The following is an 88371-nucleotide window of genomic DNA, read 5'->3' as shown; positions in this document are numbered from 1 at the left end:
GAACGGCTGCCGTTTTTTGAAAGCGCCTATGGCTCAGCAGTCGAAAAATAGCGGCCTACTTCAGACTATCCCTAAGGATGGCTTTCAGAAGACGGAAATAATGAGCACTCAGCGAGAACCGCGATTTCAGAGAAGTTTTAAACTTAAAAAATTGTTTAACCGGAAATGGAATGACCTCACCGAGTTGGTCTACCGAGGAAACAGCCAGCGTGCATAGCTAGTTCTGATTTTTAGATAATCGGTGTGAGGCGTACCCATTAGTAATGGAGGTCCGCCGCAGATGAGCGTTTATGGTTTCAATCTGAATACGAAAACCTTCTGTCGCCCTATATATGCAGCAGTGTGCTGGTGCAATCTCACTCGCTACGAAGCCCAAACAATCCGGGCGTATTGGTCTCGCCCTTAGAACCTTGCAACCCTCTTTCCCCAATGACCCAATCTTCACATCGCTTTCGAAAGGACTTTAGACGCCATACGCAATGGAGAACTGCCGTATGGCTGCCTCGGGATTTCTGTTCCTTTAGGGTAAGCGTCCGGCGAAGTCACCTACCCGATCCCTGCGATAAGGGCGATGTTCTCCACTTAAAAATACGTGGACACCATCGCCCTTATCTTCAGGATTGCCATGCGCCAAAGAACTTCTTATCCCAAACCTTTCAAAGCCCAAGTCGTCCAGGAATGCCTGCAACCTGGCGTGTCCATGGCCAGCGTAGCCCTGCGCCATGGCATCAATGCTAACCTGGTTCGAAAATGGATACCCGCTTATCGTGATCGTCAGGCGCCGGCGTTGCCCGCTTTCGTCCCGATGAAACTAGAGACCGCGACTCGGCCTGATCAGCAAATGCCGGTCAGTATCGAGATCCCTTTCGGGCAGCAAAAATTAACCGTGCACTGGCCATCTTCAGACCCTGAAGGGTGCGCCCGTTTTATCCGTGAGCTTGCCCAGTGATCCGCATCGACTCTATCTGGCTCGCCACCGAACCCATGGATATGCGCGCCGGTACCGAGACTGCATTGGCCAAAGTGATCGCGGTATTCGGTGCGGCGAAGCCGCACAGTGCTTATCTCTTTGCCAATCGCCGCGCTAACCGGATGAAAGTCCTCGTGCATGACGGGGTGGGCATCTGGCTTGCAGCGCGACGATTAAACCAAGGCAAGTTTCAATGGCCCGGCATCCGTCACGGATCGGAAGTCGAACTCGATAACGAGCAACTTCAAGCCTTGGTACTGGGTCTGCCGTGGCAGCGGGTCGGCGCGGGTGGTTCGATCACAGTGTTGTAGCACCGGCTATTAGCCTATCGGTTTATCGCCGCTGAAGGCCTGCTCTGGCACAATCAGCGGCATGACCTCCTCGCCCAATCTCGACCAGATGACACCTGAACAGCTGCGCGCCTTGGCCGAACAGGCCATTCAGTTGCTGTCCCAAGTCGACTCCATGGGCCAGAAAATCCACCGCCTAGAAACGGTCAACGAGCAACTCGCCCATGAGATCGCCATCCTCAAGCGGCACAAGTTTGCCAAGCGCAGCGAACAGCTCAGTCCTGACCAAGGCAGCTTGCTAGATGACCTGCTCGATGCTGATAATGCAGCCATCGAAGCAGAGCTAAATGCGGTCAATCCGCGACCTGCACCGACCGAGCCACGCCAGAAACCCAAGCGTGCGCCGCTGCCACCACAGTTCCCACGCACCGTGATCCGTCACGAGCCAGAAAATACGCAGTGCACCTGTGGCTGCCAGCTTCAACGCATCGGCGAAGACGTCAGCGAGAAGCTCGATTACACACCCGGCGTGTTCACCGTCGAACAGCATGTGCGTGGGAAATGGGCCTGCCGGCAGTGCGAAACGCTGATCCAGGCGCCGGTGCCGGCCCAGGTAATCGACAAGGGCATCCCGACCGCAGGCCTGCTGGCGCATGTGATGGTGGCGAAATTCGCCGACCACTTGCCGCTGTACCGCCAAGAGAAAATCTTTGGCCGAGCAGGGCTGATGATCGCACGCTCAACGCTGGCACAATGGGTTGGACAAACTGGCGTACAGCTTCAGCCTTTGGTCGATGCGTTGCGCGAATCGGTGCTGGCCGAAAGCGTAATTCATGCCGATGAAACTCCGGTGCAAATGCTGGCACCCGGCGAGAAGAAAACCCACCGAGCGTATGTCTGGGCCTACAGCACGACACCGTTTTCGGCGCTCAAAGCCGTTGTTTACGACTTCAGTCCAAGCCGAGCGGGCGAGCATGCGCGCAACTTCCTCGGCTCTTGGAACGGCAAGTTGGTGTGCGACGACTTTGCCGGCTACAAGGCAGGCTTCGAGAAAGGCATGACTGAAATCGGCTGCATGGCTCATGCCCGCCGCAAGTTTTTTGATCTGCACGTGGCGAATAAAAGCCAGTTGGCCGAACAAGCACTGCACTCGATTGGCGGCCTATATGAAGTTGAACGCCAAACACGAGCCATGAGCGATGAGGATCGTTGGCGAATACGGCAGGAAAAAGCTGCTCCGATAATCGCAACGTTACATGACTGGATGTTGGCCCAGCGCGATCTGGTGCCCAACGGATCAGCAACGGCCAAAGCTCTGGATTACAGCCTTAAACGCTGGGTAGCGCTGACGCGCTACCTTGATGACGGAGCTGTGCCCATCGACAATAATCCAGTCGAAAATCAGATCCGACCATGGGCTCTCGGGCGCTCGAATTGGTTGTTTGCCGGGTCGCTTCGCAGTGGTAAACGAGCGGCGGCGATTATGAGCTTGATCCAGTCTGCCCGGCTGAATGGGCATGATCCGTATGCCTATCTCAAAGATGTGCTAACTCGGTTGCCGGCGCAGCGGGCGAGTGAGATCGGCCAGTTGCTGCCGCATCAGTGGAGACCGGTGTAGTGGCAAACGGTGTGCCCATACAGGATTGTATCAGTTGATTTTCTTGGCTTTATGCGGCAGATTCATGCCATGAACAGTTACAGTTTCCGTTGCGCAAGTTCAATTATTATCGCCTTCACATAGGTGGTGGGGCTGCGTACGATCTGCCGAACCCCGCCTCAAAAGCGGGGTTTTTCATTCCTGCTTCTGAGGCTCATACAGGAGCACAGGAATGGACGCACTTACCCGAACTCTCAAAGAGACAATCGAGGCCGCTGATCGCGCTATCACAGCCGAAGACTTCGACGAACTGATGAAATTTTATGCGGATGACGCCAGTCTCGTGGTCAAACCAGGATTGACCGTCTCAGGCAAAGAGAGCATCCGCCGAGCTTTTGTCGCCATTGCGGATCATTTCAATAACAGCATCGTTGTCACACAGGGGGAGATCCAAGTTATACAAGGAGGTGATGTAGCTCTCGTTATCATGGAGACCTTGCTACAGGCCACGGACAAGGACGGTGTGAAAACTGAGATTTCGCGCAGGGCGACCTACGTGTTTCGACAAATCTCGGAAAAATGGCTATGCGTAGTGGACAACTCCTATGGGACGTCGCTACTTGATAGCGTCGTCGGATCGTAGGACATCAAAAGGGTAGTGCCTACTCCTGCAAGTAGGCTCCATCACCCACAAACGAAAGGCGGCAGTTTAGCTATCAGCAAGGTGTGTCTGCCAGACGCTTACCCTTTAGGAAGCTATATAGAGCCCTATCAACTGACCATCCGCCATTCACGGATGAATTCGTCTGGCTTAAGCCTACTACTTTATAGTTGCCCGGACCGCACCCCAACGGGAAAGGCGACCTTATCAAGCACGTCCCCCCGATGCCCAACGTAAGGAGACTGTAATTCAAGCAAAAAAAGCTGCCCCCCTCCTGCCGCCTGGCTTCCGGCGGGCGCGACCAATCTTGGTAGCTATCTCGCTGATGCTGATTGCGCACTCAGCATCTGCATTGCGCGTCAGACTGGTGTTGCGTGCCGACGCAGCGTGGCGGCCACCTGCCAGGGGGTAGCGCCAGCATACTCGAAGTCAAAGTTGCAATTGTGCTGCACGAAATTCAGTGCTTGGCCGCAATTGATCAGGTCGGTCTGCGCAGTGGAAAGGTGCGGAAAAGCATGGAGCGAGTTGCGCCGACGACTTATGCTCTTCGCCGAGCAGCAGAAGCTCTCTGATCAAGCACGGCTGATATTCGATTGCATCCCGAAGATGATTCGCTCAACGCGCATACCGGGTAAGCCGACCTATTTGTTAGAGGACAGCGCGACGCACCGACACACACAACTGCGTCACGACTGGCGTCAGCGTCAACATCAACGCCGACGCGCAGGCAATACGTAAACTTGCTGTTCGCCGTCAGATCGAACGGAGGCATATTTCAGCGGTAGCAGTCTAACGGCGTAACATCGGAATGCCCGCACAAAAAATAGATGCGCAACATGGTCTCGAGGTTGGAGCTTCCTGCCGACGAGGCCTTAAGGTACAACCCGTCGTTTAGGCCCGGCAGACCAGTCCGGGATAACATCTGTCGAAACCTCCGCGGCGAGTTTGCTTGCACCCACGGTGTTTTCCAGAAAGACTCCTACCTACCGTGCTGGTCGACGTACAGTTGAATCTTGATGCCGTTCATCAAGACGATGTTTACGCTGAAATGTAGCCATTTTTTGAAATTATCCAGAGTCAATCTAGTTCTTTCTTAATACCAACATCTTTTGCGATGGCCGAACTGCATGAGTCGCAACAATGGCGCTGGTCAACAATAAGTGGTCACGGTGAGTCATGTACTGGACCCAGACGCTGTGTCGTAATTGACGTACCATTCAATTATCCAGGACTCCTGCCGATGGCCAATAATGAAAATAATGCCTCACACCTGTCCCAAACGCTTAGATGGACTGATGCGTTTGCCCTCTCCATGGCGGTATCGGGCTCCATATTCGCTTCTTTTGGATTCGCGCTAGGGGCGCTAGGTCCGATCGGAGCACTGCTTCTATGGGTAGGATCAGCAGCAATTGGTGCGTGTCAAAACTGGATCTTTCTTGAAGTCAGCGCCATGTTCCCAAACAAACCAGGCGGCGTTGCAATGATAGCCACTGAAGGTTGGAGACGCCGTTGCGCTCTGGTGGGCCCGATCGCTTCTTTCGGTTACTGGTTGGGCTGGTCAGCAGTACTCGCAATTGTAGGCGTCAGCGCTGGTTCGCTGATTCAAGCACAATGGTTCCCAGAGCAGATCTGGAGCTACCAACTCGGATCAGTGAACATTGGACTTGCACAGTTTATCGGCGTAGGTCTGATAGTGCTTTTCTGGCAGTTCAACCGCTTGGGCGTACAGATGGCAGCGTCCGCCTCAAAATATATGGGCGCCCTGCTATTGGTTCCAATTTTAGTCCTAGCATTTGCTCCGCTCTACAGTGACGCTTGGAAGTTCGAACACTTTCAGAACGCTTGGAATAATTTGCCTGTTGCAGATTGGAATACAGGTCGTACCGCACTGATGTGGCTTTTCCTCATTGCGTGGAGTGCCTACGGCACAGAAATGTGCGCTGCGTTTGGCCCTGAATACCGCAGCAAGAAAGACATGCGTCTGGCCCTAATAACATCTGGTGGTTATACAGTTGCTGTGTTCGCTGCAGTGGCTTTCAGCCTCGGAGGCTTGGCCGATCAGCAGGCAGCAATTGACAATCCGAATGGTTTCTTTATCGGAGCTTTCGATGCAATCTTGGGTAGCGAATACAGCAGCTTCTTCATTAGCACGCTGCTAGTCGGACTATTCATGGGACTGAATGCCTCCCTCGCGGACGGATCGCGTGCCCTATATGGCATGGCACTTGACGGTTTGACGATTCGCCAACTGGGTGTGCTTAACAAGCATCAAGTACCGGGCCGGTGTATGGCTGTCGCAGTCGTAATTAACATTGCAATGGTCTTTCTGCTCTCCTCTCCTCTCGCCATCTTGGTGACTGCTAATATCGGCTATGTGGTATCGATTTTCTTTGCCCTTACTGGGTTTCTGTGGCTCAGGAAAGATGCTGCTGACATTGAAAGACCTGTAAAACTTAGAGCTGGGTGGATTCCGATCGCATGGGTCTTTAGCTTACTGACCGGCCTGATAGTGCTTGTGGGGGCAGCCTCAACGGAACTCGTAGGATACGGTGGGACGAAAGAGCTTTTGATGGGCATAGGTATTCTACTTCTTTCCGTAGTGCTTTATGGTTTACGGAAACTGCAAGACCGCTTTCAACCCGGTGATCCAAAAACTCATCAAAGCGGTCACTGACAATTATGGCATCCGACGGCCAGACCCACTGGCCTTCTCAATTCAAATTCTAGCGCCCGATTTTCGCGATACGGCCCTACTCATTGCTTATTTAAAACACTGAGTAAGCAACATTAGACTCCGCACATTGAGTTTTAGAGCCCCATCTATTCGAAACGAGGATGGGGCTCGTCAACGTGTACGAACCTTAGCTCTGACCGCCAGCAGTAACTGCCGGCACTATAAATACTGTCGAGTGTCATCGCGCTTTCCATTGGCCTGGTCGGCGCACTTTTCATTTACTTGATGCCAGGGCGCCGCCGCTACGTAAGCGTCCGGCCAATTCACCTACCGCATCAGTGGATGCCTGCCGATCGCTACAAGGTGTATTCGCTGGCATAACATAAATAGAACGATCCTTTTCTCATGGCGCTTGGCTCTATCTGACTCAGTGGGGTGGTGACGCTTAGACGCTTAAATGCATAAAGAAACGTTTCAGTCGGCGCGTCACGATGAGAATGACAAACCTTTTTATTTGTGTGTGGGTTTGGAGCACGAAGCACCAGATAATGCCAAAGAGACATTCTGGCGGAAAGAGCGATCATGAAGCGCAGCACTGCTGCCTGCTCGAGGTTAATTGACCGGGCAATCGATGTTGGTACGCATACAAAAACTCGTTACAGATCTGGCTTATTAAAATTGGATCTCGGCCGATGAAGGTACATACACAATAAGAAGTCAGTGGCTCAGGCCAACTGATGGTCAACCCGCACATTGCTCCCAAGCGAGATAACCCAATGCTCGACACTCTCTCCATCCGCTTAAAGATCACCCTTCTCTCCGGATTGTGCCTCTTGGGCGTGATTGGCCTGATCGTCAGCCTGAATCTCTACCAAAGCAGTCAGAACAATCTATTGATCAGTACGTCGAGCAGCAAGATGCTGACGGAAAGCGGGGACGACCTGCTGCAGGCCAAGGCCGCAGAGCAGGCGAGTAAGCTGCAAAGGGCCTTCGGCGATAGTCTGCTGATGCTCACCGTTCTTTCCGACCAAGCCTCCAACTTGCGCACTATGGCCACCCAGCGCGGATTGGCTGCCGCCACGCTGCGTGAAGAACTGACCCAGAGCCTCAAGACCACCTTTGATCACAATCCGCAGATATTGGGGCTTTGGGTGATTTACGAGCCCAATGCGCTGGAAGGTAAAGACAGTGAGTTCACCAACGACGCCGCGCGTGCCTCCAATGAAAAAGGACGTTTTACCAGCGGCTGGAATCGGGGGGCCGGTCAGTCGATCAATATCGTGATTCCCGAAGACGATTTGCAAAAGACCGAGCTGAGTATCAGCGGCGTCCCATATAACAGTTGGTACACCTGTCCGCGAGACACGCGACACACCTGCCTGATGGCACCCTTTATCGATACCCAGGCGGGAATGGCACAACTGATGACCACCCTCTCCATGCCCTTGATTGCCGATGGCAAGGTCATCGGCGTCATTGGCGTGGACCTCGCACTCGGGTCTTTGCAAGCGACCGCCAGTGATGCACAGCAGACGCTGTTCAACGGCTCGGGCCATATGCTGATTGTCTCCGACAGCGGTGTCCTCGCCGCTTACAGCAAGGATGCCAGTCAGATCGGCAAACACATCAGCGTCCCTTTGGGAGATGAAAGCAAGGCAGTGCTCAGCGCATTGCAACTCAAAAAGCCGGTGGTGTTGAGTCAGGACGAATTGATCCGCGCGGTCTACCCCGTTGCGCCCATCCCTGGCGCCGCGGCGTGGGGGGTGGTGATTGACCTGCCCAGGGACGTACTGCTGGCCGACTCATTGGAACTTCAAACATTGCTTAACCAGGCGCAAACCCGGGACACCCTGAAGTCGCTGCTGGTCGCAACAGGCGCTGGACTGCTGGGCCTGCTGCTCATCTGGTTCACCGCCTCTGGCGTAACGCGCCCCATCAACAGGGTCGCTCAGATGCTCAAGGCAATTGCCAGCGGCGACGGCGACCTTACACAGCGGCTGAACTACAGCAAGAAAGACGAACTGGGCGAGTTGGTGAAATGGTTCAACCGTTTCCTCGACAAACTGCAACCTACCATCGCACAGATCAAACAGAGCATTAATGACGCTCGCGGCACTGCCGACCAGTCCTCGGAAATCTCGAGGCAGACCAGTGAAGGGATGCAGGTGCAATTTCGCGAGATCGATCAGTTGGCAACAGCCTCTAACGAAATGAGCGCGACGGCCCATGAAGTCGCGCACAGCGCATCGAGCGCCGCCCAGGCTGCGCAAGGTGCCGACGAAGCGTCAAGAGAAGGCATTACCATCATCGAAAGAAGCACTCGCGACATCAACGCCTTGGCTAGCGAGGTCAGCAAGGCCGTCGCGGAAGTCGAAGCTTTGGCGGTCAACAGCGAGCAAATCGGCTCGGTACTCGAAGTCATCCGCAGCATTGCCGAACAAACCAACCTGTTGGCCCTCAATGCTGCGATTGAGGCGGCGCGGGCCGGGGAAAGCGGTCGTGGTTTTGCGGTGGTCGCCGATGAAGTGCGCAATCTTGCCAAAAGAACCCAGGACTCCGTCGAACAAATCCGACTGGTCATTGAGCGTATCCAGACTGGCACGCGTGGCGTGGTGGCAACCATGCATTCAAGCCAGACGCTGGCCCAGGAGAACGCCGAGCAGATCCAACAAGCAGTGCAGGCATTAGGCAAAATCAGCGATGCGGTGACAGTGATCAGCGATATGAACCTGCAGATAGCAAGTGCGGCGGAGGAACAAAGCTCTGTGGCCGAAGAGGTCAATCGCAATGTCTCAACCATCCGCGGCGTGACCGAAGCGCTGACTGAACAAGCGGCTGAGTCGGCGCAGGTCAGTAGTCAGCTCAATGCACGAGCCAATCAACAAATGAAGCTGATGGATCAGTTCCGCGTATGACGCAAACAGGCTTCGATTACGCGATACGGCCGCAAAAAGGATTTTTCGCAAGGCGTGCTCTGCGCACCGATTTGTTCAGAGCTGCATCCATTTATGTATGAAGTCGGCGTTGATGCCATGGCTCATGACGACACTGGACACGGTTGCGCTAGGTTGCAGGCATTCCTGAACGACCTGGGCCTTGAACAGTTTGGGATAAGAGCTTCGTTGGCGCATGGAAATTCCGGCGATAAGGGCGATCGCGTCCGCTTAAAAATACGCGGACACGATCGTCCTTAATGCTGGGATTTTGAAGGTGTGTTCGCCGGGCGCTTATGCCGCTACGAAACGTCAATCAAATGGACGCCTGTTTCCAAACCAACTGGCAGTGGTGCCAGACTGCACAGGCAGTAGGCCACGTAGTGGCAACGGGTATCAAGACGCTAGTTCAAGTCGAGACCTTCCTCAAGTATGGACTTCTGCACGGCTTCACGACTCTTCACACGCTCGTACCAACCAGCAGATGGGTCGCGGCGCAGGGCATAGAAACTCTGCGCTAATAGCTTCGGTGTGATGCGATACAGCAATGCCATGAACTGCATGCCCTTGTTTCTGCGGGCTGCTTCACCCACACCTTCAAGCCCCATCGAAGCGCAAACAAGCAATCCTTGGTGTCAAAAGCCACCGTGCCGTAACTCTGCGGGCCGCGGAACTGCGCCATCCACCCAGCCGCTTGGCTCTCGGATATCGCCAAACCTGAGGTAGCTAGAAGGCTCACTGATATTAATTGCCGACTGGAGACTCACCGCCCTTATTGCAGTGTTAGACGTAGCGTCGAAATCCCCTGGGAAGACCTCAGTGGCGTGAACGTTTATTTTCTTCGGAATCGCGAACAAAAGAAGGCGCGAGCCGAATCGGTTTTCTGAAACGTTTCCAGCAGATGCCTATGACTAAGAACGTGATTGGAAGGTTTTGGACATCCAATCAGCCCAGAAATCAGTGGCGCGATATCGATCAGTGTCCTAGGGGATGATGTCGTTTTTCATTCCGGGTGAGCATTTGACTTGGCAAAACGGGTAAGGCCACCGAACAATTAGGTACTTGGCCGGCGAAGGGCTCGGTGACGATCCCCTCCAAAAGAGACAGCGCTACATGTGCAGCTGAGTTATCGTTCTGTCATTCGCCAGTATTCCCCAGGTGCGGGCGTCAATTTCAATAAAATAGAATATTGGGCGCTATACTAAATCCCTTTCGAAACGCATAACTGAAGTGGGAAGAGCCGGGAAAGCCAAACTCCAAGGCCACCTACGACACACCAAGTACCTGCGCTTTCTTAAGCCATTAAAATAAATTTTTTCATCGTAAAACAACTCTCTTCTGTAAGCATCAATATAGAATTCTATTTAAACGCGAATAGTGAGCCGGTACGACGACGAATCGCATGCTTCCCATTACTCACAGCCCCCACCCAACAGTTACAGTATCGGTTAAGGTGGGAAGAACCATCTATAATGGTTTGTTCACTACCGTTCTTGATTGCCAGTGTACGGATAAGTCCGATGCAAATGGTTGGTGCCAGGGCGACGTCGGAAGGGAACCTTCAATAATCCTGGCAGGCACAGACATGTGCGCGGCAGCCACAGCCAAGCGAATTAATTCTGCAAGGAATACCCTCATCCCTTTCCCTTATTTGCGACTAGGAAAACCCATGAGCGATATTCCACTGCTGCCTCAAGTTGAGGCCTTTCTCAACCGGAGTCATGCGCTGTTCATCGACGGCGATTACGTTCAGAGCAATTCAAGTCAGACGCTGGACGTGATCAATCCAGCCACCGGCCAAGTCATCGCCCGCGTCGCGGATGCTGACTCTGCGGATATCGATGCAGCCGTGGAGTCGGCTAATCGCGGCTTCAAGCAATGGTCTCAGTCCACACCAGCGACTCGCGGCAATGTACTACTAAAATTGGCGGATCTGCTTGAGCAAAACCGCGAAGAGCTAGCGCAGATCGAAACCTGCCAGTCTGGCAAAATTATCCAGATATCCCGAGCTTTTGAAGTCGACCAAGCTGCGCACTTCCTTCGTTATTACGCTGGCTGGGCGACCAAGATCAGCGGCCAGACTATCACTCCGTCGCTGCCCTCCTTTGCTGGCGAACGCTACACCGCTTACACTCTGCGCGAACCCGTCGGGGTGGTCGTCGGTATCGTGCCGTGGAACTTCTCGACCATGATCGCCATCTGGAAACTTGCTTCGGCGCTGGTGACCGGCTGCAGCATCATAATCAAACCTAGCGAATTCACGCCGCTGACCATCCTGCGCATCGCCGAGTTGGCCATTGACGCAGGACTCCCTGCTGGCGCGCTGAACGTGTTGACGGGTGGTGGACTGGTAGGCAAAGGACTGATCGAACACCCAGGCACGGACAAGGTTTCATTTACCGGTTCTGTACCTACCGGTATCGCCGTCGGCCAAAGTGCCATGGGCGCCGGCTTAACACGTGCCACGCTTGAATTGGGCGGGAAAAACTCTGCGGGTTTTCTGCGCGATGTGAACCTGGACAAAGCTGTCAACGGCATTATTGAAGCCGGCTTTCTGCACTCCGGACAAATCTGTGCCGCCGCCGAACGTTTCTTCTTTCATCGGTCACAAATCGAACCGGTCATGGATAAACTGGCTCAACGCCTAAGCAAACTAAACATTGGCTCGCCGTTGGATGAGCAGACTGAATTTGGTCCCGTCACCAACCGTCAGCATCAACGCAAACTTGGCGAGTTTTTCGCCAAGGCACGGGCAGAAAATAACACCATTATCTACGGCGGTAATCTGATTGACGGCCCAGGCTGTTACGTCGAACCGACGGTGATTCTTGCTAACACCGTTAACGACACGCTGCTCAATGAAGAAACCTTCGGCCCAATAGCAACTTTCTTTCCTTACGACACCGAAGAAGAATTACTGGAGCTGATGAACAATACACCTTACGGCTTGAGTGCCAGCCTCTGGACCAACGACCTGAGTAAAGCGCTGCGCATGGTCCCAGCCATCGAAGCCGGCACCGTATGGGTAAACATGCACACCATGCTCGATCCGGCGGTGCCTTTTGGCGGCAACAAATCCTCTGGCGTAGGCCGTGAGTTTGGCGGGGCGTTTATTGACGATTACACCGAGTTGAAGTCGGTGATGATTCGTTACTGAAAACGATACGCGAACTTCGCGCGGCGTTTCTAAAACTCTGCTGAACAAGGAACAAACCGAACGCTATCCGCGCATCTGAAAAGGTGCGCGGGGACGTTGCAGTTAATTGCCCACCCGAAGCGTGGACACATATGTACCCTTCGAGCTTTCAGGGTTTGATATTTTTAAGCTCGTTAAGCAAAGACAACAACGTCTCCATCTTCTCCGTGCCAAACTGCTCCTGGATCCTTTGATAGTTGCGCTCCATACCTTCGCTCATCGAAACGAAGCATTGCTGGCCTTGCTCAGTCAGCGCCACGAAAACCCGCCGCTGATCCTGGGAAGACTTCTGCCGCCGCACCAGGCCATCGCGTTCCAGTCGAGTGAGCACCCCCGTCATGCTTGGCTTGAGAATGCAGGCTTGGAGCGCCAGCTGATGACTTTCAAGTTCGCCTTGCTGACGCAGTATTCGAATGACCCGCCACTGTTGTTCTGTCAGATCATGCTTGTTAAGCGCCGGGCGAAAAAATGCCATCGCGGCTTCGCGGGCTTGCAATAGCGTCAGCGTCAGTGAAGGTCTCGGATTAGCCATAGTCAAAAATACATGAATGGACGAGTCGGCAGCTTAGTGTTGCCAGCAGGCCAGTGCAAGCCACAGGGCAATGGTCGAATGTTCCTGGTCAACCGTCTACGAATGGCTAATAAACAACCGCACCACCGCGCAGAGACCCTGTGAAAAGTGCAATCGGTTCACCGTAAAAGCCATTCTGCCGTGCCAGTTCGGCGGCCATGATGATCACCACAAGATCAACAAAACCACAGCCAGTAAACCTATGCACTGCTCAACGCAAACCCGGCTGCCGCTGGCGGTACTCCCCCGGAGTGACCTGAGCGTAACGCTGGAAAAACCGACTGAAATAAGCCGGATCCTTAAACCCGAGCTGATAGCATATTTCGTTGGCCGAACTGCCGGTGAACAGCAGCAAGCGTTTGGCCTCCTGCATCAGGCGTTCCATGATCAGGCGTTTGGACGGCAGGTCGGCGATCCGTCGACAAACATCGTTGAGTCGTGCCTCCGTAACCCCGATACCGTCGGCGTAACGCGACAGCGGCCAATGCTGCAGATAGTGAGCTTCAATCAGCTCATTGAAACGGTGGAAGATTTTCAGATCTTCATGCCTAGCAGGCCTCGCCTTCAACGAGTTGGAGCACAAGCGCAACAGGCTGATCATGATCAGTCGCGTCAGGCTGTCCAAGGCAGCGCTACGGCCCGGATGATCGCTCACCACCTCTACGCTCAACTCCTCGAACAGATAATCAAGGCGACGCACCTCTCCCGCGTACTCCGGCCTCAGATGCGCCAACGCGACACACGCCGCCGGAAGTTGAGCGCCGGTGGGCACCAGGCTGGAATCTGCTTCGATCAACTGCCACACCAATTGCTGACGCACCGTCAGTACGTGCCCGTCACTATCGGCCTCTGTCACAAACGAGTGCGGGACGGTGGGCGGCGTGAGGAAGAACATCGGCCCCGACTCGACGTACTGCTGATCGTCCAGATACACCCGCACCGTTCCGCTCTTTACGTAGTGCACCTGGAAGAATCTGTCGTGGCGGTGTACGGGCATGTTCCGACCAAAAAAATCGGCCAGGTTACGGAGCTTGTCGTAATGGACTTCCGCATCGCTGTAGCGCTGGTCGTAGACCTGGCCAATGTTGATGTTGGGAATCGGTTGACGATCGATCATAGCGGTTTACTCAGTTTTTTTGCCTCAGGACCTGCGGTCGCTTTCATCCTGCACCTAATTTTAGATGGCAACCACTACCGGGTATACCGCCGCGCTTGACGGTCATTAACATATTAACTATAACTGTTAACACATTAACGATAAAAGAGCCTGCCAGCTCTGTCAGGAGAAATGCAATGAGCCGTGCCTTGCATGACGTCGCGACCGGCACCCTTTTGGGTGTCGCGCTCAACTACCAGGGTCTGTTGAAGCAGCACCTCGCCGAATTCGAACAACCGCCCTATCAAAAGCCGCCGGTCAAACCTGTGCTCTTCATCAAGACGCCCAACACGCGCAATGAGCATGACGCCGAGGTTGTGCATCCAGGCAACGGCCTGCGTTTACAACCCGGTCCGGCACTGGGTGTGGTGATCGGTAAAGACATCAGCAGGGTCAGCGCGGCCGAGGCACTCGATTACGTGGCCGGTTACACCATCGTCAATGAATTCAGCCTGCCGGAAGACAGCTATTACCGCCCCGCCGTCAAAGCCAAATGCCGTGACGGATTCTGTGCTGTCGGGCCTGAGCTGGTGCCGACCGCGCAGATCGCCAACCCGCACAGCCTCGCCATCACGCTGTACGTCAATGGCGAGGTTCGTCAGCAAAACAGCACCGCCAACTTCGTTCGCGACGTTCCACGACTGATTGCCGAAATCAGCGAATTCATGACGCTGCATGCCGGCGATGTACTGATCACGGGCACCCCTGAAGGCCGCGTCGACGTGGCACCAGGCGACCGCGTAGAAGTTGAAATCAGCGGCTTGGGCCGCCTCGTCAATCACATCGCGGCCCAGTAACAGGAGCTCCCATGAAACACGCACGTGTTCGTTTTGAAGGCGAAATCCACGCCGTCACCGTTGAAGACAATAATCAGGTCCGTCTGGCCGATGGCCGCCTGCTTGCCGAGCAGCAAGTGGAGTGGCTGCCACCGGTGACCGGCAACATGTTCGCGCTGGGCTTGAATTATGCCGACCACGCCGCCGAGCTGGCTTTCAAGCCACCGACCGAGCCGCTGGCCTTCATTAAATCCCCAGGGACTTACACCGGCCACAATCAGGTGACCTGGCGCCCGGATAACGTCGCCTACATGCACTACGAGTGCGAATTGGTGGCCGTCATCGGCAAGCTGGCACGCAACGTCAAACGTGAAGATGCCCTGGACTACCTGGCCGGCTACACGGTTTGCAACGACTACGCGATCCGCGACTACCTGGAAAATTACTACCGGCCCAATCTGCGCGTGAAGAACCGCGACGCCACGACGCCCGTCGGCCCGTGGTTGGTCGACGTCGCCGATGTGCCGGACCCAAGCAACCTGAAACTGCGCACCTGGATCAACGGTGAGTTGCGTCAGGAAGGCAGCACCAAGGACATGATTTTCGACATCCCTTACCTGATCGAATACCTGTCCGGCTTCATGACCCTGCAACCCGGCGACATGATCGCCACGGGCACGCCGGAAGGACTGGCCGATGTCGTGCCGGGCGATGAGGTCATTGTGGAAGTGGAAGGCGTAGGCCGCCTGGTTAATCGAATTGTCAGCGAAGCGGAATTCTTCTCCGCCCGAAAAGAGGCTTGAGTAGCATGATCAAACATTGGATCAACGGCCGTGAGGTCGAAAGCAAAGACGTGTTCGTCAACTACAACCCGGCCACCGGCGAAGCCATCGGTGAAGTCGCCAGTGGCGGCGCTGAAGAAGTCGCGCAGGCGGTGGCGGCGGCCAAGGAAGCTTTTCCGAAGTGGGCCGGCACACCAGCCAAGGAACGTGCACGCCTGATGCGCAAGCTCGGCGAGCTGATCGAACAGAACGTCCCGCGCCTGGCTGAACTCGAAACCCTGGACACGGGCCTGCCGATTCACCAGACCAAAAACGTGTTGATTCCACGTGCATCACACAACTTCGATTTCTTCGCCGAAGTCTGCACGCGCATGGACGGTCACAGCTACCCGGTCGATGACCAAATGCTCAACTACACCCTGTACCAACCGGTAGGGGTTTGCGCATTGGTCTCGCCATGGAACGTGCCGTTCATGACCGCCACCTGGAAGACCGCGCCATGCCTGGCGCTGGGCAATACCGCCGTGCTGAAAATGTCCGAGCTGTCGCCACTGACCGCCAACGAACTGGGGCGCCTGGCCGTCGAAGCCGGCATCCCCAACGGCGTGTTGAACGTGATCCAGGGTTACGGCGCCACTGCCGGCGATGCGCTGGTACGCCATCCGGACGTGCGCGCGATTTCCTTCACCGGTGGCACCGCCACCGGCAAGAAGATCATGCAGACCGCCGGCCTTAAAAAATACTCCATGGAACTGGGCGGTAAGTCGCCGGTGCTGATCTTCGAAGACGCCGATCTGGAGCGCGCCCTCGACGCGGCGCTGTTCACCATCTTCTCGCTCAACGGCGAACGCTGCACCGCCGGCAGCCGGATCTTTATCCAGGAAAGCGTTTACCCGCAGTTCGTCGCTGAGTTTGCCGCACGCGCCAAACGCCTGATTGTTGGCGACCCACAAGACCCGAAGACCCAGGTCGGCTCGATGATCACCCAGGCCCACTACGACAAGGTCACCGGCTACATCAAGATCGGCCTCGAAGAAGGCGCCACCCTCCTCGCCGGTGGCCTGGAGCGCCCGGCCAACCTGGCGGCGCACTTAAGCAAAGGGCAGTTCATCCAGCCGACGGTATTTGCCGACGTGAACAACAACATGCGCATCGCCCAGGAAGAAATTTTTGGCCCGGTGGTGTGCCTGATTCCGTTCAAGGACGAGGCCGAAGCCCTGCAACTGGCCAACGATACCGAATACGGCCTGGCGTCCTACATCTGGACCCAGGACATCGGCAAGGCGCATCGTCTGGCCTATGGCATCGAAGCCGGAATGGTGTTCATCAACAGCCAGAACGTGCGCGATCTGCGCCAGCCGTTCGGCGGAGTGAAAGGTTCCGGTACCGGCCGTGAAGGCGGCCAGTACAGCTTCGAGGTGTTTGCCGAAATCAAGAACGTGTGCATCTCGATGGGCAGTCATCACATCCCTCGATGGGGTCTCTGAGCAGCCGCTAGGGGCTGTTGAAGGCTGCGATGTATCGCGCATCGGTGCATCGCAGCCTTCGCTGTTCGCTAGTTGGAATCTACAACAACTTCAGGAGCATAATCATGGGCGAAGTCGTTCTGGCCGCAAAAATCTGCCATGTACCCTCAATGTATCTGTCGGAACTCCCCGGCAAGCACCACGGCTGCCGTGAAGCGGCGATTGCCGGCCACAAGGAAATCGGCCGGCGCGCCCGCGAACTCGGCGCCGACACCGCCGTGGTGTTCGATGTGCACTGGCTGGTCAACAGCGCCTATCACGTCAACAGCGGCGAGCACTTCAAGGGCACCTACACCAGCAACGAGCTGCCGCACTTCATCAAGAATATGGAGTACGAGTATCCGGGCTGCCCGGAGCTGGGCGAGCTGATCGCGCTTGAGGCCAACGCGGCCGACGTGCGCACACTGGCGCACAACATTCCGAGCCTGGAGCTGGAATACGGCACCCTGGTGCCGATGCGCTACATGCACATGGACGTGCCGGACGATCAAAAACTCAACGTGGTATCGATTGCCGCCTGGTGCGCCTGGCATCGCCTGCAAGACAGCTTCACCTTCGGCGCCGCCGTGCGCCGCGCCATTGAAAAGAGCGACCGCAAAGTCGTGGTGCTGGCCTCGGGGTCGCTGTCGCACCGCTTCTCGGACGATCGCAACGCCGAAGCCAATATCCATAACTGGACGCGCGAGTTCGACAAACAGGTCGACCTGCATGTGGTGGAACTGTGGCGCCAAGGCCGCTGGAAAGAGTTCTGCGCCATGCTTCCCGACTACGCCGAGCACTGCTTTGGCGAAGGCAAGATGCACGACACTGCCATGCTCCTGGGTTTGCTCGGTGGACCGGACTACAACAAGCCCGCCGAGATCATCACCGACCCCTTCGGCAGCTCGGGCACCGGGCAGATCAACGCCATTTTCCCTGTTTGACAGTATGGCCGCACGGCATTCCCGCGCGGCCTGAAGGAGCCGTTCATGCCTCATTTCATTGCTGAATACACCGACAATATTGAACAGCAAGCCGACCTGCCTGGCCTGTTCAAAAAAATCCACCAGACACTGGGCGACAGCGGCGTGTTTCCCCTCGGAGGAATCCGCAGCCGAGGCGTGCGCCTGGATACCTGGCGCATGGCTGACGGCAAGCATGACTACGCCTTCGTGCACATGACCTTGAAGGTCGGCCATGGCCGCGACCTGGCCACCCGGCAGAAAGTCGCGGAGACGCTCTTCGACGTCATTACCCGGCATTTCGCCGACCTTCAGGCCCAGCGTCTGTTGGCCTTGTCGTTCGAAATGATCGAGCTGCACGAGCAACTCAACTTCAAGGAAAACAACGTTCACGCCTTTCTCAAGGCTCAGGCCAGTTAAGGCCCCTGCCCGTTCGTTTCATCGGCCTCTCAGACAAAAAGTATAAAACCATGAGCACAGCCAATACCGCCGACGCCCTCACCGCCGTCGCCCGCGACAAAACTCACAGCACCGTCACCTGGCGGCTGATGCCGTTGCTGTTGATCTGCTACCTCTTCGCCCACCTCGACAGGATCAACATCGGCTTCGCCAAGATGCAGATGAGCGCCGATTTGAATTTCAGCGACACTGTCTATGGCTTCGGTGCCGGGCTGTTCTTCATTGCCTACGCGCTGTTCGGGGTGCCGAGCAATATGGCGCTGGATCGAGTCGGCCCGCGGCGCTGGATCGCCACGCTGATGGTGGTGTGGGGCGCGCTGTCGGCGAGCATGTTCCTGGTCGACAGCGCGACCGGTTTCTACGTCTTGCGCTTTCTGCTGGGCGTCGCCGAGGCCGGTTTCTTCCCGGGCATTCTGGTGTTTCTGAATCGCTGGTACCCGGCCGGTCGCCGCGCACAGATCACCGCATTGTTTGCCATCGCGGTACCGATGGCGGGCGTGATTGGCGGCCCACTCTCCGGTGGCATCCTCGAAAGCTTGCATGATGTGGGTGGCCTGCGCGGTTGGCAGTGGATGTTCGTCATCGAGGGCGTGCCAGTAATCCTGCTAGGGTTGGTGGTGCTCAAGTGTCTGCCGGACAGCTTCGAAACAATCAACTGGCTGACATCGCAGCAGAAGCAGCAGTTGCGCGAACAGTTGAACCACGAAGAACAGCGCAAATCGATCACCTCGTTCTCCGCGATCCTCAAGAACCCACAGATCTGGTTGCTGGTCGCGGTGTATTTCGCGGTGATGCTGGCGGTCAACACGCTGGCGTTCTGGATGCCGACGCTGATCCACGGTGGCGGTATCGGAAGTGACGGCAAGGTCGGCCTGCTCAGCGCCATCCCTTATCTGGCCGGTTGTTTTTTCATGATCGGCTGCGGGCGCTCGTCCGATCGGCTCCGTGAACGTCGCTGGCACCTTTGCGTACCGCTACTGATGGCGGCTGTCGGCATTGCGATTGCCGGGCTCATACCCACCAACCCGACCATGGTTTTGGGCGGTCTGATCCTCGCCGGCATGGGCGCCAGTGCGGCGCTGCCGATGTTCTGGCAACTGCCTCCCGCGTTTTTGTCCAATGGCACCCAGGCTGCCGGGATTGCCCTGATCAGCTCCTTCGGCAGCATCGCCTCGTTCTTCGCGCCCTATCTGATTGGCTGGATGCGCGACACCACCCACAGCGCCAGCCTTGCCCTTTATGTGCTCGCACTGCTGATCGCGCTCGGCGGTTTTCTAGTACTGCGCACCCACGCCTCCATCGTCAACCCTCAATAGAGATCATTGTCATGCTTGATCCACAACTCATTCAGCAAGCCGCAGCCCGCCTCGACCACGCCGAGCGTTCACGCGAGCAAGTACGTCAGTTTTCCCTGGACCATCCAGAGATCACCATCGAGGACGCCTATGCCATTCAACGCGCCTGGGTGGAACAGAAAATCAAGGACGGCCGCAAGTTGGTCGGGCATAAAATCGGCTTGACCTCCCGAGCCATGCAAGTGTCATCGAACATCACCGAGCCGGATTTTGGCGCGCTGCTCGATGACATGTTTTTCGACGAAGGCACCGACATTCCGTTCGAACGTTTCATCGTGCCACGGGTTGAAGTCGAGCTCGCATTCATCCTGGGCAAGCCTTTGAAAGGCCCGAACGTGACGATTTTTGACGTGCTGGACGCCACCGAATGGGTGATCCCGGCACTGGAAATCATCGATGCGCGCATCCAGCAGGTCGACCCGCACAGCAAAGCCACCCGCAAGGTGTTCGATACCATTTCCGACAACGCAGCCAACGCTGGCGTGGTCATGGGCGGCCGTGCCGTACGCCCGACGGAAATCGATCTGCGCAAGGTACCCGCTGTGCTCTATCGCAATGGTGTGATCGAAGAATCCGGCGTCTCCGCAGCGGTGCTCAATCACCCGGCCAAAGGCGTGGCCTGGCTCGCGAATAAACTCGCGGCCTATGACGTCGGCCTGCTGCCAGGGCAAATCATTCTGGGTGGTTCTTTCACACGTCCTGTGGCGGCAAATCCTGGCGATACCTTCCATGTCGATTACGACATGCTCGGCTCCATCGCCTGTCGTTTCGTTTGATCGGAGGTCTCCCCCATGGATATGCCTGTTAACACCTTCAAGCTGCGTTTGAAAAGCGGTGAAGCACAGATCGGCCTATGGCTGGGTCTGGCCGATCCCTACTGCGCAGAACTGGCCGCCAACGCCGGCTTCGACTGGCTGCTGATCGACGGCGAACATGCACCCAATGATCTACGCGGGATGCTCGGTCAGCTCCAAGCCGTGGCGCCCTACCCGAGCCATCCGATCATTCGCCCGGTCATCGGCGACACGGCGCTGATCAAACAGGTACTGGATATCGGTGTGCAGACGTTGTTGGTGCCGATGGTGGAGAGCTCGGACCAGGCGCGAGAACTGGTGAAAGCCATCCACTACCCGCCCTACGGTGTTCGCGGTGTCGGCAGTGCGCTGGCACGTGCCTCGCGCTGGAACAGCATTCCCGGCTACCTCGACAAGGCCGATGAACAAATGTGCCTACTGGTGCAGATTGAGAACAGCGAAGGTCTGGCCAATCTGGATGCCATTGCAGCGGTCGACGGTGTGGACGGAGTCTTTATCGGGCCGGCGGATTTGAGTGCCTCAATGGGGCACCGCGGTAACCCGGGACACCCCGACGTGCAGGCAGCTATAGAGGATGCGATAGCACGCATTCAGAGAGCCGGCAAAGCGGCCGGCATTCTCAGCGCGGACCAAAAACTGGCCAGGCGCTACATCGAATTGGGCGCGGCATTCGTTGCCGTTGGCGTTGACACCACGGTCTTGATGCGCGGTCTTCAAACCCTCGTCGCGACCTTTAAAGATGCTCCGGCGCCCACCAGCTCCGGCGGCGTGTACTGATTTTTTCGAGAAGTCCGATGAAACTCAATGATCTGAAACTGCTGCGCGAACAGGCTTACATCAATGGCCAATGGATCGAAGCCGATGACGGCAATCGTTTCCAGGTAACCAACCCAGCGAATGGAGAGGTCATTGCCGAAGTCAGTTCCCTCGGCCAGGCCGAGACCGCTCGTGCCATTGCCGCGGCCCAGGCTGCACTGCCCGCCTGGCGCGGAAAGACCGCCAAGGAGCGCAGCACCATCCTGCGCAAATGGTTTGACTTGATCATGGTCAACCAGGAGGACCTCGCCCGCTTGCTCAGCCTGGAGCAAGGCAAACCATTGGCCGAGAGCCGTGGCGAAATTGCCTACGGTGCGAGTTTCATTGAGTGGTTCGCCGAGGAAGCCAAGCGCATCTACGGTGACGTGATCCCGCATGACAAGCAGGGCCGACGTTTGGTGGTGATCAAGCAAGCCATCGGTGTGGTGGCAGCCATCACGCCGTGGAATTTCCCGAATGCAATGATCACTCGCAAAGTTGGCCCGGCACTGGCCGCCGGTTGTTCCGTGGTGGTGAAGCCCGCTTCAGAAACGCCGCTATCAGCACTGGCCTTGGCTGAACTGGGTGAACGTGCAGGTATTCCCGCCGGTGTACTCAACATCGTCACTGGCAACCGGGCCAGTGAAATCGGCGCCGAATTGACCGGCAATCCGAGTGTTCAAAAGGTTTCGTTCACCGGGTCTACCGGAATCGGAAAAATCTTAATGGCGCAATGTGCCGAGACCATCAAGAAAGTCAGCCTGGAACTGGGCGGCAATGCCCCCTTCATCGTGTTCGACGATGCCGACCTGGATGCTGCGGTAGAAGGTGCCATGGGTTCGACGTTTCGCAACAGCGGGCAAACGTGCGTCTGCACCAATCGAATCTTGGTACAAAACAGTGTCTACGATGAATTCACACGACGCTTGGTGATCGCGGTAAACCAACTGAAAGTCGGCGCCGCTGACATGGATAACGCCCAGCAAGGGCCACTGATCAATGACAAAGCTGTAGCCAAGATCGAGGAACATATCAGCGATGCATTGGCCAACGGTGCCACTCTGCTAGCAGGCGGTAAAACTCACGCACTGGGCGGCAACTTTTTCCAGCCGACGGTGCTCGGTGAAGTGACCTCTGAAATGTTGGTCGCCCGCGACGAAACATTCGGCCCATTGGCGCCGGTATTTCGCTTCGAGACCGAAGCCGAAGCAATTTCGATGGCCAACGACACCGAGTTCGGACTGGCGTCTTATCTCTATACACGCGACTTGGGGCGCGCGTGGCGCGTGAGCGAGGCGCTGGAGTACGGAATGGTCGGCGTCAACGAAGGATTGATCTCGACCGAAGTGGCGCCTTTCGGCGGGATTAAGCAGTCGGGCCTGGGACGCGAGGGGTCGAAGTACGGCATTGATGATTACATCGAGCAGAAATACATGTGCGTGGGCATTGGTACGGCCTGACAGCGTCGTTACGATGGGCCAGAGGCTCTGGCTCATCGTTTTCTGAGACACCCCTAAATGACCGGAATCAGTCGGTCAGCGCTTGAGCGTTTTCAAATCGTTGAGTAATGAAAGAAGTGTCTGCAGCTTCTCCTCTCCCAATTGCGCTTGAAGGCGTAGATAGTTTTCCTCCATGTTCTGGCTCATCGAGCTGAAGCACGCCTCACCTTTTTCCGCCAGTCGCACTAGAACCCGCCGCTGATCTTGCTCAACTTTGCGACGTACCACCATACCTGCCGCTTCCATACGTGCGAGTACACCGGTCATGCTCGGTTTAAGGATGCATGCGAGCTCGGCCAGGCGGTTGATCTCCAGTTCTCTATGTTGACTTAGAATTCTGATAACCCGCCATTGCTGCTCGGTCAATCCATGCTGATTCAGGGAGGGACGGAAAAACCCCATAGCCGCTTCGCGAGCTTGGAGCAGTGTCAGAGTCAGTGATTGGCGCGGCTGAAGCATAGGAAACCGTCGAGACCATGGTTAGTTAATTTATTAACTAAAATTCTATCATCGTCGTTCGTTTAATGCTCGCTTCATGATGTATTCGTTAACAACTGCTTCATCACCTGTCGCTGCACGCAAAAACGGCACCTTATGGTGCCGTCACTGCATTCCAATATGGCGCCGTTCAAGCCCCTTTAATAATTCCTTGTAGTACAACTTTGAAGTGATCGACCTGTTCGTCGCTGAACTGACCAAACACCTTTTCCTGCTGCTCCTTCGCGATCGACCACAACCCTTCCGTTTCGTCGACGCCTTTGACGGTGAGGCGCACGCGATCGCCGTCATCGTTGACTAGACCCTTGCGCTTTAGATTTGCGACCGCTTCTTCAATTTCACGCGCTGGCATCGCAACTTCTCGCTGCAAATCCGCAATGTTCAAACCTGCGTCATTCTCCAACACCATAAGCATTCGCGCTTCACTGGTGCGAAGGCCGGTGGACAATTGCCGTGGCTGATAACTGGCTTGGTAAATACGTAGAGCCTGAGTCATTAGGTAGTAAAGGTTGTGGCTAAGACGCCCCTGGAAGTGACTGCTCGGCGCCTGACCTTCTTCCCGTTTGGTCATGCGCGTATGCGGCAGCACCATCGAATAGGCGCCTTGGTGATACAGCAGCGGTGAACGTCCAAAATCATCAAATGCGACAACTTTACCGATCATGATCCAGTGATCACCTCCATCAACCTGCTGGAATTTTTCGCAATGAAAGCGTGCCGAGCAATCGACGAACACCGGCGAACCGCCCTCGCCCGGGTCGTATTCGATACCGGCGAAGCGATCATCCTTAGGGCGGGCAAAGTTATTGGACAGGTCAATCTGATCGGCCGCCAGCACGTTCACTGCGAAGTGACTCGCCTCTTCAAATACTTCATGGCTGCTGGAGCGTTTGTCGATGCTCCAAAGAACCAAAGGAGGGTCCAGAGACACCGAATTGAAGCTGTTGGCGGTCACACCCACTTTGCGCCCGCTGGCTGTGGCGGCGGTGACAACGGTCACCCCGGTGGCAAAGTTACCCAGTGCGCGGCGAAAGGCACGGGTGTCGAAGGTGGTTTCGAGTTCTGCGGACATGTGAGTCTCCCGGGTCGCGCTGAACGGCAACCCTGATTGTTGTTATGTAAGTAGCGCGATGCTTTGTGAAGACCGATCAGACCATGGTCGGATCAGGTTCTAGGCCCATCAGCTCGCGGCCAAGGATTTGTGCGCAGACGTCGTAGTCGGTGTAGGCATGAGCGCCGGTCAAATGCGAATCACGGAACAAGCGCTGCAGCTCGTTGGTTTTAAACCAGGCACCACCGCCAGCCGCTTCCATCAGCCGATCAACAGCTTGGATACACATCTTGGTGGCATAGCCTTGGTTAGTGCGCCAGAACGCCAAGGTTTCAGAATTCGGATACACGTGCGCCTCGCTGTGCTCGGCGTGTTCCTGCCAGGTTTTTTCCAGGAACGCGCGCGCCGCAGCCACCTGATGAGTGGATTCCGCCAAGCGCATCAACGCCGGGGTGGCCGCGCCCACCGCCGCACCGGTGTATGCGCGAACGCGGTTTTTGGTCTTCTCGCGGAACACATCGAGCATGCGCTCAGCTACACCTAGGCTCACGGTGGCGAAACCACTGGCGAAATACGGACGGTACGGGGAGTAGAAAATTTGGCTGTCCGGGTACAAGCCGAACCCGGCGGACTTGCCCTCCATCATGTCCTTGGCTTTCTGGATACGGTGCTCTGGAACGAAGACCTTGTCGATGATCAGCGTTTTGCTGCCACTGCCGCACATACCGATGGCGTACCAGTCATCGCGGATCTCATAGTCGCTGCGAGGCAGCACTGCAAAACAGTAATCCTGAGTACCTTCAGCGTTTTTGCGACGAAAGCCCACGATCGCCCATTCGGCGTGATCGCAGCCACTGCTCCAACCCATCTCACCACTGAACGTGACACCGCCTTCGACCTCTTCTGTACGACCAAAGGGAGCAATGCTGCTGCTGGCGGTTGCATCCGGATCATCGCCCCAGATCTCATCCTGCAGCTGGGCAGAGAACATCGCGAGTTGGTGGCTATGGGTGCACAAAAGGCTCATGGCCCAAGCAGTACTTGCGCAAGAGCCCGCGAGCAAAGCAATGCAATCAGCGAACTGCGGCAAGGAGATTTCCATGCCACCAAATTTCTTCGGTTGAAAGGCGCGATGCATGCCGATAGTTTTCAACAGCGCGATATTTTCGGCCGGAACTTGGCGGTCCTCTTCCGCCTGGAAGGCGTTGGCGGCGATAGTCGGCAGAAGGGACTTGAGGTCTTCGAGCAAGGGATTAGGCTTTTTCATGGTTCGACTCTGCTTATTATTGGATGCGTTGCGGTCGTTCATGACAAACACAGGCGTGACGAACTGAGCAAGGTGAGCCCCTAGTCAACTTGGTATTGCAAGACAACCACTAAAAGAATACGAGCCCAGTATGAAAGCCAACGCCGATGAGAAAAATGCACCTTCCAGATGGAAGATTGCACTTTTCATAGTGTATGCCTCCAAAGCTTGCAGCGCTGAGTAACGCCTGTGAACATGCCGATATCGAGAATGTCACGAAACGGCGCGGTGACGAACTTCACCTCACGCGAGTCATCCCAGTCTGGATAAAGAGGCAACAACCATGTCAGTGCAACTCACTGTGATCGACCAAACACCGATACATGGCGATCGCCCCCCAACCCATGCCCCGCACACTTCGCTGGAGCTAGCGAAAGCCTGTGACACATTGGGCTACCATCGATATTGGCTCGCTGAACATCACAGCAGCATTCAGTTTGCCGGTCCGGCGCCCGAAATTCTTCTGACTCACATCGCCAGCCATACAAAACACATGCGCATAGGCAGTGGCGGAGTAATGCTGACTCATTACAGCCCTTACAAAGTCGCAGAAGTCTTCCGTCTTCTGACATCGCTTTTTCCTGGACGCATTGACCTTGGAGTTGGGCGCGCGCCAGGAGGCAGTCAGTTGAGCAGTGCCGCCCTTGCATTCCCCGCGCATCTAAGTGACGTGGATCACTTTCCAGAGCAAGCAGCACAACTATGCGCGTACTTGAGAAACAGCTTTCCGGCCGCCCACCCTTTTTCGCAATTGCATTTTCCGCCCAATGACGGCGCGTGTCCTTCACTCTGGATGTTGGGATCCGGCGGAGGCAGCGCCGGCCTGGCCGGGCAGTTGGGAATGGGTTTGGCGTTGGCTCGGTTCATTGCCCCACAAACATGCACGCCGGCAATTTTTGATCATCACAATCAAGCGCTGGTCAACGCGGGGCATGATCAGAAGCCCCAGCGGCTACTGGCACTTGCGGTTGTCTGTGCTGAAACGGATGAACAAGCCCGATTCATCGCAGGCACGGCTGTTTATCGTAAACTGATGACTGGCCGCGGCCCGCGAGAACCGCTTTTAAGTCCAGAGGAAGTCGAGCGCCGCAGGCAGCGAATGACAGCAGCTTTGCGTGCCGAATTTGATGAGATGCTGGAGAGTATGATCGTCGGCTCGGCCTCATTTTGCCGTGCGGAAATCCTCCGACTCTGCAAATCATTTGGCACGCATGAAGCAGGAATTGTCACCGTGACCCATGGGTTTGAAGACAGGCTCGCCAGCTATGAACATCTCGCTCAAGCACTCCTTGCGAAATAGCGCTGTCGAGAACTGTGCGGGGCCTAAGCATGAACGAGTTGCTCTGTCAGCACCCCGCCCTTTCTAATTCTTCGCTGCCTTTAAAAACCTGCGCATCTGGCATCGCGAATAGTGATGGTTGAGAATCTGTCACGGGCTCGGAATAATTAATCTCCATGTTCCGTGATCGGTGGAGAAAGTGAGCACCTTTAAGCAACGGCCACCAACTTCAATTGTCTTTGTTAAGAACACTTGCCCCCCCTGCTCGGCGGCACAGGAATGCAACGGTGCGCCTGATTTCACGAGATTGTCACTAGCAGCCAAGCCATGGCATGGATATCCAAGACTTTATCGCGGCGTGTTCATAGCATCGAGTTTTCGAAAGCCTCCATCGTCTTAATCAGGAGACCCCCCATGAGTTATCAGATTGAAGAAGAACTCAAACTTCAGCGCTACGTGCCTGAAGAGCAATGGCCAACTCTAGCGGAAATGGCCGACGGTTTTGGCGAGCACAAATACCCGGCAACAGCTGCACTGGCGGGGAAAATCGTCAATTTGCAATTCGACAACGGTTGGGTGATTGAACATAATTTTGTTGATGCCACCACTTTGAAGTGGACCATTCTTGAAGGCGAAGGTACTGGTTTCACGTCGACCGACACGTATGAAGCGGTCGAAGTGCGCACCGGAATATTCTTCGTCGAATTCTTGAAACCGGCTTACCAAGAGTCGGCAACGCTCATTTGGAAACTTGAAACCGGCGATGTGCTCGCAGCCGTTTCATCTTTTTATGATCGAGAGGGCGAAAAGCGCACCCGTACTGATTTTGCGACGGCCGTAGTTCAGGGCCTACCTGGAGGCGCTCCGATTCTGCAGTCGTCCAGTTTAGTCGGCAAGCGCGTGCTGTACCGCTACAGCTCGGACGATTGGTACGAACATGTGTATTTCGGTCCCGAAACCATGGCTTGGCACTGTGTGAACGGCGCTGAAAAAGGTCTCGCGGATGTGGAAAAGTGTGCGTATTTCGACGTAGCTGAAGACCTCTACGTTTTGTTCTGGACCGAGACGATTATGCCAGTCGAGTCGGTGATCGCTGTGGACTTGAAACAAATGCGCTCGATCGGCCGTTTCTTTTGCTGGGATCCCAAGCCCGCCAAGCTGATTCACCTGATGTTCGGCTCCAAGGCGACGCCTCTTAATGCAACCCGGTATCCGACCGTTTTTGAAGAATGAAACAGAAGATCATGTGCATTATCCCGCCAGAGCCTTGAGGCGGAAAAACTCCTTCATTCTCTCGACCAAAGAGCGGATGAAGGGGGTGCAGTTTCAAGAATCAGGCCTTCTATCCCGAGTAGTTCGCCACTGTCAGTGAATATACCGGTTCCCTTCTCCAGTACCCACTTCACCTCCCCATTCTCGCAGCGGATTCTGTAGGTCAGAGCGTAAGGCTCTTTTCGCATGAGGGCACTCTGTACACCTTCCCAAATATAATCCGCGTATTCAGGGAGGATAAGCTGACCATAGGTTCCGTTTATGCCGTCGCGAATAGACTGTGCGCTATACCCCGTCAGTGCCTCGCATCCGTTACTTGCGAATTCCATCGTCCACTCACGGTTGATTCTCCCGCGATACACCAGGGCAGGGAGACTATGAAGCAGGTCTGTGGCACTTCGATAGTCGGCCTGCATCTGGATGGCCTGCTGGCGGCTCGCTGTTCGATCAATAAAGGTCAGATAGAGCTGCCCCTCATGACACTGGCAGCTGACCTCGCCCCAAAGCAGCTTGCTCGCTCGGTCAATGAAACGAAGCTCGAGGGTCTGCGGCGCACCAGGCATAAGCCGAGCGCTCACTAGCAAGTCCTGCCACCTCCCCTTGTCTTCGTGGTGAACCGCCGATTCAAAAAAATCGCCAACGGTGCAGTGCATTCGCCCATTCCAATGACGGTTGTGACGCACTATTCGACCGTCCTCTCCCACCACTATCACAGGAACAGGGAGGGCATCCAACCACTCTGGCTCGCGCATAGATTCAGTGAGAGACATTGGGTTTTCCACCTGACGGAGGCGAGTTTTGGATCATCCAAGTTGCGAGCTCCAGACGGGAACGCATTTTGAGTTTGCGCATCAGGCTTTTTACATAGACCTTCACCGTTGCTTCGCTGATCTGCATATCGCGCGCAATCAGTTTATTGCTCCGGCCATGGGCGATTAGCATCAACGTCTGCCTTTCGCGATTAGTGAGTGACGAGTTCAGTTGCTCGACAGCATTAGTATCAACAGTACCCGTCTCAAAATTATGTTCGGCGACCAAAGCCACCAGACTTTCGCTCAAGGTAGCGTTGCCGGTAGCGCAAGAGCGAACGTATTCAAGCAAAATCTCCGGGTCGGTATCCTTCAATATGAATCCCTCAGCCCCCAGCCGAAGTGCACACAGAAGTTCAGTTCGATTGAGTTCCGCAGTCAGTACGATTATCTGGGCGGTAACCTTCAACCTTTTGAGCTCTTCCAACACGTGCAATCCATTCATGCCGGGCATGTGCAGATCCAGCAGCACAAAATCCGGCTTGAGCCTGAGCACCAGCTCAATGCCTTGTTGCCCATCCCCTGCTTGTCCAATCACATCGAGGTCGCAGGTGTCGGCAAACATTTCGGCCAGCCCTCGACGCAGCAGCGGATGATCATCGATGAGTACAATTGATGTCTGGCTCAATGGCTAGCTTCTTCTGCGTGAGTGGTGATTGGAAAGAACAGACGGATGCGTGTCCCGCCTTCCTCCCTGATGGCGATTGCGAAGTCAGCGCCAATCGAGGCAGCGCGCTCTTCCATGATGGTGATGCCGTAGTGTCCGGAGCCTTGCACGCTCGGCGGCAAACCCACGCCGTCATCCTCGACCTTGATGAGCACATAGCCGGGGGAGTTGGCGCGTAACTCAATGCTGACGGTCTTCGCGCGGGAATGGCGAATTGCATTGACAAGCGCCTCCCTAACGATGTGCATTAACTGTAGTTCCACCTCGGCACCCAAGAGGCCATCCGGAAGACGATTGTCCAGATTGAAGACTATGTCACTGCGCGGTGAAAGTTCGTGCACCAGTTCGCTGAGGGACTGTCGCAACGATTTTCCGCTAAGGCTTAATCGAGCATGGCTGATCAACTCTCTGACCCGCCGCTGAAGTCGGCTCAGCCCAGCCCTCAACTCTTCAGCGAGCGGCCTGGCCTTTTCAGGCTGGCGGATTTTGCGTACTAACAAGCCCATTTGCAGAGATAGGTAGGCAAGTTCCTGAGCAACTCCATCATGCAGGTCGCGAGCGATCATCGATGCCGGCGCCGACGTCGACGTTACAGCGGCCGATGCTGAGGCAAACCCATGCGCGGTCCCTAACGCCTTGTCTATAAACTGCGCTATTTCGATCAGCCACGGTCGGACATTCGGCAAATTAGCGCCCTTGGCTGCCAGGCTCAAAACACCGTTTCCAGAAAGCGGGATACGCACTGCGGTGTCCTCAGACTCTAGCGACTGATCGACGAACTCGAGCTCAAGTTCAATTGGCGGGATCAAGCCTGAAATGGCATCCACGAATGTCTGTACCGCGTCCAACGGGTCGACGCGATTCATCAACGCGAACAGCAACTCGATCTGTAACCGATATTGCGCCTGCTGATCCAGAGGGCAATCGTTCGCCATGCAAGTAGTCAAGCGCCCTCCTAAAAATTATCACGCGATCAAAGTTTTGGAAGAACAGAGCAATTTTCGTACCCCATCCGCGCCTCTACCTCTTTAGCGGTACTGCCAAGGAGTAGCTTGCAGGGAGATTCCTGGCAGGAAACTATATATCCCATCAGGAAATTTCATCGTGCGGAGTGATGACTGGTTGGCTCAGCATTTCAGGCAGCACCAATAGAAGGCGGCAAACGCCTCACACGTTCGATCACTGCACACTTTTAAGACTGCCCATGACGAAACCATAGCCGGAATGCGCGCCTTTCCTATTCCGGCGCAGAGTTGATCACGGAGAGCAGCTATGGCTGATTCAAATGTATGTCCTCATGCTCCATTCAAAAGCGTTCCGCTGTATTCCCCTGTGGTTTTTAACAGGTATGCCACACGACACGTATTCGTGAGTGATGGGACGGATAGCGATGTCCGCGACCGGATGATTATGGAAGTCGGCGCTGAAACCGATCTAATTTCGCTAAGCATCGGATCACCCGCCATTGCAGATAAGAACGAACTGCACCAAGCACTGTTCAATTTGCTACGAGATGCCAGGATCGGAATCCATCTTTACCTGTTCGGCGATGAATCATTCATATGGACGTTGCACGCGCTTGCGGTTGCCCAAGGGCTTTCAAATGAAGAAATAACCCTTGGCCATTCCGGAAGTAGAACCCATCAACTGATTTATTGCGTTCATTGCGCAGACCTTCAAACGCAGCCGGTACGACACACAGTGACCTGCCAAAACTGTGGAGTCGAACTCGAAGTGCGAGCGCACTTCTCACGCAGGTTAGGTGCTTATCTGGGTGTATGTCTGAACGCCGACGAGCCTTACGGGCGGGATGTTGCATGAACAATTTCATCAATGTCCGGGTCAAGGATGTGCGCGTCATCACGCCGGTCATCCGTGAATTCACTTTCGAACCCACAGAATCGAAACTACCGACTTACTCGGCGGGAAGTCACATCCAGGTGCACATTCCTCTGGAGGAAAGATCGCTTCGAAATGCTTACTCGCTCGTGGGCGATCCTGCCCAATGTGACACTTACCGCATCGCAGTTCGATTGCAGTCCCCCACTCGAGGCGGCTCAGCTTACATGCACAGCGAGGTGAAGGTGGGCGATATGCTTCGACTCACCAAGCCAGCCAACCTGTTTCCTATTCACTCACAAGGTAGACATCACGTCCTGATTGCTGGCGGCATCGGAATAACCCCGTTTCTATCCTACATCGAACATCTGCTAGCCCAGCACGCCTCCTTCGAGCTGCATTACGCCTACCGAAAAGGTCTTACGGATGCTTACCTGGATCATCTCCAAGGGCGCCTGGGTAACAAGCTGAATCTATATGAAAGCCTGGAACGCCCTCTCGATGTAGCGACCATCCTGCGCGACCGCCCACTGGGTTGTCACCTCTACACATGTGGTCCGGAGCGGCTTATCAACAGTGTTCAGGAACAGGCCAGCAACATCGGCTGGCCTTCTGGTCGGATCCATTGGGAGGCGTTCTCCAGCGCAGAAGCTGGCCAGCCCTTCAGTGTGAAGTTGGCCCATGGGGGACAAATCCTGGAAGTGAAAGGTGACGAAAGTCTCCTCGAAGCGCTTGAAGCCCAAGGGTTTGAGATCCCCAACATGTGCCGCGGCGGCGTTTGCGGGCAATGCGTAACCCGTTTTCTAGACGGCGATGTTGATCATAGAGACAACTTCCTGACCTCCATCGAACGCAGCGGCAGCCTGATGCCCTGTGTCTCGCGCGGCTGTGGCAACTCACTCGTTATCGACCTCTGAACGGCAGTTGGAGCTTTACCATGACTTTGAAAATGAAACCCATCGAGACATTTCGAGGCGATTTCACTTACCGCAACAGTCCAGAGGCAATCGCTCGGTTTCCGTTCCCGTTTCCTGAAGACCAGTACATGTACTCAGTGAACATTGAGCCTGCCACGTCAAAGGATCCAGGCTCCGTTTACGAGAATTGGTTTGATATCGACGAGCACTACAGGTCTGAAATGTCCGAGCGTGCGCTCGTGCTGCAGAATGATCCGCGTCGCTATCTTGTGATGCCTCATATGCAAACCGCGGCGTGGGATGCCCTGCAGATGTACATGGAGCATTTGAGCAGTGACTATCCGCAATTGTTTACCCTCAACCAAACGGGTAATCGTTGGCATTGGCAAAACCATGTACTAGACATTGATCAGCATTTTACCTTCGGCGACGCGACGACTCTGCCCTATGAGCCACTCGAGTTCATTAGTCGCCAAGTGCAAGGCGATGTCGCCCTCTTGGACCAGCGTGACGGTGATCTGTTCATGGACGCAGGAATGATTACCTGCCCGGCCGACTGGTCGCTGGCATTCGACGCGGGCATGAGTTTCAAACAATGGCACACCCCGGTGCCGCTGGCCCACGATCTGGGTATTTTCGATCGAGCGCTCAAGTACCTGCTCAATATTCAAGTCGACAAGCCAGTACGGAGATTGAACTGGACACTGACTATCAACCCACGCATGGACACCTCACCCGAGACTTTCCACGAGTGGGGAAAGGATCGAAGCAGTGTCACGACTGAAAATGCTGGCGAGCTTGTGCATTTGCGCGTCGAACAGCAATTCATTGCAAGGCTGCCTCGTAGTAACGCAATGATGTTCGGGATCCGCACCTATCTGGCCAGTATGAACGAACTGACCACCAATCCGGCTTGGGCCACGCGACTGCATCGCGTTCTACGCGATCTGCCGCAGCCGATTGCCGAGTACAAGGGGATGAACAACTACCGCGAACCGCTCGTTGAGTGGTTGAGCCAGTTCGACGTCCAAGTTTGACCCTTCCCACCACTCTCTGAAGGAAACGATCATGGCAAACTCTTGGCGCATTAGCGCTCTTCGTGAGCGCCATCTGGCGCTCGGTTCAAATCTTGAAGATTGGAACGGCATGGGCACTGCCTGGACCTATGCAACGGATCTGGCTGACCATCACGAGGCCATCCGCACCCGTGCGGGCCTGATGGATGTGTCAGGCCTCAAGAAAGTCCACTACGTGGGGCCGCATGCAGAAAGCCTGCTGAGTTACGCGACCACTCGCGACATCAGCAAAGTCTATCCGGGTAAATCCGTCTACGCCTGCATGCTCAACGATGAAGGCAAGTTTGCCGACGACTGCGTGATCTACCGCACTGGACCCAACTCGTTCATGGTGGTACATGGCGCGGGGAATGGTCACGAAATCCTGGTTCGTCAGGCTCAAGGTCGTCAAGTCGCCGTACTGTTCGACGATGACCTCCACGACCTGTCCCTTCAAGGCCCGCTAGCCGTCGACTTCCTGGCTGAGCACGTGCCAGGTATCCGCGACTTGCCGTACTTTCATCACCTACAGACCAAGCTGTTCGATCGTCCGGTGATGATCTCGCGTACCGGCTATACGGGTGAGCGCGGTTATGAAATTTTCTGCAAGGCTGCCGATGCTCCGTTGATCTGGGACAGCATCCTTGAACAGGGCAAGGATCGAGGCATCATTCCCTGCGCATTTACCGCGTTGGACTGGCTGCGTACCGAAAGCTACTTGCTGTTTTTCCCCTACGACAACTCCGAAATGTATCCGTTTGCCGACCAGAAAGCGGGCGACACGCTGTGGGAATTGGGACTCGATTTCACGGTGTCGCCAGGCAAGCAGGATTTCCGCGGTGCGACGGAACACTATCGCTTGCAAAATCAGGAACGCTTCAAGATTTTTGGCGTATTACTCGACGCGGATGTTGCCGCTGAGCCTGGCGACACGTTATGGCAGGACGGGCAGTACGTCGGCGTGATCACTTGCCCCATGTACTCGCGTCTCACTAAACGCTCCTTGGCAATTGCACGAATGAATAAATCTGTAGCCGTGCATGGGTCACCGCTACGTGTGAAAGGCAGCCTCGAAGTCGGTGCCATCGCACACGACATGCCGTTCGATGATCCCGAAAAGAAAAAGCGTATCGCTAAAGGCTGATGACTCCGGGCGCTTCTCGCAGGCGCCCTGGATACCCTGTTAACCGTTCGTAAAGAAATCCAATCCATGACCCAATACATCTTGAAAATCAGCTGCCCAGCGCGTTCGGGCATCGTAGCCGCCGTTACCACTTACCTTGCTGAAAAACAGTGCTACATCAGCGAACTGTCTCAATTTGATGATGAGTTCACTGGCAACTTTTTCATGCGCGCCGTATTTCGCTTCAATGATGGCTGCGAACCTAACATTGAAGGTGTGCGCGCGGGCTTCGATGAAAATGCCACTCCGTTTAACATGACTTGGGAGCTTTTTTCTTCGGATCAGCCACCCAAGGTGCTGATCATGGTCAGCAAGTTTGATCATTGCCTCGTCGACTTGTTGTATCGCCATCATAAAGGTGAGCTGGATATGCAAATCACGGCCATCGTCTCCAATCATCTGGATCTGCGTCCAATGGCGGAACGCCAAGGTATCCGCTTCGTTTATTTGCCGGTCACCAAAGACACCAAGGCGCAACAAGAAGCCGAACTGATGAAGATCGTCGACGATACGGGTACTGAGCTAGTTGTGCTGGCTCGCTACATGCAGATTCTGTCGGACGATCTGTGCAGGAAACTGTCGGGGCGCGCGATCAATATCCATCACTCCTTCTTGCCAGGATTCAAGGGCGCCAAGCCTTATCACCAAGCTTATGATCGAGGCGTGAAATTGATTGGCGCAACCGCCCACTATGTTACCAGCGACCTGGACGAAGGCCCGATCATCGAGCAGGAAGTACAACGTGTCGACCACGGATACCATCCTGATGCACTTGTTGCAATTGGTCGCGATACCGAAACTATTGCCCTTTCCAAAGCCCTGAAATATCACTTGCAACACCGCGTATTCATCAACCGTGACAAGACTGTCATCTTCTCCTGACTCCACTCGGGAAAAGCGCCCCTGAATTGTTGGTACCAGACAACAATGCCTGATCAGGAGCGGCTTTGCGGGCTGAACTGTCGATGGTTCGGCCCGCTTTTTTATTGGATATCAAATATCCCCACCGACGCTCAAGACCTGAGCGTTCCGCCAGAGCAGGCCAATTCAGTCTTTGAGTTCAAATTCTGCCCACAGGCTTGCATAGGACAAACCAGTCAGCGGATGCAGCTTTTCCGGGACTAGTTGGGACATTGGTTTGAGCACATAAGCACGCGTTATCAGTTCGTCACAAGGAAGCACTCGTCCATCAATGCATCCTTCCCGCTCACCGTAAATCAAAATGTCCACATCTAGCGTAACCACTGCAGGTGATTCCCTATTTCTTCCGTGTTTTAACTCAAGTTCCTTGAGCGCACGGCTGAGCTTCGGAAGCTGCAGGCACGTCGTGCCACGCACTACGAGGTTATGGAAGGCCGGAGCCTCTATACCAATCGCAGCACTTTCATAGACTGGAGAGCAACGGATGTCTCGCAAAATATGCTGTAGGTCGCAAATGGCTATACGCAGGTGACGTTGGCGCTGAGTATTACTCCCTACCCCTAAAAACACTTCCACCGCTGGCCGTGGGTCAGACATGTAAGCATCGCGACTGTTCGTGGATGCGAGCATCTGCATTCCCCAAATAAAAACTCCGCCCGAGAACAGAGTTCTGGGGCGGAGCGTGATTCGATTACTCAGTATTGTTTGCCTGGAATCCAGTTAGTGCCTGCCAGAGGCACCCGGGCCATGGCCGCAGATTCAACTGTTAGTGCGACCAAGTCTTCAGGGTCAAGATTGTGCAAATGTGACTTGCCGCAGGCGCGTGCCATGGTCTGGGCTTCCAGCACCAGCACCCGAAGGTAGTTAGCCAGACGTCGGCCGCCTTCCACCGGATCCAGACGCTTGGAGAGCTCTGGGTCTTGGGTGGTGATCCCTGCCGGATCGCGCCCATTCTGCCAGTCATCGTAGAAACCAGCCGCCGAGCCGATCTTCTTCAGCTCCTCGTCCAGTCGTGGGTGGTTGTCACCCAGAGCGATAAGGGCCGCCGTGCCAATAGCCACAGCGTCCGCGCCCAGCGCCATGGCCTTGGCCACATCAGCACCGTTGCGAATTCCACCGGATACAATCAGTTGCACCTTACGGTGCATACCCATCTCCTGCAGAGCCTGAACCGCCTGCGGGATGGCCGGCAGGATCGGAATCCCCACGTGTTCGATGAACACTTCTTGAGTCGCTGCGGTGCCACCTTGCATACCATCCAGAACGATCACGTCGGCGCCGGCCTTCACCGCCAGTTTGACGTCGTAGTAGGGACGGCTAGCGCCGATTTTCACGTAAATCGGTTTTTCCCAATCGGTGATTTCACGGATCTCTGCAATCTTGATCGCCAAGTCATCCGGACCGGTCCAATCCGGATGACGACAAGCGCTGCGCTGGTCGACTCCGATCGGCAAAGTCCGCATGCCCGCGACCCGCTCGGTGACTTTCATACCCAACAACATACCGCCGCCACCCGGTTTGGCGCCCTGCCCCAAGACGATTTCAATGGCGTCAGCCTTACGCAGGTCGTCCGGGTTCATGCCGTAACGCGATGGCAGATACTGATAGACCAAATGCTGAGACTGTCCGCGTTCTTCCGGGGTCATGCCGCCATCACCAGTGGTCGTGCTGGTGCCGGCGATGGTCGCACCGCGGCCCAGGGCCTCCTTGGCATTGGCTGACAACGCCCCAAAACTCATGCCGGCAATGGTCACCGGAATTTTCAGGTGAATCGGCTTCTTGGCGAAACGGTTGCCGAGGATTACATCAGTGCCGCACTTCTCCCTATAACCTTCGAGCGGGTAACGCGAAACACTTGCGCCGAGCAACAGCAAGTCATCGAAATGCGGCAGTTTGCGTTTGGTACCGCCACCGCGAATGTCGTAGATGCCGGTCTCGGCGGCACGCTGGATTTCCTGAATGGTCAGGCGGTCGAAGGTGGCCGACTCGCGCAGCACCGGAGGGGTCTTGTCACTCATATCTATTCTCCTCGCGCGGATCAGTACGCGGATGCGTTATCGACTTTGAAGTTGTACAACTGACGAGCGGAGCCGTAGCGCTTGAAGTCAGTAGCCTTGTGCTCGAATCCGGCTTTGTTGAGCAGTTCTTGCAACTCTTGGAGGTGTTCGGATTGCATCTCTTTTTCGATGCAATCCGAACCGAGGGACTCGACGGTACCTTTGACGTAGATGTGGGTTTCATACAGGGAATCGCCCAAAGCGTCGCCGGCGTCACCGCATACCACCAGACGACCGGCCTGCCCCATGAAGCAACTCATGTGGCCGATGCTACCGCCAACCACAATGTCGATGCCCTTCATGGAAATTCCGCACCGTGCGCCCGCGTCACCTTCAATTACCAGCAAACCGCCATGAGCCGTGGCACCGGCCGCCTGCGAAGCACTGCCTTTGACCCGGACGTAGCCGGACATCATGTTCTCGGCGCAACCAACGCCGACGTTGCCATGGACGGTGATGCTCGCCTTCTGGTTCATGCCGGCGCAGTAATAGCCGGCATGGCCCTGAATATCGATGGACACGGTTTCGTTCACGCCGACAGCAAGGTTGTGCTTGCCGTCGGAATGGGTCACGACCCATTCGTGCTCTTGTACATTGCCGACTTGATCGTGCAGCGCTTGATTGAAGTCACGCACGGTAGTGGTGGATAGATCGATAGTTTTCATTTGTGCGTTCCTTAAGCTGACTCGCGTTCCCAGATGTACATAGTCGCCGGTGCCGGCTCCCAGACCCTGGCGTTTTCGATTCCGGGCAGGCTCGACAGCGCCTGATATTCGGAAGCCATTGCGACATAGTCGTCGGTCTCCGCGAGAATCGCGGGCTTGCAGGCGATAGGGTCGCGGATTACCGCAAAACCGTTCCGGGTGCCGATGGCGAAGGTGAAAAACCCGTCCAGATCCTCCAGCGAGTGGTCCAACGCTTCTTTCAGCGAATCGCCCTGTTGCAGGCGCCAGGTCAAGTAACCGGCCGCCACTTCGGTGTCGTTGTCAGTCTCAAAATGGATGCCGGCGCGCTTGAGTTCCTGTCGCAGGCGGAAGTGATTCGACAGTGAACCGTTGTGCACCAGGCACAGGTCGGCACCGGTGGAAAATGGGTGACTGCCTTCCATGGTCACCGCACTTTCGGTGGCCATGCGGGTGTGACCAATGATGTGGCTACCCTTCATGCCGGCTAAGCCGAAACGCTGGGAAATTTCCTGCGGCAGACCCATGCCCTTGAGAATTTCGATACTCTGGCCGGCACTCATAATGCGAACACTCGGCGCCAGATCAGCAAGGGCTAATCGAACGGATGCCTCTTCAATTTGAATTTTCAGTACCGCCGCACTGGCGTTCTGGAACCAGTCAAGTGAACAACCCAAACGCCCTTCCAGTTCGCCCATAAGGGTTTTCCAGTCGAACCCTTCAGTTGTCGCCTGCAGGGTAAGCTTGACCCAGCCGTCGGCAACTTCATCACCATAGATTGCGAAGCCGGCACTGTCTGGACCACGATCCGTCATGGCTTGCAACATGGGTTCAAACAGCTTTCCGAGTTGGGATTCCAGCTTCGGGTTCTTTAGATAAAGACCTACAATTCCACACATATCGAGTCTCCCTGGGAGGCAGTGAGCGCCCGGCCCGATGCCTGGACGCTCTAAACGAAGTTGATTAGAAGAATTCTGTGTATCGCTGGATTTCCCAGTCAGAGACATGGCGGCTGTACTCCACCCACTCCATGCGCTTGAGCTTGATAAACTCGCCAACGATGTCTTTGCCCATCACTTCTGCAAACAAAGGATCGGCTTCAAGTGCATCGCATGCTTCTTTAAGCGACTGAGGCAATGTCTTGATGCCTCGGCCGGCGATTTCTTCAAGACTTAGGCTGTACAGGTTTTCATTGCAGATTTGATCTGGCTCAAGTTGACGGTCGATGCCGTCAAGACCAGCCGCGATGATTGCGGCGCTGACCAGGTAGGGATTGCAACCGGCGTCTGGCAGACGGAACTCCAACCGACCGTAGGGAACGCGAACCATGGCCGATCGGTTGTTGGCACCAAATGCGATAAAAGCGGGCGCCCATGTAGCACCTGAAAGAGAATTACCGACGACCAGACGTTTGTAGGAATTAACCGTCGACGCGGCAAAGGCACACAACGCTGGCCCATGGGCCAACAGCCCTGCGGCAAAGTGGTAAGCGAGTTTGGATAAACCCATGCCGTTCTTGTCACTGGCATCGAAGAACAGGTTTTTGCTTTCGGCACTGCTGATCGAGAGATGGAAGTGCATCCCGTTACCGGCACGTTTGGGATCTGGCTTGGGCATGAACGAGCAGATCATCCCCATATCGTTCGCAATCTCTCCGGCAGCCATGCGGAAGAACGTGAAGCGGTCTGCCGACTCCATGGCGTCGCTGTACGTATAGTTGATCTCGAATTGGCCGTTGGCGTCTTCGTGATCGATCTGATATATCTCGAAGCCAACGGGCTGCAAGGCTTCAGTCAGGCGCTCCAGGAAAGCTCGTGAACGTGACAGCCCTTTGTAGTCGTAGCAGGGTTTGTCCAGGTTATCGCTGGGATCGATCAATTGAAGCTTTCCGCTTTCATCACGGCGCATCAGATTGAACTCAGGCTCCAGTCCTGTGTTTAACGTCCAGCCCTTATCTTGCAAACGACTCACCTGTTGCTGCAGAACATAACGACTATCAAAGGGGTGAGGTTTGCCATCCACGTGACCGATACAAACCACTCGGCCGTAACCTGGCTGCCAAGGTACCGGAGTCAGGGTCGAGAGGTCGGCCTTAGCCATGAAGTCCGGACCATTGGGCTGCATACCCATCCCGCTGATAGCAAAACCGGCAAACCCTGCACCGGCTTCAGCTACAGTTTCCAATCCACAAATAGGCACCGACTTAGTCTTGGCGGCACCATGAATGTCCACGAACTGAGCCAGCACATACTTAATGCCGTGCTCTTCAATCAAACGTTGGGTTTCAAGTGGCAACATGGATCTGACTCCTGGTGAAGGCAACATCAGTGGCTGTGGTCTATGCAGCGAGGGCAGTTGCTGCCGATCGGCACATGTGTGATGAGCCTGATGCCGGAGCGTTGTACTGCATCGCCAAAATTCCCACAAGGAAATTTTCTTTCCCAGCGGGAATGCAAACCGACTGCCAACTCTTGCCACCTACCCCAAAGGAGGTATAAAAAGAGGACATCTGCTACGACATATGGGAAAATTTATTTCCCTGCACGAATAAATTGACGGATGCAGCGACTCCAATTTTGTATTGATGCGCACTTTTAGTGCGATCAAATGACCAACGCGAGCAAAGGGTGCAAGCATGAACGAAGCAGTCGAACTCCAACCTCGGCTCAAGCTTGAGCAATACTTGGGACTGCAGATAAAGCGTCAACGCCAAGCTCAAGATCTGAAACTGTCAGATGTCGCCCGTATTGCTGGAATTAGCCAAGGGATGGTGAGCAAGATAGAGAATGCTCAGGTCTCAACGAGCCTGGATACGCTCAGTCGGCTCTGCGATGTCTTGGGCATGCCAATGTCCAAACTCTTCAGTCAGTATGACCAACAGGGCAGCAATGCATTGCTGGTAAAACGCGATGAAGGTCTTGAGGTGGTGCGTCGCGGAACCGAGAAAGGCCACACTTATCATTTGCTCAACCACACTCGTGGACCGAACAAGAGCTTTGAGGCCTATATGGTCACAATGGATGACGCAAGTGAGGAGTTTCCAACCTTTGCCCATTCCGGCACTGAGTTTCTGCATTTGCTGGAGGGAGAGCTGCATTACCGCCACGGTAATCAGGTCTATAGAATGAAAGCCGGTGACAGCTTGACCTTCGACGGCGAGATCCCACACGGCCCTGAGTTACTGGTGCAGGTGCCGATCCGACTATTGTCCATCGTGAACTACACAGCGACGGGTGAGTAAAACTCCCGTCCACCTACGTCCCCACCTTGCCAAGAGGCTCGTCTGAGACGAAACCTCTTTCCTGGCAGGAAATTAATTTTCACAAAACGCTAGACACCCCTCCCATCGTTCACCTATAAAAGCACCACAGGAATATATTATTCCCTGTGAGAATTTTTATTTGTCCGTAAAAAACTTTTCCACCCATAAATTTCCCGGTGATGACCTGCCCGTCACCTCCCGAGGATCCACCATGAACGATACAAATACCTACATTCTGAAGGTCAGTTGCCCGGCGACTTCAGGGATTGTGGCTGCCGTGACGTCTTATCTCGCAGACAGTCACTGCTACATAGGTGAAATGTCGCAGTTCGACGACGAGATCAATAACACCTTCTTTATGCGCGCGGTTTTCCGCTTCAACGTGGACCATCCAGGCGCAGACCTAGAACAGATCAGGGCAGGATTCACCGACGTTGCGAGCAAATTCAACATGTCTTGGGACCTGTTCGATAAGAGCAAACCGATGCGGGTGTTGTTAATGGTCAGCAAATTCGATCATTGCTTGAGCGACCTGCTTTATCGCCACAGTAAGGGCGAAATGGACATGAATATTACCGCAGTGGTTTCCAACCACCTCGATCTTCGTCCAATGGCCGAACGTGAAGGCATTCGTTTCATTTACTTGCCGGTTACCAAGGATACCAAGGCCAAACAAGAAGCGGAGCTGATGAAAATCGTCGACGAAACCCAGACAGACCTGGTGGTTCTCGCCCGCTATATGCAAATTCTGTCCAACGATTTGTGCAAACAATTATCGGGTCGGGCAATCAACATTCACCACTCGTTTTTGCCTGGTTTCAAAGGGGCCAAGCCATACCATCAGGCTTATGAACGCGGTGTAAAACTCATCGGGGCGACGGCTCATTATGTGACCAGCGATCTGGACGAAGGCCCGATTATTGAGCAAGAAGTACAACGAGTCGATCATGCCTATTTACCTGATGATCTTGTTGCCATTGGCCGGGATACGGAGACCGTAGCACTGTCCAAGGCCGTGAAGTATCACCTGCAACACCGCGTTTTTCTCAATAACGACCGCACGGTGATCTTCCGATGAATGCGCATAAATTGATTGATGGCAAAGCGGCCGCCGGCCGCGTACTGGCACAGGTAAAAAAAGAAGTCGCAGACTTGGTCATCGACGGTATCAACCCCTGCCTGGCTGTAATTCTTGTAGGTGAAGACCCGGCAAGCCAAGTCTACGTGCGCAATAAAGTGCTTCGCGCCGAAGAGTCCGGAATTTTGTCGATCGAACACAAATTGTCTGCCGACACCAGTGAAGCCAAGGTCTTGAATTTGATTCATGCCCTTAACTCCGACCCTGCTGTACACGGAATTCTGCTCCAATTGCCTCTGCCCAAACACATCGAAGAGACACGAGCACTCCAGGCCATCGACCCACGCAAAGATGTCGATGGTTTTCACAGCGAAAACGTGGGTGGCCTGAGTCAAGGACGTGATGTCTTGACGCCATGCACTCCCACCGGCTGCATGTACCTACTGCATGAAACGTTGGGTGATTTGCGCGGCAAACACGCGGTCGTAGTGGGTCGCTCCAACATCGTAGGCAAACCCATGGCCGCCTTGCTGTTGCAAGCCGATTGCACGGTGACAGTGTTGCACTCGCGCAGTCGCAATCCCCAAGACATCGCACGCCAGGCCGATATTGTGATCGCGGCGGTAGGTCGTCCGCGGATGATCGACGCCAGTTGGCTAAAACCCGGCGCCGTCGTGATCGATGTTGGAATCAATCGTATTCAGGACGGTGATCGCAGTCGACTTGTCGGCGACGTAGACACCGATGATGTTCTGTCCTTGGTGTCGGCTGTAACGCCAGTTCCTGGCGGCGTAGGCCCCATGACCATCGCTTTCCTCATGAAAAACACCGTGATTGCTGCCCGGCAGCAATTCAAGGCTCAACAGCCTTCGGAGGCAGCATGCCTTTCAATCTCCTGAAATATGGGCTGAGCTCGGAATATCCGGTCGAAGTTGATCTTCCCGCCCCTAAAGAGCTCAAGTCCTCCTACGATGTGGTCATTATTGGCGGTGGGGGCCATGGGCTAGCGACGGCTTACTACTTATCCAAATACCACGGCATTACAAATATTGCGGTGTTGGAAAAGTCCTATCTGGGCGGTGGCAATACCGCCCGAAATACGGCAGTGATTCGCTCCAACTACCTCACCAGTGATGGCGTAAAGTTTTACGCGGAGTCAGTGCGGATGTTTGAAGGGCTGTCGAATGAATTCGACTTCAACATCATGTACTCACAACGTGGCCAGCTCACCTTGGCACATACCGATGCTACCGTGCGCTCATTTCGCCAACGGGCGGAAGTGAACAAACATCACGGTGGCCGCTCCGAACTCATCGACCGCCAACAGATTCGCGAACTCGTACCCTCGCTTAATCTGGACCCAGGCCACATTCCTGTATTGGCAGGTCTATGGCACTTGGATGGCGCCACCGCACGCCATGATGCCGTGGCCTGGGGCTACGCCAAACAAGCTGCAAAACGTGGCGTGGAAATCCATCAGCTCACTGAAGTACAAGATCTGGTCATTGAAAACGGCACCATCACGGCCGTCAAAACCAACCGCGGAACGATCAAATGCGGGTGCGTAGTGCAGGCTGTCGCGGGCATGAGTTCACAGCTCATGAAAAAAGCCGGCATACGCTCGCCCATTCAAACCTTCCCGCTGCAAGCGATGGTGACACAACCGTTCAAACCCTTCCTGGATCCGCTGGTGAGCTCATCGGCCTTGCACTGTTATGTGCAGCAGACTAGCCGAGGCGAAGTGGTGTTTGGTGGCGGCTCCGACCCCTACCCTCTCTTCAACACCCGCTCCACTCTGGACCTCAAAGAAAGCCTGCTGGCTCATGCCATCGAGATGTTCCCATTTCTGGCCAACGCCAAACTGATGCGCCAGTGGGCCGGGATCACCGACATGACTCCGGATTACAGTCCAATCATGGGACTGTCACCCGTAAAGAACTACTACCTGGATGCTGGCTGGGGAACCTGGGGCTTCAAGGCCACTCCGATCTGCGGCAAAACCATGGCCGAACTCGTAGCCAGTGGCGGCCAGGTCCCCGACTTGATCCAACCTTTTGGTCTGGAGCGCTTTTCGACCTTCCAGCAAGTTAACGAGATGGGCGCCACGGCAGCCAGCCATTAAGGAGAGCGGAACATGAAAGTGATGATATGCCCGCTCAACGGGCCGCGAAATATCAGCGAATTCACCTACGGCGGCGAGTTCAAAAACATGCCAAACCCGGCGACCTGTACCGACGCCGAGTGGGCCGACTACGTTTTCAACAGCGATGACGCCCTGGGTGTGGTTCGCGAATGGTGGATGCACACACCATCGAGTTACTGGTTCCTCGCCGAACGTCACACCGGCAGCGACGAGATCCTGCGCACCTTTGATCCAAAGGAACTGTTCACCGCTCGCATCGAATTTGCCACACCCACCAAGGAGTTAATAGGATGAGCCGCTTACCTGCTCCCATGGGCCTGCTGATCGATCGCGAGAAACCGCTCAATTTCAACTTCGACGGCGTGGCCTATCAAGGCTTCCAGGGCGACAGTATCGCCAGTGCGCTTATCGCTAACGGTCGCTTCCTGATTTCCCGCTCGTTCAAGTACCACCGCCCACGCGGAGTGCTGACTATGGCTGGCCAGGATGCGAATAGCCTGGTTCAACTTCCCCATGAGCCTAATGTGTTGGCAGATGCCTATGCATTAGAGGAAGGCCTCACCGTCACGGGACAAAACTTCAACGGCTCTTTGAACAATGACAAGGACGCCTATCTGGGCAAATTCTCAAAGTTCATGCCGGTGGGCTTTTACTATCGCTCCTTCTACAAGCCCAAGGGCATGTGGAAAGTGTGGGAGCCGATCATTCGCAAGAAGGCGGGGCTGGGCGTGCTGGATCTTGAGTTCCGGCCCGAGTATTACGACAAGGCTTATCTGTTCACAGATCTGGCAGTGATCGGTGCCGGGCCGGCCGGTCTGCAAGCCGCACTGACCGCCGCAAACGCGGGCGCCAAGGTTCTTTTGATAGAGCAGCAACCGCTATTAGGCGGTTCTCTCACCTATGCCCGTTTCGACATCGAAGGCGTACGTGCCAGCACCCTGCGTCAAGCGCTCGTCAGCGCAGTCGAAAGCCATGCCAATATCCGGATCCTCAAAGAAGCCACTTGCAACGCATGGTTCACCGACAACTACCTGCCTGTTATCCAAGGCAAGCGGATGTTCAAGGTACGTGCAACCCAATGCCTGATCGCCAGCGGTTCGTTCGATCAGCCGGTGATCTTTCGCAACAACGATTTACCAGGAATTATGCTCAGCAGTGCCGCCCTGCGACTGATGAAGCTCTACGCGGTCAAACCCGGCAAACGCGCTGTGGTTCTAACGGGCAATGACGATGGCTATCTCGCGGCGCTCGACCTTCATGACCAAGGGGTTAGCGTCGCTGCCGTCGTTGATATGCGTAACGGGCCAGACAACCGGGACTTGCTGAATGCCTTGACCCGGCGCTCAATCGCGCTGAAGGTCGCCACGACGGTCTACGAGGCGCTGCATGAAAAAGGCATGCGTCACATCAGCGGTGTCGAACTGCGCAAAATAACTGGTCAGGGGCAAGTCGCAACCGCCAGCGAGCAAATAGACTGCGACCTGCTGTGCATGTCGGCAGGCTATATGCCTGTGTACCAACTGCTCTGTCAGGCAGGAGGCAAGTTAAGCTATGACGATCAATTGGCTGAATTCACCCTCAGCGGGCAGCCAAAAAATCTGAGTTTCTGCGGCTCGGTGAACGGTCGCCACGCACTGGACAATGTACTCGCGGACGGCGCCAATTGTGCTGCCGATATCGTAACTTCGCTAGGGCTCGCGACGAGCGAAGACCGATCAGTCTTTCGCCCTGAAGCAAAAGTCAATTTCGACTGGCCAATCTTCCCTCATCCAAAAGGCAAAGACTTCGTTGATTTTGATGAAGACCTGCAAGTGCGGGACATCGTTAACACCACGAAGATCGGCTACCGCGATATACAACTGGTGAAGCGATACTCCACGGTCGGTATGGGGCCGTCTCAAGGCCGTCACTCCGCGCTGCCAACGGCTCGTCTGGTAGCGGCGTCGACGAACCGGAACATCAGCGAAACCGGCGTGACCACCGCACGGCCGCCCTTTGTCGCCGAGAAACTCGCTCACGTTGCAGGTCGTGCTTTTGATCCGTACCGTCAGACCCCGATGCATCGCCGCCACTTGGATGCAGGCGCCAAGATGATGCCCGCCGGGATCTGGCAACGGCCGGCGTACTACGGCAAAACAACCGAGCGGGATAAAGTCATGCAGGCCGAAGCGCTGCATGTACGAAACAAGGTCGGAATCATTGACGTATCGACATTAGGAGGCCTGGACATTCGTGGGCCGGATGCGGCGGAACTGCTGAATCGCATGTACACCTTTGCGTTTCTCAAGCAACCGATTGGACGGTCGCGTTATGCATTGATGACCAACGAACATGGCGTCGTGATTGACGATGGCGTATGCGCCCGGTTTGCTGAAAACCACTTCTACGTGACGGCGACCACCAGCGGTGTCGATCGCATTTATCAGCAAATGCTCAAGTGGAATGCGCAGTGGCGATTGGATGTCGACATCGCCAATGTCACCGCTGCGATCAGTGCTGTTAATGTCGCGGGACCCGATTCGCGCAAAGTGGTGGAAAAACTCTGTACCGATCTTGATATGTCGGCAGAGGGTTTCCCTTACCTAGGCGTCCGTACAGGAACGGTGGCGGGAATCAAGGCGCGCCTGCTACGTGTCGGTTTTGTGGGTGAACTGGGTTACGAAATCCACGTCCCCTCACGGCACGCCTTGGCGCTCTGGGATGCTCTGATGCAGGCCGGTGTTGAATACGATATCCGGCCATTCGGGGTCGAAACACAACGTCTGCTGCGCCTTGAAAAAGGTCATGTAATCATTAGTCAGGACACAGACGGCATGACTCATCCAGCAGAGATTGACATGGGCTGGGCAGTCAGTCGCACCAAACCTTTTTTCGTCGGCCGTCGTTCAGTGGACATCCTCGAAGCTCAGCCAATGAAACGCAAATTAGTCGGCTTTAATTTGCCTAAAAACAGCCCACAGCCGCTTGAGGGTCATCTGGTGCTCAATGGGCCTGACATCAGCGGTAGCGTGACGTCCTGCGAATACTCGCAAACGCTGGGAACCATCATCGGCCTGGCCTATGCGGACGCCTCACAAAGCGCGCCAGGGCAACAGATTCCCATACGCGTGGAGGGCGGCTTGGTGGTACACGCCACGGTAGTGAAGTTGCCGTTCTTTGACCCCGATAATAAACGTCAGGAGCTATAGCGATGAACAACTTACGAGCGGAAGATCTTATGGAGAAAAGCCCTCTGGCGGTTTTGCAGCACTGCGGTTTGGTCGATTTTTCTGACCTTGCGCGGGTAGGTTTTCGCGGTATGCAAAGTAGAGAATATCTTCAAAATCGTGGCTTTGAACTACCGGAGCGGCCAAATCAAGCGGTGGTCCAAACAGATGGCAGCTACGTGGCTAGACTTTCCGCGACGGAATATTTAATCCTGGGAAGTTTGCAGGACCGTGGACAACGCATCGCCGATGAGGAAGCGCGGTGGGAGTTGGATCATCAAGCCAACTATCTGCTGCCTCGTCATGACAGTCATGCGTGGCTGCAGCTTAGCGGCGCTCACATCGCCGAGATTATGGCCAAGCTGTGCGGCGTCGACCTGAGAACTCAGGCATTCACAATGGGTGATGTGGTACAGACTTCAGCTGCACGTATCAATGTGATCATCATCAATGTCGGGCTGGATAACGTTCCCTGTTTCCAAATCCTCTGTGACCGTGCCTCGAAAGAATATTTTGCCGACGCGGTGCTTGACGCAATGGCAGAGTACGGCGGAAAAGCCCTTTCATTCAGTACGATAATGCACTAACACGATTAACGTTACGCTCTGCACGTTCGGCACCTTCGGGTGCCGATGTCATTTCGGAGACATCGATATGGGCATCTTGCTGGAATCAATGGATAAAGAAACCGCAGATTACATGGTACCCGCCCTTCAGCGCGGCTTGAGTATCCTGAGCATGTTCGACGCCAATGTCCGCTCCCTTTCAATTAATGACATTGCCAGGCAACTGGGCATTACCCCCTCGTCGTGCTACAGAATCCTGTTCACCTTGACCGAGATGGGCTACTTGAATAAATCGGGGGCCTACTACGAGTTGGGTGCCAGTGTTATCAGCGCAGGCTTCAGCTATCTGGCCAGCCGCGACCTAGTCGATGTAGCCATGCCCCACCTGAATCGGTTACGCGATCACACTTCGCTTCCTAGCCATCTGAGCATCAGGGAGCAGACGGAGAGTCTTTACATTTACCGGGCATTCGCCGTGCAGCGACTATCAGTGAACATCCCCATTGGAACTCGCATCGCTTGCCATTGCACAGCGATGGGGCGAGTGCTCCTCTCGGGCCTGAACGAAGCCGAGGTAGACTCGCTGTACCAGAACGTCCGCCTGGACGACTACCCTGCGCCCTCAGCACGCACGCTGACGGAGCTCCAAATCATGCTCGCAGGGGATCGTCATCGTGGCTGGGTGGTCCATCGATCTGACTACTCAACCCCGTTGGCGGCAGGGATCAAGGACCACACCGGTCACATCATCGCGGCAGCGAACCTCTCAGGTCCGGATGCAGTCATGGATACACCGGGGACTCAAGAGCACCTGTTGGAGAAATTGTTAAGCGCTACCCAAGCAATATCAACTGCCTTGGGCGCACCTCAAAAATGAAGGTCGATGGGTACTGTCATGACGAAGACCACCCGATGACGAACAACAAACGTCACGCTGGCCCCAAATACAAAACGCCCTCTGCGATTGCAGAGGGCGTTTTGTTCAGCTACGACATCGGGACAAAAACCGCGCCTAATTACCAGCCCCTTTCAACGTTGTTTCAGTTCGAATGCTTGTAACCCACTTCTCCATGGGACGACAAATCCAGGCCATCAATCTCTTGCTCTTCGTCGACTCTAAGGCCGCTACAGACAAGACTGGCGAGCTTATACGCGATCCAGCTGGTAATAGCGGAAAAGGCGATGCTGAATAACAGGACGCCACCATTGACCAGCATCTGATCGACCAAATTGCGCCCCCCTGTGAACCCTAGCCCGCCCAATGAGGTTAGGGCAAATATAGGCGTTAATACCCCCCCAATGATTCCACCGACCCCGTGTACGCCGAAAACATCAAATGCATCATCCAGTCCTAGGCGAGGCTTTAATTTCTCCACGGCCCACAGGCAAATCGGAGCGACGATAAAGCCCAGCATAATGGCACCCATCGGGCCGACAAAACCGCATGCTGGTGTGACGGCCACTAACCCTGCGATGGCCCCGGAAACTCCGCCTAGCATGCTCGGCTTGCCGCGATGCCGCCACTCTGCAAACAGCCAGCCTAGCGCTCCAGCGGCGCTGGCGAGCATGGTATTGACGATGACCAAGACCGCAAAACCGTTCGCCATCAGCGCGCAACCTCCGCAGAAACCCAACCAGCCAACCCATAGCATTGAGCCGCCCGTCATGGTCATAGTCATGTTGTGCGGTGCTAAAGCGGAAGTTCCAAAACCACGGCGTCGGCCGAGCAGGTAGGCACCCACGAGGGAGGCAATCCCTACATTGACGTGGACCACATTGCCGCCTGCGAAATCCTGAACGCCAAGATCGAAAACCCATCCTCCCCCCCATGCCATATGAGCCATGGGGATGTAATTGATGGTGAGCCAGATGGCCATGAAGACTAATACCGCTGAAAATTTCATTCGCTCTGCGCTTCCTCCGACGATAATCGCCGGCGTGATTGCGGCAAATAGCATCATAAAAAGAAAGTACAGCAGTTCAGGGATAGTGCCCTGCAGGGATTGCGGGCCAACGCCCGTCAGAAACAGCTTGTCGAATCCACCGATCCAGGCCTGCCATTCCCCACCGGAAGTAAACGTCAGGCTATAGCCATAGATTGCGAACAGCACGGACATCAATGACGCGACAGAAAAAACCTGCATCAAAACGGAGAGAACATTCTTGCTACGCGCCAAACCGCCATAAAAAAGCGCCAAGCCTGGCAAGGTCATCAGCAAAACGACTAATGAACATGTCACAACGAAAGCTGTGTCGCCGCTATTAAGCATCGGTGCATCCTCCGAAGCTCGTACTGCACCGGAGGACGAGGCAAACAAGATCAAGGTCAGCACTTTGGATCGTCGGAATGCAGAAATATCGAGCATAGATGGACTCCTTATATTGATTACTTTCGACGTCGACGACGTCTGACAAGTCGACTCAGCGAGATTGGCGGTACTTCCCACTGGGAAATATTTTTTCTCACCAAGAAAGCAATCAGCCTGCCATCTACATCTCCTCTACCTCCAATGAGGTATCGTTAGCCCCTAAACTTGCTACTGAACGGCAGTAACGCAATGTTAACGTGCGGAAGCTCGCAGCAGCCCGTCTGACGAAATGAGACGAAATGGTGCACTTCTAGAACCAATATCACTATTCCAGGCGTACCTGTTACACAAGGCAGATGAGAGGCCCGTTAGCATCAATCGTAATATCGCGAGATGGACTCTAAATCACAACCGCTGTGTTAGGACGTCAATGGTTGGCAGCATCGGCTCAATTAACATCGCAATGCTACCCAGGTAGACACAATCTCTGGTTGGTTTAGCTTTCCAGATCGTGATTCGTATACCGCTCAAGATCGATCAGTTGCATCAAGCTAATAAAAAAGATACAAGTGATCTCGATCCTTTTAAGTCGAATATGACTCTACAACGCACATACCGGTTTCTGAGCCGGCAATACCATCAAAACAGTCTCACTGAATCCGCAGTGAACGATAAGTAGGCCTGTGAACAATGCTCAAAACTGATATCAATCCATTTCCGATTAGTAACCCACACAATAGGGCGCCAACCATTCGTGAATGGCAAACGTTACGTTATGGCACTTGGGACACGGTAGTCGTCAGTAGGAGTACGCGTTGACCCTCCATTAGTCAGCTTGCGGGCAGTTAGAAGATCGCTCCCGCGATTTCCGGCGAGCACCGTGCACTGCCAAGCAGGCAGCCGCAGCACAAACTGTGAGGAACATTGCCATTATCCAAGGCTCATGGCTCGACAGCAGCCCTAATAAAACCCCAGCCAAGCCACCGACGGCATATTGCAAAACACCGAATAATGCAGAAGCCGCACCGTGACGCCCCTCGCCGTGCTCCATCGCCAGCGCAATCACGTTGCCCCAGACCAAACCTAGACTCCAAATTGCCCCACACAATGGAACAACGATTAAAAGGAATTTCTCCGACGTGAGGCATATAGCCAATAAGATTGCTGTCAATGCGAAGTGAACATGAAGCGTACGATGTAACACTGTTAAAGCAGAGTATTTGCGCAAAAGAAAAAAATTTATCATACCCGTGAGAAGCATCCCTAAACCGTTCAAAGCGAGAAACCAGCTGAATTCCTCGGGGCTGACGTGGAATGACTCAATAAAAACGAAAGGAGCGCTCCCTATATAGGAAAACAACCCGGCCGTAACGAACGCACTCGCCATTGTGAAGTTCATGTATTTTCGACAACGCAGCAAGCTGCAGTAGTCGCGAATGGTTTTGCTCATTACTCCCGTTGACCGGCCCTCAGGCACCAGTGTTTCGGGCACAAAAAAGAACACACAAACCAGACATATAAGTCCGAACACCAAAAGTACCCAAAACACACTTCTCCAGTCCCAATGCGTTAGCAACGCTGAACCTGCCAAGGGAGCAAATATCGGGGCCACACTCATTATATGCATAAGTATTGTGTAGATCTGCGCCGCGGAGTCACTAGAGTATCGATCCGCAACGATAGCGCGAGGCACCACCAGCCCTGCCGCAGCGCCAACAGCTTGTAAAAATCGACCGATTAGCAAGACTTCGATAAAGGGTGCCGTAAGGATGAGCAATGTACCTGCGACAAAAAGTGCCATACCGAGCATCAACGGCCATCGCCTTCCATAACGATCAGCCATAGGACCGACGCATGCTTGGCCTATAGCGAGCCCTATCAGAAAAATGGTAAGACTCGCCTGAACACGCCCCGCAGTAGTTCCAAAGTGCATCTGGATCGAGGGCATAGCTGGCAGGTACATATCAATCGCAATGGCGTCGATAGCAGTGAGCAATCCGAGGACTGCGATCAGGACTATGGAACGGATGCGGACTGTATCAAAGTACATAACGGGACACTCATTTCGTTGTTTGCACACGATTCTCTTGTGCAAGGATGGGCCGAAAAAGCGACACTGATATATCGTGTGAAAATAGCAAGGGTAATCGCATTTGACCTACTGCTACTTCAAAGTAACAGCAAAAAACCAGTTCGGCTTGGCAATGTCTAGCTTGAACTCGTGCATCCTCGATAATTACCCAAGTATTTTCGTACAGAACGTGTAGCATCCGTCCGAAACAACCACCGCGCGTCTTGCGGAATCGATGAAATTTAGTTGAGGGATTGCACGTGACGCTCGATTACGGTCAAACACAAACCTGATCCTTCGTTAATCAAGTTCATTTCGCTAAGCGTGAAGGAACGCTGCTAAACCGACCGGTAGCGGCTTGCGATCAATATCCCGTTAGAATAATGAATGAGCAACGTCAACTCCGACACGATTCCAGGTTGCTCTTAGAATGCGCATTGTCTGCCAAGAAACCGTTGAGGCAGTCGGCTACTTGTGTCCTGGCGGTACGGTCGAAAATAGTGCCTTGTCCCTGGAGCATCACTACCTTCGAAGTGCTTCTGGAGGACACTGGAAACTATGCACTACGCTATCGGAACGACTCATTCATAAACCTAAAAATGATTGATCGAATCCATGTGTTCCCAATTGCTTCACGAGCGGACTCATTTTATTGTGCGGAGTGTCAATGCGCAAAAGCTGACAAGAATGAGAGAGGGCTATAAAAGCCCTCTCAAGTAACTCAGCCAGGAATGACTCCTTCCGAGTACATGTCCGCTGCGATTCTCCAACCTTGAGATTCAAGCTTCCAAACGAAGAGGCTCTTCATGTTGAAAGTTTCACCATCCTTTGGCTGAACGCTCCAAGTCACCCATGTGTAAGCGACAGTGGGCACCAGTGCACGCAGTCGATCGATACGTATACTGGCCGAACGAGTGTCACCTAACATGCCGGCAACGAGCTCGGCTAAAGCGGCGCTTCCTGAGTAGAGCTCAGGGGTGCCCGCTCCAGTGATTTCGGTGTCATTGGTGTAAAGTTCCTTCACGATTCCTGAAGCATCCTGTTCTTTCCAGAGCGCCTCAAGGACATCCAGACGCTCTCTGAGAGCAACGTTCAATTCATCCGACTGTTGCATTGTAAAAAACCTCTTCTTTTAAGATTAGAAATCAGGTATCAACGACGTCCGTTAAAATAACCGCCAAGTTGATGGGTGACCTTGCCGAAGGTACAAATCAATGAACGAAATTGTTCCTTTCCATAAATTTGGGTACGAGGAATTGAGCTCATGACGTCGTAATGCTTCGAACCACCCATGATCCCCTCAGCAAGCACCCGACTTACTACGTGGCTTGGCGTGACGCCAAAGCCTGAATAGCCCTGCACGTAGAATGCATTCGGTCGTCCAGGCAGCGTGCCGATTTGCGGAAAAAGGTTTGCCGAACACTCCATCGGCCCCCCCCATGCGAGATCGATTTTCACGTCTTTCAAGTAGGGAAAAATATTCAACATCAACTTCCGATTCCATTCCTTCAAGTTGTTAGGGATGTAATCGACGAGGTATGTCGCGGCACCGAAAAGCAGCCGATTTTCATTAGTGACCCGAAAGTAGTCGATCACCGGTCGGATATCACTGAATGCACCGCGAATCGGACTGATTTGCTCGATCAATGCATCGGAAAGAGGTTCGGTAACCAGTTGAAAGGCATATGTACTGATCATGGTCTTATGCAGCTCTGGCTCAAGACGATCAAGGAAAGCGCCGCAGGACCAAAGGATTTTCTTTGCTCGCACCGAGCCCTTAGCCGTACGGACCTTGATGGTATCACCGTAGGTCACTTCCAAAACCGGAGTATTTTCAAATACGCGGCCACCGTGACTAACAAGCGCCTCAGCCTCGCCCAGCAACAAGTTCAAAGAGTGAATATGACCATTGCCCATATGCATCAACGCGCAGCTGTAGGCGTCCGAACCAATGATTTTCCTGACATCGGCGCCCTCCAGATAAGCAATTTCGCAATCTGGACTTAGTTCTTTATATTCTTTTTCCCAAGCTTGCAGCAGTTTGCCTTGGCGCTTATTAAAACCAAGGTAACCATAGCCATGACGAAAATCCGCATCGATACCGTATTTATTTATACGGCTTTTGATAATTGCGGCACCTTGGTCGCTGATCTCGAAAATGGCACGAAGACCATCTTCGCCGACATCTTTACGGATTTTTTCCAGGTCATGACCTATCCCTGCCATGACATGTCCGCCATTTCGTCCCGACCCTCCGAACCCTAAGTATCGTGCTTCCAGGACAACGACGTTCTTGACGCCTCGCTCCGCCAGTTCAAGTGCAGTATTGACACCGGAGAACCCGCCACCGATCACAACTACATCAGCCTCGATGTCCTGTTCAAGGTCGGGAAATTTCAGATCGTACTTACGAGTAGCCGTATAGTAAGTAGTTGGCGTTTCTACAGAGAGCATGATATTTCCTCACAACAATACGTTGATCAAATCATCAATTAGGCGTCGGGACGGAATCAAGTCTTTGTTCTTATTCGTCGATGACACCAAATCGGTCTCTTGTTTCAATGCCTACAGGGAGGGTGCTATGCGATATAACGAAACGCAAACCACCCTCTGACCGGAGCCGACGGCACCAGGGCCGTACCCTATTCAAGGCCTGCGGCCGTCTGATCGAATCGGCAGCATCCAATAGAGCGCCCCATAGAAATTCAAGAGACACCCTTATTAAAACCCCGGTTTGACCAATGCGCCATGAGCTACAGAGTCAATTAGTTGACCGAGACTGCCATGTGGGGTGAGCCAGCATAGAAATCCACTACGGACGACGCAGCCTAGATAGTTAACATGTTACCAAACGAACCAGGCGCTCTCGCCATGTGGGAATTTCCGGCCACTTTTCTGGCCTTTCTTCGGCAGCATCAGGTTGAAGAAATCCGATTGACTCAATCCAATACGTAACTCATTGAAATTAAAGAAAAATAAATTAACTTCAATTAACAAATATTGGGCCTGTTTTTTGCTTAGATAGCTTATGTGCAACCCGATCCACGCAAAATCGCTTCCGAGCAGCGCACTGGGTCACTAGAAAAAGACGCGTAATACCGTCCAAGGTCTATTCAATTTGAGTGTTCGTGCTGGAAAGAGGTCGAAATGAACAACGTAATGCATACTGGCGAGCAGGGCTTTGAAGAGTGGAACCAATACCTGTCCACAAGCTGCGGAACCTTTCGAGCTGAACCACCATTAGAGCAGGGCTCGGCTACATTTGTAGGCAGCATCATCTCGTCCCCTAGCGTTAACGCACTTTGCCCTGGCTCAAGAATCATCAGTAACTGTCATCACATTCACCGACACCAGAGTGATATCCGCCGCGACGATCGGGATTTCTATTATCTGGTGATGCAAATGAATGGTTCTGGAGTAATGTGCCAGAATGATGGCCAGACGCTTCTGAAACAGAATGACCTCGTACTCCTGGACGTTAACAAACCGTGCGACTTCTATTTCACAGGTCTCTCGGACCAACTGTCACTGATCATTCCCCGTCGCTATATCGAGTCGCGATTCCGAAATCGCGAAATATTGCTCAATCACCGTATTGAGGCAAATTCCAGGCTGGGATCACTCATTGGAATGCTTGCTCAACAACTTTTCGACGTGGGAGAGGCAGAGACGGAGGAGTCGGAAGCGATGCTTGACGCCCTGCTAACCCTTATGAAGCCTAGCGTGAGGGAAAGCCCACCGCTCACACACATGTATCAGCAACAGACTCAGTCATTGATGCTTCAGAAAGCTAAAGTGTGCATCGAGAAAGAGTTAATTAATAACGCACTTTCTCCTTCAATGATTGCTGATCAGGTCGGGACGTCAGTTCGCAATCTTCATCGTTTATTCGCAAGCTGCGACACCACAATCGGTCGCTACATTCTGGAAAGAAGACTCGAACAGTGTGCAGACGATCTCAAGAACGAAGGTGCCCACGAAAAGGTTTCCAGTGTTGCTTACAATTGGGGTTTTAGTGACGTGAGCCATTTTTCCCGCTCCTTCAAGGCCAGATTCGGCATGTCACCGAGAGAGTTTCGCATGCGAAAAACCACCTACTCGTAACCTTTATCATCAGAAACTTTTGATCTGACGCTGCTCATTTTGAAATTGTGCAGCATGAGATCAAGACTGAAAGATACTAAAGAAGAGCGTTCTCAAGTGGTCGAACCGCCAGCTTGCCCCTTAAGTGCCCCACAATTTAATTTCATAAAGCAGTAACCAATTTAAAAAACCAAAAACGAAGTTTTTAGCTTTGTTCTGTCGATATAAAACCTTCAAAACTGCGATCAACTAAAAACTTAAGCGCTGACTAAAACGCCTACATAAACTTTAAAGTGTGCTTTTTCAAAGTAAGCAGCGACTCAGTATAGCCTTCCCTAAAACAGGAAGCCGCCACTTGATGATCACGCAAAAACCAAGACGTCGCCTCGATAATCTCTGGGAGATCTCAAATACTGTTTCTTGAATATTTTGCTGAAATGCGCCGAGTCCGAAAACCCCCATCGGTATGCAATTTCCGTAATACTTTCATGGCGCAGACAAGGATTAGCTAAATCTCGGGCACATCGTTGCAGCCGCTCTCTCTGAATAAAACGACAAACACTGTCTCCAGTATTTTCAAAAGAGCGGTATAAATGTCTGATCGATATTCCTAACTTATTAGCCATCCATTCTGGGCTTAAATCGAGCCGATGCAAGTGATCGCATACCATTCGTTCAATTTGGCGCCGAAAATCATTGGTTTGAAAAATTTCCTCAAGGCCGTTACCATTTGGGCGCTCCACTAATGTAGGCTGGATCAACGCAACTAAAGCATCCTGCATTCCTACCCCATCATCACTTGTGAAATATCTATCGTGATCAAATATAATCTGATTGACGAGTGAACGTAATAACCGCCCACTAGGACAATTAGTTTGTAATTTACCGGACAGTGCCCCATGGATTTTGAGAGACCGTACTCGATCACGCGAAACAGAAATTGACACTTGCTCAATAAGACCTTGCGGCTCGACGCTACACTCACCTGCCTGATCCATTATCGCCATCTCGCCAGGTGCCAGCTCCACTGACTGCCCATCCAGATGTAGCTGGCAAAAACCTTTGCGTTGCACAACCAGGAAGCAATATTGATCATCGGCGTTGTCGACGCTTTGCCGAAATTTGGCAATTCTTCCAGCATTCGTGCGAAGCTCAGCAAAGCCAACGCCGCCAAGATCACGCTGGATCATCTCCCCTATAAACAAGGAGTGCTCACTTCGAGGGTAGGTAGTAAAGGAGCCGCATGCGCTTCGAATTGCTTTATCCCAGCGCACTGCTTCGGACTGCAGCCCATCTTGGCTCATGATTGGCTCTCTTAGCGGCTGTCATGCCAGCTTTTCTTGGATTTATAGCGATAGTTAACATGTTATTTAGTAGAAAATCAACTACCGCCCGCCCACCTATTTCCAAGCAAAAATCGTGACAACTCCATAAAAAAGCCGCGACCATTTCTGGATTGCGGCTTCGGGTCTGAGCTTTTTCAACGCAAATCGTCAGACCTCATGAAGGATTCTTGACAGGTTGCGATACAGCTCTGGACGTGCCAATTTGAACCACCATGCAGTGAGCAATCCGACCACTCCCACGGCTAGCATTCCCAATGGGATTGCCTCGTTAAAAACTGACTCCCCACCCGTTAAAAGAGGCATGTTAGTAACTATTACTATCAACCCGCACGCCAAAGCTATCGCGCTCGCTGCCGGAGCCAGCAGGCGCTGCCAAAGATTAGTGCCATGGCTCTCACGATGGAAAAAGCGAATAACCGCCATTGAGGTTAACAATTGTACCGAGACAATCCCGATTGTTGCAGGCGCACTTGAAATGGGTAGCACCTGGGTCATCGGATCTACATGAAGGGCACCAAACACGACAAGAACCACAACACAGAAGAGCGTCTGGCAAGCGCTCGCTACGTAAGGCGTCTGATGAGCTTGATGGGTGCGTGCAAACCGGTGCCATAGAATACCTTCGCGCCCCATTGCAAACAGATATCTTGACAAGGAATTATGAAAGCTCAGCAGTACCGCGAACAAACTGGTAATTAGCAGGATGTTCATTGCATCAGCCAAGCCTGGCCCTACCAACTTGGTCGCCAGCGCAAACCAGATCCCACCCGCATCCTGAGTCACGCCTGCAACTATCTGGTCAGGCCCCACAGCTACTACGAGAAGCCAGGAAGAGACAGCGAAAAATCCCATGATAATCAGCAAAGCCACATAGGTCGCTCTCGGCAACGTTCGAGCAGGATTTCGAGCTTCCTCAGCATAGATAGCCGTAGTTTCAAAACCCATGAACGCAGCTCCGACAAAAACCAGCGCAGCTCCAAACCCGGGCACGAACACATTACTTGGCTCGAATGACGCAACGCTATAACCGGATGGCCCTCCTCCGTGATAAACAACTGCTGCGTCGAAGACGACTATCACTGCCATCTCCGCGAGCATCAGGATTCCTAAAAACCTGCCATTAAACTCTACATTCCGAGTGCCAAAAAACTGTACCAGCACTGCGATCACGATAGACACCGCCCACCATGGTACTGGCAGCCCTAAATGAGCTAACGATTCGGCACTAAAGAAACCTATCAATGCATAACAAGCGACCTGCATTCCGGCATACGCCACTATGGCCAAAAATGCTGAGGCGGTCCCTAACGGTCGCCCTAGCCCCGTCGAAACGTAGGCATAAAATGCTCCGGCATTTCGAATGTGACGCCCCATCGCGACAAAACCGACCGCGAAAAGCAGGTAGGCCAGGCCCACCACCAGAAAGGTGCCAGGTATTCCTATACCGTTCCCCATCTGAATGGCAGTTGGAACGGCTCCAATCAGCCCCGTTAGCGGTCCGTTGGTAGCTAGTACAAAGAAAACGATACTCCACATACCGACTGCATTTTTTCGTAATGCACCAGCATTGACACTTGGCGACTCCATAATCGGCCCCTCATTAAAACATTGGAAGGAATGCTGCCAGGAGACATTGCGCTGCAGTCTTCGCTCCGTCTTGTCCATACTGGTACGAGACTTGTTTTTTTCTGCCAGATCGATAAGCCAGCAGTGCCTTTGGCACTCTTAGACGTATGCATGTCAGGGATAACAAAGAATACAGAGCAGTCGTGGCCATAGCCTTTGAGTAGCACCGGGCAATATTTACCCGACTGCCTAGACCAGCTCGCGGCTTGCCGAGTGCCCCCTGTATATAGGTCCTGGAGATTATTATCGTGACACACCAACCGATGCACTCAACGCTGCTCTATCGATCCGTTTCACTGGCGGTACTCGTAGGATTGTCGCCGCTCGCAGGCGCCCTTCAACTCTATGCAGATGGGCAGACCCAGATTGACGCCAAACTGCAGGCAGCCGCCGGAGCGTTCTACAGTAGAGAGAATTACGCTCAATCTGGCACGCGTGCTAAAGGATCTAGCAGCTGGCAAGAATCAGCGTTTCAATATGGATTAGATCTCAAACACTCCTCCAATAGTTTTGGAAATTCTTATGCGGCGCTGAACTGGGTGTCCACAGGGACTTACGGCGATGGAGATCCAGCTGGCTGGTCAAATGGCTCGGAGCGTACAACCAAGATTGAAGACGCATACATAGGTTGGCGGTCTGCCGAACTGTTTCCCCAGCTAGGAACTGACGGGATCGACTTCTCCGTCGGTCGTCAGAATATCGTCATCGGTGACGGCTTCCTCGTATCAGGAGACGCCTTAAATCTTGGCCGCGAGGTCGCCGACGGAAGGCAGAATCGAGGAGGAGCTTATTACCTGACCTCTCGCAAAGCTTTCGACCAGACGGTAGTGCTGCGCCTTGGAGGTAAGCAAGGCTGGCGGAGTGACTTGATGTGGCTGAAGTCAGATAATCCGGGCCAGGCTAAACCAGAGGTAGCTGTAGGTACTCTTGAACACGTGAATGAGAAGGGCACGATAGGCCTGACATATTTAAAAGTGCTTGATACCGATAAGGAACTGGCGGACCTTTTCTTCCCCGAGCGGAAGGGCATGAAGCAATACAGCGTCAGAGCGCAAGGCAACGCAGGTGTTCCTAATCTGTTTTTAGCAGGTGAATACGCCAGGGAACACAAGAGTAGCGGCGAAGAAAATGCCTGGTATATGGAAGCAGGCTGGACGTTTAGCGACCTGCCACTCAAACCAGTTGTGAACTATCGCTACAGCCGTTTCTCTGAAGGTTACGATCCATTGTTTTATGGCAACGGTCGAGCGTTGGGCACCTGGTACCAAGGTGAAGTCGCTTCCAACTACGCTGGTCCATTCAATAGCAATACGCAAGTTCATCATGTCGGCATCAAAGTAGCCGCGGCTCCTTCGGTAAACGTGGGCGCACTGCTTTATGATTTTTCAACACTCGACCGCAGTCGCAAAAACCTAGATGGGCGAGAGGCAGACCTGTACGCAGAATGGACGATAAATGAACACTTCACCCTATTGCCGCTAGTTGGCTTTTACAAACCCGAAAAAAGCGATGCCAGCGGCGGCACCCAATTGGGTAGCAGCGACACCAACCTCTATGCTCAGGTAATTTTGGCAGCATCGTTCTAAACAATTCGACTTAAGTGCATGGAGGCACTTATGTCGAAAGTAAGGCTAACTGGACAATTTATTGGCAGCTTAGGCTGCCCTTAAACTCTAAAGCGTGCAATAAAGTCAGTGCTTTTGCTGATGCAACATTGTCTGAATTTGGTGGGTGGCTTGACGGGTATTCTCAGCTAGCTTGCGTACTTCATCGGCAACTACGGAAAATCCCCGTCCCACATCGCCAGCTCGGGCAGCTTCTATCGCCGCGTTCAAGGCAAGCAAATTGGTCTGATCGGCAATTCCCTTAATTACACCAACCACTGCTGCGATCTGCTCGTACGTTGCCCGGTTCTGTTCGAGCATTTGCTTATGAGTTTCCTGCGCCGAGCGCTCGTCGGTAATGTCCCTAACAGCACCAATGACGCGACTCAATTTCCCCTGCTCATTCTGCACCGCACGCCCACGCTCTCGACACCAAATGTACTCGCGAGTCTTATGACGCATCCGGTATTCATACACGTATTCTCCGCTGCCATTAGGGCTCAAGATTTCACGCTCAAAAACGGCCTGGATCGATGACTGGTCGTCCGGGTGGGTGATACTGAGCTGTGTATCCCAACCATCGGGCAACTCTTGTGGGCCATACCCCATCAACACGCGGAACTGGTTGGAGAACCGCATGCGGCTGCCGGGGTCCTCGATCCGCCCATTCATCACGGTGACGTCCCAACACCCTTCAGTTAGGGTCGACTGCAGAAGCTCCCAAACTTTTGACTCGCTTTCATGATGGCGAGTGCTCTCATTTAACTGCAGGATTAGCGAGTCCATCTCCTTGATGCGGTGATTTGCTTTTTCGAGTTCCTCACGCAAGCGTTCACCCTTCTGCTCGAACATCTCTAACTGATAAGCCTGACGCGCCACAACCTCTTGAATCTCAAGCAACCCTTGTTCTGTTTTGCACTTTTCTATTTCGAGCTGCTCAAGACTTTGTACCAGCTCACAGTGGGGCTTTATCGATAGCGAATGACGTACTTCAGATACCTGCCCACGCAAGATTCGGTTCAATACTTCAGTTAGCTCACTCACCAGATTACTTTTGTTAAAGAACATGTGTGCACCGTTTGCCATTGAGCCCTTGATTGACGAATCTGACCCCAAGCTCGGATAAATTTCTTGTCCGCTTGCGCCAGTGAAATTGTTCGCTAACGCCAAAAAGACGCAGGTCGAAGCAATTCTTCTTTGGCACTCACCGCCTGGTTCATGGCCGAGAGAGCAAAGTTAAATCTTGACTTTTCCCATAGACTGGTAAAAACCTGATGCATTGATGCTGCACAGATGCTACGAAAGTATAATGCACAATTTGTCAGTCAACTGATTTCCGATATTCATCAGGCAGTTTTCGAGCATCAATTGCGAATGAAAGCTACCTAAGCCTTGACTCACGGAATAAATATCGGTCGAGATATGAAAGAGATTCGTACGGACAATGATGACTGTTATTTTCTCGTTCACCAATTGCAAGGTTCAGCGACTCTCAACATTGGGGAGTGTGCCGCACAACTTGAGCCTGGCGATATGATTGTACTGAAGGCGGCGAAGAAATCTGAATTTAATTTCCTAAGCTCGCCCTACCAAATATCCATTTGCTTACCGCGCCAGCTTGTCGAAAAAGCTTATTCCGCTCACCCCAAAATCGTGGGAAAAACAATTTCAGGAAGGTCCAACCTAGGCTCGGTTATCGGACCATTCGTGCAAGAACTCTTCACCTTGCTAAACAGTCCGCAAAATGAAGTGGAGGCAATGCACAAAGCGCTATTAGCGTTACTCAGACCTTTCGACGAATAATCAAAGGCACGCTAGATGGGCAACTATGATATTGGCGACCTCAGTAGGCTCTACCGACAGTAGTAGTCAGCACTTCAACCCCTACTTCCCCGATGAGCACCTAGAACTCCGTCGCTGCGTGATGGAGTTTAATCTATATGAGCGGTCAGCTGAGTCAGCGAACCGCTCTACAGCGACCCAGCAAGTTATGCTGTCGATGCTTTTACCGCGTACATCGGGCTTCGCATTGGCGCTCGCAGCCTGATGCTTGTCAGCCACAGACAATTAGCCGAGGCTGGCTTGTCACTATTATGGGGAGGACGAAAACGCATTCGAATATCAGGGCTGCCCGACCCGCATGACATTTTTTACTTGACTGACATTGCCTCCGCTATCAACCATCCGGCGCGCAATGGAGACCGACCTGATAGAAGCCGTATGAGCAGTTTTCTGAATATTTGCTACTCCTTTCTCGAGTCCGCGCCATGACACTCCGCTCCCTCTCCGTTGCCCAGAAAATCACGCTTCTCGCTAGTCTTCGTTCATTTATTGTCGTGGTCTTATTATTGGGCACCACCCTACTGCGGTTGCAAACAAGCCTGGATCTCGTGCGCGATTCAAGCAGCAGAATGCTTGACGAAGCGGCACGGCAAGCTCAGAGCTTCCAGGACGACTCCCGAGTTGCGCGCATGCAGTGATATTTTGATGCAGCAAATCTTTACGGCCTGGAATTTGCTCGCCAGGTACTTCACGCAGCGTGAGCTAGAGGAGCGAGGCGTTCCGGCCCACCTCCGGCGTGAAACACTGGTCTATCAGACACCATTTGCACTGCAACAGGATCCCGGATTACTGCAGCTATTTGTAGTATTCGAAACCGCGAACCGGATGGCGCGGATGCTTAATTTAGAGAAACAAGCAATCTTGGCAACGAGAGTGGGCGTTCGACAATCTATTGGGTTCAGCGCACGTCAAGTAAACTTGAACCTATAGTAGGCGATAAAAAAACCTTAAAGGACACAACACTAGACGCATCTGGACTCCCATATAACAGCTGGTATAGCTACCCAATAGAAACCCGGAGAGACTGCATCAGTGAACCCTATTTAGATGCTCAGTCCAGCCACTATCAGCCTCCCGTTACTTTCTGAAGGAAAAGTCATCGATATTGCGGTCGCAGATATTAATCTTGATCAACTTCAGAAGCCCAGTCCGAAAGGTAGCCAAGCGCTATACGCGGGTCAGGAAAAAATGAGCATTGTATCTAAAAGGGGTACAGTATACCGGTGATAGTCAGGACGCCCTACGGATGAATTGGGAGCTTTGCCGAACGCCTTCAACACTATTCTCGACAAGCTTCAGCCGGTCATTCAAGAACTCAAGGATTGCGTTGGCACAAACCAATCGCTGGCCGACCGTTATGCAGTTATTGCACAGAAAACAAGTATGAGAATGCAGCAGCAGTTTCGCGAAATCGACTAGGTTGCCACTGCGTCCCAAGAAATGTCCGCCACGGCTAATGAAGTCGCGCAAAGTGCCGCGCAGGTATCCAGGGCAGCTCAACAGGCAGACACTGCTGCCCACGACCGACTCGTGGAAGTGGCACGCACTCGCGATAGTACTTTACCTAAGAGCTGGGCAATGCCAGTTTCAACTCTCAAAAATTGTCGGCCAATAGCGCTCAGATCGATTCGGTACTCAAAATCATCGAAGATATTGCTCAACATACAAACTTGCTGGCACTAAACGCCGCTATTGAAGCCGCTCGCGCGGGGAAGCAAGGTCGAGGCTTTGCATCAGTGGCTGACGAAGTGCGTCATCTTGCTCAACGAACCCAGATTGCAGTGGGCAACATTCAACAAGTAATATGTGAACTCCAGCATGACATCTCACGTATTGCCGAAGTAAACAAGGAAAGCCAACAGCAGACGCACGACAGCGTCGCTAATGTCGGTCAAATGGTGGAAACGCTACGCCTGGTAGGTGATGCCGTCACGACCACCACCCGTATAAACCTTCAAATTACCAGCGCGGCGGAAGAACAGAGCAGTGTTGCAGAAGAAATCATCCGCAGCGTGACACTCATTCGTGATACGACGGACTCACTGACTGAACAGGCTGCTGAGTCGGCCAGCGTGAACGACGCTCTCAACCAGCTAACAGCTCATCAGCAAGCCCTCATGCAAAGATTTCAAGCCTGAGTTCACTCCTCCGCAATCCAACTTAAAAAGCAGGCACTCCTCCATCTGAAGTAAATGAGTCTGCATAGGTAAGCTGGCAGTTTCAGTCATGCGATTGGCACTCTGAAGCTTGTAGCAACGGCCAAATCTAGTATTTCATAGCTCCATCAATTACATTTGCACCACTGCCATATTATTTAGATCCTTAGAAGTAAAGCCACACCAAACTCACTGGACAGTATAGCCGCCCCATTTCCCTTATATAGTTAATAGTGGAGTCGCTTCGGCAAACTAGATCATTCGAGCATTTACTCTTCATATACTCACACCTTCTTTACATCGAAAGGAAAGGCAGTTACTGAAAAAGCAAGACACAGCGCAAGGAAACTCAAAACTGTAAAATTATTCTCACAAAAAGCATCTAAAATCCAGAAAGCAGCAATGAAAGAATAACGAATTCCAAAGTACTTACACGTCAAAAAAGTTTTATCTAAAACTGGAAATGAAATGGCCTCACCAAGTTGATCGACCGAAGAAACAGCTAGCATGATTAGCTATTTACATTTATAGATAGTCGGTGCGAGGTCTATCCATTAGGAATGGAGGTCCGCCGCGTTATGACTATTGATGTTTTCAATCCTCATAGCAAAAGCTTCTATCGCCCTATAGACGCGGCATTGCGCTGGTGCAATCTCACTCGCTACGAAGCCCAAATTATCCGGGCGGATTGGTCTCGTCCTGAGAACCTTGCAACCCTCTTTCCCCAATGGCCCAATCTTCACATCGCTGTCGAAAGAATTTTAGACGCCATACGCAATGGTGAGCTGCCGTATGGCTGCCTCGGCATTTCTGTTCCTTTGGGAAGCTATGTAGAGCCCTATCAGCTGACCATCCGCCATTCGGACTTACGCCGTTGGATGGAGATTCATTACCCCGACCATAAGCCTAGCTTTTTATTCGAGTCCGGAGAGGATGCATCTGCAAAGGTAAGTCTCGGAACTTTTCTTTCATTGAAAGCAGATCGAGACGAGCTATCGAGGGCGTTCAAAGCGCAACAGCAATACATTCAAGAAATTCTAGGAGAGCTCCAGTCGATTGGACTTGAGAGAGATGATCTCAAAGCCTTGGCCAAAACGAATGGCCAACTCAGCGAGCGCAGCGAACTGACCTATCACAACATCATTGGGGCATTGGTCAGTCTTCTCTTGGACCATTCGCCCGCCGGAAAACCTCTTTCGGTATTCACGAATCAAGCAGCCATCGTTGATGCCATTGTCGCCCGTCACAAAGATGTGCCCGGCCTCAGCAAGCGCACGCTGGATGAAAAGTTTGCCGTGGCCAATCGTAGCCTCAAAAAAAATACCTGATCGAGCCAATTGCGTTGCAATAGGGTTGATTGCAATGCAATGACTCATCCGCCGTGGTGCGATTCAATCCATGTCACTTCCCACCACGCGCCAACTGGCGCCAGGAGTGACCAGCATGTCCAACCCATCGGTACCCGCAGTCGAAGCACCTCAACCCCAACGCCACATCATGCGACGTGATGAGGTGGAGCAAAAAACCGGCTTCAAACGTGCGCACATTTACAACCTGATGAAGGAAGGCAAGTTTCCGCGGGCGAAGCGTATCGGACTGCGCGCAGTTGGCTGGGACTCACTGGAAATCGAGCACTGGATTGCAGAACGCCTTTCGCGACAGGAGTGAGGTGATGCATGTGGTCTCGGTGGTTTCCACCAAGGGTGGGGTAGGCAAAACGACAGTAGCAGCGAACCTCGGTGGCCTGTTGGCCGATGCTGGCCTGCGTGTGCTGCTCTTGGATCTGGATAGCCAACCCACCCTCTCCAGTTATTATTCATTGAGCCGGAAAGCTCAGGCAGGTGCGTACGAGCTCATTGCACTCAATCTAACAATACCTGAACGAATAATATCGAGGACTGCAGTCGTCGGTCTCGACCTGATTTTCTCCAACGACGATCAAGGTCGACTGAGCACCTTGTTGCTGCATGCCCCTGACGGACGACTACGCCTGCACAATTTGCTCAATGAGTTGTGTCTCAATTATGACCTGCTTTTGATCGATACTCAGGGAGCACGCAGTGTACTGCTGGAAATGGCAATCCTGGCCTCCGATCTCGCCCTCTCTCCCATCACGCCAGAAATGCTCGCTGCCCGCGAAATGCGCCGTGGCACCTTGAAGCTACTGAGTGAGCTCGAACCGTTTCGCCACCTAGGCATCGACCCGCCGCCCTTACGGCTCTTACTGAACCAGGTGAACGTCAATCGAGTGGACACCCGGATGATCATCCGAAGCCTGCGCGAGACTTTCGCAGAAGCTACCAATATCTCGGTGCTAGACACCGTGATCCCGGACCGGGTGGCATATATCAATGCCGCATCCCTCGGCTTACCGGTCCATCGAATAGATAAGTGCCCGTCGAGTAAACGCCGACGCTCGCAGTGTGCGTTAGAAATCATGCAAGCGCTGGCCATCGAATTATTCCCTGAATGGCGCGAAGCGATCTCATCGGTAATGAGGTGTGCGGAGCCTCGATGAAACAAATCGCCCAATCAGCATTTCACCAATTTATTTTTGTTTGATCAGCCTTGAGCCCAGCAGGGCTTGGTAAGGAGTTTTCTAATGTTGGATCAGTTTCCTATCGTTGTTCAGCCTTCCATTCGGCCACGCGACGCGGCTTGCGAGGAGTACTGCACCGTGGTTTTTCGTTTGCAAGGAGGGCGCTCGGCCATGGTTTGGTTCCTCGCAGAACTCTCCCAACATTTCGAAGGTTCAGGGACTGCCGAAATCGTGAAGTTCGAGGTCGGTGACCATTTGCTTAGCCGGCGTTAACCGAGGCGGTTCCGATGAAGAAACTCAGTCAGGAGGAAGTCACCGATAAGCTGCACCAGGACCACTTCACTCAAGGTCCTGGACTGGAGCGACTCTCCGATCCAGTCATCGACACTCCCATGCTGGTCACTCTGGAACAGTTACGCCCCTACGAACACAATCCCCGCTTCATCCGTAATCCGCTGTATGAAGATATCAAAGCCTCGATCCGTGAACGCGGGCTAGATCAACCGCCACCGATTACCCGCCGCCCGGGTGAAACCTCTTTCATCATCCGCAACGGCGGTAATACGCGCTTGGCGATTCTCGGCGAGCTGTGGCAGGAAACTCGCGATGAGCGTTTCTTTCGGATTCACTGCCTGTTCCGACCTTGGAGCAATGAAACCAACGCCCTACTCGGTCATCTGGCGGAAAGCGACCTGCACGGCCAACTCACGTTCATCGAAAGGGCCCTGGCGGTAGCCAAACTCAAAACCATGCTGGAGTCGGATGGCCCACAGCTCTCACAACGGGAGCTGGCCCGACGTCTTGCCGCTGGAGGCTATCCGGTTTCGCAGTCGCATATCAGCCGCATGCTGGACACCCTCGAACACTTATTACCTGCCATTCCACAAACTCTGTATGCCGGCTTGGGTAAGCCACAGATAGAACGTCTGATCGGTCTACGTAGTCAGGCTGAGCGAACCTGGAACCGCTATCCAACCGCCACAGTCGCGTTTGCAGAGTTCTGGCTGGAGACCATGGGCTACTTCGATGGTGATCCTGAATCCTTTGATCTTGAGCAGATCCAGGACGAATTGCTCGAACGCATGAGCCACTTGCTCGGACAGTCCTACCGTATGCTGGCCCTGGAGCTGAGCGATACCCAACGGGTCGTCTCCACGCCTGGGGCTGTCACCACCACGCCCTCAGAAAGCAGCCATCGACCAAGCGTGCATGAAACTGCGGCAGAGTTGCCCTCATCAGACACTAAACCCGAATCAACTGATGCCAAGAGCAAGGTAGAGCCAAATCCAGAAGAACTGCTCAGAGCACCCGAAACAAATGCTTCACCTGCGGTCAGCCCTCTAACACGCGTTCAACAGATTCGTGAGCAAATCAATCGCGAGATATCCAGCGAGGCGACGTCTCCAGTCGAAACCTGCCCAATCGACGACCTCTGGATCATCACACCACCGCTGGATACGCCCGAACAACTGCGTTTAGCCATTGCTGGACTGGCTCGGGAAATGGCGGCCTATGCCGGAGATGCCGAGAGCATCATTGATCAAAAGCTTGGCTTGGGCTTCACCCTAGACATTGAGCGACTTGATCTTTCAGCGCCTCGCTCGACCGGCGTTCACCTAATGCTCCTGGCCCTGCTACGTGCTCAAGACGAGGTGAACTGGGAGGACCGCAAGCAAATACCTTCCGCACTGTTCGGGCAACTGTTGTTAGGGGTCTATCAACTCTATCTGCCAGATCGACCAGTCACGGACGTGGGTCTGGAGCGACTGCCTGACAGTCTGTTAATCAAACTGTTTCGCCTGATCCGCCTGGCCCGGCGTCTAATCGACTTAACACTCATCTCTGAAGACAAAAACTCACCGGAGGAGCTGAGATGAACTTGTCCTTCAATATGCTCAATCAAGCCATGCTAACCCAGGTACTGCACGAACTGCGCCTGGGCAACCTGCAACGCTGCAAGGCACTTGGACTGAGTGAGGATGACATCTTCGTGCTGCAATCCTTACCACCGACCACGTTATCGCGCTTGGCCCATGCCACAGTCCCTTGGCTTGAGGTCAAGATTGACTCGCCAGTGCTGCATCGTTTGATTGAACAAGCTGAACGCGACGAACAGAACGAACGGTTGATCAACCGAGCGCTCAAGCTCGGCGCAAGCAGCACCATTATGTACCAGTGTTTTGGCTTGGCGCATTCGGAAACAGCCATGCGTCGGCGTCTACTCAAGATAGAAACTCGTAAAGGCCGCCCCCAACATTTAAGCGAAGCGCAGGAGCATGCGTTGTGGCAACGTTGGTGCCAAATACGAACAGAGGACAGCACCGAGGATAAACTCGACGCCATGATGATGCTTGCCGAAGAACAGCAGATCAGCTTGACCATCGTTTGGCAGCAAATCGACCAGTACAGCAACAAAACATGAATGCTGTTCCCGCCAGTCGCTGGCAACGTGTCCTGCAGCAATGCACACAGCAGCTGCATGAGCGCTGGCCAGCACGCCCTACCACTGAACAGCCCTCCAACCAGGCTATAAAGGCTGGTTTTCTGTTTGGTGGCCAATCACACGAAGTCGTGCCACGTCGGCTGCTGTTGGATAATCGGCTGACGCCATTGGAGCGAAATGCTTGGCAGGTATTTCGGCTCATGCTGCAAGGCCAGGGCGTGGTCATGCCGCGCTATGAGGATTTGCAGCCTTACCTCTCGAGCGTGCCCTACGGTGCGTCAGCCTCACGTGAAACCATTGCACGAGTGTTGACGATGCTCAGGCTCACTCGTTGGCTCAGTTTGGTTAGCCGCGGTCGCGACCAAATCAGCGGGCAGCTACAAGGTTCTTTGTACGTTCTGCACGATGAGCCGTTAACCCCCGCCGAAGCCATGGAGCTCGATCAGGACTACCTAGAACTGGTCGGACATGCCCTCGGTCATGCGACAAAGGCCGTGCGTATTGTCGCTCAGCACATTGTGGAGGAGGTCCGACAGGACACGAATATCGATCAGGGTCGGTTACCGACGCGGCTGGACAGTTGGGGCGAACAGTGGGCGCAGCAAGGCTTGGATCAGCCACCCGGTGATGCATTCCACGATTCCGAACGTGGGGAAGATCACCACGTTCGGAATCGTGCAGGCCCTCGTTCGGATTCCGAATCAGGCTCGAACCCTAACGTTTCCAGCACCGTTCGGAATCCGAACGCTGCCTGTACTGTATTAAAAGAAAGTAAATGTACGGTACCGCGCGCGACCTCTACTGTGGATAACCTGCACTGGCCCACTTCGCTGCGCCTGAACCCAAGCGAACGTCAGGCCATCGCCGTGGCGCTGAACAAGCTCAACCCAGCGGATCAGCAGGCGGTGCTTAACGAAGCGGGGGCACGCTGTGCGGCCGGTGGTATACGCAAGCCAGCTGCCTATCTGATGGGCTTGGCCCAACGTGCGCTGAAGGGCGACTTTCGTCCTTGGGCAAGTCAGGCCGAACCATCGCCCATCGCAGAGCCGCCCCCAACCGCCCCCTCGCGGCCATCTCGAAAAAAGGGCGAACCTGCATCAGCCCTCGCCCAAGCGTGCCTAAATGAGCTGCGCCAACTGCGTGGAGGCAGTGGACGTCAGTAGATTTGATGCCAGTGGCATCAAATCCATAGAGTTCCAATCTACGAAAATATCGGACCGAACCATGGAGCGTTTAGGGAAACGCCTGGGCGTAGTTCCAATAAACGTAGACGTCAGGCATTTGCCCTCTCTCACCAAACCGAATAGACCGCATTCAGCTTTTTGGCTTTCCTTGACCCTCATCTGTCGCAACGTCCCGTCCAAGCCAATGCGAGGACAACACCATGGCCGATCACTATCAACTCAATCTGGGTTCATTGCGCAGCAGCATCACCCTGACCCTGCATACCCACCATGCAGCCCGTATCTGGCAAGGTCGAGCCGCACGCGAAGGCGTCCACTCGATCATGGGTATGGCCGGTTACATCAGTGTCACCAACCTGATCAAACAAACTGCGGCTCAGGACGATCCCTATGCAGATTGGGCCATCGTGCAGCTCGAAGAAAAATTGATGCAGGCAAAGGCTGGAATGCTGGAACTGACTCAACAGTTAGACCGAATAAGACAGGACCTGCCGACACAGATCGACATGGGGGACAACCTCAACATCCACCCCGTTACTTTGCCATTGTACATCGGTAGTCAGCTGGGTTTTCTAGCCGTCTACCTGCTGACCGATTACGACACTCTGGTACGCCATACCCTATTGGCCCATCACACCGCCTTGATCGGCCGAAGAGACATGGAAGCGTGGATCGACGACGGAGCCCACCTGTTACGCAGCTTGTTCGGCCAGGCGCAACGTTATAGACATGCTGGCGTTACACGCGATGATATGGCCGCAAATAATGCTCGCGCACTGGCGGCCGTGGAGAAGTATGGATTGCCCCCGATGGACATCCTTGAGGGTCATCGCCGTTCTCAGTTTGCGCCGCCGATCATTCGCCGTGGTGCTGTAGCAGTGGATGACGCTGACGCGTTGGCAGAGGACGTGGATGGTCCGTCTGTGACCGTGAATGAGCCGGAGGCTGACGCGTGAATCCCATGACCCCGATTCAACCAATGCCCTTCGAAGCGTTGACACCGGATGCCTATCGGCAGCTCGAACACGCAGCCTCCCTAAAAGGCCTTTTAAAACCTTTTAAGGGTAAGGGGGAGTTGGAGCACCTGGCGCAGGTGGCGAGGGAAATCGAGGCGCAGTTATGTCGCCTGATGGAGGCTGTCGTGCAGCAGGCCGGGCAGCCGCCGTACTCGCTATTGAAGATACGATTGGTGCTGCAGAAGACCAGCGCGGGCAGCACCTTTTTGCGTTGGCGCACCCGTGATTTTTCTCGCATGGGTGTGGCGGTTTGGGAACGTCAGATCTCCAACAAAGCATTGCCGCAGATCGTACGAAAGGAATTGCAACGTTTCGAATGCGCGCGTATCGCACTAAACCTTCAGATGAGTGTGGTGCATTCGCTCTACCGCCAGGCTACGACCTGCGCGATCAAAATGGCCAGTGCCGAACAGTTGCTGCGCCAGTTCACACCCGCAGTGGAGAAAACACGATGAGTACTTTTTTCGTCGGCGAAGGCAATATCGGCAGTGCGCCAGAGTTCCAGGAGTTCGCCTCAGGCAATGACGAGCCACGGCGTTTGCTACGGCTGAATGTGTACTTCGACAACCCCATCCCACGCGAGGGCAGCTATGAGGATCGGGGCGGCTATTGGGCGCCGGTTGAGCTCTGGCACCGTGAGGCTGAACACTGGAGCACGCTGTACCAGAAAGGCATGCGCGTACTGGTCGAAGGTCGTACGGTGCGCGATGAGTGGGAGGACAGCGAAGACAATGCGCGGGTGACCTTCAAGATCGAGGCCCGTCGAGTCGGCATCCTGCCTCACCGGGTGCACAGCGTGGTGATGCGGGAACGCTCCAGTGAACCGACGGCCGCTCAAAATACTGAGCAGGCCAACTCGCCGACGTCGAAACCCAAGAAACACAGAGGGCAATCACCTAAGGCCTGAACGACTTCAGGCATAAAAATTGCGCCTCTGCGCGAAGTTCCAGGCCTGTCATTGCTCGCTGCTCATGAAGTCCCCCACCCATTTACAAACGCTCCAAAGGTAGCAGCTTCAGCCAACTCAAAGCCGCCCTCACCGACTAATATGAGGAACCTGCCATTCGGGTTTCTCATATCTCGCCCCTGCTACTTCGAACAACGCTGCTCCGAACTCAATCCGGAGTAGTTATATGCGCCTCTTCCTCTGCGAAAAACCTTCCCAGGGTCGTGACATCGCCAAGGTTCTCGGAGCCATCCAGCGTGGCGATGGTTGCCTGATCGGCCCCGAGACAACTGTCACATGGTGTATCGGCCACCTACTGGAAACGGCCCCGCCTGAAGCCTACGGCACTCAATACAAGAACTGGTCGTTGGACCATCTACCGATCATTCCGGCGCAGTGGCAAGTGCAGGTCAAACCCAAGACTGCCGCGCAGTTCAAAATCATCAAACGCCTGCTCAGCGAAGCCACCACCGTTGTCATCGCAACCGACGCCGACCGCGAAGGTGAGATGATTGCCCGCGAATTATTGGAGCTCTGCCGGTACCAAGGCACTGTTCAGCGCCTCTGGCTGTCCGCACTCAACGAAGCATCGATTCGCAGGGCACTGACCTCGCTGAAGTCTGGTCAGGAGACCTTCCCGCTCTATCACTCGGCCCTCGCCCGCAGCCGTGCCGACTGGCTCATCGGCATGAACCTCAGTCGTTTGTTTACCCTTCTTGGTCGGCGGGCAGGCTACGACGGCGTTTTGTCAGTGGGGCGCGTCCAGACACCCACCTTACGTCTGGTGGTCGATCGGGATCGTGCGATTGCCGGCTTCGTCCCGGTGCCCTACTGGAACGTTGAGGTAAACCTATCCTCGATGGGCCAGCGGTTCATCGCGTCGTGGTTACCACCATGCTCAGGACGGGACGAGTCGGAGCGTTGCCTACAACAGGCGCTTGCCCATCACGCAGTCCAAACGATCACCGACGAGAAGTCCGCCACGGTACTCTCGTTACATACTGAGCATTTCCGAGAACCGCCGCCCCTACCCTTCGACCTAAGCACGTTGCAGGAAGTCTGCTCGCGTAAGCTGGGGCTCGGCGTCCAGGAAACCCTGAACATCGCCCAAGCCCTGTATGAAACCCACAAAGCCACCACCTACCCGCGCAGCGATTGCCGCTATTTGCCAGAGAATATGTTGAACGACGCTCCCGCGGTACTAGACGCCCTGCTCAAAACGGATCCTGCACTCAGACCTGCATTCGAGGACCTCGATCAATCATTGCGCTCCCGCGCATGGAACAATGCCAAGGTCACTGCGCACCACGGCATCATCCCCACCATCGAACCGGCAAACCTGGTGCGGATGTCCGAACAAGAACGCCATGTCTACGAACTGATCCGTAGCCACTACCTAGCGCAGTTTCTTCCGCATCATGAGTTTGATCGGACCCAGGTCGAACTGGCGTGTGGCGAAGAACGATTGACCGCTGTGGGCAAACTGATCTTGGTCCAGGGCTGGAAAAGCTCGCTCTCCGAAAACACCGAGGAGGATGAGCCCAGTCACAAATCCCAAGTCTTACCCATCTTGCAACAGGGCACGCAGTGCGCAGTGGACAATGTCGAACTCAAATCCATGCGAACTGCCGCTCCTAAACCTCTCACCGAGGGTGATCTGATCAAGGCGATGAAAAACGTCGCCAAGCTTGTCAGCGACCCACGCCTGAAACAGAAACTTCGGGACACCACCGGTATCGGGACCGAAGCCACACGAGCCGGCATTATCAAAGGGCTCATTGATCGCGGTTATTTGATGAAGAAAAAACGCGCCTTAACGGCCACGGCGGCGGCCCATACCCTTATCGAGGCGGTACCCTCTGCAGTCGCGGATCCTGGCATGACTGCGATTTGGGAGCAGGCGCTTGACGAAATCGAAGGGGGACGCCTGACCTTGGATGCGTTTGTCACAAAGCAGGCGAAATGGATCGCGCAATTGGTCGAACATTGTGGTGCGCTCACCTTATCGATAGCGGTCAAAGCCGGACCGGCCTGCCCCATTTGCAATGCCTCAATGATCAAGCGGAAGGGCAAATCTGGGCCGTTCTGGTCATGCTCGCAGTATCCGAACTGCAAGGGTACTACGCAGTTCAGAAAAGAGACGCGCCGCCCACGACAGTTCGGTTGAGATCAACATGACGTTGGGTTGGTACACAGCTCAGTGCATCATCAGCGGCGCCTGATCCCGCTCCAAATCGATCAAAGGTTGTCCGACTTCACGGGCCAAAGCGATACCTGTCGAAATCCATATCTGCCCCAGTTCGTTGAAGGCTTTTAGGTGGGCAGGATCTTCGTTGAGCCAAAGAACAAGGCGTTCGAAGTGTTCGGGGTTATCCGGGCAATCATGAATCTTGATGAACAGCTCCAGTGTTCGATCCCAAATCACATCCATGACGTCCTTTCTCTCATCTTCCATGTTCAACCATCCCTCAACATGGTCCTTTCAGACCGTCGCTCTTACTAACCAATCTTGACTCTGATCCCTGAAGGGACAGAAACCACGTCGCGATACTCAGCTGTTTCAGTCACTATAACAACCCAATGAGTCGATACTCAACCCTTAAGGATGTTCATGTCAACGGGTCTTTGCTCAACCATTCGGGTTGAACTGGAGAACTCATCACTTGGCACATAAACATCCAACCCAAGCCCAAATCGGGCGCATGATCGCGAAGCACCGCAGCGAGCGTAATTTGACTCAGGAAGAGGTGGCTGAACGTTTAGGGATCGGTAGCGAAGCCATCTCGCGCCTGGAACGGGGTGTAGTGGAGCTTTCCGTGGTCAAACTGATGCAACTGGCGGACATTTTCGATTGCCGGATGGATGAACTGCTGACGGCATCGAGTAATCGCCCCAATGACCAGGGCCAGATGATCGCGGGTCTGCTGAGTGGACTGAAAGAAAGCGACCGTGCCTTTATCTTGGCAACCGTCCAACAATTGGCCGCACATCTCGGCAGTAAGTAACCTCTTTCATCGTGTTCAACGTAGCGTCTTATGAAGGGGGCCTGAAGGCTTGACGTCGTATTGACGTATCTGCTGTAGTAGCTTCGGATAACCGCCAACGGCGACCCAAGACCGATTAGCTCCGGGCAGTTCGGTCAAACTCTTCGAGTTCGGAGCCTCCTCTTCTGCGGAATTTAATTCCCGTTTTTTTGCTCGACCTGATTGTGGTGGCGGATGACCACTGTTGCCTCTACCCGGCAATAGCGGTCATCCGCTTCGGCGATCGTATTCAGTCCCGGAGCCCACCGGGGAAACACAGGGCACCCTTTGTGCGCGGATGCGTGCCAGCATATTCCGACCCTGGCCACGACGAGGGTCGGTTGGCGAATCATTGCGCAGTTCAACCAAGTTTTGCGAGGAGCTTGTCGACTGCGTTGGACCGTCAAAGGTGGTTTTTCTCTTCCTCGCCTGGCACACCGCTAGGCCCACTCTTCTTTTTTTTCATTTTCTTAATTCCAGTGACTACCACCGTATTCCGGCCTTAAAAAATCGGGTTGTGGCGTCTTGACGCGCCCCTGTGACAGGCTTATACAAAGGGCGTGGTTTGCTGTCGTTGACAGCCCAGCCCAGGTAGCCAAAACCTTCAAGGCTACGCCACGTTCGTGGTGGTTTACCCAAGTGCGATCAGCGTTCGGAAGCTCGCGCGGTTGCCGCTTAAGCGGTGATGAATGCCGACTACTCCATGCCTGCGGATTACCACCGCAGACGCTCCTCTGCTGCACAGCTATTCCCCCCAGAAGCATCACTCTGATGGTCATCGGCTTGCCGCTGACGAGTCGTTCATTGCTTGACTTCACCTTACCCACCCTGACGGGGGCTCACTTTCCCGTCAGGGGCTGTGTGTCGCCGTTTTCCCTTGAAACAGGAGAACAACCATGGCCTACGCCAAACAATCCCAAGAAGCGACCTCTTACTTCAACCTGCACACCGCCGGTATCGGCTACCTCAACCGTGTTCGTGAAGTACAGGTCCGCCGCGGTCAGCCATTCATGGCCTGCGATATCGCAGCCTTGCATGGTGCCTCCGATGCAGTGGAGTACACCCGCTTTGATTGCAAAGTCGCTGGTGGCGAAGCTGACCGCTTGATTCGTCTCTATATGGACGCCGTCAGAGCCGAGAAAAAGGTCTTGCTGTCGTTCCGTATTGGTGACCTGTGGATCGACCCATTTCTCTATGAGAAAGGCGATAAACAAGGCCAACCTGGCGCCAGCTTGAAAGGTCGTTTGCTGTTCATCGACTGGATCAAGGTCAATGGCAAGTTCGAATACAAAGCGCCCGCCAGGCAGGAAGCAACAGCACCTGCTGAGCCAGCGCAGATCAATGAACCCTCTCCAACGTCGGCTGATGCCGAAGCGGAGGATACCGACAACCCTACAGAGGCCAGGATTGAACCTGAATCTCCAACCACTCCCCGCACGGCCCGCCGTGTCGCCACACGTGCTGTTCAGTCCGCCTGAACAATCCATGATGTTTTACATCAAGGCGCTCAATCGAGCGCCTTTTCTTCAACTAGCACAGGAGAACCAATATGGAATCCTTCTGGCTTTGCGACGACTGCCTGTTCGGTGCGGCTTACGAGGACTACAGCACGTTATCGCTGTATTACTCGCCGGATGAGATCGAACAACGCATCGCCGCGATACACCTTAGGCTGGTTCGCTTATTGCCCATCAGTGCCGACTTCGATCCCGAAACCGGCTGGGGCATAAGAGCCTTTTCTCCATTGCCTTGCGACGGTTGTGGTTCACCTCTACACGGTCAACGCCACCGATACACTCGGCTGTAAACCCTACAGCACCTGCAAACGCCTGCAACTCTACACCCACCCTGGGGATACCACTCCCCTCGGGCGTGTACCCCTGATTATTCCCTTCGGAGGTAGCGCCGTGAGCACACCACTCAAACTGATTGAGACCTCGGATTCCGAGGCAGATCGCATTGTCCACGAAAACCAGCTGATCGACGAAGCGCTGCATATTCTGGATCGTCGGCTTTTCGCCCGCGGGCCTATCCTGACGTCGCCGGACACCGTAGCGGCTTACCTAAAACTGCGTCTTGCGCACCAAGACCATGAAGTCTTTGGTGTGATTTTTTTTGACGCCCAGCACCGGGTGCTGGCGTTCGAAATCCTCTTTCACGGCAGCATTGATGGCGCCAGCGTTTACCCCCGCCAAGTCGTTAAGCGTTCCCTCGCGCATAACGCTGCGGCCGCCATTTTTGTTCACAACCACCCCTCAGGGTGTACGGAACCCAGCCAGGCGGATCGCGTCTTGACCGCTCGGTTAAAAGAGGCCTTGGCCTTGATCGACGTGTGCGTACTGGATCACTTCATCGTGGGTGAAGGTCGCCCGCTCTCCCTTGCCGAATACGGCTGGCTTTAACCCTCACAGACGCCTACGGGCGCCTTATTCATTTTCATTCTGGAGCACGGTCATGAACCCCACACACCAAGCCCCCGCCCTGCTGATCGCCTCAAATCCATTTACTCGCGGCTACGACAAACTTTATATCGAACGGCTGTTAATGATCGCCTACGAGGACGGTTGTCCTCCCTGCTTTCGGCCTATGCACAACTCCCAGGCGCATCTGCCCGACGATACGTTGCAACTGGTCCCCTGCATCTTCAATGATGATTTCGCCTTGATCAGCGAAGGCCAATCCATTCTGAATGAATTGGATGGTTGCTGCCCGTCCAACGGACTGGTGCACCAGGTGGTCTATGCCGTAATAGGCGAAGTGTTCAACGAGCAGTGCCACGTCGCGGACTTTGACTCCTTGAAAGAAGCCAAGTCCGTGGTCCTTCGCTTGAGTTTCGAGACTGGACACTACAGCCGAGCTTGGGAGATCAGTACCGCACACCTCACTGAAGAGGCATTGCGCTACTTGGAACACCGGGCGGGCTATTTCTACTCTAGCCCAACCGGGCTGCTGTTCGAACCCTTTGTCCTGAAGGACTGCAATGGCATCGGGTGTAAGCTGATCGGCACGCCCTGGACAGACGATAACCTGGTAAAAATCGAGGGCTGTTCTTACTCATCGCTGAGGCAAGAGCAACTCGACGCTGGTACGCCGGCAGCCTTGGTCAACGTACTGTATATGGCGGCATTGGCGGATGTGCGATTGTTGATCTTCGACCCCGACGCTGCTGTCTTGGATGGACTAGCTATCTATGATGCAGAGCAAAGTATTTAGCGTTAACACGACCTGCAATAAATCGGATTTCTCACTGAATCGCTCCTTCACCTCATGTCAGGTTCTGTACTGAGTCTGACATGAGGTTTTTTTCATGGAGCGTTTTTTTACCCCTGTCTGCCTGCTGTTTTTTTTGAGTGCCTGCAGCGCGCAAATTCCCACCCCATTACCGACTAATCCAAAGATCGACAGTGGCTCCAATCGGACCCAATTATCAAGGAGCCCGGCCGAAGCAAACCATCCGGCGGAGATCCGTTATGGTCGCTATACCCTGGTGAGTACAGAGCCCACTACGGAGCAACGTGATCTTCTCGCTCAAATAATTGATCTGAGCATACCGTCCAATCTTAATCCCTCGGTACAGGAGGCGATGCACTACGTGTTGCAGCGCTCGGGTTATTCGCTCTGCCCTACCACAGAACCAGTAAAGACACTTTTCACTCGGCCTCTGCCTGCTGCCCATTACCGGCTCGGCCCGATTGCGTTACGCAGCGCACTACAGGTACTGGCGGGCCCCGCCTGGCAACTCACGACCGATGAGGTCAGCCGTTCGGTCTGCTTCGAACAGCAGAAAGCTGATGTCGGCGTCGTGCGGGCTACACCAGACTCGTCCCATCAGGCGGAGGCACGTCCATGAAAGCCTCGACGTTTCAAACCATCATTATTGGCTTACTTTGCCTGGCAGTCGCCGGGCTGAGCGGCGGTTTGTTTAACCAGTATCAGCGCATGGCAGAGCTACAGAGTACGAACACCCAGCGCCTAAAAACTTTGGACATCTTGCAACGTGATTTAAGCGCGCTCAAGGACGCACAGGAGAAACTGCAGTACGCGCTGAAAGACCTGAAGCAGATGGTCGATACCGGTGAACAACAGGCCAATACCCTCGATCCGATGCTGGCTCAGTGGGCGCAAGAGATACAGGAGATGCGCGACGGTCTGGCAGACCGCGCCACCGTGAAAGACCTGACAGCTCTAAGCGGACGCTTTGAGCACGTCGAACAGCAGCTACTGGAGCTCAAGACTCAGCCAACCCTCCCACCGCCAACCTCTTCCGCGAACAAGCCGAAAAAGACGGCTCGCCCAAAACCCGTCCCGCTATCGCCACCGTTCTCAGTGTTGGGTGTCGAGTCCCGCGGGGGTGAGCGCTTTTTGGCAGTCGCACCTCATGACAGTAGCTCTCTCATAGATGTTCGGCTGCTGCATGCCGGCGAGCAGTTCGGAGCCTGGCACCTGAAAGTGCTTGAGCCGCACTCAGCCATCTTCTCGGTGGCTGCTCAGCCAGATCAGACCGTGCAACTCCCTTGAGAAGCGATCATGAACAGAGTGCCACTACTCCCCGTCGTTTGTCTCGCGTCGCTACTGGCCATAGGCACTGCGATGGGCACCCCTGCCACGACACGGTCACGGATCCAGGACACACAATCCACTCCGCTGGGACGCTCGCACTCTGAACAGGCCGCAAGCTGGGGGCTCACGGAGCAGGAGTGGACACACTTCGAACAGATCCAAGCCGGCCCACGCGGTTTCTGGAGCCCGAACCTCGATCCGTTGACCGCCCTCGGGGTTGAAGCCCAGACCGACCAAGAACGCCAGCGCTATGCCGAATTACAGGTAGCACTGGAAGCCAAACGCGCCGAGCGTGAATTGGCCTACCAAAACGCTTACACCGCGGCCTGGGCCAAGCTGTTTCCCGGGCTGCTGCCGATCCAGGGCATGGCATCCCCGTCCCCTGTCAGCTCATCGGTCGTGCCGCGCCAGTCTCTATTTGTCGAGGACCACTGCCCGGCATGCACCGCCGAAGCGCAGCGTCTGCAAAGCAGTGATACGGCGTTCGATATCTACCTGGTGGGCAGCCAGGGCAAGGATGAACGCGTCCGCAGTTGGGCTCGGCAAGCGGACATCGATCCGGCTAAGGTTCAACGCCGGCAGATCACCCTGAACCATGACCGTGGTCGATGGTTCAGCCTGGGGGCTCCGGGGCCATTGCCCGCCACATTTCAACAGGTGAATGGACAATGGCAACGTCTCGATTGATTGCTATTGCGCTCCTGCTGACGGTGCACACGGTTCGGGCTAACGAACTTCCGCCTCCGGCTTATCAACTGGCGGCGCATGACGCCTACATCCCTTCTACGGTGTTGTTCGCGATTGCCTTACAAGAGAGCGGTATTCGCGTCCATGGTCGACTGCTGCCGTGGCCTTGGACCCTGAATATCGCCGGAACACCCTACCGTTTCGCCACTCGCCAGGCCGCATGTCACGCCTTGCTCCAGGCGCTCACGCAATATGACGCTAAACGGGTCGACGCCGGACTTGGGCAAACCAACCTGGGTTATCACGGACAACGTTTTACCAGTCCCTGCGAAGCTCTCGAACCCTACCGCAATCTGGCTGTGACTGCCGCCCTGCTGCAAGAGCATCACGCCGTCACCGGTGACTGGGTTTCAGCCGCTGGGCGTTATCACCGCCCTGCGGGAGGTTTACCCGCCGCGCGCTACCGCGATGGATTCTCCCGGCAACTCGCGCGACTGCAGGCTTCTGCTGAACAGGGCACACCACCATGAAACGAATTCCTATTGCTTGTTACTTCTCCCTGCTCTTGACTGCTTGCTCCCATTCGGAACAATCCGTTGCAGAGGACCAGTTTGGCGGCCTCACCCGTACCCATTTTCAAGTTTCCAAGCCTCCGATCAACGACAAGATCCAGCCAGCTCGGGCCATACATGCGGACCTATCTGCATTGGCTGATGAGTCCTGGATACTACCCGTGCGCAGCTCTTATTTGAGCCCAGGCCAGATCACGTCTCGCGTCCTGAACATGCCAGGCTTGCAGCCATTTTTTCTAGTCGGTGAGGATCCCCAATCATTGGCTTGGCTGCATCAACGTGCGGCTGAACTGCGGGCAATAGGTGCAGCAGGCCTCGCCGTTGAAGTGGCCGATATTGAAGCCCTGGCCCGGATTCGAGCCGCCGCCCCGGGCATCACCATCCTGCCGGTCAACGGTAACGACATCGCCACCCGCTTGCAGATTGAGCACTACCCCGTCTTGATCACCGCCACCTCATTGGAACAATGAGTCCAGGTCATGGCCGAACATGCGATGGAGTCCAAGCTCCGGCCGGCGGTGGAGTTGTACACAGTAGCGATCTGCATCGCCGCCGCGGTGTTGTGCGTGTACTCGCCCTGGGCCGTGGCCCTGTCACCCGAGATCGGGCTGATTGCGGCGCTGGCCTATACCCTATTCGGCCTGATCCGCCTGCGACAAGCCTGGGAGGTGTTGCGTTATCGACGCAATATCCGCCGGCTGCCCCGTTACGAGCTGACCAGTCGACAGATTCCGATCAGCCGCAAGCGTCTGTTCATGGGCCGCGGCTTCCGCTGGACCCGCCTGCACACCCAGCGCCTGGTCGAAGCCCAGGATCCGGCGGTTGCCCACTATGTTGACCAACCGACCTGTTACCGTCTGGCCCGTGGACTCGAACGGCGCCTGGAGCATGCACCGTTTCCGCTCTCGACATTGGCCCGTGTCACCGCCTGGGACAGTGCCTTCAATCCGTTGCGCCCTTTGCCCCCGGTAGGTGGCTCGCCGCTGTTGCATGGGGTCGAGCCCAATGAAACGGAGGTCAGTCTGCCACTGGGCGAACGGGTCGGACACACCCTGGTGCTAGGCACTACTCGCGTCGGCAAGACGCGACTCGCCGAGGTGTACATCACCCAGGACATTCACCGCGTCGAACATGAGGTGGTCATCGTTTTCGATCCTAAGGGCGATGCCAACCTGCTCAAACGCATGTACGTCGAAGCCAAACGCGCCGGTCGGGAAAAGGAATTCTATGTTTTCCATCTAGGCTGGCCAGAGATCTCCGCGCGTTACAACGCCGTAGGACGTTTCGGGCGCATTTCGGAAGTGGCGTCGCGCATCGCCGGGCAGCTCAGCGGTGAAGGCAACTCCGCGGCCTTTCGTGAGTTCGCCTGGCGTTTCGTCAACATCATCGCCCGCGCTCTGATCGAGTTGGGCCGGCGTCCGGACTACCTGCAGATCCAGCGACATGTGGTCAACATCGACGCCCTGTTCATCGAGTACGCCCAGCAGTTTTTCGCCAAGACCGACCCGAAGGCCTGGGAGGTGATCGTCCAGCTCGAAGGCAAGCTCACCGAGAAGAACATTCCCCGGCATATGATAGGACGCGAAAAGCGGGTGGTGGCCATCGAGCAATACCTGGCGGTGAAGCGTGTATTTGATCCGGTAATGGACGGACTGCGTTCTGCGGTGCGCTACGACCGCACTTACTTCGACAAAATCGTAGCCTCGCTACTGCCGCTGCTGGAGAAACTCACCACCGGCAAGACCGCTCAGTTACTTGCTCCCAACTACACCGATCTGAATGACCCGCGGCCGATCTTCGATTGGATGCAGATCATCCGAAAACGCGGCATCGTCTACGTTGGCCTTGATGCGCTGACTGATGCCGAAGTGGCCGCCGCCGTGGGCAATTCAATGTTCGCCGACTTGGTCTCGGTCGCGGGACATATCTACAAACATGGCATTGACCATGGGCTGCCTCAATCTGGCAACGCTGGTGACAAACTGCCAATCAACCTGCATGCCGATGAGTTCAACGAGTTGATGGGCGATGAGTTCATTCCGCTGATCAACAAGGGGGGCGGTGCCGGTATCCAGGTAACCGCCTACACCCAAACCCTCAGCGATATCGAAGCACGTATAGGCAACCGGGCCAAGGCCGGCCAGGTGGTCGGCAATTTCAACACCCTACAGATACTGCGAGTGCGCGAAACCGCGACCGCGGAACTGCTCACCCAGCAGTTGACCAAGGTTAATGTACTGACCAAGACCCTGGTCTCGGGTGCAACCGACACCTCCGATCCGGAGGCCAACACGGATTTCACTTCGTCCTCACAGGACCGTGTCAGCAGCACCAGTGTGCCGCTGATCGAGCCTGCGCACATCGTCAGTTTGCCCAAGGGGCAAATGTTCTCCCTCCAGACTGGTGGCCAGCTTTGGAAAGTCCGCATGCCGTTGCCAAAACCCTCCAACGATGATGCCATGCCCAAAGACCTACAGGAGCTCACTCAACGGATGCGGGCAGCCTACAACGCGCAGGCGGGGCAGTGGTGGAGCACCAGTAGTGGAGGCCCAACAGCAAACTTCGATTGGGATCAGGTGGGATAGCTGCCCCCCGCCACAGGCTTCGACTCAGCAGAAAAATATCCAGAAGATGTAGTACCCAAATCAACTCTGCAGCTCGCTATGGAGTGAACGATGGCGACTTCCGTCCAGAACACGCCACGACAACCGATCCAGAGGCCAGGACTAATCATCTCGACCATCAGCCTCGTCCTGCGCATCATCGCCGTTCTGATGGCCTCATTGCTGTTCTCGATCCTCATAGAGTTCGCTGGTTTGCTGCTGTTCTGGGGCGATCAGGGTTGGCGGCACAGCCAAGCAATGCTGGAGAACGAAATGGGCTGGCTGAGTGAGCACTTCAAATCTTCTCTCATTCTCCAAAAACCTGGACAGACGATTGTCCAGTGGCTGGACTTCCTCAGCCAATGGTTGTTGGTTAAGACTGGCTTTGCGAATTTTGCCCAGCAGGCGCGGGTATCAAGCCATGGCAACGGCTTCTGGAACTGGACTAACCAGCTCTACGTGAGCATTGAAGATTTCGTGCTAGCCGCGGTGTTCGTTACTTTCACATTTGTGGTGCGGTTGACCATACTGGTATTGATCACGCCGCTGTTCTTGCTAGGCATGCTCACTGGCTTTGTCGATGGTTTGATACGCCGTGACCTGCGCAAATTTGGCGCGGGTTTAGAAAGCAGCTTTGTCTATCACCGCGCCAAGCGAGCAGTGTTACCTCTGCTGATCTTGCCCTGGATTATTTACCTATCCATACCGTTTTCACTCAATCCCATTGCGATTTTCCTTCCTTGTACGGTGATGCTCGGAATAGCAACCGCGATCACCGCAGCGACGTTCAAAAAATACATTTGATAGAACATATCCGCATCCACGGCAAAGCCTTCACCTTTGACAAAGATGGCGAAACAGATTGAGGTAAGACCACGCATAGCGAAGGTTGAAATCAGGTCGTCGCTAAAAGGCCAAGAGCAGACTTCCGCTATCCCAGGCGATATAGCGCTTGAACGTGGGATGTCGCTAGCCCTGTACGCTGCAAGTTTCGGCGACTTTGCGAACAGGGAAGCGCGGTTGCGGCGATCACTAGACTGCCGTGCTTTTTTGCTTGTTTTATCCGATGAGATATAAGGGCTCCATGGTAGCCCAGGCCTCGTGCATTCTTTCGGGTAGCAGCCGTCCCAAGGTAGGCAACCCCATTGCAGGCCAGGTAGATCAACGCTCCAGCAACGACCTTTCCATCAGCTTTAACGACGTAGATTTTCAGACGTTCATTTGACATCAGTCCTGCGAACGAAGCCTGGCTCAACTGAAGGTGCTCTGGCTTGGTGTGAAATCCACTCGCATGCAAGGCTGCGAACTCAGGAAGCGTTTGTGAGGTGGCCTCTTCGATTTCGAATGAGTGGTGGTTCAAGATCACGTCCTCGATGGAGCACGCGAGTTGCAGATGCGTCCACCCCCTCAGACGCTCCAGTCGCTTCTCCCCCACAAACACGTAAGGTTCCAACGTCGAGGCCTTTCCGATAAGAGGCGTTACGGTCGAATACTCTGCTGATTCCTTGAGCAAGCTCAAGAGTGACTGGGGGCTGCCGGTGCTATCGCCGTAGATGCGATTGAGCATCGGGTTAGGTGATGCCTTCACTTGAAAGCATGGAAAAGTTTCGTTGAAAAACACACGAGCACCAAAAGGGTTTCCACTTATCCGAGACAAACTCTCGACGCGTGCACACAAATACTCGTTTTCTGCGGCCTCAATCGCATGAGCCATTCCGACATTCATGTGCGTAATCCTTATTGCGTGATTTCCCAGAAAGGTAGCGGCAAATTAAACAATACGCACCTGCAAATACACCTTCTGGTAGATAATCTGCTCTGGCGTCCCATTTGGGTCGAGGCTATATAAAAAACGGTTTTGAGCACGTCAGGTGTTCAAAACCGGCATTCAGAACGACGCGACAGGCTAGAACACGCTACTCAGTTCAGTAGCACTGTAAATCGTTCTTCTGGAAGTCCCGCAGCGACAATCGCTTCGGCTTTTATCAGCGTGCCATCGAAATCTGCCGGCTTATCCAGCCCTATCCGTGCGCTGGTGCAGTAAAGCGTTTCATAACCAGGTCCGGCTAACACCGGGCAAGTGGTCTGAATACACGGGGAGTCGATCACGCTGTCAACTTTGCCGTCCGGCGCGTAACGCACGACTCTTCTACCGCCCCATTCCGCATTCCAGAGAAAACCCTGCGCATCAATGCAAGAGCCGTCTGGCGCGCCCTGACCGTCGACTTTTTTGGTGAACACACGCTGGTTTTCCAACGATGGGTAATCGCAGCAGGAAATGCATCCTCGCAGGGAGTCCGCGTAATACAGGATGGAACCGTCCGGGCTGAAACAGATGCTGTTCGGGATCGACACTTCGGGAAGGTCCAGCGTTTCTGTCTCGAGCGTCGCGACATTGAGCCGGTGAAATCTGCCTATGGTTTGCACCTGCTCACCGGCGTCCATCGTGCTGAATACAAAGTTGCCCATGCGGTCGCAGCGGCCATCATTGATTCGGGTTCCGGGCACGCCAGGGGTGGCTGTGATTTTGCTGAAACGACCGGTGCTCACGGTGTAGTAGCCCAGGCAGGATGCCAGTCCCATCAGCAATACGTCTTCGTCTGCGGTGAGGGCAAATGATCCTAGCGGCTCTGGCAGGGACCAACGCTGCACGTTGCCGCTTTCGGGGTCCAGAGCACGCAACTCGCAGCCGGGGATGTCGGTCCAGAACAGGCGTTCGGTTCTTTCACACCAGACAGGACACTCGCCAAGAAGACTGGTGGTGCCGATTAGGGTTTTAAACATGGTTGCGTCCTACGAAACAGGATGGGGCAAACAAGACTGTCAGTTGGAGAAAAGCGCTGACCACCTGTCACCGAACAGGGCGATGGCCAAGCCTGCTAGCATCACCATCGACCCGGCCAACTTGACGAGAGACACCGGCCTTTCCGATGCCCCCATCAATCCGAAATGATCGATAACCAGTGACGAGAT

At 54.3% G+C, this 88371-nt stretch carries 83 protein-coding genes and 3 pseudogenes (1 of these 86 only partly in view); 60 read left to right on the top strand and 26 right to left on the bottom strand.

Going from position 1 to position 88371, the window contains the following annotated elements:
* From ACEN2T_RS11005 to ACEN2T_RS10970, 8 genes and pseudogenes are all read left to right on the top strand, one after another.
* Positions 1 to 217: hypothetical protein (locus ACEN2T_RS11005; RefSeq protein WP_442116733.1), on the top strand; the 217-nt coding region annotated here is incomplete at its 5' end.
* Between the two features lie 375 nt (positions 218 to 592).
* Positions 593 to 949 (top strand): IS66-like element accessory protein TnpA, encoded by a 357-nt coding sequence (tnpA, locus tag ACEN2T_RS11000; protein ID WP_229614375.1) that lies wholly within the window; start codon positions 593 to 595, stop codon positions 947 to 949.
* Positions 946 to 1281 (top strand): IS66 family insertion sequence element accessory protein TnpB, encoded by a 336-nt coding sequence (gene tnpB / locus ACEN2T_RS10995; RefSeq protein WP_150676402.1) that lies wholly within the window; start codon positions 946 to 948, stop codon positions 1279 to 1281. The genes tnpA and tnpB overlap by 4 nt, the downstream gene beginning before the upstream one ends.
* Positions 1282 to 1342: 61 nt before the next feature.
* Positions 1343 to 2878 carry an IS66 family transposase gene (gene tnpC, locus ACEN2T_RS10990; protein WP_442116732.1) on the top strand — a complete coding sequence of 512 codons (1536 nt, stop codon included), beginning with the start codon at positions 1343 to 1345 and terminating at the stop codon, positions 2876 to 2878.
* A gap of 211 nt (positions 2879 to 3089) precedes the next feature.
* The gene (locus ACEN2T_RS10985) at positions 3090 to 3500 is read left to right on the top strand and encodes a YybH family protein (RefSeq protein ID WP_005756306.1); all 411 of its coding nucleotides are present in this window, start codon (positions 3090 to 3092) and stop codon (positions 3498 to 3500) included.
* Positions 3501 to 4758: 1258 nt separating this feature from the next.
* Complete coding sequence (locus ACEN2T_RS10980; RefSeq protein ID WP_183701866.1) at positions 4759 to 6192, top strand: APC family permease; 1434 nt, start codon at positions 4759 to 4761, stop codon at positions 6190 to 6192.
* Positions 6193 to 6929: 737 nt separating this feature from the next.
* Positions 6930 to 8249 (top strand): annotated as a pseudogene (locus ACEN2T_RS10975) (PDC sensor domain-containing protein); the annotation flags it as partial.
* 102 nt (positions 8250 to 8351) lie between these two features.
* A complete protein-coding gene (locus ACEN2T_RS10970) occupies positions 8352 to 9107 on the top strand; it encodes a methyl-accepting chemotaxis protein (protein ID WP_416220681.1) in 756 nt (251 codons plus the stop codon).
* 75 nt (positions 9108 to 9182) lie between these two features.
* Here ACEN2T_RS10970 and ACEN2T_RS10965 read toward each other — a convergent pair whose 3' ends face one another.
* Positions 9183 to 9323 carry a transposase gene (locus tag ACEN2T_RS10965; RefSeq protein WP_183701872.1) on the bottom strand — a complete coding sequence of 47 codons (141 nt, stop codon included), beginning with the start codon at positions 9321 to 9323 and terminating at the stop codon, positions 9183 to 9185.
* A gap of 206 nt (positions 9324 to 9529) precedes the next feature.
* Positions 9530 to 9718: a hypothetical protein gene (locus ACEN2T_RS10960; RefSeq protein WP_442116731.1), complete on the bottom strand. Its 189-nt coding sequence runs from the start codon at positions 9716 to 9718 to the stop codon at positions 9530 to 9532.
* A gap of 1076 nt (positions 9719 to 10794) precedes the next feature.
* On the opposite strand from ACEN2T_RS10960, the gene ACEN2T_RS10955 reads away from it, so the two are divergent.
* Positions 10795 to 12282, top strand: coding sequence for an aldehyde dehydrogenase family protein (locus tag ACEN2T_RS10955; protein ID WP_442116730.1), 1488 nt, complete (start codon positions 10795 to 10797; stop codon positions 12280 to 12282).
* A 148-nt stretch (positions 12283 to 12430) separates the two neighbouring features.
* On the opposite strand, the gene hpaR (ACEN2T_RS10950) is transcribed toward ACEN2T_RS10955, so the two are convergent.
* Positions 12431 to 12853, bottom strand: a complete 423-nt coding sequence (gene hpaR / locus ACEN2T_RS10950) for a homoprotocatechuate degradation operon regulator HpaR (protein WP_442116729.1) — start codon at positions 12851 to 12853, stop codon at positions 12431 to 12433.
* Positions 12854 to 13103: 250 nt separating this feature from the next.
* Positions 13104 to 14009 carry a 4-hydroxyphenylacetate catabolism regulatory protein HpaA gene (gene hpaA / locus ACEN2T_RS10945; protein ID WP_183701880.1) on the bottom strand — a complete coding sequence of 302 codons (906 nt, stop codon included), beginning with the start codon at positions 14007 to 14009 and terminating at the stop codon, positions 13104 to 13106.
* A gap of 176 nt (positions 14010 to 14185) precedes the next feature.
* Between hpaA and ACEN2T_RS10940 the strand changes: the two genes are divergently transcribed.
* The 9 genes from ACEN2T_RS10940 (at position 14186) to ACEN2T_RS10900 (ending at position 22957) form a co-directional block, all read left to right on the top strand.
* Positions 14186 to 14845 carry a fumarylacetoacetate hydrolase family protein gene (locus ACEN2T_RS10940; RefSeq protein WP_442116728.1) on the top strand — a complete coding sequence of 220 codons (660 nt, stop codon included), beginning with the start codon at positions 14186 to 14188 and terminating at the stop codon, positions 14843 to 14845.
* An 11-nt stretch (positions 14846 to 14856) separates the two neighbouring features.
* Positions 14857 to 15627, top strand: a complete 771-nt coding sequence (locus ACEN2T_RS10935; RefSeq protein ID WP_068579009.1) for a fumarylacetoacetate hydrolase family protein — start codon at positions 14857 to 14859, stop codon at positions 15625 to 15627.
* A gap of 5 nt (positions 15628 to 15632) precedes the next feature.
* A complete protein-coding gene (gene hpaE / locus ACEN2T_RS10930; RefSeq protein WP_068579007.1) occupies positions 15633 to 17093 on the top strand; it encodes a 5-carboxymethyl-2-hydroxymuconate semialdehyde dehydrogenase in 1461 nt (486 codons plus the stop codon).
* A gap of 104 nt (positions 17094 to 17197) precedes the next feature.
* Positions 17198 to 18055, top strand: coding sequence for a 3,4-dihydroxyphenylacetate 2,3-dioxygenase (gene hpaD, locus ACEN2T_RS10925; protein WP_442116727.1), 858 nt, complete (start codon positions 17198 to 17200; stop codon positions 18053 to 18055).
* Between the two features lie 45 nt (positions 18056 to 18100).
* Positions 18101 to 18493, top strand: a complete 393-nt coding sequence (locus ACEN2T_RS10920) for a 5-carboxymethyl-2-hydroxymuconate Delta-isomerase (RefSeq protein ID WP_183701889.1) — start codon at positions 18101 to 18103, stop codon at positions 18491 to 18493.
* Positions 18494 to 18543: 50 nt separating this feature from the next.
* Positions 18544 to 19848 carry an MFS transporter gene (locus ACEN2T_RS10915; RefSeq protein WP_442116726.1) on the top strand — a complete coding sequence of 435 codons (1305 nt, stop codon included), beginning with the start codon at positions 18544 to 18546 and terminating at the stop codon, positions 19846 to 19848.
* 11 nt (positions 19849 to 19859) lie between these two features.
* Positions 19860 to 20663, top strand: coding sequence for a 2-oxo-hept-4-ene-1,7-dioate hydratase (gene hpaH, locus ACEN2T_RS10910; RefSeq protein ID WP_068578999.1), 804 nt, complete (start codon positions 19860 to 19862; stop codon positions 20661 to 20663).
* Positions 20664 to 20678: 15 nt separating this feature from the next.
* Positions 20679 to 21479, top strand: coding sequence for a 4-hydroxy-2-oxoheptanedioate aldolase (gene hpaI / locus ACEN2T_RS10905; RefSeq protein WP_068578997.1), 801 nt, complete (start codon positions 20679 to 20681; stop codon positions 21477 to 21479).
* 17 nt (positions 21480 to 21496) lie between these two features.
* Positions 21497 to 22957 (top strand): NAD-dependent succinate-semialdehyde dehydrogenase, encoded by a 1461-nt coding sequence (locus ACEN2T_RS10900; RefSeq protein ID WP_442116725.1) that lies wholly within the window; start codon positions 21497 to 21499, stop codon positions 22955 to 22957.
* Between the two features lie 75 nt (positions 22958 to 23032).
* On the opposite strand, the gene hpaR (ACEN2T_RS10895) is transcribed toward ACEN2T_RS10900, so the two are convergent.
* The 3 genes from hpaR (ACEN2T_RS10895) to ACEN2T_RS10885 form a co-directional block, all read right to left on the bottom strand.
* Complete coding sequence (gene hpaR, locus ACEN2T_RS10895; RefSeq protein ID WP_068578992.1) at positions 23033 to 23455, bottom strand: homoprotocatechuate degradation operon regulator HpaR; 423 nt, start codon at positions 23453 to 23455, stop codon at positions 23033 to 23035.
* 169 nt (positions 23456 to 23624) lie between these two features.
* The gene (locus ACEN2T_RS10890; RefSeq protein ID WP_442116724.1) at positions 23625 to 24566 is read right to left on the bottom strand and encodes a p-hydroxyphenylacetate 3-hydroxylase reductase component; all 942 of its coding nucleotides are present in this window, start codon (positions 24564 to 24566) and stop codon (positions 23625 to 23627) included.
* A gap of 76 nt (positions 24567 to 24642) precedes the next feature.
* Positions 24643 to 25812, bottom strand: a complete 1170-nt coding sequence (locus tag ACEN2T_RS10885) for a p-hydroxyphenylacetate 3-hydroxylase oxygenase component (protein WP_183701905.1) — start codon at positions 25810 to 25812, stop codon at positions 24643 to 24645.
* A 322-nt stretch (positions 25813 to 26134) separates the two neighbouring features.
* Between ACEN2T_RS10885 and ACEN2T_RS10880 the strand changes: the two genes are divergently transcribed.
* The gene (locus ACEN2T_RS10880; RefSeq protein WP_068578985.1) at positions 26135 to 27151 is read left to right on the top strand and encodes an MsnO8 family LLM class oxidoreductase; all 1017 of its coding nucleotides are present in this window, start codon (positions 26135 to 26137) and stop codon (positions 27149 to 27151) included.
* 393 nt (positions 27152 to 27544) lie between these two features.
* Complete coding sequence (locus tag ACEN2T_RS10875) at positions 27545 to 28363, top strand: molybdenum cofactor biosynthesis F family protein (RefSeq protein ID WP_183701912.1); 819 nt, start codon at positions 27545 to 27547, stop codon at positions 28361 to 28363.
* Between the two features lie 53 nt (positions 28364 to 28416).
* On the opposite strand, the gene ACEN2T_RS10870 is transcribed toward ACEN2T_RS10875, so the two are convergent.
* The 3 genes from ACEN2T_RS10870 to ACEN2T_RS10860 form a co-directional block, all read right to left on the bottom strand.
* Positions 28417 to 29055: a PAS domain-containing protein gene (locus ACEN2T_RS10870; RefSeq protein ID WP_442116723.1), complete on the bottom strand. Its 639-nt coding sequence runs from the start codon at positions 29053 to 29055 to the stop codon at positions 28417 to 28419.
* A gap of 103 nt (positions 29056 to 29158) precedes the next feature.
* A complete protein-coding gene (locus ACEN2T_RS10865) occupies positions 29159 to 29839 on the bottom strand; it encodes a response regulator (RefSeq protein WP_183701915.1) in 681 nt (226 codons plus the stop codon).
* Positions 29836 to 30813 (bottom strand): sensor histidine kinase, encoded by a 978-nt coding sequence (locus ACEN2T_RS10860; RefSeq protein WP_442116722.1) that lies wholly within the window; start codon positions 30811 to 30813, stop codon positions 29836 to 29838. Before ACEN2T_RS10860 ends, ACEN2T_RS10865 begins: the two co-directional genes overlap by 4 nt.
* A 337-nt stretch (positions 30814 to 31150) precedes the next feature.
* On the opposite strand from ACEN2T_RS10860, the gene ACEN2T_RS10855 reads away from it, so the two are divergent.
* The 5 genes from ACEN2T_RS10855 to purU (ACEN2T_RS10835) all read left to right on the top strand — a co-directional run bounded on the left by ACEN2T_RS10855 (position 31151) and on the right by purU (ACEN2T_RS10835) (position 35754).
* Positions 31151 to 31699 carry a dimethylamine monooxygenase subunit DmmA family protein gene (locus ACEN2T_RS10855; protein WP_183701921.1) on the top strand — a complete coding sequence of 183 codons (549 nt, stop codon included), beginning with the start codon at positions 31151 to 31153 and terminating at the stop codon, positions 31697 to 31699.
* The gene (locus ACEN2T_RS10850; protein ID WP_442116721.1) at positions 31696 to 32634 is read left to right on the top strand and encodes a PDR/VanB family oxidoreductase; all 939 of its coding nucleotides are present in this window, start codon (positions 31696 to 31698) and stop codon (positions 32632 to 32634) included. The genes ACEN2T_RS10855 and ACEN2T_RS10850 overlap by 4 nt, the downstream gene beginning before the upstream one ends.
* Before the next feature lie 20 nt (positions 32635 to 32654).
* On the top strand, positions 32655 to 33671 hold the full coding sequence (locus tag ACEN2T_RS10845) for a heme-dependent oxidative N-demethylase family protein (RefSeq protein WP_442116720.1): 1017 nt from the start codon (positions 32655 to 32657) through the stop codon (positions 33669 to 33671).
* A 31-nt stretch (positions 33672 to 33702) separates the two neighbouring features.
* On the top strand, positions 33703 to 34833 hold the full coding sequence (locus ACEN2T_RS10840) for an aminomethyltransferase family protein (protein WP_265535112.1): 1131 nt from the start codon (positions 33703 to 33705) through the stop codon (positions 34831 to 34833).
* 66 nt (positions 34834 to 34899) lie between these two features.
* Positions 34900 to 35754, top strand: a complete 855-nt coding sequence (gene purU / locus ACEN2T_RS10835; protein WP_068578968.1) for a formyltetrahydrofolate deformylase — start codon at positions 34900 to 34902, stop codon at positions 35752 to 35754.
* A gap of 165 nt (positions 35755 to 35919) precedes the next feature.
* Here purU (ACEN2T_RS10835) and folK read toward each other — a convergent pair whose 3' ends face one another.
* The 5 genes from folK to glnT form a co-directional block, all read right to left on the bottom strand.
* A complete protein-coding gene (gene folK / locus ACEN2T_RS10830; RefSeq protein WP_164823656.1) occupies positions 35920 to 36423 on the bottom strand; it encodes a 2-amino-4-hydroxy-6-hydroxymethyldihydropteridine diphosphokinase in 504 nt (167 codons plus the stop codon).
* 65 nt (positions 36424 to 36488) lie between these two features.
* Entirely contained in the window at positions 36489 to 37811 is a 1323-nt protein-coding gene (locus tag ACEN2T_RS10825; protein WP_068578966.1) for an FMN-binding glutamate synthase family protein, read from the bottom strand.
* Positions 37812 to 37831: 20 nt separating this feature from the next.
* Complete coding sequence (locus tag ACEN2T_RS10820; RefSeq protein ID WP_442116719.1) at positions 37832 to 38515, bottom strand: protein glxC; 684 nt, start codon at positions 38513 to 38515, stop codon at positions 37832 to 37834.
* Between the two features lie 11 nt (positions 38516 to 38526).
* Positions 38527 to 39432, bottom strand: a complete 906-nt coding sequence (locus ACEN2T_RS10815; RefSeq protein ID WP_183701935.1) for a class II glutamine amidotransferase — start codon at positions 39430 to 39432, stop codon at positions 38527 to 38529.
* 64 nt (positions 39433 to 39496) lie between these two features.
* Positions 39497 to 40831, bottom strand: coding sequence for a type III glutamate--ammonia ligase (gene glnT, locus ACEN2T_RS10810; RefSeq protein WP_442116718.1), 1335 nt, complete (start codon positions 40829 to 40831; stop codon positions 39497 to 39499).
* Between the two features lie 337 nt (positions 40832 to 41168).
* On the opposite strand from glnT, the gene ACEN2T_RS10805 reads away from it, so the two are divergent.
* The 8 genes from ACEN2T_RS10805 to ACEN2T_RS10770 all read left to right on the top strand — a co-directional run bounded on the left by ACEN2T_RS10805 (position 41169) and on the right by ACEN2T_RS10770 (position 49665).
* The gene (locus tag ACEN2T_RS10805) at positions 41169 to 41774 is read left to right on the top strand and encodes a helix-turn-helix domain-containing protein (protein ID WP_442116717.1); all 606 of its coding nucleotides are present in this window, start codon (positions 41169 to 41171) and stop codon (positions 41772 to 41774) included.
* A 232-nt stretch (positions 41775 to 42006) separates the two neighbouring features.
* A complete protein-coding gene (purU, locus tag ACEN2T_RS10800) occupies positions 42007 to 42873 on the top strand; it encodes a formyltetrahydrofolate deformylase (protein ID WP_183701942.1) in 867 nt (288 codons plus the stop codon).
* Positions 42870 to 43772, top strand: coding sequence for a bifunctional methylenetetrahydrofolate dehydrogenase/methenyltetrahydrofolate cyclohydrolase FolD (gene folD, locus ACEN2T_RS10795; RefSeq protein ID WP_442116716.1), 903 nt, complete (start codon positions 42870 to 42872; stop codon positions 43770 to 43772). The genes purU (ACEN2T_RS10800) and folD overlap by 4 nt, the downstream gene beginning before the upstream one ends.
* Complete coding sequence (locus ACEN2T_RS10790; protein ID WP_442116715.1) at positions 43754 to 44995, top strand: FAD-dependent oxidoreductase; 1242 nt, start codon at positions 43754 to 43756, stop codon at positions 44993 to 44995. Before folD ends, ACEN2T_RS10790 begins: the two co-directional genes overlap by 19 nt.
* A 12-nt stretch (positions 44996 to 45007) precedes the next feature.
* Positions 45008 to 45310 carry a sarcosine oxidase subunit delta gene (locus ACEN2T_RS10785; RefSeq protein WP_183701953.1) on the top strand — a complete coding sequence of 101 codons (303 nt, stop codon included), beginning with the start codon at positions 45008 to 45010 and terminating at the stop codon, positions 45308 to 45310.
* On the top strand, positions 45307 to 48204 hold the full coding sequence (locus ACEN2T_RS10780; protein ID WP_442116714.1) for a 2Fe-2S iron-sulfur cluster-binding protein: 2898 nt from the start codon (positions 45307 to 45309) through the stop codon (positions 48202 to 48204). Before ACEN2T_RS10785 ends, ACEN2T_RS10780 begins: the two co-directional genes overlap by 4 nt.
* Positions 48205 to 48206: 2 nt before the next feature.
* Entirely contained in the window at positions 48207 to 48809 is a 603-nt protein-coding gene (locus ACEN2T_RS10775; protein ID WP_442116713.1) for a sarcosine oxidase subunit gamma, read from the top strand.
* 67 nt (positions 48810 to 48876) lie between these two features.
* The gene (locus tag ACEN2T_RS10770; RefSeq protein ID WP_442116712.1) at positions 48877 to 49665 is read left to right on the top strand and encodes an IclR family transcriptional regulator; all 789 of its coding nucleotides are present in this window, start codon (positions 48877 to 48879) and stop codon (positions 49663 to 49665) included.
* 163 nt (positions 49666 to 49828) lie between these two features.
* Here ACEN2T_RS10770 and ACEN2T_RS10765 read toward each other — a convergent pair whose 3' ends face one another.
* The 4 genes from ACEN2T_RS10765 to ACEN2T_RS10750 form a co-directional block, all read right to left on the bottom strand.
* Positions 49829 to 51154, bottom strand: a complete 1326-nt coding sequence (locus ACEN2T_RS10765) for an ammonium transporter (protein ID WP_442116711.1) — start codon at positions 51152 to 51154, stop codon at positions 49829 to 49831.
* 769 nt (positions 51155 to 51923) lie between these two features.
* Positions 51924 to 53147 carry a multidrug effflux MFS transporter gene (locus tag ACEN2T_RS10760; RefSeq protein WP_442116710.1) on the bottom strand — a complete coding sequence of 408 codons (1224 nt, stop codon included), beginning with the start codon at positions 53145 to 53147 and terminating at the stop codon, positions 51924 to 51926.
* Positions 53148 to 53889: 742 nt separating this feature from the next.
* Positions 53890 to 54282 carry a YybH family protein gene (locus ACEN2T_RS10755; RefSeq protein WP_442116709.1) on the bottom strand — a complete coding sequence of 131 codons (393 nt, stop codon included), beginning with the start codon at positions 54280 to 54282 and terminating at the stop codon, positions 53890 to 53892.
* 38 nt (positions 54283 to 54320) lie between these two features.
* The gene (locus ACEN2T_RS10750; RefSeq protein ID WP_068578942.1) at positions 54321 to 55622 is read right to left on the bottom strand and encodes an NAD(P)/FAD-dependent oxidoreductase; all 1302 of its coding nucleotides are present in this window, start codon (positions 55620 to 55622) and stop codon (positions 54321 to 54323) included.
* Positions 55623 to 56315: 693 nt separating this feature from the next.
* Here ACEN2T_RS10750 and feaR (ACEN2T_RS10745) point away from each other — a divergent pair.
* Positions 56316 to 57272 carry a transcriptional regulator FeaR gene (feaR, locus tag ACEN2T_RS10745; RefSeq protein ID WP_083235643.1) on the top strand — a complete coding sequence of 319 codons (957 nt, stop codon included), beginning with the start codon at positions 56316 to 56318 and terminating at the stop codon, positions 57270 to 57272.
* Between the two features lie 341 nt (positions 57273 to 57613).
* Here the strand turns inward: feaR (ACEN2T_RS10745) and feaR (ACEN2T_RS10740) are convergent, their stop codons facing one another.
* Positions 57614 to 58555: a transcriptional regulator FeaR gene (feaR, locus tag ACEN2T_RS10740; protein WP_442116708.1), complete on the bottom strand. Its 942-nt coding sequence runs from the start codon at positions 58553 to 58555 to the stop codon at positions 57614 to 57616.
* A gap of 189 nt (positions 58556 to 58744) precedes the next feature.
* Entirely contained in the window at positions 58745 to 60262 is a 1518-nt protein-coding gene (locus ACEN2T_RS10735; protein WP_265535503.1) for an APC family permease, read from the bottom strand.
* 224 nt (positions 60263 to 60486) lie between these two features.
* Between ACEN2T_RS10735 and ACEN2T_RS10730 the strand changes: the two genes are divergently transcribed.
* Complete coding sequence (locus tag ACEN2T_RS10730; RefSeq protein ID WP_183702318.1) at positions 60487 to 61809, top strand: hypothetical protein; 1323 nt, start codon at positions 60487 to 60489, stop codon at positions 61807 to 61809.
* Between the two features lie 117 nt (positions 61810 to 61926).
* On the opposite strand, the pseudogene ACEN2T_RS10725 reads toward ACEN2T_RS10730, so the two are convergent.
* Positions 61927 to 62466: pseudogene (locus ACEN2T_RS10725) on the bottom strand (methyl-accepting chemotaxis protein); the annotation flags it as partial.
* Between the two features lie 783 nt (positions 62467 to 63249).
* Between ACEN2T_RS10725 and ACEN2T_RS10720 the strand changes: the two are divergent.
* The 13 genes and pseudogenes from ACEN2T_RS10720 to ACEN2T_RS10660 all read left to right on the top strand — a co-directional run bounded on the left by ACEN2T_RS10720 (position 63250) and on the right by ACEN2T_RS10660 (position 76120).
* Positions 63250 to 63630 carry a hypothetical protein gene (locus tag ACEN2T_RS10720; protein WP_265535486.1) on the top strand — a complete coding sequence of 127 codons (381 nt, stop codon included), beginning with the start codon at positions 63250 to 63252 and terminating at the stop codon, positions 63628 to 63630.
* A 1682-nt stretch (positions 63631 to 65312) separates the two neighbouring features.
* A pseudogene (locus ACEN2T_RS10715) lies at positions 65313 to 65807 on the top strand (methyl-accepting chemotaxis protein); the annotation flags it as partial.
* 596 nt (positions 65808 to 66403) lie between these two features.
* On the top strand, positions 66404 to 67153 hold the full coding sequence (locus ACEN2T_RS10710; protein WP_442116707.1) for a hypothetical protein: 750 nt from the start codon (positions 66404 to 66406) through the stop codon (positions 67151 to 67153).
* A 115-nt stretch (positions 67154 to 67268) separates the two neighbouring features.
* Positions 67269 to 67493, top strand: a complete 225-nt coding sequence (locus ACEN2T_RS10705; protein ID WP_078823985.1) for an AlpA family transcriptional regulator — start codon at positions 67269 to 67271, stop codon at positions 67491 to 67493.
* A gap of 4 nt (positions 67494 to 67497) precedes the next feature.
* Positions 67498 to 68343: a ParA family protein gene (locus tag ACEN2T_RS10700; protein WP_442116706.1), complete on the top strand. Its 846-nt coding sequence runs from the start codon at positions 67498 to 67500 to the stop codon at positions 68341 to 68343.
* Positions 68344 to 68427: 84 nt separating this feature from the next.
* Positions 68428 to 68637 (top strand): hypothetical protein, encoded by a 210-nt coding sequence (locus tag ACEN2T_RS10695; protein ID WP_442116705.1) that lies wholly within the window; start codon positions 68428 to 68430, stop codon positions 68635 to 68637.
* A 14-nt stretch (positions 68638 to 68651) separates the two neighbouring features.
* Entirely contained in the window at positions 68652 to 70241 is a 1590-nt protein-coding gene (locus tag ACEN2T_RS10690; protein WP_442116704.1) for a ParB family protein, read from the top strand.
* Positions 70238 to 70786, top strand: a complete 549-nt coding sequence (locus ACEN2T_RS10685; protein ID WP_442116703.1) for a DUF2857 domain-containing protein — start codon at positions 70238 to 70240, stop codon at positions 70784 to 70786. The genes ACEN2T_RS10690 and ACEN2T_RS10685 overlap by 4 nt, the downstream gene beginning before the upstream one ends.
* The gene (locus tag ACEN2T_RS10680) at positions 70783 to 71970 is read left to right on the top strand and encodes an STY4528 family pathogenicity island replication protein (RefSeq protein WP_442116702.1); all 1188 of its coding nucleotides are present in this window, start codon (positions 70783 to 70785) and stop codon (positions 71968 to 71970) included. Before ACEN2T_RS10685 ends, ACEN2T_RS10680 begins: the two co-directional genes overlap by 4 nt.
* Before the next feature lie 221 nt (positions 71971 to 72191).
* Entirely contained in the window at positions 72192 to 72947 is a 756-nt protein-coding gene (locus ACEN2T_RS10675; RefSeq protein ID WP_053136396.1) for a PFL_4669 family integrating conjugative element protein, read from the top strand.
* A complete protein-coding gene (locus ACEN2T_RS10670) occupies positions 72944 to 73462 on the top strand; it encodes a DUF3158 family protein (RefSeq protein WP_442116701.1) in 519 nt (172 codons plus the stop codon). Before ACEN2T_RS10675 ends, ACEN2T_RS10670 begins: the two co-directional genes overlap by 4 nt.
* Positions 73459 to 73914, top strand: coding sequence for a single-stranded DNA-binding protein (locus ACEN2T_RS10665; RefSeq protein ID WP_153474636.1), 456 nt, complete (start codon positions 73459 to 73461; stop codon positions 73912 to 73914). The genes ACEN2T_RS10670 and ACEN2T_RS10665 overlap by 4 nt, the downstream gene beginning before the upstream one ends.
* 226 nt (positions 73915 to 74140) lie before the next feature.
* Entirely contained in the window at positions 74141 to 76120 is a 1980-nt protein-coding gene (locus ACEN2T_RS10660) for a DNA topoisomerase III (RefSeq protein WP_442116700.1), read from the top strand.
* A gap of 30 nt (positions 76121 to 76150) precedes the next feature.
* Here ACEN2T_RS10660 and ACEN2T_RS10655 read toward each other — a convergent pair whose 3' ends face one another.
* Positions 76151 to 76408 carry a hypothetical protein gene (locus ACEN2T_RS10655; RefSeq protein ID WP_060550355.1) on the bottom strand — a complete coding sequence of 86 codons (258 nt, stop codon included), beginning with the start codon at positions 76406 to 76408 and terminating at the stop codon, positions 76151 to 76153.
* Positions 76409 to 76616: 208 nt separating this feature from the next.
* Between ACEN2T_RS10655 and ACEN2T_RS10650 the strand changes: the two genes are divergently transcribed.
* The 12 genes from ACEN2T_RS10650 (at position 76617) to ACEN2T_RS10595 (ending at position 86202) form a co-directional block, all read left to right on the top strand.
* Positions 76617 to 76958, top strand: a complete 342-nt coding sequence (locus ACEN2T_RS10650; protein ID WP_442116699.1) for a helix-turn-helix domain-containing protein — start codon at positions 76617 to 76619, stop codon at positions 76956 to 76958.
* Between the two features lie 914 nt (positions 76959 to 77872).
* Positions 77873 to 78454 carry an STY4534 family ICE replication protein gene (locus ACEN2T_RS10645; protein ID WP_442116698.1) on the top strand — a complete coding sequence of 194 codons (582 nt, stop codon included), beginning with the start codon at positions 77873 to 77875 and terminating at the stop codon, positions 78452 to 78454.
* Between the two features lie 71 nt (positions 78455 to 78525).
* Entirely contained in the window at positions 78526 to 78783 is a 258-nt protein-coding gene (locus tag ACEN2T_RS10640; protein WP_442116697.1) for a hypothetical protein, read from the top strand.
* A 100-nt stretch (positions 78784 to 78883) separates the two neighbouring features.
* Complete coding sequence (gene radC, locus ACEN2T_RS10635) at positions 78884 to 79378, top strand: RadC family protein (protein ID WP_442116696.1); 495 nt, start codon at positions 78884 to 78886, stop codon at positions 79376 to 79378.
* A gap of 52 nt (positions 79379 to 79430) precedes the next feature.
* A complete protein-coding gene (locus tag ACEN2T_RS10630; RefSeq protein WP_442116695.1) occupies positions 79431 to 80189 on the top strand; it encodes a DUF5983 family protein in 759 nt (252 codons plus the stop codon).
* A 94-nt stretch (positions 80190 to 80283) separates the two neighbouring features.
* Entirely contained in the window at positions 80284 to 80826 is a 543-nt protein-coding gene (gene pilL2 / locus ACEN2T_RS10625; protein ID WP_442116694.1) for a PFGI-1 class ICE element type IV pilus protein PilL2, read from the top strand.
* The gene (locus ACEN2T_RS10620; protein ID WP_442116693.1) at positions 80823 to 81494 is read left to right on the top strand and encodes a chemotaxis protein; all 672 of its coding nucleotides are present in this window, start codon (positions 80823 to 80825) and stop codon (positions 81492 to 81494) included. The genes pilL2 and ACEN2T_RS10620 overlap by 4 nt, the downstream gene beginning before the upstream one ends.
* 9 nt (positions 81495 to 81503) lie before the next feature.
* Entirely contained in the window at positions 81504 to 82223 is a 720-nt protein-coding gene (locus ACEN2T_RS10615) for a TIGR03759 family integrating conjugative element protein (RefSeq protein ID WP_442116692.1), read from the top strand.
* Positions 82205 to 82753, top strand: coding sequence for a lytic transglycosylase (locus tag ACEN2T_RS10610; protein ID WP_442116691.1), 549 nt, complete (start codon positions 82205 to 82207; stop codon positions 82751 to 82753). Before ACEN2T_RS10615 ends, ACEN2T_RS10610 begins: the two co-directional genes overlap by 19 nt.
* Positions 82750 to 83265, top strand: coding sequence for an integrating conjugative element protein (locus tag ACEN2T_RS10605; RefSeq protein WP_442116690.1), 516 nt, complete (start codon positions 82750 to 82752; stop codon positions 83263 to 83265). Before ACEN2T_RS10610 ends, ACEN2T_RS10605 begins: the two co-directional genes overlap by 4 nt.
* A gap of 9 nt (positions 83266 to 83274) precedes the next feature.
* A complete protein-coding gene (gene traD, locus ACEN2T_RS10600) occupies positions 83275 to 85380 on the top strand; it encodes a type IV conjugative transfer system coupling protein TraD (RefSeq protein WP_442116689.1) in 2106 nt (701 codons plus the stop codon).
* Between the two features lie 90 nt (positions 85381 to 85470).
* Positions 85471 to 86202, top strand: coding sequence for a TIGR03747 family integrating conjugative element membrane protein (locus ACEN2T_RS10595; RefSeq protein WP_442116688.1), 732 nt, complete (start codon positions 85471 to 85473; stop codon positions 86200 to 86202).
* A gap of 127 nt (positions 86203 to 86329) precedes the next feature.
* On the opposite strand, the gene ACEN2T_RS10590 is transcribed toward ACEN2T_RS10595, so the two are convergent.
* The 3 genes from ACEN2T_RS10590 to ACEN2T_RS10580 form a co-directional block, all read right to left on the bottom strand.
* Positions 86330 to 87124 (bottom strand): GNAT family N-acetyltransferase, encoded by a 795-nt coding sequence (locus ACEN2T_RS10590; protein ID WP_183702253.1) that lies wholly within the window; start codon positions 87122 to 87124, stop codon positions 86330 to 86332.
* Positions 87125 to 87318: 194 nt separating this feature from the next.
* On the bottom strand, positions 87319 to 88182 hold the full coding sequence (locus ACEN2T_RS10585) for an SMP-30/gluconolactonase/LRE family protein (protein WP_442116687.1): 864 nt from the start codon (positions 88180 to 88182) through the stop codon (positions 87319 to 87321).
* Positions 88183 to 88221: 39 nt separating this feature from the next.
* Positions 88222 to 88371, bottom strand: the final stretch of a protein-coding gene (locus tag ACEN2T_RS10580) for a DMT family transporter (protein ID WP_105162213.1). It continues 324 nt past the right edge of the window; 150 of the gene's 474 nt are visible here — the last part of the coding sequence; its start codon lies off the right edge, out of view; the stop codon is at positions 88222 to 88224.

This window comes from Pseudomonas sp. W22_MBD1_FP4, assembly GCF_052113765.1.
Taxonomy (GTDB): Bacteria; Pseudomonadota; Gammaproteobacteria; order Pseudomonadales; family Pseudomonadaceae; genus Aquipseudomonas; species Aquipseudomonas sivasensis.
The sequence above is the reverse complement of the archived record's forward strand: the minus strand, read 5'-3'. Positions and strand labels throughout refer to the sequence as shown.

Coding starts and splice junctions, on each gene's coding strand:
- tnpC (WP_442116732.1), top strand. CDS start 1,343: ATGACCTCCTCGCCCAATCTCGACCAGATGACACCTGAACAGCTGCGC.
- ACEN2T_RS10985 (WP_005756306.1), top strand. CDS start 3,090: ATGGACGCACTTACCCGAACTCTCAAAGAGACAATCGAGGCCGCTGAT.
- ACEN2T_RS10980 (WP_183701866.1), top strand. CDS start 4,759: ATGGCCAATAATGAAAATAATGCCTCACACCTGTCCCAAACGCTTAGA.
- ACEN2T_RS10970 (WP_416220681.1), top strand. CDS start 8,352: ATGCAGGTGCAATTTCGCGAGATCGATCAGTTGGCAACAGCCTCTAAC.
- ACEN2T_RS10965 (WP_183701872.1), bottom strand. CDS start 9,323: ATGCGCCAACGAAGCTCTTATCCCAAACTGTTCAAGGCCCAGGTCGTT.
- ACEN2T_RS10955 (WP_442116730.1), top strand. CDS start 10,795: ATGAGCGATATTCCACTGCTGCCTCAAGTTGAGGCCTTTCTCAACCGG.
- hpaR (WP_442116729.1), bottom strand. CDS start 12,853: ATGGCTAATCCGAGACCTTCACTGACGCTGACGCTATTGCAAGCCCGC.
- hpaA (WP_183701880.1), bottom strand. CDS start 14,009: ATGATCGATCGTCAACCGATTCCCAACATCAACATTGGCCAGGTCTAC.
- ACEN2T_RS10940 (WP_442116728.1), top strand. CDS start 14,186: ATGAGCCGTGCCTTGCATGACGTCGCGACCGGCACCCTTTTGGGTGTC.
- ACEN2T_RS10935 (WP_068579009.1), top strand. CDS start 14,857: ATGAAACACGCACGTGTTCGTTTTGAAGGCGAAATCCACGCCGTCACC.
- hpaE (WP_068579007.1), top strand. CDS start 15,633: ATGATCAAACATTGGATCAACGGCCGTGAGGTCGAAAGCAAAGACGTG.
- hpaD (WP_442116727.1), top strand. CDS start 17,198: ATGGGCGAAGTCGTTCTGGCCGCAAAAATCTGCCATGTACCCTCAATG.
- ACEN2T_RS10920 (WP_183701889.1), top strand. CDS start 18,101: ATGCCTCATTTCATTGCTGAATACACCGACAATATTGAACAGCAAGCC.
- ACEN2T_RS10915 (WP_442116726.1), top strand. CDS start 18,544: ATGAGCACAGCCAATACCGCCGACGCCCTCACCGCCGTCGCCCGCGAC.
- hpaH (WP_068578999.1), top strand. CDS start 19,860: ATGCTTGATCCACAACTCATTCAGCAAGCCGCAGCCCGCCTCGACCAC.
- hpaI (WP_068578997.1), top strand. CDS start 20,679: ATGGATATGCCTGTTAACACCTTCAAGCTGCGTTTGAAAAGCGGTGAA.
- ACEN2T_RS10900 (WP_442116725.1), top strand. CDS start 21,497: ATGAAACTCAATGATCTGAAACTGCTGCGCGAACAGGCTTACATCAAT.
- hpaR (WP_068578992.1), bottom strand. CDS start 23,455: ATGCTTCAGCCGCGCCAATCACTGACTCTGACACTGCTCCAAGCTCGC.
- ACEN2T_RS10890 (WP_442116724.1), bottom strand. CDS start 24,566: ATGTCCGCAGAACTCGAAACCACCTTCGACACCCGTGCCTTTCGCCGC.
- ACEN2T_RS10885 (WP_183701905.1), bottom strand. CDS start 25,812: ATGAAAAAGCCTAATCCCTTGCTCGAAGACCTCAAGTCCCTTCTGCCG.
- ACEN2T_RS10880 (WP_068578985.1), top strand. CDS start 26,135: ATGTCAGTGCAACTCACTGTGATCGACCAAACACCGATACATGGCGAT.
- ACEN2T_RS10875 (WP_183701912.1), top strand. CDS start 27,545: ATGAGTTATCAGATTGAAGAAGAACTCAAACTTCAGCGCTACGTGCCT.
- ACEN2T_RS10870 (WP_442116723.1), bottom strand. CDS start 29,055: ATGCACTGCACCGTTGGCGATTTTTTTGAATCGGCGGTTCACCACGAA.
- ACEN2T_RS10860 (WP_442116722.1), bottom strand. CDS start 30,813: ATGGCGAACGATTGCCCTCTGGATCAGCAGGCGCAATATCGGTTACAG.
- ACEN2T_RS10855 (WP_183701921.1), top strand. CDS start 31,151: ATGGCTGATTCAAATGTATGTCCTCATGCTCCATTCAAAAGCGTTCCG.
- ACEN2T_RS10850 (WP_442116721.1), top strand. CDS start 31,696: ATGAACAATTTCATCAATGTCCGGGTCAAGGATGTGCGCGTCATCACG.
- ACEN2T_RS10845 (WP_442116720.1), top strand. CDS start 32,655: ATGACTTTGAAAATGAAACCCATCGAGACATTTCGAGGCGATTTCACT.
- ACEN2T_RS10840 (WP_265535112.1), top strand. CDS start 33,703: ATGGCAAACTCTTGGCGCATTAGCGCTCTTCGTGAGCGCCATCTGGCG.
- purU (WP_068578968.1), top strand. CDS start 34,900: ATGACCCAATACATCTTGAAAATCAGCTGCCCAGCGCGTTCGGGCATC.
- folK (WP_164823656.1), bottom strand. CDS start 36,423: ATGCTCGCATCCACGAACAGTCGCGATGCTTACATGTCTGACCCACGG.
- ACEN2T_RS10825 (WP_068578966.1), bottom strand. CDS start 37,811: ATGAGTGACAAGACCCCTCCGGTGCTGCGCGAGTCGGCCACCTTCGAC.
- ACEN2T_RS10820 (WP_442116719.1), bottom strand. CDS start 38,515: ATGAAAACTATCGATCTATCCACCACTACCGTGCGTGACTTCAATCAA.
- ACEN2T_RS10815 (WP_183701935.1), bottom strand. CDS start 39,432: ATGTGTGGAATTGTAGGTCTTTATCTAAAGAACCCGAAGCTGGAATCC.
- glnT (WP_442116718.1), bottom strand. CDS start 40,831: ATGTTGCCACTTGAAACCCAACGTTTGATTGAAGAGCACGGCATTAAG.
- ACEN2T_RS10805 (WP_442116717.1), top strand. CDS start 41,169: ATGAACGAAGCAGTCGAACTCCAACCTCGGCTCAAGCTTGAGCAATAC.
- purU (WP_183701942.1), top strand. CDS start 42,007: ATGAACGATACAAATACCTACATTCTGAAGGTCAGTTGCCCGGCGACT.
- folD (WP_442116716.1), top strand. CDS start 42,870: ATGAATGCGCATAAATTGATTGATGGCAAAGCGGCCGCCGGCCGCGTA.
- ACEN2T_RS10790 (WP_442116715.1), top strand. CDS start 43,754: ATGCCTTTCAATCTCCTGAAATATGGGCTGAGCTCGGAATATCCGGTC.
- ACEN2T_RS10785 (WP_183701953.1), top strand. CDS start 45,008: ATGAAAGTGATGATATGCCCGCTCAACGGGCCGCGAAATATCAGCGAA.
- ACEN2T_RS10780 (WP_442116714.1), top strand. CDS start 45,307: ATGAGCCGCTTACCTGCTCCCATGGGCCTGCTGATCGATCGCGAGAAA.
- ACEN2T_RS10775 (WP_442116713.1), top strand. CDS start 48,207: ATGAACAACTTACGAGCGGAAGATCTTATGGAGAAAAGCCCTCTGGCG.
- ACEN2T_RS10770 (WP_442116712.1), top strand. CDS start 48,877: ATGGGCATCTTGCTGGAATCAATGGATAAAGAAACCGCAGATTACATG.
- ACEN2T_RS10765 (WP_442116711.1), bottom strand. CDS start 51,154: ATGCTCGATATTTCTGCATTCCGACGATCCAAAGTGCTGACCTTGATC.
- ACEN2T_RS10760 (WP_442116710.1), bottom strand. CDS start 53,147: ATGTACTTTGATACAGTCCGCATCCGTTCCATAGTCCTGATCGCAGTC.
- ACEN2T_RS10755 (WP_442116709.1), bottom strand. CDS start 54,282: ATGCAACAGTCGGATGAATTGAACGTTGCTCTCAGAGAGCGTCTGGAT.
- ACEN2T_RS10750 (WP_068578942.1), bottom strand. CDS start 55,622: ATGCTCTCTGTAGAAACGCCAACTACTTACTATACGGCTACTCGTAAG.
- feaR (WP_083235643.1), top strand. CDS start 56,316: ATGAACAACGTAATGCATACTGGCGAGCAGGGCTTTGAAGAGTGGAAC.
- feaR (WP_442116708.1), bottom strand. CDS start 58,555: ATGAGCCAAGATGGGCTGCAGTCCGAAGCAGTGCGCTGGGATAAAGCA.
- ACEN2T_RS10735 (WP_265535503.1), bottom strand. CDS start 60,262: ATGGACAAGACGGAGCGAAGACTGCAGCGCAATGTCTCCTGGCAGCAT.
- ACEN2T_RS10730 (WP_183702318.1), top strand. CDS start 60,487: ATGCACTCAACGCTGCTCTATCGATCCGTTTCACTGGCGGTACTCGTA.
- ACEN2T_RS10720 (WP_265535486.1), top strand. CDS start 63,250: ATGAAAGAGATTCGTACGGACAATGATGACTGTTATTTTCTCGTTCAC.
- ACEN2T_RS10710 (WP_442116707.1), top strand. CDS start 66,404: ATGACTATTGATGTTTTCAATCCTCATAGCAAAAGCTTCTATCGCCCT.
- ACEN2T_RS10705 (WP_078823985.1), top strand. CDS start 67,269: ATGTCCAACCCATCGGTACCCGCAGTCGAAGCACCTCAACCCCAACGC.
- ACEN2T_RS10700 (WP_442116706.1), top strand. CDS start 67,498: ATGCATGTGGTCTCGGTGGTTTCCACCAAGGGTGGGGTAGGCAAAACG.
- ACEN2T_RS10695 (WP_442116705.1), top strand. CDS start 68,428: ATGTTGGATCAGTTTCCTATCGTTGTTCAGCCTTCCATTCGGCCACGC.
- ACEN2T_RS10690 (WP_442116704.1), top strand. CDS start 68,652: ATGAAGAAACTCAGTCAGGAGGAAGTCACCGATAAGCTGCACCAGGAC.
- ACEN2T_RS10685 (WP_442116703.1), top strand. CDS start 70,238: ATGAACTTGTCCTTCAATATGCTCAATCAAGCCATGCTAACCCAGGTA.
- ACEN2T_RS10680 (WP_442116702.1), top strand. CDS start 70,783: ATGAATGCTGTTCCCGCCAGTCGCTGGCAACGTGTCCTGCAGCAATGC.
- ACEN2T_RS10675 (WP_053136396.1), top strand. CDS start 72,192: ATGGCCGATCACTATCAACTCAATCTGGGTTCATTGCGCAGCAGCATC.
- ACEN2T_RS10665 (WP_153474636.1), top strand. CDS start 73,459: ATGAGTACTTTTTTCGTCGGCGAAGGCAATATCGGCAGTGCGCCAGAG.
- ACEN2T_RS10660 (WP_442116700.1), top strand. CDS start 74,141: ATGCGCCTCTTCCTCTGCGAAAAACCTTCCCAGGGTCGTGACATCGCC.
- ACEN2T_RS10655 (WP_060550355.1), bottom strand. CDS start 76,408: ATGGAAGATGAGAGAAAGGACGTCATGGATGTGATTTGGGATCGAACA.
- ACEN2T_RS10645 (WP_442116698.1), top strand. CDS start 77,873: ATGGCCTACGCCAAACAATCCCAAGAAGCGACCTCTTACTTCAACCTG.
- ACEN2T_RS10640 (WP_442116697.1), top strand. CDS start 78,526: ATGGAATCCTTCTGGCTTTGCGACGACTGCCTGTTCGGTGCGGCTTAC.
- ACEN2T_RS10630 (WP_442116695.1), top strand. CDS start 79,431: ATGAACCCCACACACCAAGCCCCCGCCCTGCTGATCGCCTCAAATCCA.
- pilL2 (WP_442116694.1), top strand. CDS start 80,284: ATGGAGCGTTTTTTTACCCCTGTCTGCCTGCTGTTTTTTTTGAGTGCC.
- ACEN2T_RS10620 (WP_442116693.1), top strand. CDS start 80,823: ATGAAAGCCTCGACGTTTCAAACCATCATTATTGGCTTACTTTGCCTG.
- ACEN2T_RS10615 (WP_442116692.1), top strand. CDS start 81,504: ATGAACAGAGTGCCACTACTCCCCGTCGTTTGTCTCGCGTCGCTACTG.
- ACEN2T_RS10610 (WP_442116691.1), top strand. CDS start 82,205: ATGGCAACGTCTCGATTGATTGCTATTGCGCTCCTGCTGACGGTGCAC.
- ACEN2T_RS10605 (WP_442116690.1), top strand. CDS start 82,750: ATGAAACGAATTCCTATTGCTTGTTACTTCTCCCTGCTCTTGACTGCT.
- traD (WP_442116689.1), top strand. CDS start 83,275: ATGGCCGAACATGCGATGGAGTCCAAGCTCCGGCCGGCGGTGGAGTTG.
- ACEN2T_RS10595 (WP_442116688.1), top strand. CDS start 85,471: ATGGCGACTTCCGTCCAGAACACGCCACGACAACCGATCCAGAGGCCA.
- ACEN2T_RS10590 (WP_183702253.1), bottom strand. CDS start 87,124: ATGAATGTCGGAATGGCTCATGCGATTGAGGCCGCAGAAAACGAGTAT.
- ACEN2T_RS10585 (WP_442116687.1), bottom strand. CDS start 88,182: ATGTTTAAAACCCTAATCGGCACCACCAGTCTTCTTGGCGAGTGTCCT.